The sequence below is a fragment of the Lysinibacillus sp. NPDC048646 genome (genome assembly GCF_050272295.1).
GTDB lineage: Bacteria > Bacillota > Bacilli > Bacillales_A > Planococcaceae > Lysinibacillus.
This window is the reverse complement of the sequence record NZ_JBNNLZ010000001.1, coordinates 1-115,343: the sequence shown is the minus strand read 5'-3', so window position 1 is coordinate 115,343 and position 115,343 is coordinate 1. Positions and strand designations below refer to the sequence as shown.

112 protein-coding genes and 1 pseudogene are annotated in these 115,343 nt (G+C 39.1%); 111 read left to right on the top strand and 2 right to left on the bottom strand.

Going from position 1 to position 115,343, the window contains the following annotated elements:
• Positions 1-221 precede the first annotated feature (221 nt).
• The 12 genes from coaBC to spoVM are packed head-to-tail and all read left to right on the top strand — an operon-like array spanning position 222 to position 12,696.
• On the top strand, positions 222-1,232 hold the full coding sequence (gene coaBC, locus ACQKII_RS00565) for a bifunctional phosphopantothenoylcysteine decarboxylase/phosphopantothenate--cysteine ligase CoaBC (protein WP_427455318.1): 1,011 nt from the start codon (positions 222-224) through the stop codon (positions 1,230-1,232).
• Positions 1,229-3,643: a primosomal protein N' gene (priA, locus tag ACQKII_RS00560; RefSeq protein ID WP_427455316.1), complete on the top strand. Its 2,415-nt coding sequence runs from the start codon at positions 1,229-1,231 to the stop codon at positions 3,641-3,643. The genes coaBC and priA overlap by 4 nt, the downstream gene beginning before the upstream one ends.
• 43 nt (positions 3,644-3,686) lie before the next feature.
• Positions 3,687-4,181 carry a peptide deformylase gene (gene def / locus ACQKII_RS00555; RefSeq protein ID WP_427455314.1) on the top strand — a complete coding sequence of 165 codons (495 nt, stop codon included), beginning with the start codon at positions 3,687-3,689 and terminating at the stop codon, positions 4,179-4,181.
• A gap of 1 nt (position 4,182) precedes the next feature.
• On the top strand, positions 4,183-5,124 hold the full coding sequence (fmt, locus tag ACQKII_RS00550; protein ID WP_427455312.1) for a methionyl-tRNA formyltransferase: 942 nt from the start codon (positions 4,183-4,185) through the stop codon (positions 5,122-5,124).
• On the top strand, positions 5,121-6,482 hold the full coding sequence (rsmB, locus tag ACQKII_RS00545; RefSeq protein ID WP_427455310.1) for a 16S rRNA (cytosine(967)-C(5))-methyltransferase RsmB: 1,362 nt from the start codon (positions 5,121-5,123) through the stop codon (positions 6,480-6,482). The genes fmt and rsmB overlap by 4 nt, the downstream gene beginning before the upstream one ends.
• Positions 6,482-7,624: a 23S rRNA (adenine(2503)-C(2))-methyltransferase RlmN gene (gene rlmN, locus ACQKII_RS00540; protein WP_427455308.1), complete on the top strand. Its 1,143-nt coding sequence runs from the start codon at positions 6,482-6,484 to the stop codon at positions 7,622-7,624. Before rsmB ends, rlmN begins: the two co-directional genes overlap by 1 nt.
• A 6-nt stretch (positions 7,625-7,630) precedes the next feature.
• A complete protein-coding gene (locus ACQKII_RS00535) occupies positions 7,631-8,380 on the top strand; it encodes a Stp1/IreP family PP2C-type Ser/Thr phosphatase (protein WP_427455904.1) in 750 nt (249 codons plus the stop codon).
• A 2-nt stretch (positions 8,381-8,382) separates the two neighbouring features.
• A complete protein-coding gene (pknB, locus tag ACQKII_RS00530) occupies positions 8,383-10,359 on the top strand; it encodes a Stk1 family PASTA domain-containing Ser/Thr kinase (protein ID WP_427455306.1) in 1,977 nt (658 codons plus the stop codon).
• Positions 10,360-10,370: 11 nt separating this feature from the next.
• A complete protein-coding gene (gene rsgA, locus ACQKII_RS00525) occupies positions 10,371-11,255 on the top strand; it encodes a ribosome small subunit-dependent GTPase A (protein WP_427455304.1) in 885 nt (294 codons plus the stop codon).
• A 2-nt stretch (positions 11,256-11,257) separates the two neighbouring features.
• Positions 11,258-11,926 carry a ribulose-phosphate 3-epimerase gene (gene rpe / locus ACQKII_RS00520; RefSeq protein ID WP_427455902.1) on the top strand — a complete coding sequence of 223 codons (669 nt, stop codon included), beginning with the start codon at positions 11,258-11,260 and terminating at the stop codon, positions 11,924-11,926.
• The gene (locus ACQKII_RS00515) at positions 11,923-12,576 is read left to right on the top strand and encodes a thiamine diphosphokinase (protein WP_427455302.1); all 654 of its coding nucleotides are present in this window, start codon (positions 11,923-11,925) and stop codon (positions 12,574-12,576) included. The genes rpe and ACQKII_RS00515 overlap by 4 nt, the downstream gene beginning before the upstream one ends.
• A gap of 12 nt (positions 12,577-12,588) precedes the next feature.
• Positions 12,589-12,696: a stage V sporulation protein SpoVM gene (gene spoVM / locus ACQKII_RS00510; RefSeq protein ID WP_230491827.1), complete on the top strand. Its 108-nt coding sequence runs from the start codon at positions 12,589-12,591 to the stop codon at positions 12,694-12,696.
• A 119-nt stretch (positions 12,697-12,815) separates the two neighbouring features.
• Here spoVM and rpmB read toward each other — a convergent pair whose 3' ends face one another.
• Entirely contained in the window at positions 12,816-13,004 is a 189-nt protein-coding gene (gene rpmB / locus ACQKII_RS00505) for a 50S ribosomal protein L28 (RefSeq protein ID WP_049668398.1), read from the bottom strand.
• 370 nt (positions 13,005-13,374) lie between these two features.
• On the opposite strand from rpmB, the gene ACQKII_RS00500 reads away from it, so the two are divergent.
• Complete coding sequence (locus ACQKII_RS00500; protein ID WP_427455301.1) at positions 13,375-13,944, top strand: GNAT family N-acetyltransferase; 570 nt, start codon at positions 13,375-13,377, stop codon at positions 13,942-13,944.
• A gap of 114 nt (positions 13,945-14,058) precedes the next feature.
• On the opposite strand, the gene ACQKII_RS00495 is transcribed toward ACQKII_RS00500, so the two are convergent.
• On the bottom strand, positions 14,059-14,799 hold the full coding sequence (locus tag ACQKII_RS00495) for an IclR family transcriptional regulator (protein WP_427455299.1): 741 nt from the start codon (positions 14,797-14,799) through the stop codon (positions 14,059-14,061).
• 206 nt (positions 14,800-15,005) lie between these two features.
• Between ACQKII_RS00495 and ACQKII_RS00490 the strand changes: the two genes are divergently transcribed.
• The 98 genes and pseudogenes from ACQKII_RS00490 to ACQKII_RS00005 all read left to right on the top strand — a co-directional run bounded on the left by ACQKII_RS00490 (position 15,006) and on the right by ACQKII_RS00005 (position 114,944).
• Entirely contained in the window at positions 15,006-15,878 is an 873-nt protein-coding gene (locus tag ACQKII_RS00490) for a dimethylarginine dimethylaminohydrolase family protein (protein ID WP_427455297.1), read from the top strand.
• Between the two features lie 17 nt (positions 15,879-15,895).
• Positions 15,896-16,657, top strand: a complete 762-nt coding sequence (locus tag ACQKII_RS00485; RefSeq protein WP_427455295.1) for a dimethylarginine dimethylaminohydrolase family protein — start codon at positions 15,896-15,898, stop codon at positions 16,655-16,657.
• Between the two features lie 173 nt (positions 16,658-16,830).
• Positions 16,831-18,216, top strand: a complete 1,386-nt coding sequence (locus ACQKII_RS00480) for an amino acid permease (RefSeq protein ID WP_427455900.1) — start codon at positions 16,831-16,833, stop codon at positions 18,214-18,216.
• A 53-nt stretch (positions 18,217-18,269) separates the two neighbouring features.
• Positions 18,270-19,874, top strand: coding sequence for a M20/M25/M40 family metallo-hydrolase (locus tag ACQKII_RS00475; RefSeq protein ID WP_427455293.1), 1,605 nt, complete (start codon positions 18,270-18,272; stop codon positions 19,872-19,874).
• 387 nt (positions 19,875-20,261) lie between these two features.
• Positions 20,262-21,467 (top strand): diguanylate cyclase, encoded by a 1,206-nt coding sequence (locus tag ACQKII_RS00470; RefSeq protein WP_427455281.1) that lies wholly within the window; start codon positions 20,262-20,264, stop codon positions 21,465-21,467.
• 121 nt (positions 21,468-21,588) lie between these two features.
• Positions 21,589-21,951 (top strand): Asp23/Gls24 family envelope stress response protein, encoded by a 363-nt coding sequence (locus tag ACQKII_RS00465; RefSeq protein ID WP_427455279.1) that lies wholly within the window; start codon positions 21,589-21,591, stop codon positions 21,949-21,951.
• An 18-nt stretch (positions 21,952-21,969) separates the two neighbouring features.
• Positions 21,970-23,619, top strand: coding sequence for a DAK2 domain-containing protein (locus ACQKII_RS00460; RefSeq protein WP_427455277.1), 1,650 nt, complete (start codon positions 21,970-21,972; stop codon positions 23,617-23,619).
• A 348-nt stretch (positions 23,620-23,967) separates the two neighbouring features.
• Positions 23,968-24,630: an L-serine ammonia-lyase, iron-sulfur-dependent subunit beta gene (gene sdaAB, locus ACQKII_RS00455; RefSeq protein WP_427455275.1), complete on the top strand. Its 663-nt coding sequence runs from the start codon at positions 23,968-23,970 to the stop codon at positions 24,628-24,630.
• 14 nt (positions 24,631-24,644) lie between these two features.
• Positions 24,645-25,541, top strand: a complete 897-nt coding sequence (gene sdaAA, locus ACQKII_RS00450) for an L-serine ammonia-lyase, iron-sulfur-dependent, subunit alpha (RefSeq protein ID WP_427455273.1) — start codon at positions 24,645-24,647, stop codon at positions 25,539-25,541.
• Positions 25,534-27,579 carry an ATP-dependent DNA helicase RecG gene (recG, locus tag ACQKII_RS00445; RefSeq protein ID WP_427455271.1) on the top strand — a complete coding sequence of 682 codons (2,046 nt, stop codon included), beginning with the start codon at positions 25,534-25,536 and terminating at the stop codon, positions 27,577-27,579. Before sdaAA ends, recG begins: the two co-directional genes overlap by 8 nt.
• 111 nt (positions 27,580-27,690) lie before the next feature.
• A complete protein-coding gene (fapR, locus tag ACQKII_RS00440) occupies positions 27,691-28,269 on the top strand; it encodes a transcription factor FapR (protein ID WP_427455268.1) in 579 nt (192 codons plus the stop codon).
• Positions 28,266-29,258, top strand: coding sequence for a phosphate acyltransferase PlsX (gene plsX / locus ACQKII_RS00435; protein WP_427455266.1), 993 nt, complete (start codon positions 28,266-28,268; stop codon positions 29,256-29,258). The genes fapR and plsX overlap by 4 nt, the downstream gene beginning before the upstream one ends.
• A 19-nt stretch (positions 29,259-29,277) precedes the next feature.
• Positions 29,278-30,231 carry an ACP S-malonyltransferase gene (gene fabD, locus ACQKII_RS00430; protein ID WP_427455264.1) on the top strand — a complete coding sequence of 318 codons (954 nt, stop codon included), beginning with the start codon at positions 29,278-29,280 and terminating at the stop codon, positions 30,229-30,231.
• Positions 30,224-30,970: a 3-oxoacyl-[acyl-carrier-protein] reductase gene (fabG, locus tag ACQKII_RS00425; protein ID WP_427455262.1), complete on the top strand. Its 747-nt coding sequence runs from the start codon at positions 30,224-30,226 to the stop codon at positions 30,968-30,970. Before fabD ends, fabG begins: the two co-directional genes overlap by 8 nt.
• 61 nt (positions 30,971-31,031) lie before the next feature.
• Positions 31,032-31,268, top strand: a complete 237-nt coding sequence (gene acpP, locus ACQKII_RS00420; protein ID WP_010858413.1) for an acyl carrier protein — start codon at positions 31,032-31,034, stop codon at positions 31,266-31,268.
• A gap of 305 nt (positions 31,269-31,573) precedes the next feature.
• On the top strand, positions 31,574-32,338 hold the full coding sequence (gene rnc, locus ACQKII_RS00415; RefSeq protein ID WP_427455260.1) for a ribonuclease III: 765 nt from the start codon (positions 31,574-31,576) through the stop codon (positions 32,336-32,338).
• Positions 32,339-32,341: 3 nt separating this feature from the next.
• Positions 32,342-35,923, top strand: a complete 3,582-nt coding sequence (gene smc / locus ACQKII_RS00410; RefSeq protein WP_427455258.1) for a chromosome segregation protein SMC — start codon at positions 32,342-32,344, stop codon at positions 35,921-35,923.
• Positions 35,920-37,200, top strand: a complete 1,281-nt coding sequence (ftsY, locus tag ACQKII_RS00405; RefSeq protein WP_427455256.1) for a signal recognition particle-docking protein FtsY — start codon at positions 35,920-35,922, stop codon at positions 37,198-37,200. Before smc ends, ftsY begins: the two co-directional genes overlap by 4 nt.
• A 317-nt stretch (positions 37,201-37,517) precedes the next feature.
• On the top strand, positions 37,518-37,853 hold the full coding sequence (locus ACQKII_RS00400; RefSeq protein WP_427455254.1) for a putative DNA-binding protein: 336 nt from the start codon (positions 37,518-37,520) through the stop codon (positions 37,851-37,853).
• Between the two features lie 12 nt (positions 37,854-37,865).
• On the top strand, positions 37,866-39,224 hold the full coding sequence (gene ffh / locus ACQKII_RS00395; protein ID WP_427455252.1) for a signal recognition particle protein: 1,359 nt from the start codon (positions 37,866-37,868) through the stop codon (positions 39,222-39,224).
• Positions 39,225-39,318: 94 nt separating this feature from the next.
• Entirely contained in the window at positions 39,319-39,591 is a 273-nt protein-coding gene (gene rpsP, locus ACQKII_RS00390) for a 30S ribosomal protein S16 (RefSeq protein WP_427455250.1), read from the top strand.
• Between the two features lie 15 nt (positions 39,592-39,606).
• A complete protein-coding gene (locus ACQKII_RS00385; protein WP_004269410.1) occupies positions 39,607-39,840 on the top strand; it encodes a KH domain-containing protein in 234 nt (77 codons plus the stop codon).
• Between the two features lie 216 nt (positions 39,841-40,056).
• Positions 40,057-40,575, top strand: coding sequence for a ribosome maturation factor RimM (gene rimM, locus ACQKII_RS00380; RefSeq protein ID WP_143997636.1), 519 nt, complete (start codon positions 40,057-40,059; stop codon positions 40,573-40,575).
• A complete protein-coding gene (gene trmD / locus ACQKII_RS00375; protein ID WP_427455248.1) occupies positions 40,575-41,303 on the top strand; it encodes a tRNA (guanosine(37)-N1)-methyltransferase TrmD in 729 nt (242 codons plus the stop codon). The genes rimM and trmD overlap by 1 nt, the downstream gene beginning before the upstream one ends.
• A 126-nt stretch (positions 41,304-41,429) precedes the next feature.
• The gene (rplS, locus tag ACQKII_RS00370) at positions 41,430-41,774 is read left to right on the top strand and encodes a 50S ribosomal protein L19 (protein ID WP_427455246.1); all 345 of its coding nucleotides are present in this window, start codon (positions 41,430-41,432) and stop codon (positions 41,772-41,774) included.
• Between the two features lie 107 nt (positions 41,775-41,881).
• Positions 41,882-42,448 (top strand): signal peptidase I, encoded by a 567-nt coding sequence (gene lepB, locus ACQKII_RS00365; RefSeq protein ID WP_427455245.1) that lies wholly within the window; start codon positions 41,882-41,884, stop codon positions 42,446-42,448.
• A 56-nt stretch (positions 42,449-42,504) separates the two neighbouring features.
• Complete coding sequence (gene ylqF, locus ACQKII_RS00360) at positions 42,505-43,380, top strand: ribosome biogenesis GTPase YlqF (protein WP_427455243.1); 876 nt, start codon at positions 42,505-42,507, stop codon at positions 43,378-43,380.
• Between the two features lie 115 nt (positions 43,381-43,495).
• Positions 43,496-44,251 (top strand): ribonuclease HII, encoded by a 756-nt coding sequence (locus tag ACQKII_RS00355; RefSeq protein WP_427455241.1) that lies wholly within the window; start codon positions 43,496-43,498, stop codon positions 44,249-44,251.
• A 20-nt stretch (positions 44,252-44,271) separates the two neighbouring features.
• Positions 44,272-46,173 carry a hypothetical protein gene (locus tag ACQKII_RS00350; RefSeq protein WP_427455240.1) on the top strand — a complete coding sequence of 634 codons (1,902 nt, stop codon included), beginning with the start codon at positions 44,272-44,274 and terminating at the stop codon, positions 46,171-46,173.
• Positions 46,170-46,472 carry an EscU/YscU/HrcU family type III secretion system export apparatus switch protein gene (locus ACQKII_RS00345; protein WP_427455238.1) on the top strand — a complete coding sequence of 101 codons (303 nt, stop codon included), beginning with the start codon at positions 46,170-46,172 and terminating at the stop codon, positions 46,470-46,472. Before ACQKII_RS00350 ends, ACQKII_RS00345 begins: the two co-directional genes overlap by 4 nt.
• 159 nt (positions 46,473-46,631) lie before the next feature.
• Positions 46,632-47,792 (top strand): ADP-forming succinate--CoA ligase subunit beta, encoded by a 1,161-nt coding sequence (gene sucC, locus ACQKII_RS00340; protein ID WP_427455236.1) that lies wholly within the window; start codon positions 46,632-46,634, stop codon positions 47,790-47,792.
• Positions 47,793-47,809: 17 nt separating this feature from the next.
• Entirely contained in the window at positions 47,810-48,712 is a 903-nt protein-coding gene (sucD, locus tag ACQKII_RS00335; protein WP_427455234.1) for a succinate--CoA ligase subunit alpha, read from the top strand.
• Between the two features lie 281 nt (positions 48,713-48,993).
• Entirely contained in the window at positions 48,994-49,890 is an 897-nt protein-coding gene (gene dprA, locus ACQKII_RS00330) for a DNA-processing protein DprA (RefSeq protein WP_427455232.1), read from the top strand.
• Positions 49,891-49,981: 91 nt separating this feature from the next.
• Complete coding sequence (gene topA, locus ACQKII_RS00325) at positions 49,982-52,060, top strand: type I DNA topoisomerase (RefSeq protein ID WP_427455230.1); 2,079 nt, start codon at positions 49,982-49,984, stop codon at positions 52,058-52,060.
• Between the two features lie 18 nt (positions 52,061-52,078).
• Positions 52,079-53,392, top strand: coding sequence for an FADH(2)-oxidizing methylenetetrahydrofolate--tRNA-(uracil(54)-C(5))-methyltransferase TrmFO (gene trmFO, locus ACQKII_RS00320; protein WP_427455229.1), 1,314 nt, complete (start codon positions 52,079-52,081; stop codon positions 53,390-53,392).
• 282 nt (positions 53,393-53,674) lie between these two features.
• On the top strand, positions 53,675-54,574 hold the full coding sequence (gene xerC, locus ACQKII_RS00315) for a tyrosine recombinase XerC (protein ID WP_427455227.1): 900 nt from the start codon (positions 53,675-53,677) through the stop codon (positions 54,572-54,574).
• Between the two features lie 22 nt (positions 54,575-54,596).
• Positions 54,597-55,142, top strand: coding sequence for an ATP-dependent protease subunit HslV (hslV, locus tag ACQKII_RS00310; RefSeq protein WP_143997649.1), 546 nt, complete (start codon positions 54,597-54,599; stop codon positions 55,140-55,142).
• A complete protein-coding gene (gene hslU / locus ACQKII_RS00305; protein ID WP_427455225.1) occupies positions 55,142-56,542 on the top strand; it encodes an ATP-dependent protease ATPase subunit HslU in 1,401 nt (466 codons plus the stop codon). The genes hslV and hslU overlap by 1 nt, the downstream gene beginning before the upstream one ends.
• A gap of 87 nt (positions 56,543-56,629) precedes the next feature.
• Positions 56,630-57,409: a GTP-sensing pleiotropic transcriptional regulator CodY gene (gene codY, locus ACQKII_RS00300; protein ID WP_143997651.1), complete on the top strand. Its 780-nt coding sequence runs from the start codon at positions 56,630-56,632 to the stop codon at positions 57,407-57,409.
• A gap of 390 nt (positions 57,410-57,799) precedes the next feature.
• The gene (gene flgB / locus ACQKII_RS00295; RefSeq protein WP_427455223.1) at positions 57,800-58,192 is read left to right on the top strand and encodes a flagellar basal body rod protein FlgB; all 393 of its coding nucleotides are present in this window, start codon (positions 57,800-57,802) and stop codon (positions 58,190-58,192) included.
• Positions 58,193-58,195: 3 nt separating this feature from the next.
• Complete coding sequence (flgC, locus tag ACQKII_RS00290; RefSeq protein ID WP_010858438.1) at positions 58,196-58,657, top strand: flagellar basal body rod protein FlgC; 462 nt, start codon at positions 58,196-58,198, stop codon at positions 58,655-58,657.
• A 22-nt stretch (positions 58,658-58,679) separates the two neighbouring features.
• The gene (fliE, locus tag ACQKII_RS00285; protein WP_427455221.1) at positions 58,680-58,985 is read left to right on the top strand and encodes a flagellar hook-basal body complex protein FliE; all 306 of its coding nucleotides are present in this window, start codon (positions 58,680-58,682) and stop codon (positions 58,983-58,985) included.
• Between the two features lie 161 nt (positions 58,986-59,146).
• On the top strand, positions 59,147-60,739 hold the full coding sequence (gene fliF, locus ACQKII_RS00280) for a flagellar basal-body MS-ring/collar protein FliF (protein WP_427455219.1): 1,593 nt from the start codon (positions 59,147-59,149) through the stop codon (positions 60,737-60,739).
• Between the two features lie 15 nt (positions 60,740-60,754).
• Entirely contained in the window at positions 60,755-61,768 is a 1,014-nt protein-coding gene (fliG, locus tag ACQKII_RS00275; RefSeq protein WP_427455217.1) for a flagellar motor switch protein FliG, read from the top strand.
• Entirely contained in the window at positions 61,761-62,546 is a 786-nt protein-coding gene (gene fliH, locus ACQKII_RS00270) for a flagellar assembly protein FliH (RefSeq protein ID WP_427455215.1), read from the top strand. Before fliG ends, fliH begins: the two co-directional genes overlap by 8 nt.
• 5 nt (positions 62,547-62,551) lie before the next feature.
• Positions 62,552-63,877 carry a flagellar protein export ATPase FliI gene (fliI, locus tag ACQKII_RS00265; RefSeq protein WP_427455213.1) on the top strand — a complete coding sequence of 442 codons (1,326 nt, stop codon included), beginning with the start codon at positions 62,552-62,554 and terminating at the stop codon, positions 63,875-63,877.
• On the top strand, positions 63,878-64,327 hold the full coding sequence (gene fliJ / locus ACQKII_RS00260; RefSeq protein WP_427455211.1) for a flagellar export protein FliJ: 450 nt from the start codon (positions 63,878-63,880) through the stop codon (positions 64,325-64,327). It abuts the gene before it with no gap.
• A 4-nt stretch (positions 64,328-64,331) separates the two neighbouring features.
• Positions 64,332-64,940: a MotE family protein gene (locus ACQKII_RS00255; RefSeq protein WP_427455209.1), complete on the top strand. Its 609-nt coding sequence runs from the start codon at positions 64,332-64,334 to the stop codon at positions 64,938-64,940.
• A gap of 22 nt (positions 64,941-64,962) precedes the next feature.
• Positions 64,963-66,249: a flagellar hook-length control protein FliK gene (locus tag ACQKII_RS00250; RefSeq protein ID WP_427455207.1), complete on the top strand. Its 1,287-nt coding sequence runs from the start codon at positions 64,963-64,965 to the stop codon at positions 66,247-66,249.
• 2 nt (positions 66,250-66,251) lie between these two features.
• Positions 66,252-66,923: a flagellar hook assembly protein FlgD gene (gene flgD, locus ACQKII_RS00245; protein WP_427455205.1), complete on the top strand. Its 672-nt coding sequence runs from the start codon at positions 66,252-66,254 to the stop codon at positions 66,921-66,923.
• Between the two features lie 14 nt (positions 66,924-66,937).
• Entirely contained in the window at positions 66,938-67,315 is a 378-nt protein-coding gene (locus ACQKII_RS00240; RefSeq protein WP_427455203.1) for a TIGR02530 family flagellar biosynthesis protein, read from the top strand.
• A gap of 110 nt (positions 67,316-67,425) precedes the next feature.
• Positions 67,426-68,391, top strand: a complete 966-nt coding sequence (gene flgG, locus ACQKII_RS00235; protein WP_427455201.1) for a flagellar basal body rod protein FlgG — start codon at positions 67,426-67,428, stop codon at positions 68,389-68,391.
• 233 nt (positions 68,392-68,624) lie between these two features.
• Complete coding sequence (locus ACQKII_RS00230; protein WP_427455199.1) at positions 68,625-68,846, top strand: flagellar FlbD family protein; 222 nt, start codon at positions 68,625-68,627, stop codon at positions 68,844-68,846.
• The gene (gene fliL / locus ACQKII_RS00225; RefSeq protein ID WP_427455197.1) at positions 68,836-69,264 is read left to right on the top strand and encodes a flagellar basal body-associated protein FliL; all 429 of its coding nucleotides are present in this window, start codon (positions 68,836-68,838) and stop codon (positions 69,262-69,264) included. The genes ACQKII_RS00230 and fliL overlap by 11 nt, the downstream gene beginning before the upstream one ends.
• Positions 69,265-69,297: 33 nt before the next feature.
• Entirely contained in the window at positions 69,298-70,293 is a 996-nt protein-coding gene (gene fliM, locus ACQKII_RS00220) for a flagellar motor switch protein FliM (protein ID WP_427455195.1), read from the top strand.
• Complete coding sequence (gene fliY / locus ACQKII_RS00215) at positions 70,286-71,521, top strand: flagellar motor switch phosphatase FliY (protein WP_427455193.1); 1,236 nt, start codon at positions 70,286-70,288, stop codon at positions 71,519-71,521. The genes fliM and fliY overlap by 8 nt, the downstream gene beginning before the upstream one ends.
• Before the next feature lie 21 nt (positions 71,522-71,542).
• Positions 71,543-71,905, top strand: a complete 363-nt coding sequence (locus ACQKII_RS00210) for a response regulator (RefSeq protein WP_427455191.1) — start codon at positions 71,543-71,545, stop codon at positions 71,903-71,905.
• A 10-nt stretch (positions 71,906-71,915) separates the two neighbouring features.
• A complete protein-coding gene (locus ACQKII_RS00205; RefSeq protein WP_427455189.1) occupies positions 71,916-72,587 on the top strand; it encodes a flagellar biosynthetic protein FliO in 672 nt (223 codons plus the stop codon).
• On the top strand, positions 72,584-73,249 hold the full coding sequence (gene fliP / locus ACQKII_RS00200) for a flagellar type III secretion system pore protein FliP (protein ID WP_143997671.1): 666 nt from the start codon (positions 72,584-72,586) through the stop codon (positions 73,247-73,249). The genes ACQKII_RS00205 and fliP overlap by 4 nt, the downstream gene beginning before the upstream one ends.
• Positions 73,250-73,262: 13 nt before the next feature.
• The gene (gene fliQ / locus ACQKII_RS00195) at positions 73,263-73,532 is read left to right on the top strand and encodes a flagellar biosynthesis protein FliQ (RefSeq protein ID WP_427455187.1); all 270 of its coding nucleotides are present in this window, start codon (positions 73,263-73,265) and stop codon (positions 73,530-73,532) included.
• A 4-nt stretch (positions 73,533-73,536) separates the two neighbouring features.
• Positions 73,537-74,313 (top strand): flagellar biosynthetic protein FliR, encoded by a 777-nt coding sequence (fliR, locus tag ACQKII_RS00190; RefSeq protein WP_427455185.1) that lies wholly within the window; start codon positions 73,537-73,539, stop codon positions 74,311-74,313.
• A 1-nt stretch (position 74,314) separates the two neighbouring features.
• Positions 74,315-75,403, top strand: a complete 1,089-nt coding sequence (flhB, locus tag ACQKII_RS00185; protein ID WP_427455183.1) for a flagellar biosynthesis protein FlhB — start codon at positions 74,315-74,317, stop codon at positions 75,401-75,403.
• 24 nt (positions 75,404-75,427) lie between these two features.
• Positions 75,428-77,461 (top strand): flagellar biosynthesis protein FlhA, encoded by a 2,034-nt coding sequence (gene flhA, locus ACQKII_RS00180; RefSeq protein ID WP_427455181.1) that lies wholly within the window; start codon positions 75,428-75,430, stop codon positions 77,459-77,461.
• Positions 77,458-78,654, top strand: coding sequence for a flagellar biosynthesis protein FlhF (gene flhF, locus ACQKII_RS00175; protein WP_427455179.1), 1,197 nt, complete (start codon positions 77,458-77,460; stop codon positions 78,652-78,654). Before flhA ends, flhF begins: the two co-directional genes overlap by 4 nt.
• Complete coding sequence (locus tag ACQKII_RS00170; RefSeq protein ID WP_427455177.1) at positions 78,651-79,526, top strand: MinD/ParA family protein; 876 nt, start codon at positions 78,651-78,653, stop codon at positions 79,524-79,526. Before flhF ends, ACQKII_RS00170 begins: the two co-directional genes overlap by 4 nt.
• A complete protein-coding gene (locus ACQKII_RS00165) occupies positions 79,527-80,681 on the top strand; it encodes a protein-glutamate methylesterase/protein-glutamine glutaminase (RefSeq protein ID WP_427455175.1) in 1,155 nt (384 codons plus the stop codon). It abuts the gene before it with no gap.
• Positions 80,682-80,696: 15 nt separating this feature from the next.
• Positions 80,697-82,733, top strand: coding sequence for a chemotaxis protein CheW (locus ACQKII_RS00160; protein WP_427455173.1), 2,037 nt, complete (start codon positions 80,697-80,699; stop codon positions 82,731-82,733).
• 27 nt (positions 82,734-82,760) lie between these two features.
• Positions 82,761-83,207, top strand: coding sequence for a chemotaxis protein CheW (locus ACQKII_RS00155; RefSeq protein ID WP_427455172.1), 447 nt, complete (start codon positions 82,761-82,763; stop codon positions 83,205-83,207).
• 9 nt (positions 83,208-83,216) lie between these two features.
• Positions 83,217-83,849 (top strand): chemotaxis protein CheC, encoded by a 633-nt coding sequence (locus tag ACQKII_RS00150; protein WP_143997680.1) that lies wholly within the window; start codon positions 83,217-83,219, stop codon positions 83,847-83,849.
• A 3-nt stretch (positions 83,850-83,852) separates the two neighbouring features.
• Positions 83,853-84,353 carry a chemotaxis protein CheD gene (locus ACQKII_RS00145; RefSeq protein ID WP_427455170.1) on the top strand — a complete coding sequence of 167 codons (501 nt, stop codon included), beginning with the start codon at positions 83,853-83,855 and terminating at the stop codon, positions 84,351-84,353.
• Positions 84,353-84,724: a hypothetical protein gene (locus tag ACQKII_RS00140; RefSeq protein ID WP_427455168.1), complete on the top strand. Its 372-nt coding sequence runs from the start codon at positions 84,353-84,355 to the stop codon at positions 84,722-84,724. Before ACQKII_RS00145 ends, ACQKII_RS00140 begins: the two co-directional genes overlap by 1 nt.
• A 316-nt stretch (positions 84,725-85,040) precedes the next feature.
• Positions 85,041-85,811 (top strand): FliA/WhiG family RNA polymerase sigma factor, encoded by a 771-nt coding sequence (locus ACQKII_RS00135; RefSeq protein ID WP_427455166.1) that lies wholly within the window; start codon positions 85,041-85,043, stop codon positions 85,809-85,811.
• 38 nt (positions 85,812-85,849) lie between these two features.
• On the top strand, positions 85,850-86,158 hold the full coding sequence (locus tag ACQKII_RS00130; RefSeq protein WP_427455164.1) for an RNA polymerase subunit sigma: 309 nt from the start codon (positions 85,850-85,852) through the stop codon (positions 86,156-86,158).
• A gap of 9 nt (positions 86,159-86,167) precedes the next feature.
• On the top strand, positions 86,168-86,749 hold the full coding sequence (locus ACQKII_RS00125; RefSeq protein WP_427455162.1) for a hypothetical protein: 582 nt from the start codon (positions 86,168-86,170) through the stop codon (positions 86,747-86,749).
• A 158-nt stretch (positions 86,750-86,907) separates the two neighbouring features.
• Positions 86,908-87,627, top strand: a complete 720-nt coding sequence (gene rpsB / locus ACQKII_RS00120; RefSeq protein WP_427455160.1) for a 30S ribosomal protein S2 — start codon at positions 86,908-86,910, stop codon at positions 87,625-87,627.
• Between the two features lie 100 nt (positions 87,628-87,727).
• Complete coding sequence (gene tsf / locus ACQKII_RS00115) at positions 87,728-88,615, top strand: translation elongation factor Ts (protein WP_427455158.1); 888 nt, start codon at positions 87,728-87,730, stop codon at positions 88,613-88,615.
• 365 nt (positions 88,616-88,980) lie between these two features.
• The gene (gene pyrH / locus ACQKII_RS00110) at positions 88,981-89,706 is read left to right on the top strand and encodes a UMP kinase (protein WP_427455156.1); all 726 of its coding nucleotides are present in this window, start codon (positions 88,981-88,983) and stop codon (positions 89,704-89,706) included.
• Complete coding sequence (gene frr, locus ACQKII_RS00105; protein ID WP_143997689.1) at positions 89,706-90,263, top strand: ribosome recycling factor; 558 nt, start codon at positions 89,706-89,708, stop codon at positions 90,261-90,263. Before pyrH ends, frr begins: the two co-directional genes overlap by 1 nt.
• A 302-nt stretch (positions 90,264-90,565) precedes the next feature.
• Positions 90,566-91,360, top strand: coding sequence for an isoprenyl transferase (locus ACQKII_RS00100; protein ID WP_427455154.1), 795 nt, complete (start codon positions 90,566-90,568; stop codon positions 91,358-91,360).
• On the top strand, positions 91,357-92,157 hold the full coding sequence (locus ACQKII_RS00095) for a phosphatidate cytidylyltransferase (protein ID WP_427455152.1): 801 nt from the start codon (positions 91,357-91,359) through the stop codon (positions 92,155-92,157). The genes ACQKII_RS00100 and ACQKII_RS00095 overlap by 4 nt, the downstream gene beginning before the upstream one ends.
• A 106-nt stretch (positions 92,158-92,263) precedes the next feature.
• Positions 92,264-93,409 carry a 1-deoxy-D-xylulose-5-phosphate reductoisomerase gene (dxr, locus tag ACQKII_RS00090; RefSeq protein ID WP_427455150.1) on the top strand — a complete coding sequence of 382 codons (1,146 nt, stop codon included), beginning with the start codon at positions 92,264-92,266 and terminating at the stop codon, positions 93,407-93,409.
• 46 nt (positions 93,410-93,455) lie between these two features.
• Positions 93,456-94,718: an RIP metalloprotease RseP gene (gene rseP, locus ACQKII_RS00085; RefSeq protein ID WP_427455148.1), complete on the top strand. Its 1,263-nt coding sequence runs from the start codon at positions 93,456-93,458 to the stop codon at positions 94,716-94,718.
• A 388-nt stretch (positions 94,719-95,106) separates the two neighbouring features.
• On the top strand, positions 95,107-96,813 hold the full coding sequence (locus ACQKII_RS00080) for a proline--tRNA ligase (RefSeq protein ID WP_427455146.1): 1,707 nt from the start codon (positions 95,107-95,109) through the stop codon (positions 96,811-96,813).
• Between the two features lie 547 nt (positions 96,814-97,360).
• On the top strand, positions 97,361-101,692 hold the full coding sequence (locus tag ACQKII_RS00075) for a PolC-type DNA polymerase III (RefSeq protein WP_427455144.1): 4,332 nt from the start codon (positions 97,361-97,363) through the stop codon (positions 101,690-101,692).
• 434 nt (positions 101,693-102,126) lie between these two features.
• Positions 102,127-102,603 carry a ribosome maturation factor RimP gene (gene rimP, locus ACQKII_RS00070; protein WP_427455142.1) on the top strand — a complete coding sequence of 159 codons (477 nt, stop codon included), beginning with the start codon at positions 102,127-102,129 and terminating at the stop codon, positions 102,601-102,603.
• 24 nt (positions 102,604-102,627) lie between these two features.
• The gene (nusA, locus tag ACQKII_RS00065) at positions 102,628-103,767 is read left to right on the top strand and encodes a transcription termination factor NusA (protein WP_427455140.1); all 1,140 of its coding nucleotides are present in this window, start codon (positions 102,628-102,630) and stop codon (positions 103,765-103,767) included.
• A gap of 203 nt (positions 103,768-103,970) precedes the next feature.
• A complete protein-coding gene (gene rnpM, locus ACQKII_RS00060; RefSeq protein ID WP_427455138.1) occupies positions 103,971-104,249 on the top strand; it encodes an RNase P modulator RnpM in 279 nt (92 codons plus the stop codon).
• Entirely contained in the window at positions 104,246-104,554 is a 309-nt protein-coding gene (locus tag ACQKII_RS00055; protein WP_427455136.1) for a YlxQ family RNA-binding protein, read from the top strand. Before rnpM ends, ACQKII_RS00055 begins: the two co-directional genes overlap by 4 nt.
• 14 nt (positions 104,555-104,568) lie before the next feature.
• Positions 104,569-106,857, top strand: a complete 2,289-nt coding sequence (infB, locus tag ACQKII_RS00050) for a translation initiation factor IF-2 (RefSeq protein ID WP_427455134.1) — start codon at positions 104,569-104,571, stop codon at positions 106,855-106,857.
• Positions 106,857-107,135: a DUF503 domain-containing protein gene (locus ACQKII_RS00045; RefSeq protein ID WP_010858486.1), complete on the top strand. Its 279-nt coding sequence runs from the start codon at positions 106,857-106,859 to the stop codon at positions 107,133-107,135. The genes infB and ACQKII_RS00045 overlap by 1 nt, the downstream gene beginning before the upstream one ends.
• 202 nt (positions 107,136-107,337) lie before the next feature.
• Positions 107,338-107,679 carry a 30S ribosome-binding factor RbfA gene (rbfA, locus tag ACQKII_RS00040; protein WP_427455132.1) on the top strand — a complete coding sequence of 114 codons (342 nt, stop codon included), beginning with the start codon at positions 107,338-107,340 and terminating at the stop codon, positions 107,677-107,679.
• 330 nt (positions 107,680-108,009) lie between these two features.
• Positions 108,010-108,921: a tRNA pseudouridine(55) synthase TruB gene (truB, locus tag ACQKII_RS00035; RefSeq protein ID WP_427455130.1), complete on the top strand. Its 912-nt coding sequence runs from the start codon at positions 108,010-108,012 to the stop codon at positions 108,919-108,921.
• 13 nt (positions 108,922-108,934) lie between these two features.
• Positions 108,935-109,885, top strand: coding sequence for a riboflavin biosynthesis protein RibF (gene ribF / locus ACQKII_RS00030; protein ID WP_427455128.1), 951 nt, complete (start codon positions 108,935-108,937; stop codon positions 109,883-109,885).
• Positions 109,886-110,017: 132 nt separating this feature from the next.
• Positions 110,018-110,287, top strand: a complete 270-nt coding sequence (gene rpsO, locus ACQKII_RS00025; protein ID WP_427455126.1) for a 30S ribosomal protein S15 — start codon at positions 110,018-110,020, stop codon at positions 110,285-110,287.
• Between the two features lie 237 nt (positions 110,288-110,524).
• Positions 110,525-112,639, top strand: coding sequence for a polyribonucleotide nucleotidyltransferase (pnp, locus tag ACQKII_RS00020; RefSeq protein ID WP_427455124.1), 2,115 nt, complete (start codon positions 110,525-110,527; stop codon positions 112,637-112,639).
• A gap of 88 nt (positions 112,640-112,727) precedes the next feature.
• A complete protein-coding gene (locus ACQKII_RS00015) occupies positions 112,728-113,951 on the top strand; it encodes a M16 family metallopeptidase (protein ID WP_427455122.1) in 1,224 nt (407 codons plus the stop codon).
• A 113-nt stretch (positions 113,952-114,064) separates the two neighbouring features.
• Positions 114,065-114,442, top strand: a pseudogene (locus tag ACQKII_RS00010) (ABC transporter ATP-binding protein); the annotation flags it as partial.
• A gap of 82 nt (positions 114,443-114,524) precedes the next feature.
• Positions 114,525-114,944 (top strand): heme iron utilization protein, encoded by a 420-nt coding sequence (locus ACQKII_RS00005; RefSeq protein WP_427455120.1) that lies wholly within the window; start codon positions 114,525-114,527, stop codon positions 114,942-114,944.
• Positions 114,945-115,343 lie beyond the last annotated feature (399 nt).

Here is a 115,343-nt window from a genome sequence, read left to right as displayed (position 1 = left end):
TGAACACATAACTTACCTAAGTTCGATGGTGTAACAAATGTGTGATTTGTATCCGGTGGACCTCAACAAATAATCGGTGGAGATGAAGTACTATGAAGTTGCGGTGTTAAGTCGCAACGTCTGCATCGATCTCTGATTAAATTTTTACTTTATACAGAATGCCGAGAGCTCCCGAGGAATCCTCCTTTGGGAGCTTATCGTTTGAAAGGACGACATCGTATATGAATAAAAACATTTTACTTTGTGTTTCAGGAGGGATTGCTGTCTATAAAGCTGTAGCACTTGTTAGTAAGTTATCTCAGGCAGGTGCAAATGTGAAGGTGATCATGACAGCGTCGGCACGACAGTTTGTGAATCCATTGAGCTTTCAAGTCATGTCAAAAAATGATGTTTTTTTCGATACGTTTGATGAAAAGGACTCACATGTGATTGCCCATATCGATTTAGCTGATTGGGCAGATTTAATTTTAGTGGCACCTGCAACAGCAAATGTCATTGGTAAATTAGCGAATGGCATTGCTGATGACATGGTAACTACGACCTTACTGGCAACAACTGCCCCTGTGTGGATTGCACCAGCTATGAATGTACATATGTACGATCATCCGGCTGTTAAACGGAATTTGGCACAACTGGCGACAGATGGCTATCAATTTATTGAACCGTCGGAAGGGTTTTTAGCATGTGGTTATGTCGGTAAAGGACGTTTAGAGGAGCCAGAAAAAATAACAGCGATTGTCAAAGATTTTTTTTCTCCTAAGTCAAAGCCACTTGCAGATAAAACAGTGCTCGTGACTGCTGGTGCTGTCTTTGTTTCAATGGATGCTCAACATGTTATTCGTACAAAAGCGAACGGTAAAATTGGACTGGCAATACTTGAAGAGGCAAGGACACTTGGGGCAACTGCTTTCCTTGTAGGCGAGAATGGGGCAACTGTGTACGATCTTATTGAAGAGGTAGAACAATACAAAAAACAATATCCACATGCTTATTTCATTCATGCGGCCAATATACCTACTATTGAAGGTACGCCTAAAGTGTCTGTTGAAGGGACAAGAGCAGTGACCTTTGGACAAGAGGTTATTGGTGAACCAATGTTGACTGTCGTATCACATGAGTGGATTGATTTTAGTGACGTAGCTGAAGTAAACGGAAACGTATTAGAAGTGACAAATGCAGTGCAATTTGCAAAGGCTTTGTGGACATACGTATTACTGGGTGAGGACAAATGAGTTTTTCTGTTGCAGAGGTCATCGTCGATGTTCCAACTTATCATGTTGATCGACCATTTGACTATGAGGTACCTACAGAATGGGTGAAAGTTATTGAAGTGGGCAGTCGTGTAAAGGTACCGTTTGGACCAAGAAATGTTCTAGGCTTTGTAGTGGGGCTAAAAAATGACACGGATGTTCCAATAAATAAGATAAAGCCAATCTCTCATATTTTAGATATGGAGCCTGTGTTAACGGCAGAAATGCTTTCTTTAGCAAAGTGGCTGAAAAACGAAACAATATGTTATGAGATTGATGCTTTGCAAGTAATGCTACCGTCCGCACTCCGTGCAAAATATGAAAAAGTCGTCAACTTGCAGGACGACAAAGCTATTTTGCCAGAACAAGTACAAGTGATTTTTGGTAAACGTCGACAGGTCAATTTTAAGGAGTTTGAAAAGGTTGGATTACTACCGCTGTTAAAGCAACTGATTGAAGATCATCTTGTGAAAATCGAAAATGTCGTGAAGCAGCAAGGCAATGTGAAAGAAGTTCGTATGGTGAAAATTACGGCTGATATACAAATCCTAGATGTAGCGATGCAGGCAGCTACAAGAGCGGTAAAGCAACGTACCCTTATAGATTGGATGCGCGGGCATCTTGGGGAAGTTTTAAAGCCACAGCAAATTTATGAAGAGACCGGTGTATCCTCCGCGGTATTGCAGTCTGTTGTTGACAAGGGTGCTGCTCGCTTTATCCAAGAAGAAGTTTACCGTGACCCTTTTACGAAAGGTGTAACACGGACGCAGTCCTTAACACTTACTGAGGAACAAGCGATTGCGTTACAGGCCCTTACAAAGTCAATGGAAGCACCAACAGCAACGACCTTTTTATTACAAGGGGTAACTGGTAGTGGCAAAACAGAGGTCTATTTACAAGCGATTCAAAAAGTATTAGCAGAAGGCAAAGAAGCAATTATGCTAGTGCCTGAAATTTCTTTAACCCCACAAATGACGGAGCGTTTCCGAAGTCGCTTTGGTGAACTAGTTGCTGTAATGCATAGTGGTTTATCTGTTGGGGAGAAATATGATGAGTGGCGTAAAATTCAGCAAGGTAAAGTGAGTGTAGTCGTTGGCGCTCGTTCAGCCATTTTTGCACCCTTTACTAATTTGGGACTCATTATTTTAGATGAGGAACATGAATCGACTTACAAGCAAGAAGATTCCCCACGTTATCATGCGAGGGACGTAGCGATTTGGCGTAGTGAATATTACAAGTGCCCGGTTATTTTAGGTAGCGCAACACCCGCACTTGAATCTTTTGCTCGGGCTAAAAAAGGTGTTTATACACTATTAACATTGAAGCAACGGGCTATGAACCAAGCGTTACCGACTGTTTTTGTAGCAGATATGCGAGAGGAACTTCAAAAAGGAAATCGCTCAATGTTTTCTGAACAGCTTGTAGAAGGTATACGTATGAGACTTGCGCGAAAAGAGCAGATGGTGCTGTTTCTAAATCGTCGAGGGTACTCGTCATTTGTGCTTTGTCGTGATTGTGGTACGGTTGTACAGTGTCCGAACTGTGATATTTCACTGACCTATCATCGAACAACGGAAAAGCTGAAATGTCATTATTGTGGCTATGAAGAACACGTGCCCCAAATATGTCCACAATGTCAGAGTGAGCATATTCGTTATTTTGGCACGGGGACGCAAAAAGTAGAGGAAGAAATATATAAGCTTTTTCCAGAGGCGAGAGTTTTACGGATGGATGTCGATACGACAAAGCATAAAGGTGCACATGAAGAGATTTTGCAAGCATTTGGGGAGGGACAGGCAGATATCTTGCTTGGCACGCAAATGATTGCCAAAGGGCTTGATTTTCCTAATATTACGCTTGTTGGTGTACTAAGTGCAGATACATCGCTGCATATACCAGATTATCGTGCAGCTGAACGCACATTCCAGCTATTAACACAAGTAAGTGGAAGAGCTGGACGTCATGAAAAGCCCGGAGAAGTCATTATTCAGACGTATACACCTGAGCACTATGCGATTGAACTAGCGAAAACACAAGATTACGCGCCTTTTTATGAACGAGAAATGTTCTTGCGACGTCGTTCTGGCTACCCACCGTATTATTTTGTGGCACTTGTACAAGTATCACACGAGGATGTTTTAATGGCGGCTGAGTATGCAGGACGAGCAGGTGATTGGCTTCGTGGCAATTTGTCGAATCAGGTAGCGATTATTGGCCCGACGACCGCAAGTATAAGCCGTCTCCAAAATAGATATCGCTATCAATGTTTGATAAAATATAAAATTGAACCAAATCTAATTTCGGTACTGCAACGCTTGCTTGCGATGTATCGTGCGGAATGGATTAAACAAGGTATCTTAATGACGGTAGATTTAGACCCGTCTACTATATAGAAAAGGCGAAAGAGCGCCTTAACTGCAGAAATGAGGAACGAAAATGACGATTAAAAAAGTTATAGAGCATCCAGCAAAAGTATTGTCAACACCATGTGGGGAAGTGACGGAAATTAATGAAGACATCATTACATTACTAGATGATTTATATGACACAATGGTGGAATATGATGGTGTTGGTATTGCTGCGCCACAAATTGATGTAGCGTTACGCGTAGCAATTGTAGAGCTTGGTGAGGAACGTGATGTCTTGGAAATGATTAATCCAACTGTTATTGAAACAGATGGTGCCGAAGTAGATATTGAGGGTTGTTTAAGCTTCCCTGGATTGTATGGTGAAGTTGAGCGTCCAGAATATGTGAAAATTGAAGCATGTGACCGAGAGGGACGTGTTTATGAGCTAGAAGCTGGTGGTTTCGATGCACGAGCAATTTTACATGAAATCGATCATCTAAATGGCGTACTTTTCGATTCAAAAATCCAACGCGTTTTGACAGAGGAAGAACTAGAAGCAATGTATGCTGAAGAGGAGGAATAATATGACGTCAATTATTTTTATGGGCACGCCTGAATTCTCCGCGCCAATATTACGTATGCTTCACGAAGAAGGCTATGACATCAAGGCTGTCGTTACACAACCAGACCGACCAGTTGGGCGTAAGCGTGTGCTAACGCCACCGCCAGTGAAAGCAACAGCAGTAGAGTTAGGTTTACCTGTTATTCAACCTGAAAAACTCCGTGGTTCAGAAGAATTACAGCAAATACTCGATTTACAACCAGATTTAGTTGTAACGGCAGCTTTTGGACAAATATTGCCGAAGAGTCTGCTAGAAGCACCTTCACTAGGTTGCATAAACGTTCATGCCTCACTTTTGCCGAAATATCGTGGTGGTGCTCCAATCCATCAAGCAATTATCGATGGTGAAAAAGAAACAGGTGTCACAATTATGTATATGGTAGAAAAACTTGATGCAGGTGATATAATTTCACAAAAGGCCATTCCAATCGAAGAGGATGACCATACAGGTGGATTTTTTGACAAGTTAAGCATTGTAGGACGGGATCTATTAAAGGCTACACTTCCTTCTATTATAAATGGTACAAATACGCGTACAGTACAAGATGAAAAACTGGTAACATTCGCAAGTAATATCTCGCGTGAACAGGAAAGAATTGATTGGACAAAAGATGCAACAACTTTATACAATCAAGTACGAGGACTTCATCCTTGGCCAGTTGCCTATACAACATTTGAAGAAGGAAGCTTTAAAATTTGGTGGGCACAAGTAGGCAAAACAAAGCATAATGAGACTCCTGGTACAGTCGTTGCCATTTCGAAGGACCACTTCGAAGTTGCAGCTGGAAACGAGACAACACTTGCGCTTTATGATATACAACCAGCTGGTAAAAAACGCATGACAGCAGAGGATTATTTGCGTGGTACCGGTTCAAAATTACAGATCGGGGACCAGTTTGAATGAGTAAAAAAAGCGTAGTAATTTGGGATGGTAATGTGCGAGATGCCGCATTGTCTATTCTATTAGCAGTTGATAAAAACCAAGCATATAGTAACTTACTTTTACATGAAACGATTAAGCGACATAAAATTGAAGCGAAGGACCGTGCACTCTTAACAGAACTTACGTATGGGACGCTTCAATATAAAATGACGCTTGACTTCTATTTAGAGCCATTTGTACGTGGCAAATTAGATCATTGGGTACGATGGTTATTACGATTATCTTTATACCAAATGCATTATTTAACACGTATTCCACCACATGCAGCAGTCAATGAAGCGGTAGAAATTGCAAAACGTCGCGGGCATCAAGGAATCGCTTCTACGGTCAATGGTATTTTACGTTCTATTCTACGCCAAGGAGTACCGACTACAGCGGAAATTAAAGACCCTATTGAGCGTCTTGCAATTGAAACAAGTCATCCGCATTGGCTAGTAGAGCGTTTTGTCGATAATTATGGTATGGAAGTAGCTACAGAAATGCTCCATGAAAATAATGTGCCACCTGTTCAAACGGTGCGTGTCAATACTACAAAGGTGACGATTAACCAAGCGATTGCCAGCTTAGAAGCTGAAGGGTTAACGGCAAAGCAAAGTGACATTATGCCTGAGTGTTTACATGTGACGGATGGACAGCCTGCCCGCACGCAAGCATTCAAAGATGGATTTATCACAATCCAAGATGAAAGTTCAATGATACCAGCGAATGTTTTGAACCCAACTGCAGGAATGCGCGTTTTAGATATGTGTGCAGCACCTGGTGGGAAAACGACACATTTAGCCGAAAAAATGAATAATGAAGGTTCAATTTTAGCAACTGACCTTCATCCACATAAATTAGACTTAGTTGACCATAATACAGAGCGTCTAGACCTTGATATAGTAGAGACTGCACCGATTGATGGACGTAAAGCTCCAGATTTTTTACAACTAGAATCATTTGATGCAGTATTAGTCGATGCACCTTGTAGTGGTTTAGGTGTTATGCGTCGTAAGCCAGATATTAAATACACGAAACGAGAGGAAGATTTAGAAAATCTTCAAAAAATCCAATTAGCGCTTTTGGATGCAGCGACAAAAGTATTGAAGCAAGATGGGAAACTTGTATACAGTACATGCACAGTCGACAAACAAGAAAATGAAGGCACAGTACAAGCCTTTTTGAAAGAGCATCCAGAAATGGAAGCTATACAACTAGAATCTTTACCAACAAAATTAGCGGAAAAGCAGGCTAATGGCATGCTTCAAGTCTTCCCGCAAGACTTTGGTAGTGACGGTTTCTTCGTCGCCGCCTTTCGTAAAAAAGGAGAATCCCAGTAATGCTGGATCCAGAGAAATTTAATGATCGTATTAACGACTTAGTTGAAGAAGTAGAAGATAAGCCCGTTCGACGCGCGAAAAAAGAAAAGCCAAATTTAAAAGAATCGGTCTATTCATTACAACTGATGCAGCTAGAAGAGTGGCTAAAGGACAATGGAGAAAAGCCATTCCGTGCAACACAAATTTTCGATTGGTTATACAATAAACGTGTTAAAACTTTTGAAGAAATGTCTAACCTATCAAAGGGATTACGTGAAAAGCTAGAGGCAAGTTTTTCTTTAACTACATTGTCAACAATTATCCAGCAAGAATCAAAAGATGGTACCATTAAGTTTTTATTTCAATTACAAGATGGTTACTCAATCGAAACTGTATTAATGCGTCATGAATATGGCAATTCAGTGTGTGTCACAACACAGGTAGGTTGTCGTATTGGTTGTACGTTCTGTGCGTCTACGTTAGGTGGATTAAAGCGTCATTTATTAGCAGGTGAAATAGTTGAGCAGGTTGTTAAAGTACAACAAACGTTGGATGAAGTAGGCGAACGTGTAAGTCATATCGTCATTATGGGTATCGGTGAACCATTCGATAATTATGATGCTATGATGAACTTTTTAAAAGTCATCAACCATGAAAAAAGTTTAAATATTGGTGCTCGTCACATTACAGTATCGACATCAGGTATCGTGCCGAAAATTTATCAATTTGCGGATGAGCAATTACAAATTAACTTTGCTGTATCGCTACACGCACCAAACCAAGAGGCACGTCAAAAGTTAATGCCGATAGCACGTGCTTATAAATTAGAAGAATTAATGGAAGCTGTTCGCTACTATACAAAGAAAACAGGCCGACGTGTTAGTTTTGAGTACGGTTTAATGTCTGGTGAAAATGATTCAGTTGAAATTGCAGAAGAATTATCCGCACTAATAAAAGGAATTAAATGCCATGTGAACTTAATTCCTGTAAACTATGTACCAGAACGTGATTATGTTCGCACGTCTCGTAGTCAAATTTTTGCTTTTGAAAAAACATTGAAGAAGAATGGTATTAACGTAACAATCCGCCGAGAGCAAGGTTCTGATATAGCAGCTGCATGTGGCCAATTACGTGCGCAAGAGAGATCTGAAGAGACGAGGTGACCAGTGATGAAATACACAGTCCAAAGTGATATTGGGTTAAAACGATCAATTAATGAAGACCGTGCTGCATTTTTTAAACGTCCAGATGGGCTAGCACTAGCACTTGTAGCGGATGGCATGGGTGGTCATAATGCTGGCGATGTCGCGAGTGATATGGCAATGAAACAGATGGAAACCGTTTTTTTACAGGCAGAGTCACATCATTTTGCATCAACAACAACAAAAAGAGAATGGTTATTACAGGCAGTTAAGCTGTTAAATACAAATATCTATGACTATTCTCTATCACATGAAGACTGTAAAGGAATGGGGACAACGTTTATTGCTGTGTTAATTGAAGGCTATCATTGCTTCATTGCACATGTTGGTGATAGTCGTGTGTATTATTTCTTTGATGATGGCGCACAACAAATAACAAGAGATCACTCATATGTTAATGTTTTGGTAGAAAATGGTGAAATAAGTGAAGAGGAAGCGATGACGCATCCGAAGAAAAATTTCATCTTGAAAGCTGTTGGGACTGAGGAAACTATTGAGCCAGACTTTTATGAAGTTGATTTAGCACCAGAATCGTATTTACTCGTTTGCTCTGACGGTTTAAGTAATAAACTTTCAGTGTATGAAATGGCATCTATTATTACTTATCCAGATTTAATGGAAGAAAAAGGACGAAAACTTGTGGAACTGGCAAATGCTAGCGGGGGGGAAGACAATATCTCCCTCGTATTACTCACAAGGCAAGATGAGGAGGTGTAAGTATGCTTGTAGGAAAACGAATTAGTGATCGCTATAAAATTTTGAAACTCATTGGTGGCGGAGGCATGTCCAATGTGTATTTGGCCCATGATATGATTTTAAATCGTGATGTAGCAATTAAGGTATTACGCTATGATTTTACCAATGAGGATGAATTACATCGACGTTTTCAGCGTGAGGCGCTTTCTGTTACAAGTCTTACACATCCGAATATTGTGAGTATTTATGATGTAGGTGATGACGGAGATCTACATTATATTGTCATGGAGTATGTCGAAGGGAAGACATTAAAGCAGTACATACAGGAATTTGCACCGATTTCTCCAGCTAGATGTGTGCATATAATGAAGGAACTGACATCAGCCATTGCCAATGCCCATGAAAATCACATTATTCATCGTGATATAAAGCCACAAAACATCTTAATGGATGCGGAAGGTAATGTGAAAATAACGGATTTTGGAATAGCTATGACGCTAAGTGCAACATCCTTTACACAAACAAATTCTGTGCTTGGAACGGTGCATTATTTATCTCCAGAGCAGGCACGTGGCGGGACAGCAACGAACAAATCTGATATTTATGCGCTGGGCATTGTTTTGTATGAATTATTAACTGGGGAATTGCCATTTTCAGGGGAATCTGCTGTTTCCATTGCACTTAAGCATTTGCAAACAGAGACACCTTCAGTTCGCGCTTCTGATGCTACAATTCCACAAAGTTTAGAGAATGTTGTATTGAAGGCTACAGCCAAAGATGCATCGCATCGATATGCAACTGTAGAAGAAATGCAGGAAGACTTAGAGACAATTTTGGCCCCAACAAGAATCAATGAGCCAAAGTTTAAGGCACCTATCGATAATGATATTACAAAGGCTATTCCGATTATAAAAGAACAATTTATTCGGAAAGACGAGGATTTAACAAAAACAAGGGCGATGGAGCCCATCACTCAAACGATACCAGTAGCAAAAAAGCCAGTGGATAAAGTAAAGCCTGTTAAGCCAAAGACAAAGAAAAAGTGGCCATTTATTGTGGGCGGACTTCTATTGACAGCAGTTGTTATATTCCTGTTCGTATTATTCGCTACGGATTTATTTAGTCCGAAAAAAATAGCTGTACCTGATGTGGCCAATATGACTGTTGAAGAAGCTAAAAAGGAATTAGAAAAGTATGGCTTTGTTATTGGCGAGCAACAGGAACGAAACTCAGAAGAAATCGAAAAAGACAAAGTAATTGAAACGGATCCTGCAGAGGGCACGCTGCGTGTGAAAGATACTGAAATTGATCTAATCGTTAGTATAGGTGTGGCAAAATCACCAATGGAAAATTATATAGGTCAAAAAATTGATCAAGTTCAAGCTGTGGTAAAAGACAAATTTATGGATGTTCGAATAGATTATGTGCATTCAGCTGAAGAACCAGGCCGTATTATAGACCAGGATCCGGTAGCAAATTCTGAAATTGTTCCAAATGAAACAAACGTCGTTTTTACTGTGAGCCAGGGTAAAAAACCAATTTCAGTTCGGAGTGTAGTGGGATACTCGAGAACAGATTTAGATAACTATGTAAATTCTGTAGGCTTAAAATGGCGAATAGAGCGTGAAGAGTATTCACCAACAATAGCGAAAGGACTTGTGATTTCGCAAAAACCAGTAGCAGGTAGCAACCTTGTAGAAGGTGATACGATTGCTGTTGTGTTAAGTAAGGGACCTGAAGAGAAGCCTGTAAAAACTTTTGTGACAACAGTGTTAATTCCTTATGAACCAACAGAAGAAGGTATGGAGCAGTTAATAAGAATCGAAATACAAGATAAAAATCATTCAATGGCAAAGCCTTTGGAGGAATTTTTTATTAACAGTGACAGGGAATACAAGATACAGCTTGTGATTGAGGAAGGCGAAGAAGCAGCGTATAAAATTCTTCGTGATTCGAAAATCATTGCTGAAGAAAAAAAAGACTATGATGATGTAAACTAAGGGGGAATTGGATGGCGCAAGGCCAAATTCGTAAAGCATTAAGTGGTTATTATTATGTATTTGATGGAAAACAGCTTATTCAATGTCGTGGACGTGGGGTGTTTCGAAACCGTGGAGAATCCCCACTTGTTGGTGACATTGTAGAATATTCGGTAGAGACAGCAGGATCAGATGGTACTATTCAAAAAATTATGGATAGACAAAATGAGCTTGTTCGTCCACCAATTGCAAATATTGACCAAGGAATTTTAGTATTTTCTGTAAAAGAACCGAATTTTAATACAATATTATTGGATCGATTTCTAGTTGTTCTAGAGTCATTCCAAGTGTATCCAATTATTTGTCTAACAAAGATGGATTTGCTAGCAGATGACGAACGTGCGGAATTACAGGGGTATATAGAAGATTATGAACGTATGGGCTATACCGTGTTACAGACCTACAAAGATGAGGAAGAATTAGTGGCACGTTTACAACCTATTTTAAAGGGAAAAACATCTGTATTAGCAGGGCAATCAGGTGTGGGGAAATCTACCCTACTCAATACACTGATTCCTGATCTGAACTTAAAAACGGGTATTATATCGCAAAGCTTAGGACGTGGGAAGCATACAACGCGTCATGTTGAACTAATAGAGGTGTGTGACGGTTTATTAGCGGATACACCTGGTTTTAGTTCCTTTGACTTTGATGATATTGAAAAAGAAGAGTTAGGTATATGTTTTCCGGAAATGGCTCGAATTGCAGACGACTGTAAATTTAGAGGCTGTCTCCATTTGAAGGAACCGAAGTGTGCGGTGAAGGCAGCAGTAGATGCAGGACAAATCCGTGACTATCGCTACAAGCATTATGAACAATTTATACAAGAAATTATGGATCGAAAGCCGAGGTATTAATGATGATACAAATCGCACCATCAATTTTAGCAGCAAACTTTGCTAAATTAGGAGATGAAGTAAAGGCAGTAGAACAAGCAGGTGCAAAGCTTATTCATATTGACGTTATGGACGGTCATTTTGTGCCGAATATTTCATTCGGTTCCATCGTGTTAGATGCAATTCGTCCTTTAACAAATTTACCACTCGATGTGCATTTAATGATTGAAAATCCAGATCAATATATTGAACAGTTTGCGAAAGCTGGAGCGGACTATATTACGGTGCATGTAGAAGCTTGTCGCCATTTACACCGGACGATTCAATTAATTCGTTCATATGGTGTAAAGCCTGGTGTAGTGCTAAATCCGCATACACCAATTGAATCTATTCAGCACATTTTAGAAGATATTGATATGGTGTTATTTATGACAGTGAATCCTGGTTTTGGTGGTCAAAAATTCATTCACTCTGTTGTGCCTAAAGTAGAAGCATTAGCCAATATTATTAAAGAGCGAAACCTAAACATTGCTATTGAAATAGATGGTGGCATTAATGCGGAAACAATTGTCCCTTGTGCAAAAGCAGGTGCAACAATTTTTGTAGCAGGTTCAGCCATTTATAGCAAAGAGGATCGTACAGCGGCTCTACAGGAAATATTAGCTGCTGGTGAGGCTGCGATGAAAGAATGACAACTGTTGTCGTTTGTGCAGGTGGTCCAAAGGAGGAGCTCTGTTCCTTTGAACCATTTAAAGAACGAAAAGATGTATTATTTATTGGGGCAGACCGAGGTGCACTGTATTTAATTGAGCAAGGGATTACGCCACATGCAATCGTTGGGGATTTTGATTCATTATCACAAGTAGAATATGACTATGTCAGGGAGCATACAAATGATGCACAGCGCTTCCATGAGGAAAAAAATGAAACAGATACTGATTTAGCCCTGTTAAAGGCTCTAACTTATGGGCCAACAGATATTGTGTTAACAGGAGTTACAGGTGGACGTCTCGATCACTATGAAGCAGCTGTGCGTTCAATATATCGTTTGCAGATAGAACATCCTCATGTCATACTGAAAATCATCAATCATGCAAATCTATTGCAGTTCTTGGTGCCAGGCACGCACACAATTCTAGCACATAAGCAGTATCGTTATTTGTCTTTTTTCGCACATGAGCAGCCGGTTGAGGATGTTACATTAAGACATGTTAAATATGAAACGACGAATGAACAAATTTCACTCGGCTCATCCCGTTTTACAAGTAATGAAATTATAGGAGCTTCAGGGTCTATATCTTTCTCGCAAGGCATATGTTTAATGATAAGAAGCATAGATTAGTGCGAGGGGGAGATGGCTCTGAAAGTATATACGTTCCAACTACCGAAATTTGTGAGTAGCATTACGCGTACGTGCATCAACCTTTTTAAAAAAGACAAGAAAGTCAAAAAATCCGACTAATACTAGTCGGATTTTTACTGTTTTAAGCTATAAAGAGGCGATTGGTAGTTTGCCAAATTAAAGAAGAAAGAAAAAAATCGATTTGCATTTAATGCGAATCGATTTTTTATAAGCGGCGATTATACGCGCTCGATTTTACCTGATTTTAATGCACGAGCAGAAACCCATACACGTTTTGGTTTACCGTCTACTAGGATACGAACTTTTTGAAGGTTAGCGCCCCAAGTACGTTTGCTAGCGTTCATAGCGTGGGAACGGTTGTTACCAGTACGAGCTTTACGTCCAGTGATTACACATTGTTTTGGCATGTTGTATTCCCTCCTTACAGATGATGCTGAAAGATTATTATTTCAGTTCGGTATTTCACATACCATAATAATTTAACATACGAAGGCGCACAGTGCAACAGTTTTCACATAACCTTTCAAGAAAAAAACCTTTACAGGCAATTTTTTTACCTAGAAAGAGAGGATATGATTCAAGTAAAAATTAGCATGAATTATCAAAAAATCTTTTGACTAGCTGATAAAATATGAAATAGAAGAGGCGTTGAGAGATGGATTACTTTGAGAGAATACAAAAATCAATTGACTTTATCGAAGGTAAATTCTCATTTTCCAAATGAACTAAACATGAAGATTTATATACCTATTACGGAATAGTCAAGGAGACGATAAAATGAATTTAGAAAAAATTTTTATGAAGTTTCCAGTTTTACAATCACAACAGCTAATATTAAAAAAAATAGAAGAAATACATTTACAGGAACTTTATGTAATTTATGATAATAAACACGTATTTCAGTATTGTGGAATTATTCCCAAACATAACATCCAAACAGTTAGCAAAATGATTGGTCGTTTTGAGAGGGATTATCAGAAAAAAAGTAGAGTGAAGTGGGGGATTTTTCACAAAGATCAAGACAATACATTAGTGGGAATCATTGAGACTATGGATGTTAACCAAAAAGTGAACATGGTGACGATTGGTTACTTTTTAGCTGAGGATTATTGGGGAAAGGGATTTGCCACTGAAGCCGTTCGGATAATAGTCAATTTTTTGTTTGAAGAAGTTAAGATCAACAGAATTCAAGCAGAGGTCATGCCTGCAAATGAAGTTTCCAAAAAAGTGCTCTTAAAAAATGGTTTTTTGAAAGAGGGTTTACTGAGACAAGCTTCTGTTTGGTCCGGTAAGGGGATAGTAGATTTAGAAATGTACAGCATATTGAAAGCAGACTACATCTCCTAATTAGGGATAGGTACTTGCTCTATAAAAAATCGATTTCGCTTAATACGAAATCGATTTTTTGTAGGCAGTTATGAATTCAACTGTAGCTAATAATCTGTATTTTTTTACAACTAGTTACCTCGCCCGGTAACCGAGCTTCATCGACACACGCTTACCTGTTTCCAATAGTCGTTCAGTCAGAATTTGCGTATGTTCCGCAGTCACGTTGAAGTTAACAAAGCCGATGCTTACAGCTCCTACTACTTCTCCAAAGCCATTTAAAACCGCCACTGCGACAGAAGATGTTCCTGCTGTGCGCTCTCCATGGCTTATTGCAAACCCTTGCTTCTTTACTTGTTCTAGCTGCGTATAAAATTCAGCAATATTGTCATTAGGAACTAGTTGACTAATTATTTCACTTGCCTGTGAAGCAGTCATAGAAGCCAATATCGCTTTATTTGCTGCACCAATATGCATAGGTATTCGGATACCAAGCTGATCATAAATTCGAATTGGATTTGCTGCACTGTCAATGCGTTCGATAATAATTGTATCTGTTCCCGCCGGTTTACTTAAATAAACGCTCTCCTCTACCTCTCGTGATAAACGTTCTAATTCTGGTCTTATTTTGCTGATATAATCCATCGTATCATACACTTGTAAACCAAACTCCATCCATATTGTGCCAAGCCGATATTGCTTCGTTTGTTCGTCTTGTTCAATCATTCCCTGTTGAATCATCGCTTTTAAAATTCTATGTAGTGTACTAAGAGGTAAATCAACTTTAGTTGCAAGCTCAGATATGGACAGACTATTTTCAGTTGTTTCAGAAGCTAAAACCTTAGCGATTGTCATTGCCCGTTCTAATAATTGCATATTTTGTACCACCTCCTCTAATCCTATTTTATTTTTAATCTCTATCTACGTCTAGCTACATAATGGTTGAGCTTCGAATTCAAACAAATAGAAAATAAAAATTTTTCTAAATATATTGACAGTATAACATAAAACACATATATTTTTCTTATAAACTTTCCTCTAAACGGAAACGTTTTCCACTATACGGAAAAGGGGTGAAGGGAATGCATTATTGTTCTTCAATGTATGCACCTTTAAAACACGTTATTGTAAAACATCCAAAAGAGGCTTTCAAAAGCCAAGAGTATCTTAGCGGTGAATGGCAAACATTTAACTACATATCAGAGCCTAGTTTTAGTGAGGCTTTAAGTGAATATGCTGAGTTCATGGCAATTCTCGAAAAATATGTTGGAAAAATTGATTATTTACCAGTTTCAAATGATGTAGGGTTGGATTCACTGTACGCTCATGACCCTGTAAAATTCACACCACAGGGTGCCATCATTTTAAAATCTGGAAAGAAATTAAGACAACCAGAAGCAGCTGCTTATAAAGCTTTCTTAGAAGAACAGGGTATCCCTGTTATCGGGGAATTAACGGGACAAGCAGTTTCAGATGGTGGGGATATTGTGTGGCTTGATGACCGTACACTTGTTGTTGGACGTGGCTATCGCACGAATGATGAAGCAATTCGTCAATTAAAAGAAATGACAGCTGATTTTGTTGACGAATTTATTGTCGTGCAGTTACCACACGATTTAGGGGAAGCAGAATGTCTACATCTGATGTCATTTATCAGTATGGTGGACAAGGATTTGGCTGTCGTCCATTCACGATTAATGCCAGTATTTTTCCGTCAGCTCATTATCGAAAAGGGTATACAACTCATTGAAGTGCCTAAAGAGGAATATGACACTCTAGGCTGTAATGTGTTAGCACTTGCACCGAGAGTATGCGTTATTCCAAACGGCAACCCTTCTACAAAAAAACAATTGTTGGATGCTGGCGTTACAGTTTATGAATATAAGGGTGAAGAAATTTCTGTAAAAGGAACAGGTGGACCAACATGTCTAACTTGTCCGGTAATTAGAGGATAAAAAAGGAGAGATTTATTATGTTTAATAATGTCATTGTAAAAACACCAGGTAATAGTTATATTAACGGTTTAACAACGAGTGATCTTGGAAAACCAATCATTGAGCAATTATTTGAACAGCATGAAAAATATATTGAAGCTTTAAAAAATTGTGGGGTAGAGGTAACACTACTTCCAGCAAATGAAGCATTTCCGGATTCTACTTTTGTAGAGGATACAGCAGTATTGACGGCTGAATTTGCTATTATTTCTAATCCAGGTGCAGAAGCACGTAATCGTGAAATTGAAGAGATGGAACCAGCAGTGAAAAAGTTCTATAACAAATTATACTATCTCGAAGCACCAGGCACACTCGATGGTGGAGATGTATTGCAAGCAGAAAAGAAATTTTATGTTGGTATTTCTGACCGTACCAATGAAGAAGGGGCGCGTCAATTCAAGGAAATCGTTGAAAAAGAAGGCTATGAAGCAACGATAATTCCTTTAAAAGAATTCTTCCATTTAAAAACGGGTATCGCATACGTTGGTGAAAATCGTATGGTGCTTGCTGGAGAATTTGTCGATCATCCGGCATTCGAATCGTATGAGAAAATTGTGATTCCAAAAGAAGATGAGTATTCAGCAAATTGTATTCAAGTTAACGATTATGTTATTCTTCCATCTGGCTATCCAGAAACGAATCGTAAGCTGAATGAATTAGGCTATAAAACAATTGAACTTGAAATGTCTGAGTTCAGAAAACACGATGGCGGATTAAGTTGCTTATCATTACGTTTTTAATTTTCTCTAGGTATTAAACAAGCTAAAGCCCAATCAATTTGTAGGGGAAAATTGATTGGGTGCTTATTGTTTTAGATATCTGAATATTTGATATTTTGATAGGGTGAGGAATATGAAAGAGGGGATGTACGGTGAGTAAAGGGGAACAACAAAATAATTTATTGAACCGTTCTATGAAAAGTCGTCATTTATTAATGCTATCACTTGGCGGAGTTATTGGAACTGGTTTATTTTTAAATGTTGGTTATACAATCAACCAAGCAGGTCCTGGCGGGGCATTAATTGGTTATTTGTTTGGTGGTTTCATATTATACATGGTAATGAATTGTCTGGGAGAATTGGCTGTGTATATGCCAGTAACCGGTTCTTTCCAAACATATGCAACACGTTTTATAAATCCAGCGGCAGGTTTTTCCTTAGGATGGATGTACTTTGTTGGATCTGCAGCCACAGCGGGGGTGGAATTTACCGCAGCGGGGATATTGATGCAACATTGGTTTCCTGATATCCCCATTTGGATTTGGTGTGCTGTTTTCATGGTGCTTTTATTTGTATTAAATGCCCTTACGACTAAAGGTTTTGCAGAAGCAGAGTTTTGGTTTGCGAGTATCAAAGTCGTTGCGGTTATAGCTTTTATTGTTATCGGTGCAGCAGCTATAATCGGCTTAATCCCGTTGGCGGATCGTCCAACACCTCATTTAACGAACTTAGCTCCAACGGGGTTATTCCCAGCAGGGATCGCCATTATATTTGTGACTATGATGAATGTTATTTTCTCTTATCAAGGATCAGAGCTAGTAGGAATTGCGGCTGGAGAAACTGAAAATCCAGAAAAGAATATCCCAAGGGCAATACGTACAATTCTTTTTAGAATTATCGTATTCTATATCGCTTCCATTATCGTATTATCTGCAATCTTTCCAGCATCTGAACTTGGACTACTAGAAAGTCCTTTCGTGACTTTGATGAAGATAGCAGGTGTGCCTTATGCAGGTGGCATTATGAACTTTGTCATATTGACAGCAATTTTATCAGTTGGTAATTCGTGTCTCTATGCTTCTACACGTTTACTTTGGTCGATGTCAAAAGAGGGAATGGCACCGAAATTATTTGGGCGGCTAACTAAAAATAAAGTGCCATTAAATGCGCTTATTTTCACGATGCTGTTCTCCCTTTTATCTTTATTAACGAGTGTGATGGAAGCAGATGCGGTATTTGTTTTACTCATGTCGATTGCAGGAATTGCGGTGACGATTTCATGGATGGGTATTGCCACATCGCAATTAATGTTCCGCTATCGTTATGTGAAAGCCGGAGGAAAGGTGGCAGACTTGAAATTTAAAACACCTTTTTATCCTCTGATTCCTTTATTTTGTATTAGCTTTTGTGTACTAATTCTTGTATTTTTGGCATTCGATCCAACGCAACGAATTGGTTTGCTTTACGGCATTGGATTTTTTATAGCTTGTTTACTTTTCTATAAATTTAAATTGAGTAAAACGAATACAGCCTCTTCTGACTTTGATTTAAAAAATGAGGAGTCACTTGATTTACCATAAAAATGTATGGCTCCGAACAAAGAAATATATGTATTGGATAAAGGGGAATTATGATGAACAACTACTTATGGAATACACCTGAAAAACTTCGTGCGTTATTATGCGAAATTGTGAGCTGGGAAAGTAGAACATTAACTGCAGGTGAAAATGAATTTGCCTACAAATTAAAAACTATGTTGCAAACGCTTTCTTACTTTAAGGAAAATCCAAATCAAATTGAGTTACATGATGCCGGCCTTGGGCGAAATGCTGTAACAGCATTGTACAAACATCCGACTGCAACTGAAACAGTTGTACTCATCAGTCATTTCGACACTGTTCATACGGAAGAGTATGGCGAATTAGAGCCTTTTGCTTTTTATCCTGAAGAGTTGACAAAAAAGCTAATGGAACCAAAATATAAGAAAGACTTACCTGAAGCGGCGAGAATCGACTTGGAGTCGGGGAATTATTTATTTGGCCGTGGGACGATGGATATGAAAATGGGGCTTGCCCTACATATGCAATTACTTGAAAAGGCATGTATTGAGCAATGGCCAATTAATCTGATATTAACAGCTGTACCGGATGAGGAAGTAAACTCTGCTGGTATGCGTGCAGCAGTTGTTGAACTTGTAAGGTTACGTGAGCAGCATGGCTTAACCTATAAATTATTTTTAAATAGTGAACCTTCTTTTTCACAAGGTCCATCGGATATAAATGAGTATATCTATTCCGGAACTATTGGTAAAATAATGCCAGCTGCTTTGTTCTATGGAAAAGAGACTCATGTAGGCGAACCTTTAAAAGGAATGACGGCGAATTACATTGCTTCATATATGACTCAGTATATGGAATGGAACCCTATTTTCCGTGAAACAGATCTTGGCGAAAGTACACCATTGCCAGTATCCTTACAATTAAAGGACCTGAAAATGGAATATTCCACACAAACACCCTATCGAGCTGCGGCTCTTTTCAATGTTTTTTTAATGAAACGTACAGCGTCTGAGGTGATGGAGATCTTTGAACATGTAGCAAAGGAAGCGATGGCCGCTTGTAATATGCATTACAAAGAAATTTGTGAACGTGAGCGAGTAAAGGGTGTTGGGGAAGTGAAAGTGCTTCGTTACGAGACGCTTTTAGAGCATGCAGTCAATAAATTAGGTGTTGAAGAAGTGCAGTGCATAAAACAAAAAGTACTTAAGAATAATGCTTGGGATGATCGTGAGAAATCTATTCGCATTGTAGATCAACTCATGATTCGATGCCAAGAACTAACGCCTGCAACAGTTTTGTTATATGCACCACCCTACTATCCTGCTATCAATTCATCTGATAATGCTCTTATTATTAAATCTATCGAATTGATGAAAGAAACAGCAAAATCGTTTAACATTGAGATAGAACAAATTCATTATTTTAATGGTATTTGTGATTTAAGCTATGTCAACTATGCAGATGATGAAAATGATTGGGGAGCATTTGAGCGAAATACGCCTGTTTGGGGTGATACGTACAGTATCCCATTTGAAGCAATGACAGCGTTAAAAGGTCCCGTGTTGAATGTCGGTCCTTTTGGAAAAGATGCACATCAGAAAACAGAGCGACTACATGTTGACAGTGCATTTAAGGAAATGCCCGTCATGATTGACACACTTATAAAGAGCCTAATTTAATATGTGACATATCGAGAGAAAGCTGGTGCTAAAAGTACCGGCTTTTTTTGTACTCCATTTCATATCTTTACATTTATTTCGATTAACAGGATAATTTATTTTATGGAAATAAGTAATAAGTTGTTGATCGAATTAGAATGAGTATCCTAAAGCGTGAATTTCTCAACTTGAATAGATAGAACCATTAGTATATTTTTTCTTCAGAGACCATAAGACAGTTAGGTTGTCACTATCAACAAATAGAATCAATTCTATTTTTAGTTCTTTTAAATATAGCTATAAAATATAATCTATTATTGTCATTTTATCTAGAATGTTTAAAGAAAGATCGGGAAGAAGGCTGTTGCTATTCACTACTTAGACGATAAATATAGAGAAATCGATATTATGGAAAATCAAGAAAATCTAGCTCTATCTTTACGAAAAGAAATGATCCAATTGAATTTGAAACGAATGCGAACAGTAGCTTGGACTTTGATGTATATCTCAGCTATCATAACGTTTATTCATTTTGGAGAGGTCTTTTTCTCAAAAGAGGAAAGAGTGATGGTACCAACCTACATCGCGATTCACACAGTAATGTTTTATATAAATTTAGCTGTCTTACTATTTGTAAAAGATAAAAGAATACATGTTAGTTCTATAAATATTCGTAAATATGAATATATCTTAATAGGCTATCTCTATATGACAATTTTATTGATAACGGGTATTACGGTAATGGATGTTTTTTACTTTAATCATGCAGCTCTATATGAAGTGTTTTTTCTAGTTATTTGTACCGTATTTGCAGTATCATTGCGTAAAATGATTTGGGCAGTTTTAATAACTGTTCCAATTATAGTATTAAGCGCTTTTTTGAATGTAGGGATGACGGGGGAAAGTATTAAAGTGATGCTACCAATGTCTCTAATTGTACCGATAGGCTTAATCATTCAATATCGTATCAATAAAATGCAAAAGCAGTTTATAAAGGAGCATATATTGTTGGCTGAAGAAATGACAAAATCACAGCAACTTTCGAAATTATTAGCAGAAAAAAATAGTGAACTTACAGAACAAGCACTTCGTGATTCCTTAACAAACTTACCCAATCGTCGTGCTTTTGATAACAAATTGGAACAGATTGTGCAGCAACATAATAAACCGAAAGCACTAACATTTATGATTATTGATATTGACTTTTTTAAAAATTTTAACGATTATTACGGTCACTTGCATGGGGATGCAGCATTGATTAAAGTTGCTGGTCTTTTGGATGAAATTGCAATAAAGTATAATGCATTTGCAGCACGATGGGGAGGAGAAGAGTTTGTCATCGTCAGCCAACATGCACAGCGTTTTGCAGAACATGTCTGTGAAGAGATTCTAGAGGAAGTGCGTAACTTAAAAATTCGTCATGAACATTCACCAATAGCTGATGTCGTAACAGTCAGTATAGGGATGTGCCATGCCAAAGTTTTAAATTTACAACATATTCATACCTGTTGCGAAATTGCCGATCAAGCGCTGTATACTGTGAAGCAAAACAACCGCAACCATTTTCATGTAAAAACAGTCGTTTTCGAAGGAGAACTATGTCTACCTGTATAATTTTTCCTTTATAAAGCTGGAAACGTTGATACGATGCGCTTTAGGGGCTTCGTAGGTTGCTTAATGTATATCCAAAGTGGTACAATATAGCTTAGTCAAAAAGAGCCAAGGGGGCACTTCTATGTCAATTGAATTAAATAACGAATTCGGCCAAATTGATATTTCGACGGATGTACTTGCACAAATTGCTGGTGGCGCTGCTATAGAATGCTACGGTATTGTTGGCATGGCATCTAAACATCAAGTTCGTGATGGTCTAACTGATATTTTACGTAAAGAGAACTTTGCTAAAGGTGTTGTTATTCGACAACAAGACGAAGATTTACATATTGATATGTACATTATTGTTAGTTACGGGACGAAGATTTCGGAAGTTGCTTATCAAGTACAATCGAAAGTGAAATATACAGTTGATAAAACATTAGGTATGAGCGTGAAATCTGTCAATATTTTTGTGCAGGGCGTTCGTGTAGCGAATGTGTAAGAGGAGGAACAAAATCGAATGCAGTCATTAGACGGATTAAAATTTGCAGAGATGGTGCAAATGGGAGCACATCATCTATTCCAAAATGCAAATTATGTAGATTCATTAAATGTATTCCCAGTACCAGATGGTGATACAGGAACAAACATGAACTTATCGATGACATCTGGGGCAAAAGAAACGGAATTTCAAGCATCAGAAAATATCGGGAAAACGGCACAAGCTTTATCAAAAGGCTTACTTATGGGTGCACGTGGGAATTCTGGGGTTATCTTATCTCAGCTTTTCCGTGGCTTTGGTAAATTTATTGAAAAAGAAGCTACAATCAATGCTAAAGGTTTTGCAAATGCCTTCCAAGCAGGTGTTGATACAGCCTATAAAGCGGTTATGAAGCCAGTTGAAGGTACAATTTTGACTGTTGCGCGCGAAGCTGCAAAAAAAGGTGTCGAAGTAGCGGAAACTGAAAACGATATCATCGCTGTGATGGAGGCTTTCACTGCGGAAGCGAAGGCTTCGCTGGAACGCACGCCGGATCTACTTCCAGTATTGAAGGAAGTAGGCGTTGTAGATAGTGGTGGGCAAGGCTTACTATTTGTTTACGAAGGTTTCTTAGCTTCATTGAAAGGTGAACCACTACCTAAGAAAAATGATGCTACACTGGATGATTTAATCAATGCAGAACATCACAGAGCACAAGACTTCATGAATACTGCGGATATTGAGTTTGGCTACTGTACAGAAATTATGGTGCGTTTAGAAGAAGGGAAAGAGCCGTTTAGTGAGGAACAATTCCGTAATGAATTGAATCCACTAGGTGATTCACTACTTGTCATTTCAGATGAGGAAATTGCAAAAGTGCATATTCACTCTGAACAACCAGGTACAGTTTTAGCTATGGGTCAAAAATATGGTAGTCTAATTAAAATTAAAGTCGACAATATGCGTGAGCAACATTCAGCAATTGTTGGTGAAGACCATAAAGCATCTGCCCCAACAAAAAAAGTTGAAAAATATCCATATGCAATCGTGACGATTGCAATGGGAGAAGGCGTTGCCGAATTACTTCGTTCAATCGGTGCTTCTTATGTCATTGAAGGCGGGCAAACAATGAACCCTTCAACTGAGGATATTGTAAAAGCTGTAAAAGAAATTGGTGCAGAAAAAGTGCTGATTTTACCGAACAACAAAAATATTGTGATGGCAGCGGAACAAGCTGTAGAGCTTCTTGATATTGAAGCAGCGGTTGTACCGACAAAAACTATTCCTCAAGGGATGGCTGCAATTTTAGCATTTAATCCAGAAGCGGCTATTGCAGTGAATCAAGCGACAATGACAGATGCTTTAGCTAATGTGAAAACAGGACAAGTAACTTATGCTGTTCGTGATACGTCAATTGATGGCGTAGAAATTCATAAAGACGATTTCATGGCACTAGCAGAAGGAAAAATTGTGCTATCAACACCAGCATTAAAAGATGCTGCTGAGAAAGTTATCGCTGATTTAGTTGATGAAGATGCTGAAATCGTGACAATCATTTATGGTGAGGATACGACAGAAGAAAACGCAGCGTCATTAGTTAAATTTATCGAAGAAAGCTATCAGGATGTAGAAGTTGAGCTATTTAATGGCAAACAAGGATTATATCCATATATTATTTCGGTAGAATAGTTAACAGTAACCTTGAAATTTACAGGCGAAGCAGTGCACAAGTCGTGTACTGCTTTTGTTTATGGTAACGGGATATTAAATATAATATTATCACCGAAATAGTAAGAAATAGTTGGTTGAATGTACGTATGCAGAGGACGTTTTTTTGCGAATACTAGTTTGTTGACTTTTGAAAAAGAGTGTATTTCAATGAAAGACAAAAATAGAGGATGGTTTTTAAAGAGAAAATTATAGTAGTGTTAATTTTCTGAAAGTTGATAAAGTATCACTTTACTTTTATAGTAACTATCAAGCATGATATAAGTAAAAATAAATATTATTATATGAATAGAATAGAGGGGTGCTTGTATGAAATTTACATCAGTTTTTGATATTATTGGACCAGTAATGATTGGGCCTTCCTCCTCTCATACAGCAGGTGCAGCGCGTATTGGAAGAGTTGCACGAGATTTATTTGGACGACAGCCAAAATGGGCAAAGATTCATTTGTATGGTTCTTTTGCTGAAACGTATAGAGGGCATGGGACAGATGTAGCGCTAATTGGAGGCTTATTAAATTATGATACATTTGATGAACGTATTAAAACAGCGTTTGCAGATGCAGAAAAAGCGGGATTAGAATTCGAATTCATCCCAGAAACAGCAAATACAGAACATCCGAATACAGCTCGGCTCGTCATTGGAGATGATGAGGGGGAGATGTCGGTAGTTGGAATTTCAATTGGCGGTGGTAAAATTGAAGTCAGTGAGGTTAATGGCTTCAAACTACGTTTAACTGGTGGAATGCCGGCCATCCTTGTTGTGCATGACGATCGCGCCGGCTGTATTGCAAATGTTGCAAACTGCTTAGCTATGCATGATGTGAACATCGGTCATATGGAGGTTTCACGTATTGAGCGCGGCTTAACGGCCCTAATGGTGATTGAGGTCGATCAAAACATTGAAGATAAAATATTACAGCAGATTTCGTTAATTCCATATATTACGAAAGTGTCGAAAATTAATAACTAAGGAGGCGTGACGATATGGACGTATTGTTTCACAATGTACGCGAGCTTGTTGCGCGTGCAGAACAAGAAGGTAAATCAATTTCAGAACTGATGATAGAGCAAGAAATGTTAATAAGTGGACGGACACGTGAAGAAATCATGCAGCAGATGGATCGTAATTTAACAGTTATGGAGGAAGCGGTTGAGCGTGGCTTAAAAGGTGTACAGTCTGTGACAGGTTTGACTGGTGGAGACGCAGTGCTGCTTCAAAATTATATTGCACAAGGGAAATCGCTGTCTGGGGATTTATTATTAGACGCAGTTAGTAAAGCGGTTGCAACAAATGAAGTAAATGCGGCGATGGGTACAATTTGTGCAACACCGACAGCTGGCTCAGCAGGGGTTGTACCAGGTACATTATTTGCTGTAAAAAATAAGCTAAACCCGACACGTGAGCAAATGATTCGTTATTTATTTACATCAGGGGCTTTTGGTTTCGTTGTAGCAAATAATGCTTCTATTTCAGGTGCGGAAGGCGGCTGTCAGGCTGAAGTTGGTTCAGCGGCAGGTATGGCCGCTGCAGCTATTGTGGAGATGGCGGGTGGTACACCACAGCAATGTGCTGAAGGATTTGCTATTACGCTCAAAAATATGCTTGGATTGGTGTGCGATCCAGTAGCGGGATTAGTAGAAGTACCCTGTGTAAAGCGTAACGCGATGGGAGCAGCTAACTCACTTGTTGCTGCAGATATGGCACTTGCTGGTGTCACTAGTCGTATCCCTTGTGATGAAGTAATAGGAGCAATGTATCGTATCGGCTTGTCGATGAGTCCAAATTTAAAAGAAACCGCGCGTGGGGGCCTAGCGGCAACACCAACAGGGAAGGCACTCGCAGCGAAGATATTCGGAGGAGCTGTCGTGCAAGGTGACTGAATTAATCAGTCCTGTCTCCGATTTAAAGGGAGTCGGGAAAGAAACAGCAGCGCATCTAGAAGCATTAGGCATCGAGACAATATCAGATTTATTGTGGACATTTCCACATCGACATGAGGATTTCCGTTTAAAAGACTTAACGCAGACGCCACATAATGAGCGTGTCACTGTTGAATGTAAAGTGGAACGTGAGCCGACTGTGCTGTTCTTAGGGCGAAATAAATCCCGTTTGCAAGTGACGGTACTAGCGGGGCGTCATTTAGTGAAAGTTGTTTTTTTTAACCAAAACTATTTAAAACAAAAACTTGTACCAGGTTCTATCATTACAGTAACAGGAAAATGGGATCGGGGTAGACAAGTTATTAATGGAACGACCGTCACTTTTGGTCCGAAGACGGATCAAGTAGATTTTGAACCGGTATATAGTCTGAAAGGTTTGATACCACAAAAACGTTTTCGTAAATATATGCGTCAGGTGCTTGATGAATATGGCGCAGAACTACCTGATGCGGTTCCAGAACATTTACAAGTGTCGTATAAGCTTGTATCAATGCGTGAGGGGCTGGAAGGCATTCATTTTCCACTGGATGCCCAACATGCAAAGCAAGCTAGAAGACGCTTTGCTTACGAGGAATTATTAAATTTTCAGCTGCGTATTCAGGCATTGCGTAAAATACGTAAGGATAATGGGCGTGGTACGGTGATTCGATTTGATTTGCAAAAGGTGCGCAAATTTATTGATTCATTGCCGTATGAATTAACAGGTGCACAAAAAAGGGTTGTCAATGAAATTTGCAAAGATTTAAAAGAACCACATCGTATGAACCGCTTGCTTCAAGGAGACGTAGGATCAGGGAAGACAGTTGTTGCGGCTATATGTTTATATGCAGCTGTCACAGCTGGCTTTCAAGGGGCGTTAATGGCACCCACGGAAATTTTAGCTGAGCAACACGCTGAAAATTTAATAGCGTGGTTCGAGCCCTTTGGTGTAAGGGTAGCTTTGTTATCAGGTTCGACAAAAACGAAAGCACGCCGCCTGCTTTTAGAAGCACTGGAAAATGGTGACATAGATATTTTAATTGGTACGCATGCACTGATTCAGCCGGATGTTGCTTTTCAAAGACTAGGCTTTGTCATAACGGATGAACAGCATCGTTTTGGAGTTGAGCAACGTAGGATTTTACGTGATAAAGGGGAAAATCCTGATGTGCTTTTTATGACAGCTACTCCTATTCCACGAACACTTGCGATTACGGCGTTTGGTGAAATGGACGTGTCGATGATTGATGAAATGCCTGCGGGGCGTAAACAAATCGAAACACATTGGATGAAAAAAGAACAACTTAGTTCGGTATTATCGAAATTAGAGTTAGAACTAGCGGCGGGGAGACAAGCATATGCCATTTGTCCGCTTATAGAGGAATCCGACAAGCTCGACGTACAAAATGCAGTGGACATATATGAGCAACTTGCATCGTATTTTAATGGGCGTCATAAAGTCGGTTTAATGCACGGTCGTTTGCCGGCAGATGAAAAAGATGCGGTAATGCGCTCCTTTAGTGAAAATGAAATTCAAGTGCTTGTCTCTACTACGGTCGTTGAAGTAGGTGTTAATGTACCAAATGCTACGTTTATGGTTGTTTACGACGCTGAGCGTTTCGGTTTAGCTCAATTACATCAGCTACGTGGTCGTGTTGGTCGTGGCGAACATCAGTCGTATTGTGTCCTTATTGCTGATCCAAAATCAGATGAAGGTAAAGAGCGAATGCAGTCGATGACAGAAACAAATGATGGTTTCCGATTGGCTGAAAAAGACTTGGAACTACGTGGACCAGGAGATTTCTTTGGGCGTAAACAAAGTGGCTTGCCTGATTTTAAAGTAGCAGATTTAGTGCATGACTATAGAACACTAGAAACCGCACGGAAAGATGCAACGAAAATGATTGAAAGTGAGGCATTTTGGCAGGATGAGATGTATAAATATTTACGTCGAATGTTAGAAGAGTCAGGTGTTTTACAAGGTGAACGATTTGATTGAGAGGGATGCAAGTACTTGTTTTTGAAAACAGGTCTTGCATTCTTTTTTTATACTCTATATACTGATATTAGTACCAAGTGCTAATAACAACTAAAAAGGTGGCGAATGACGTTGAGACGAACGAAAAAAGAGCGGCAGCGATTATTATCTGAAACGATTGCGGAAAATCCATTCGTCACAGATGAACAGCTAGCATCGGAGTTTCAGGTAAGTGTCCAAACGATTCGTTTAGATCGTATGGAATTAGCGATTCCAGAATTACGCGAGCGAATTAAAGATGTGGCTTCGAAAACCTATGAAAATGAAGTGAAATCTTTGCCGATTGATGAAGTAATCGGTGAAATTATTGATATTGAATTAGATAGTCGTGCATTATCTATTTTTGACGTAAAAGAAGAACATGTTTTTCAGCGCAATGGCATCGCACGTGGGCATCATTTATTTGCACAGGCAAACTCATTAGCGGTAGCGGTTATTGATGATGAACTGGCCTTGACAGTGCACGCCAATATCACATTTGTGAAACCTGTGAAAGCTGGAGATCGTGTTATTACGAAGGCTGTAGTTGTCGGACGAGATGACGAACATCATCGTACGAAAGTGGAGGTACTATCTACTGTTAACGGTGAAACAGTCTTTGTTGGCGAATTTGATATGTACCGCACGAAAGGTAAAGGTGAACAACAATGAAATTAGCGCTTGATGGAATGGGTGGCGACAACGCACCAAAATCAGTTGTGGAAGGTGCTTTATTAGCATTAGATCAAATTCCAAATTTGGAAATTCAACTATATGGACAGCAAGAAAAGCTTGCTCCGTTTTTAAAAATGAATGATCGATTAACGGTTGTCCATTGTGAAGAAGTGGTAGGAGGTACAGACGACCCTGCACGTGCTGTTCGACGTAAAAAGGACTCATCAATGGCACGAATGATGGATGCTGTGGAGGAAGGAAAGGCAGATGCTTGTCTATCGGCTGGCAATACGGGTGCTTTAATGGCAGGTGGCTTATTTAAAGTTGGGCGTATAGAAGGAATTGCACGACCTGCTTTAGCAACGACATTACCAACGCTTGATGGCAAAGGCTTTTTGATGCTCGATTTAGGGGCAAATGCGGATGCACGACCTGAGCATTTATTGCAATATGCAATAATGGGCGATATTTACGCTAAAAAGGTAGGCGGGCTACAAAAGCCGCGTATTGGACTTTTAAATATCGGTACAGAAGATAAAAAGGGCAATGATTTAACGAAGGCAGCTTTTGAATTGCTAAAAGAAGCCGATTTGAACTTTATTGGTAACGTAGAAGCGCGTGATTTACTAGAAGGGGTTGCAGACGTCGTTGTGACAGACGGTTTTACGGGTAATATGGTGTTGAAATCGATCGAAGGAACAGCAGGTGCGTTATTTACGATGTTAAAAGAGGCTTTTATGTCTTCTACAAAAACAAAAATTTCAGCAGTCCTAATGAAAAATAATTTACGTGACTTAAAAAATAAAATGGATTACACAGAGTATGGTGGGGCAGGTTTATTTGGCTTGCAAGCACCTGTTATTAAGGCACATGGCTCGTCGAACGGGAGAGCAATCTTTAGTGCGATTCGCCAAGCTAATACGATGGTAGAGCATACTGTCATCACAACAATTACGGACACAGTGCGTCGCTTAGAAATTGACTAACAAAGGGGATTAATGACAAATGACGAAAATTGCATTTATTTTTCCAGGCCAAGGCTCTCAAACAGTTGGCATGGGTCAAGAATTTGTAGAGAACGCGGCTGACAGCAAAGCATTTTATGAAAATGCAGACAAAGCTCTAGGATTTGAACTCTCAAAGTTAATGCTAGCGGGACCTGCAGAGGAATTGACGTTGACATATCATGCACAGCCAGCCCTTTTAACGACAGGTGTGATGGTGGCAGAGAAATTACGTGCAGCTGGAATTACACCAGACTATGCAGCTGGTCACTCACTGGGCGAATATGGTGCATTAGTGATTGCAGGGGTGCTGTCATTTGAGGACGCGGTAACAGTTGTTCACAAACGTGGTTTATATATGAACGAAGCAGTGCCGGCAGGGCAAGGCGCAATGGCGGCTATTCTTGGCATGGAACTGAATGCATTACATGAAGTAACTGAAAAAGTGACAGTGGCAGGTGATGCAGTACAGGTAGCGAATGTTAACTGTCCGGGTCAAATTGTCATTTCTGGGACAAAGGAAGGCGTTGAAAAAGCATCTGTAGCAGCGAAAGAAGCGGGTGCTAAACGTGCGATACCTTTAGTAGTGAGTGGACCGTTCCACTCAGAATTAATGCGACCATCATCAGAAAAATTACGTGCGACATTAGATGGTATTGTCCTATCAGCCCCACAAATACCGGTAATCGGCAACGTTAGGGCGAATGAATTACAAGATGTCACTGCGATTCAACATGAACTAGTGGAGCAAGTGTACAGCACAGTACAGTGGGAAGCGTCTGTTCGTGAATTGATTGCTAAGGGTGTTGACGTATTTATCGAATGTGGACCGGGCAAAGTTTTAAGCGGTTTAGTAAAAAAAATAGATCGATCTGTAGCAACATTATGTGTGTATGATGAAGCATCATTAGAAGCACTATTGGAAGCGTCGAAGGAGTGGACAATCAATGCCTAAATTACAAGGTAAGGTAGCAGTTGTAACTGGTGCTTCGCGAGGAATTGGACGTGCGATTGCGTTGAAACTTGCTGAAGAGGGAGCTAAAATAGTCGTTAATTATAGTGGCTCCCAGGCAAAGGCAGAGGAAGTTGTTGCCAGCATTCAAGCGAACGGTGGTGAGGCGATTGCAGTGCAAGCAAGCGTCTCAAAAGCTGAAGAAGTGACGGCGTTAATGGATGCAGCAGTGAAAACGTTTGGTTCACTCGATATTTTAGTCAATAATGCGGGCATTACACGTGATAATTTATTGATGCGTATGAAAGAAAACGAATGGGACGATGTTTTAAACACAAATCTAAAGGGTGTTTTCCTTTGTACAAAAGCGGTAACGCGTCAAATGATGAAACAACGTGCAGGTCGTATTATTAATATTTCATCCATTGTTGGTGTAGCAGGAAATGCTGGGCAGGCCAATTATGTAGCTGCCAAAGCAGGCGTTATTGGTTTGACAAAAACGACTGCTAAAGAATTGGCAACTCGAAATATATTAGTGAATGCGATAGCACCAGGCTTTATTGAAACGGAAATGACAGAACAGCTACCAGAAGATTTAAAACGAGGTATGCTTTCACAAATTCCTTTAGCGAAGCTTGGTCAGCCAGAAGATATTGCTAAGGCCGTTATTTTTTTAGCTTCAGACGATGCTAACTATATGACTGGTCAGACGTTACATATAGACGGCGGCATGGTGATGTAATAATATGTAATGGGCATAGAATTTAATTTTTTGTATAATCATGTGAGGGGAGGTGAAAGATTTGACTACTGTATTAGAACGAGTAACAAAAGTAATCGTGGACCGTTTAGGTGTAGAAGAAAGCGAAGTAACACTTGAAGCTTCTTTCCGTGATGATTTAGGTGCTGACTCATTAGACGTAGTTGAGCTTGTTATGGAGCTTGAAGATGAATTCGATATGGAAATTTCTGATGAAGATGCTGAAAAAATCTCAACGGTTGGTACTGCAATTTCATACATCGAAAGTAAAATCAGCTAATTTTGTTTTAACTTTATTCAGCAGTAAGTCACTCACTCACTTCTATAAGTGCAGAAGTGAGTGCAGACCCAGTTATTAATCGATAAACTGTCAAAGCTAGCTGAATAAAATTAAGCCTCTGAGGCGAATTTAAAAGGGTACGTAATGGTTCGTTTATCGAACTCAGGACGTGCCTTTTTTCATTTTGTGAAACGATTTGCAAAAAAATTGCCAAAACATTGCATTTTTACGGAAATACTTTTGCATAAACGCCTTGAAAAAGGTACACTAAGACGGTAGAAACTATTAGGAAGGCAGATTGTTCAATGGCTATGAAAAGAAAAGGAACTATGCAGAAATCAGGCGTACTTCCTGAGAAAGTACGCAATCAATTCGAGCTGTTACAGCATGAATTGAACATCACATTTTTAAATAAAAATTTATTGTATCAAGCATTCACGCATTCATCTTATGTGAATGAGCATCGCCGTAAGTTGTTTACGGATAATGAGCGTCTTGAATTTTTAGGTGACGCTGTACTTGAACTATCTGTTTCTAAATACCTCTTTGAGAAATACCCACATATGAGCGAAGGCGAATTAACGAAACTTCGTGCGTCAATTGTTTGTGAGCCGTCACTTGTTATTTTTGCAAATGAATTAGGCTTTGGTCGCTTTGTGTTACTTGGAAAAGGTGAGGAATTAACAGGTGGTCGGGAACGCCCAGCGCTACTTGCAGATGTATTTGAATCATTTGTAGGAGCCCTTTATTTAGATCAGGATTTACAAACGGTCGTGACATTTTTAGAACGAATCGTGTTCCCAAAAGTAGAAATCGGTGCTTTTTCGCATGTGATGGATTTCAAGAGTCAGTTACAAGAAATGGTGCAACAAACGAATAATGGCCTTCTTCATTACGAAATTGTCGATGAGAAGGGACCTGCGCATAATCGTACATTTGTATCGAGCGTGTTATTAAATGGACAAGAGCTTGGGATTGGTCGAGGGAAATCAAAAAAAGAAGCCGAGCAGCAAGCTGCACAATGTGCTATGCATGCTATGCGTACGCAGACTGCTAAAGAGGAGGCTTAATAGATGTTCCTAAAACGACTGGAAGTGATTGGCTTTAAATCTTTTGCGGAGCGCATTGGTATTGATTTTGTACCAGGTGTTACTGCTGTTGTCGGACCAAATGGCAGCGGAAAAAGTAATGTGACCGATGCTATTCGTTGGGTACTCGGAGAGCAATCGGCAAAGTCGTTACGTGGAGCAAAAATGGAAGATGTTATTTTTGCTGGGAGTGACTCTCGAAAGCCACTGAACTTTGCAGAGGTAACGTTGATTTTAGATAATACTGATGAACAAATTGCTTTTCCGTATACAGAAGTAAGCGTAACAAGACGCGTATACCGTTCAGGTGATAGTGAATATTTACTAAATAACCAGCAGTGTCGCCTGAAGGATATTACGGACTTGTTTATGGACTCGGGACTTGGTAAAGAAGCTTTTTCAATTATTTCACAAGGCCGTGTCGATGAAATATTAAATAGTAGACCTGATGACCGTCGATCAATTTTTGAAGAGGCGGCTGGTGTATTAAAGTATAAATTACGCAAGAAAAAAGCGGAGCATAAACTGGTTGAAACAGATGAGAACTTATACCGCGTATTAGACATTTTGCATGAGTTAGATGGTCGTCTAGAGCCTTTAGCTATACAGGCCTCAAGCGCAAAAGATTATGTGCAAATGTCAACAGAGCTAAAGGATTTTGATATTGCGATTATTGTGCACGATTTAAAAAATTGTGCACAATCTTTGCATGCTCTAAAAGAAGAATTTATACAACTATCTGAAACGGAACAAACACAAGCGAGTAATATTGCAGCTTTAGAGACAAAGTCAAATGAGATTCGTAAGCATTTGAAAGGACTAGATGACTTATTAGACGTCTCTCAATCGGATCTTGTTGATGCAACAATGGAAGTGGAGCGTTGGGATGGTCGTAAAGCCTTGATGGCAGAAAAGCGTCAAAACACCTCTAACCAGCTATTACAGTTAAATACATCTTTACAAGAAGCGAAAGATGAAGTAGAGGCTCTGACTGTTCAAGAACTTGAAAAGAAAGAATTATTTACTGAAAAACAGCAAGAAGTATCGACACTGAAGCAAGTCATTAAGCAATTGGAGCAATCGTTAAATCGTTCCGTCACAGAAATAGAACAAGAAATAGAAGAACAAAAAAATCGTTATATCGATTCGTTGAACGAAGAAGCTACTGTCAAAAATGAATTGAAAAATATTGATCAACAACTAGCTCAACAAAAAGCAATGGCTGCCCGTATGACAGACCAAACGGATGAATTTGGCCAGGAGCTTGCACAAATTTTAGCCGAAAAACAAGCACTCACTGTTGCACATACTGCTACAACGAATGAGCTACAGCACAAGCTAGAGGGATTTGAAACGCTACAGATACAACTCAAGAAAGTAAATACATCCTTTAATGACAAACAAGAAATGCTTTATAAAGCGTACCAACATCAGCAACAATTGAAAGCTAGAAAAGATACGCTAGCCGAGCTAGAATCTGATTTCTCAGGATTCTTCCACGGAGTAAAGGAAGTATTGTTAGCGCGAGATAAGGGTGAGTTACAAGGAATTGAAGGCGCTGTCGCTGAATTAGTTCAGGTTAATAGTAAGTATACACAGGCGATTGAAACGGCATTAGGTGCAGCCTCTCAGCATATTGTGACAACGAATGAGCATCAGGCTCAGCAGGCTATTCTTTGGCTAAAACAAAAAAGAGCGGGACGTGCGACATTTTTACCCAAAACAGTTATGAAGTCACGTAAAGTAAATTTGTCCGCTATACAGCTCGCTACTGAGCATCCGGCTTTTGTGCAAATGGCTGATGCACTCGTTACATTCGATGAAGAAAATCGTTTAATTGTTGAAAACCTGCTAGGTAATGTACTTGTCGCAGCGAATTTAGAAGGAGCTAGCCAAATTGCCCGTTTATGTGGTTTTCGATATCGTGTTGTAACTTTAGACGGAGATATTGTTAATGCGGGTGGTTCGTTAACCGGTGGTGCAGCGAAGCAACAATCTTCGCTCTTTACTCGAAAGGCGGAATTAGACGGCTTAATTGCAAAGTTAGAAGCATTAGAAACTTCAATTTATAGTGCTGAACAGGCTGTAACAGCTGAAAAAGAGAAACTTGCGACATTGCGCGATACTGTTGAGAAGATGAAACTAGAAGGCGAGCAATTGCGTAAAGATGAAATGCAACAGGCGAGTCGTATTCGAGAGTTAGAGGTTGTTGAAAAAAGTTTATCTGCACGAGTTTCCTTTGCATCTAATGAAACGCAGGATGTTAAAACACGTGAAGAAGCATTGTTAACACAAAAAGATGTAGCAACAGCACGTTTAGCAGCACTGGCTACAGAGCTAATAGCAATTAATGAAACTGTTGAACAGCTAGGTAAGGTGAAGTTACAAAGTGAAACAGAAAAAGATGTTCTTCGTGAGCAATCTGCAGAGAAACGTTCGCAATTAGCCGTTATACAGGAGCAAATGTCTCAAGTACAAATTGCGACCGCAGAGCTTGCCTTACAATTAAACAAAGCTCGTCAAAAAGTCGACAATATTTCTCAGGAAATAATCTGGCTTCAATCTGATGAATCGACAAAACTACTAAGTGATGAAGAAGTGGATGAGCAGGTCACTACATGGAAAACTAGACGTGATTTGTTACAAACCACGATTTCACAGAAAAAAGAAGAAAAAGTAGCGCAACAACAAGAACTGACAACATTGGAAGAACAGCTGAAGGAAATGCAACGTATACATAAAGGCTTCCTTGAAGCAATACGTGCAAATGAATTAAAGCGTAATCGCGTAGAATTTGAAACAAATAATTTCAATGAACAGCTCGAGGAAAACTATCAGCTAACGTTTGAGGAAGCGATGAATGAAGCTCTTACGATTGAGGATGAAGAGCATATGCGCCGTCGTGTCAAGCTGTTGAAAAAATCAATCGAAGAACTGGGGCCTGTAAACTTAAGTTCGATTGAGGAATATGACCGTGTACTAGAACGTCATTCATTTTTAACTGAGCAACGTGAGGATTTACTTGCGGCACAGGAAACCTTACATGAAGCCATTAAGGAAATGGATGAGGAAATGACACTGCGCTTTAGTGAGACATTTTATGCGATTCGGGAGCAATTCAAACTTGTATTCCGGGAACTATTTGGTGGAGGTCAGGCGGATTTAGTGTTACTTGAGCCAGACAATATGCTTGAAACAGGTATTGAAATTGTAGCACAACCACCAGGGAAAAAATTACAAAATTTAAGCCTGCTTTCTGGTGGTGAGCGTGCGCTTACAGCAATTGCCTTATTGTTCTCGATTTTAAATATTCGCCCAGTGCCTTTCTGTATTCTCGATGAAGTAGAGGCTGCGTTAGATGAGGCCAATGTTGTTCGATATAGCGAATATTTGAAGAAATTTAGTCTTGATACACAATTCATTGTTATTACCCATCGTAAAGGTACAATGGAGGGAGCTGATGTACTGTATGGTATTACAATGCAGGAATCAGGCGTATCAAAACTTGTTTCAGTAAAATTAGAAGATGAACCCGTACTTGCGGAGCAAAGGAGCGAACAAGCATGAGTTTTTTTAAACGAATAAAAGATAAGTTGATGGGAAATCCCACTGATGAAGAAAAGGTAGTAGATAGTAACGAGGAAGAATCTTCCGAACAGCAGCAAGTCGAACCAACAGAAACAGCTCAATTAGAAACGACTGTAGAAGTAGTAGTTGAAGTGAAGGCAGAGGATGCACCAGTAAGTGAGAACCCTATCGTAGTGGAAACTCTGGTAGTTTTTGAAGAGCTGAAGCAAGAAGAAGTGCAAGAAGAAGTGCAAGAAATTGCTATTGTAGACGAGCAACCTGTTGATGAAACTAATATAGAAAAGAAACCATCTGCTTGGTCAATTACACAAAAATTTAAGGCGGGTCTTGAAAAAACGCGTAATTCATTTACTTCTAAAGTGAATGATTTAGTTGCCCGCTACAGAAAAGTGGATGAGGATTTCTTTGAGGAATTAGAAGATCTATTATTACAAGCGGATGTCGGCTTTGAAACTGTGATGGAGCTTATGGACAAATTGCGCTTTGAAGTACAACGAAAAAATATTAAAGATACAAATGGCATTCAAGCAATTATTTCCGAAAAACTTGTGGAAATCTATGAGCAAGGCGAAGCAGATTTAATTGACCTAAACCTGCAGCCTAAGGGTGAACTAACCGTTATTTTATTTGTCGGAGTGAACGGCGTAGGGAAAACGACAACGATTGGTAAACTTGCACATCGCTTAAAAACAGAAGGTAAAAACGTCATATTAGCTGCAGGAGATACTTTCCGTGCTGGCGCGATTGATCAATTACAAGTTTGGGGAGACCGCGTTGGTTGTGAAGTTATTAAACAATCTGAGGGTTCCGATCCTGCAGCCGTTATGTACGATGCAATTCGTGCGGCAAAAAATCGTAATGCAGACGTGTTAATTTGTGATACAGCAGGCCGTTTGCAAAATAAAGTAAATTTAATGAATGAACTTGAAAAAGTACATCGCGTAATATCACGTGAAGTGCCTAATGCACCGCATGAAGTATTACTAGCACTTGATGCGACAACTGGTCAAAATGCGCTTGTTCAGGCGCAAACATTTAAAGAAGCGACAAATGTAACAGGCATTGTATTAACCAAACTTGATGGTACTGCTAAGGGTGGTATTGTATTAGCCATTCGTAACAAACTACACATTCCAGTGAAATTTGTTGGTCTGGGTGAAAAGATGGATGATTTACAACCATTTGATGCAGAACGCTATGTATATGGATTATTTGCAGATGGATTAGATAAGGAATTACAAAATAACGAAGATTAATACGTAAGCGACAGCAGCAAAAGCCACTGCGCGAAAGCAAAGCGACAGCAGCAAAAGCCACTGCGCGAAAAGCAACAGTTATACCAGCTTATTGAGCTGTATTTGGCATCGAAACGAATTACGCAGAGACATAATTGATTGATGATACGCTCGTCTGTGAAAAGGCGAATCACATTGTTTAAAAGGGAAATGTTAGCTAAAGGTGGAAAATACCTGGTATCGGCTATTTAAGGCTTTTAGACAAGGAGATTACCTTGACACAGATGGGCGCTTTTCGTTATGATACAAATGACTAATAACGGGGGGAGAAATATTCGATGCTACTTGAAAAAACAACACGCATGAACTTTCTCTTCGACTTTTATCAAGCATTATTAACAGATAAGCAAAGAAGTTATATGGAACTTTATTATTTAGACGATAACTCGCTTGGGGAAATCGCTGGATCATATGGAGTTTCACGCCAAGCTGTTTATGATAATATTCGTCGAACAGAAGCGATGCTTGAAGTATATGAAGAAAAACTATGTTTACTTGAAAAATTTCAGCAACGCACACAAATGCTAGCGCAGCTAACAGCAGGGATTACGGAAAAAGTCATGACAATTGAGGAACAGTTAACGCTTATTGAACAATTGAAAGAATGGGATTAGGAGGCGAAAGCAGTGGCTTTTGAAGGATTAGCGGAACGACTCCAAGGGACGATCCAAAAGATTAAAGGTAAAGGGAAAGTATCGGAGCAAGACGTCAAAGAAATGATGCGTGAAGTCCGATTTGCTTTAATCGAGGCGGACGTTAACTTAAAAGTAGTAAAAGAATTTGTTAAAAAAGTAAGTGAACGTGCTGTCGGCGTGGATGTTATGCAAAGCTTAACTCCTGGTCAACAGGTTATTAAAATTGTTCAAGACGAATTAACACAACTAATGGGTGGCGAACAAAGCCCCATTAAATTTAATACCAAGCCACCAACTGTTATTATGATGGTCGGCCTACAAGGTGCAGGTAAAACGACGACTTCTGGGAAATTAGCGAATGTTTTACGAAAGAAGTATAATCGTAATCCATTATTAGTGGCGGCTGATGTTTATCGTCCTGCGGCGGTGCAGCAATTACAAACATTAGGTAAGCAGTTATCGCTTCCTGTATTTGCGTTAGGCATAGATGTATCTCCTGTAGAAATCGCACGTCAAGCAATAGAGTTGGCAAAAGAACAACATCATGATGTTGTTATTATTGATACAGCTGGTCGTTTGCATATCGACGAAGATTTAATGCAAGAATTAAAGGATATTCGTGCGTTAAAAGAGCCTGACGAAGTGTTCCTTGTTGTGGATGCTATGACAGGTCAAGATGCAGTAAATGTTGCGGAAAGTTTTAATGAGGCTGTTGGCATTACAGGCGTTGTTTTAACGAAGCTTGATGGTGATACACGTGGTGGTGCTGCATTATCGATTCGTTCTGTAACTCAGAAACCGATTAAATTCGTCGGTATGGGTGAGAAAATGGATGCACTTGAGCCGTTCCATCCAGAGCGTATGGCGTCTCGTATTTTAGGTATGGGTGACGTTTTATCACTTATTGAAAAAGCGCAAGCAAATGTTGATGAAGCAAAAGCAAAAGAACTAGAAGAAAAGTTCAAAACGCAAAGCTTCACTTTAGATGATTTTGTCGAGCAATTGCAACAAGTGAAGAAAATGGGACCACTAGATGAAATTTTAAAAATGTTACCGGGTGCGAACAAAATCAAAGGCTTAGATAATGTTAAAGTTGATGATAAGCAAATGGGTCACGTTGAAGCAATTATTTACTCGATGACGCCTGCTGAAAAAACGAATCCTGAAATCATTAATGGCAGTCGTAAAAAACGAATTGCTCAAGGATCTGGTACGTCGATTCAAGAGGTCAATCGTCTGTTGAAACAGTTCGATGAAATGAAAAAAATGATGAAGCAGATGACAGGTATGGCAACAGGTAAAGGTAAGAAAAAAATGAAATTACCAGGCTTTGATTCATTATTTAAATAATATTTTTTAGGTGTTAAGAAAAAACACTTTACAAACATCACAAACATTGATAATATACTATCTTGTGTGAAACTTATTCGGAGGTGCTATTAAAATGGCAGTTAAAATTCGCTTAAAACGTATGGGAGCTAAAAAATCTCCTTTCTATCGTATCGTAGTTGCAGATGCTCGTTCACCACGTGACGGTCGTCAAATTGAAACAGTTGGTACTTACAACCCACTAACTCAACCAGCTACTGTAAACATTGATGAAGAGAAAGCTCTTAAATGGTTATCTGACGGTGCAAAACCATCAGATACAGTGCGTAACCTGTTCTCAGAACAAGGTATCATGGAGAAATTCCATAACCAAAAATTCAGTAAATAATCGGGGGAGACGTCTTTGAAGCAGCTGATTGAAGCAATCGTTTTACCGTTAGTCGATTATCCAGAAGAAGTCCGTATTGAGACGGACGAAAATGCAAATCGAATTGTTTATAAACTTTTTGTTCATCCAGAGGATCGAGGGAAAGTCATAGGCAAACAGGGGCGGGTTGCCAAAGCGATTCGTACAATTGTTTATTCAGCGGCAGGTAGTCACCATCAAAAAAAGACTTACGTCGATATATTGGATTGAAAAAGGAGGGGAGGAGCTTGCTAGTTCCTTCCTTCTTTTTTATATAATAGAATATTGGATATACTAGCCAATGACTAGGCTGAAATGCCATCCCTTGAATGTTGCTTCAATCCCTCAGGCGAAAGTGGAAGCGTGTCTACTTTCGCCTGGGGGCTCTCTAGCGCTGATCAGGGATAGACGAGCATTTTAGTACTTTTCTAACATGAGGTGATCAGGATGGAATGGTTTAATGTAGGTCGTATTGTTAATACGCATGGTATCCGAGGGGAAGTGCGTATTTTATCGACGACAGATTTTGAAGAACAACGCTTCGCAGTGGGCAATAAGCTCGCAGCCTTTAAAAAGGACGATAAAAAGCCGACATGGGTAACGATTGAATCGGTGCGTCGTCATAAAAACTTTATCTTATTAACATTTGAAGGCATGCACAATATTAATTTAGTTGAGCCGTTTAAAGAAGGCATGCTAAAAGTAACGAAAGATCAAATGGAAGATGATTTGTTAGAAGAAAACGAATACTTCTATCATGACATCATCGGTTGTTCTGTTATCTCTGAAGAGGGGGAAACAATCGGTGAGATTAAAGATATTTTAGAAACTGGCGCAAATGATGTATGGGTAATAAAAGGCGTAAAAGGTAAAGAGCATTACATCCCATACATTGAAGATATCGTTAAAGATATCAATATTGACGAAAAAGTCATTACAATTCATGTGATGGAAGGTTTATTATAATGAATATTCAAGTGCTGAGCCTGTTTCCGGATATGTTTACAGGTGTATTTGGAGCATCGATATTAAAGAAGGCGCAAGAAAAAGGCGCAGTGCAGCTCTCTGTCACAGATATCCGTGTGTTTTCGGGCAATAAGCATAATCAGGTGGACGATTATCCATATGGTGGTGGCGCGGGGATGGTGTTAAAGCCAGAACCGATGTTTAGCGCTGTAGAGGCAATTACAGCGGGAAGAAAGCCACGTATCATTTTGATGTGTCCACAGGGTGAACGCTTTACACAAAAAAAGGCAGAAGAACTAGCGCAAGAAGAAGAATTAGTTTTTTTATGTGGACATTATGAAGGCTATGATGAACGTATTCGTCAACACCTTGTAACAGATGAAATTTCAATTGGAGATTTTGTGTTAACTGGTGGGGAGTTAGGCGCCATGACAGTTATAGATAGTGTCGTACGTCTTTTACCTGGCGTCTTAGGACAAGAAGATTCACATATACAAGATTCTTTTTCAACGGGGCTACTTGAGCATCCGCATTATACACGTCCAGCAGAGTTTCGTGGCATGACAGTACCCGATGTTTTACTGTCAGGAAATCATGCAAAAATTGAACAATGGCGTGAGGAACAGTCTTTAAAAAGAACATTCGAGCGTCGCCCAGACTTACTCGCACATTATTCTTTATCGGACAAGCAGAAAGTGTATCTCGAAAAACTAAAAAATGAACAGTAATGATGCTTGCTTGCATGCAGTATTTGTGATAACATCTACTATGTACTTCTATGTGAAGTGCTGAATCACGGTGTTCCGCTGTGGCATAAATTGCGTGCAAGAGCATCTGTCTAAGGAGAGAAAACAATGTCAAACATTATTACAGAAATTACTAAAGCTCAGCTTCGCACTGATCTACCAACTTTCCGTCCTGGTGATACTGTTAAGGTACACGTGAAAGTAGTAGAGGGTACTCGTGAACGTATCCAATTATACGAAGGTGTAGTTATCAAACGTCGTGGTGGCGGTATTAGCGAAACTTTCACAGTTCGTAAAATTTCTTACGGTGTAGGTGTTGAACGTACATTCCCTGTACACACACCAAAAATCGCTAACTTAGAAGTTATACGTCGTGGTAAAGTACGTCGTGCTAAACTTTACTACCTACGTAACCTACGTGGTAAAGCTGCTCGTATTAAAGAAATTCGATAATTGTGACTTAAAAGTGAGGGGCTTGTGTAGCAAGCCCCTTTTCTTTTTGCTTGTCATCTTAAATAGCTATCATCTAAAATGAGGGTAGACAAGGGGGCAAATTCTCAATGGAAAAACAAGTGAAAGAAAAGAATGAATTATGGGAATGGACAAAGGCGCTTCTAATTGCATTTGCGATTGCAGCAGTTATTCGTTATTTTTTATTTACACCAATTGCAGTAGATGGTGAGTCCATGATGCCAACCCTTGAAGATGGCGACCGTATGATTGTCAATAAAATCGGCTATAAAATAGGGGAACCTGACCGCTTTGATATTGTCGTATTCCATGCGCCAGAGCAAAAAAATTACATTAAGCGTGTAATTGGCTTACCAGGTGATACGTTGGAATATAAAGATGATCAGTTATACATTAATGGTGAAGCGATAGACGAGCCTTATTTAGATGCTTATAAAGCAGAAATTACAGAGGGAACGTTAACAGAAGATTTTACGTTAGATGATATCGATGTTTCGCTTAATGATGGAATTCCCGAAGGTTATGTTTTTGTTATGGGAGATAATCGTCGATATAGTAAGGATAGTCGACATATTGGTATTATCGATCAAAAAGAAATTATCGGTAATACAAGCCTGATTTTTTGGCCGTTTAGTGATATTAAAATTGTAAAGTAGCTTATTGAAGGGGAGCGGACAACTCTCCCTTTTTCTTTTGATTAGGAGGTACATGTATGACAATTCAATGGTTTCCGGGGCATATGGCGAAAGCTCGCCGTCAAGTAACTGAAAATCTAAAGCTAGTAGATATTATTTTTGAATTAATCGATGCACGTTTGCCGCTATCATCGCGTAATCCGATGATAGACGAGGTTATAAACCAGAAAACGCGTCTTCTTATTTTAAATAAGGCGGATATGGCAGATGAGCAAGAAACGCGTAGATGGGTGCAGTATTTTGCAGACCGTGGGCATAAAGCGGTTGCTATAAATTCGCTTGAAGGTAAAGGTTTGCAGCAGGTAACAAAGGCAGCACAGGAATTGTTACAAGAAAAGTTTGATCGCATGAAAGCACGAGGGATGAAACCACGAGCGATTCGAGCGATGATTGTTGGTATACCCAATGTTGGTAAATCGACACTGATTAACCGTTTGGCTAAGAAAAACATTGCTAAAACAGGTAACACACCAGGTGTGACAAAATCTCAGCAATGGATAAAGGTCGGTAAGGAGCTGGAATTACTCGATACGCCAGGAATCCTATGGCCAAAATTTGAAGATCAAGAAGTAGGCTATAAGTTGGCGTTAACAGGTGCTATTAAAGATACCATTACAAATATGGAGGATTTAGCAGTATATGGTTTACGTTTCTTGTCAGTCCATTATCCAACACGGATGGAAGAGCGATATGGAATCCGTTTTATTCATGAAGATTTAGTCGAAACTTTCGATCATATTGGGAAGCTTCGTCGTGTATTTAGCACAGGTGGCGAGATTGATTATGACCAAGTAGCGCAGCTGATTGTGCGTGATATTCGTGGTCTACAATTAGGAAAACTAACATTTGATTTTGTTGCCGAACAGCTTGAAAAGGAAGAGGAGCAGCAATAGTACCTTCATAAAACTGTCATACTCACACAATAAATTGTGAGCATGACAGTTTTTCTTTTAGGAATGGCACTTGTTGCCGATAAATGATATAGAGTGAAATAAAAGGGAGTAACGTATGAAAACGATTAAAGAGATTACAACAGCATTGAAAATGGCCGAGGATTGGCACGAATGGATGAGTGAGATAGCAACTGATGAACGAGCAGGTGTGCAAAAGGCTTGGATCAGTTGGAAAAAGCGTCAGGAAAAAAAACGACAGTTACTACAGGAACATCAAGCAAAAATTGACTTCGATCATAGTTATGGCGAGACAGATGCTTTGATTGCAGGTGTTGATGAGGCAGGACGTGGGCCGCTAGCGGGGCCAGTTGTGACAGCAGCGGTTATTTTGCCAAAAGACTGTGAAGCATTTGTTGGTCTAAATGATTCAAAACAGCTATCGAAGGTTAAACGCAATACCTTTGCAGCGCTTGTGAAAAAGCATGCTATCAGTTATTTTATTCATTTTCAGGCAGCGGAAGAGATTGATGCACTAAATATTTATGAAGCAACAAAACAATCCATGAAGACGAGTGTGGAATCGTTGCCTATAAAACCTAATTATGTACTTGTTGATGCGATGACATTGCCGATAACTATTCCGCAAGATGCCATCATTAAAGGGGATGCTAAAAGTCTGGCAATAGCAGCTGCCTCCATTTTAGCGAAAACTGCACGAGATGAGTATATGGAACAATTGGATAAAGAATTTCCTATGTATGGCTTTGCACAGCATGCAGGATATGGAACGAAGCAACATTTAGAGGCACTTGAAACGTATGGACCGACGTTACATCATCGCAAGTCGTTTGAACCTATAAAATCAATGTAAGAAAGGAGTATCGTATCTATATGACAGCTACATCATTTAATCCGATACAACTGCAACAAACGGCTTTAACACCGGTTAACCAGCCACTTGCATTAAAACAAGGGCAAGTATTTCACGGCACCATTAAACAGTTGTTTCCAGATCAAATGGCAGAGATACAGGTTGGCAACCAAAAACTAATTGCAAAGCTTGAAGTGCCACTCAAAGCTGGTGACGCACACTTCTTTCAAGTGGCAGGTACAAGCCCTCAAACAGAGCTGAAGGTTGTTACAGGCCCTATGGCACAAACAACTTCACCAACACAACAAATGAATCAGCTACTTGAATCGATGAATTTACCAAAATCAACAGAAATGCAGCAAGTGTTAGCACATTTTATGAAGGCACAAATACCGATTTCTAAGGAGCAACTCATCCAAGCAGAGATGTGGCTGAAAGCATTGCCAGAAGGTATCTCTAAGGCAGATGCGTTGCTAGCTCTGCAAAGAATGGTCGAGCTAAAAATGCCAATGACAAATGACGTATTTCAGGCGCTTGTCAGCGGACAAAAAACAGCGGGAATGTCTGCTACAATGGATGCCTTTGCACAGCTGTTAGCAAAGGATACAGTGTTAGCAGAAAACCTAAAGCAAAATTTAATGCAACAGGTACAAGCAATTGCGAAACCTTTTGATGTGGAAACTGGCAGCTTAATGCTCGCAAAATCTATAGAAATATTAAACAATGGTGCGGGATCAATGAGCGAGCGCTTACAGGCCTTGACTGTTTTGAAAGATGCTGGCGTGCTCCCACAGCAAGCATCTTTACAAAATTGGTCTACGCTAATGGCGAACAATACAAAAACTACCCAAGCAAATTCAATGCATCAGGCAGGACAGATGATTCAAACGATTTTAACAGCAAAGCCTGAAAATACAGCACAACTCATTGAACAACTAAAATCATGGACAACCGGTCAAAACTTATTAACGAATGAACAAAAGCAACAGCTGAACCAAATAATAGACAGATTTAGTCAATTGCCTCCGAGTAAGCAAGCATTAGAAGTTTTTGCGAAGCAGGTGCAAGAACATCTCATCAAGGCGTTTGCACAAAATACACCAGAACGCTTATTTACGCAAGATTCCAATGGATTATCAACAAAAGATCAATTATTGTCGCTATTAAAGCATGAATTAGCCACTCCGGCTCAAAACGAAGCATTGATGCGTAATCTCGTGAAGGTTGGGATTGAATCGCCACAACCTATGATTCAACAAATTCTTACACAAGCAGATGCACATGTACAAAGCTCAATGGATAGTAAAGCAATGGAACATGCACTTAAAACGGTTTTAAAAACTCTAGGAATAAGTTATGAAGCATCGCTAGCTAATAAGTCTGCGGATTTACAGTCGATTGCTCATCAATTAAAGCCACAGCTCCATACATTGTTGCAGGAAGTACAGGTTACGCCACAGCTGAGAGAAGCAGCAGAAATGTTAATGACACGAATGAACGGTATGCAGCTTGCATCAGGTGAAAGTGGCCATCAGCATCAACTTATTATGCAAGTACCACTCGAATTTTTCGGCAAAAAAATGGATGCAACCTTACAGTGGAATGGGCGTATGAAGGATGATGGTAAAATTGATGCCAATTATGCGCGCATCTTATTCTATTTACAAATGGAATCAATGCAAGAGACTGTTATTGATATGCAAGTTCAAAATCGTGTAGTTACAGTGACGATATTTAATGAAAACTTTGATATCATCCCACTTGCGGAGCCACTAAAAGCAGCATTAAAAATTGGCTTAGCTGAAAAAGAATATCAATTATCAGGTGTTTTTATTAAACAATTTGAAAAAGCTAAACCTGAAAAAATGACCGCTGTAGTAGAACAGCAAGAGGGACATAGTGGGGTGGATTTCCGCATATGAGTGAAGAAAAAGTTACTCGAAAAGAAGCAATTGCCCTTACGTATAAGCAAGGTAAATTTGATAGTCCGACGGTAGTCGCAAAAGGAAAAGGGAAAGTTGCAGAAAACATATTAGCACGTGCGAATGAGCATGATGTGCCGATTTATGAAGATCCAAACCTCGTACAATTACTTGGACAGTTAGATTTAAATGAGTCGATACCTGAAGAATTATATCAGGCTGTGGCTGAAGTTTTTGCATTTATTTATCGTTTAGATCAACAACATGGACAAAATGATAGAAAAAATAAAGTATTCTGATTTTTGTAATTCTCTGTTTTAGTACACGAAGTAGAAAAAACCGACATAATAAACTATAAAATTCGAAAAAAAGACAAAGTGTAGACTTTATCAGAATCTTTAGTTAGAATAGATATGTTAGTAAAACAATTTTGCAAATGTTTGATGGGAGGATGTATTATGAATATCCATGAATATCAAGGGAAAGAGATTCTTAGAAAATATGGTGTAGCTGTACCCAACGGAAAAGTTGCTTTTTCCCCTGATGAAGCAGTGAAGGTAGCGAAAGAACTTGGCTCTAACGTCACAGTAGTCAAGGCGCAAATTCATGCGGGTGGACGCGGTAAAGCAGGTGGTGTAAAAATCGCTAAAAACCTTGATGAAGTACGAACTTACGCAAAGGAATTATTAGGGAAAATTTTAGTGACACATCAAACAGGTCCAGAAGGAAAAGAAGTAAAACGTTTATACATTGAAGAGGGTTCTGATATTCAAAAAGAGTATTATTTGAGTTTAGTACTAGACCGCGCTACATCTCGTGTAACGGTGATGGGTTCTGAAGAGGGCGGCATGGATATTGAAGAAGTAGCAGAAGAACACCCAGAAAAAATCTTCAAAGAAGTTGTTGACCCAGTAATCGGTTTGACAAGCTTCCAAGCACGTCGCATGGCGTTTAATATGAATATTCCAGCAAACCTAGTAGGGAAAGCTGTTAAATTAATGTTAGGCTTATATCAAGCATTTATCGACAAGGATGCTTCTATTGTAGAAATTAATCCACTTGTTGTAACTGGACAAGGGGAAGTGGTAGCGTTAGATGCTAAATTTAACTTTGATGCAAATGCATTATACCGTCATAAAGATATTGTTGAGTTACGCGATTTTGATGAGGAAGATGCAAAAGAAATCGAGGCTTCCAAATATGACCTTAGCTATATTTCACTAGATGGCAACATTGGCTGTATGGTAAATGGAGCTGGTCTTGCTATGGCGACAATGGATACAATCAGCTACTACGGAGGTAGTCCCGCTAACTTCCTTGATGTTGGGGGCGGCGCTACAGCTGAAAAAGTAACAGAAGCATTCAAGATTATCCTTTCTGATTCACATGTAAAAGGAATTTTTGTCAATATATTTGGTGGCATTATGAAATGTAACATTATCGCTGAAGGTGTAGTAACAGCAGCGAAAGAAATTGGTTTAGCTGTACCGTTAGTAGTTCGTTTAGAAGGTACGAATGTAGAACTTGGAAAAGAAATCTTAAACGCATCTGGTTTAAACATCGTGGCAGCGGATTCAATGGCTGACGGTGCGCAAAAAATTGTGGGACTAGTAGGCTAAGGAAGGCAGGGAGAACAATGGCTGTATTTATTAATAAAGATACAAAGGTAATTGTACAAGGAATTACAGGCGAAACAGCGCTATTCCATACGAAGCAAATGCTTGAATATGGTACAAAAATCGTAGCAGGCGTAACACCTGGTAAAGGTGGACTTGAAATCGAGGGCGTACCCGTATTTAATACAGTATCAGAAGCTGTAGCAGCGACTGGTGCAACAGCTTCGGTTATTTACGTGCCTGCGCCATTTGCAGCAGATGCGATTTTAGAGGCTGTGGATGCTGAGCTAGCATTAACAATTTGTATTACAGAGCATATTCCTGTCCTTGATATGGTAAAAGTTAAACGTTATATGGAAGGCAAAAAAACACGCCTAGTTGGTCCAAACTGTCCAGGTGTTATTACAGCCGATGAATGTAAGATTGGTATTATGCCAGGGTATATTCATACTAAAGGCCATGTAGGGGTGGTTTCTCGTTCCGGGACATTAACATACGAGGCAGTTCACCAATTAACACAAGCTGGTATTGGCCAAACAACAGCTGTTGGCATTGGAGGAGACCCTGTTAATGGGACAAACTTTATCGATGCACTTGAAGCATTCAACAATGACCCTGAGACATACGCAGTTGTCATGATTGGAGAAATTGGTGGTACAGCTGAGGAGGAAGCAGCTGAATGGATAAAAGCAAATATGACAAAACCTGTTGTTGGCTTTATCGGTGGACAAACAGCCCCTCCAGGAAAACGAATGGGCCACGCAGGTGCCATTATTTCTGGTGGTAAAGGAACAGCAGCTGAAAAAATTAAAGCTATGAATGCGGCTGGCATTGAAGTAGCAGAAACCCCTTCAGTGATTGGTGAAACACTTATTAAAGTAATTAAAGAAAAAGGGCTATACGAAAAGTGTAAAACCCATTAAAATGGAAGATGTAGCACATTGTGGCTACATCTTTTTCTCTGTCTACGTATTTGCACTGTATGCTTAAGTCCACTTCGATGCCCGATTTAAAGTGAAGGAACTTTTACTTTTGTTTCGATAGTACCATTATTGAAGGCTTACATGATGTCAGTGATGTCAAAGATCGTAGCGTTTTTCACAGACGTGTAAGCGGGCGAATGCAAATACACTTTTCTACTTTTATTGTGGTGAAATGAAAAATGCGGTCATTTATTTTCTTCTATTAAAAAGGAGGTTTTTAGATGATTTTTTCACTAGATCTACAGAGACTGCTAGCTTTGCATTATATATATCCATTACCACTCCAAAAACTTCAACAATTATTGTCCCCGGTGGATGTATTAAGTTATTTTGAAGAAGCGAACCCAAATGAGATTGCGAAAGCATTACAAATTCCAGTGTCAAAGGCTAAGCAAATTTCTCAAAGCTTTCAGCGCGTCATTAGCTTGTCGCTTGAAGAGGCTTATGCACAGGCTAATATTTTCCCCATACCCTTTCATCACCCTTATTACCCGGCGCAATTATTTGAAATACCAAGTCCACCTACTGTATTGTATGTGAAAGGTCGATATTCTCTGTTAACAAGTGATAAACAGGTAGCTATTATAGGCTCTAGAAAGGCTACAACCTATACAAAGACTGCAATGGACTTAATTGTCCCGCCACTTGTTGAACACGAATACACGGTCGTGAGTGGGCTTGCGCGAGGAGCAGATACAATGGCTCATGAGACAACAATTAAGGTGGATGGCAAAACAATTGCAGTGCTTGGACATGGTTTTCATCATATGTATCCAAAAGAAAATCAGGCCCTTGCTGAAAAAATGGCAGAGAATCAGTTACTTGTCACAGAATATCCACCTTATGTAAAACCGGAAAAATGGCACTTTCCAATGCGTAATCGCATAATTAGTGGTCTGTCACAAGCATTAGTAGTGACAGAAGCGGCACTGAGAAGTGGTACTCTTATTACAACTGAATGCGCATTAGAGCAAGGAAAAGATGTTTTTGTTGTGCCAGGGCCGATTGATGCAGAGCAGTCAATGGGGACAAATAAGTTAATTTTAGAAGGAGCTATACCTGTGTGTAACGGCTATCAAATCGTTGAATCACTAGCGCTCTTTTCTAGCAAAAATTGAAAAAAAGTTGCATTATCTTAAAATCTGTTATACATTTTGCAACAGGTAACATAAAAATTTAGCATTAGACCTCGCTAAGGGGGAGACATAGATGGCGGATTATTTAGTGATTGTAGAATCACCAGCAAAAGCAAAAACAATTGAGCGTTATTTAGGAAAAAAATACAAAGTAAAAGCGTCGGTCGGGCATGTTCGTGACCTACCACGTAGCCAAATGGGCATTGATACTGAAAATAACTACGAACCAAAATATATTACAATTCGCGGTAAAGGGCCTGTTTTACAGGAACTAAAGTCTGCGGCTAAAAAAGTAAAGAAAATATATCTAGCAGCCGATCCAGACCGCGAGGGAGAGGCGATTGCCTGGCACCTTGCGACTGCGTTAAATATTGATATTCATTCGGATTGTCGTGTCGTTTTCAATGAAATTACAAAAGACGCAATTCTTGAATCTTTTAAGAACCCTCGTTCTATTAACATGGATTTAGTGGATGCACAGCAAGCAAGACGTATGTTAGACCGACTTGTAGGTTATAACATTAGTCCGATTCTTTGGAAGAAAGTAAAAAAGGGATTATCGGCAGGACGTGTACAATCTGTAGCACTGCGCATGATTATTGATCGCGAAAATGAAATTAAAAACTTTCAGCCAGAAGAGTACTGGACAATAGAAGGCTCTTTTGAAAAGGGAAAGAAAACTTTTGATGCTCTTTACTTTGGAGATGGCAAAGACAAAATAAAATTAACAAATGAAGAGCAAGTGAAATCCGTATTAAAAAGCGTGAAGGGTACAGCATTTGACGTTGTGAATGTAACAAAAAAAGAACGTAAAAGAAATGCAGCACCTGCTTTTACGACATCTTCTCTACAACAAGAGGCAGCTCGAAAGTTAAACTTCCGTGCGAAGAAAACCATGATGCTTGCACAACAATTGTATGAAGGTATCGATATCGGTAAAAAAGAAGGAACGGTTGGTTTGATTACGTATATGCGTACGGATTCAACACGTATTTCCGAAACAGCAAAAAAGGAATCCGTTTTATATATCGAATCAAAGTATGGAAAAGAATTCATCGCAACAGACATCAAGCAGGCAAAAAAGGCATCAAATGCACAGGACGCCCATGAGGCAATTCGTCCGACAAGCACAATGCGCGCACCAGATGAATTAAAAACAGTACTTAGTCGTGACCAATTACGTTTATACCGATTGATTTGGGAGCGCTTTATCGCAAGTCAAATGGCACCAGCTGTACTAGATACAGTTGCTGTTGATCTTCAAAATGGTAACGTATTATTCCGTGCGAACGGCTCTCAAGTAAAATTTGCAGGCTTTATGAAACTATATATAGAAGGTACTGATGACCAAACGGAAGAAACAACAAAACTTCTACCTGAAATGGAAATTGGTGATCAAGTGAAGTCTCTTGAAATCGAACCGAAGCAACATTTTACACAGCCACCACCACGTTATTCAGAGGCGCGACTTGTAAAAACAATGGAAGAGATAGGTATAGGGCGCCCGTCCACATATGCACCGACCCTCGATACATTACAGCGCCGTGGCTATGTGGTGTTAGATGCAAAGCGATTCATGCCAACTGAGTTGGGTGAAATCGTACACCAACTCGTACTAGAATTTTTTCCAGATATCATAAATATCGAATTCACTGCGAAAATGGAACAAGATCTTGATGATGTTGAAGAAGGTAGTCGTCAATGGGTAGAAGTTATCGATGAGTTTTATAAAGACTTTGAGGTTCATGTGAAGTATGCAGATGCTGAAATGGAAAAAGTTGTGATTAAAGATGAACCAGCTGGTGAAGATTGTGAAAAATGTGGTTCGCCAATGGTCTATAAATTAGGCAGATATGGGAAATTTATGGCATGCTCAAACTTCCCGGACTGTCGTAATACAAAAGCAATCATGAAGCCAATTGGCGTAAAATGTCCATCTTGTGAAACGGGCGAGATTGTAGAGCGTAAAAGTAAAACAAAACGTTTATTCTATGGTTGCAATCAGTACCCTGAGTGCGAGTTTGTATCATGGGACAAGCCAATTAGTAGACCATGTCCGAAGTGTAGTGAATTATTAGTAGAGAAAAAACTGAAAAAAGGTGTGCAAATTCAGTGCACGAAATGTGACTACGAAGAAACACCTACTCAATAATAGAAAGATGGTAAGAACATGACGGAACAAGTAGTAAATGTAATAGGTGCTGGTCTTGCGGGTAGTGAGGCAGCTTGGCAAATTGCAAAACGCGGCGTAAAAGTTCGACTTTATGAAATGCGCCCGGTAAAGCAAACACCCGCTCATCATACCGATAAATTTGCAGAACTTGTATGCTCAAACTCATTACGTGCAAATACACTAACAAATGCTGTGGGTGTTATTAAAGAAGAAATGCGTATGTTAGATTCGGTAATTCTAAAAGCGGCAGATGCGTGCTCGGTACCAGCAGGTGGCGCACTTGCAGTTGACCGCCACGAATTTGCTGGTTATGTCACAGAAGCAGTTAAAAATCATCCTCTAGTAGAGGTTATTCACGAAGAAGTGACAAAAATTCCAGAAGGTATTACGGTTATTGCAACCGGCCCACTCACTTCTAAAGGATTAGCTGAAAAAATTCAAGGTTTAACAGGTCTCGATTATTTGTATTTCTATGATGCAGCGGCACCGATTATCGAAAAAGATAGCATTGATATGGATAAGGTTTATTTGAAATCTCGTTATGATAAGGGCGAAGCGGCTTATTTAAATTGTCCAATGACGAAAGAGGAATTTGACCGTTTCCGTCAAGCATTAATCGATGCAGAAGTGGTGCCATTAAAAGAGTTTGAAAAAGAAATTTACTTTGAAGGGTGCATGCCTATTGAAGTAATGGCAGCACGTGGAGAAAAAACAATGCTTTTTGGCCCGATGAAACCAGTAGGACTAGAAGATCCAAAAACAGGTAAACGTCCATATGCTGTTGTACAATTGCGTCAAGATGATGCGGCGGGCACGCTTTACAATATCGTGGGTTTCCAAACGCATTTAAAATGGGGACCACAAAAAGAAGTACTACAACTAATTCCTGGATTAGAGAATGTTGAAATTGTCCGATATGGTGTGATGCATCGAAATACGTTCATTAACTCGCCGAAAGTATTAGAGAAAACTTATCAGTTACGCGAGCATAAAAACATTTTCTTCGCTGGGCAAATGACAGGTGTAGAAGGATATGTAGAATCTGCTGGTAGTGGGCTAATTGCGGGGATAAATGCGGCACGTTTAGCATTAGGGCAAGAACCGCTTATTTTCCCATCGGAAACAGCAATGGGAAGTATGGCGCGTTATATAACAGAAGCGCAGTCGAAAAACTTCCAACCAATGAACGTCAACTTTGGAATATTCCCTGAATTACCACCAGGTCGTCGCTCAAAACCAGAACGTGCAGAAATGCATGCAACACGCGCTTTGGAAACGATTCAAAATTTTGTGAATTCACAAACGATTTAATTGCTAAAGGTCTCTGAAAGTTGATATACTTTTAGAGGCTTTTTCTTTTTATAAACAAAATGCTTATTTACACGCATTTTATTATTTTGTATTGAGATTTTCTCAAAATATAACCATTTTCACTTGCTATATTACGAAGATAGGTATAGTGTCAATATGTATGTTTTTTGAAGATTACTTAATTGATTAGCAAATAAGGGATGACAATGGATTTATCCTTTAAATTTGTTGATGATAGTAATGGAAGAAGGTTACGAATAATTCGTTGGTGGTGAATCTTTAATGATAGTTTCGTCCCAAGTAGCACTTGAACAGTTCATGCTTTACATCCAAGTAGAAAAAAACTTCTCTGTTCATACGGTGCGAGAATATGAATCAGACCTCTTAGATTTTTTAACGTTTTTACAGGCAGAGGACGTTAATGATTTAGCGAGTGTTGAGTATATACATGCACGTCTTTATGTTACGAAGTTGTATGATGAAAAAAAAGCAAGATCTTCTGTATCAAGAAAAATTTCTTCAATTCGCTCCTTTTTTCGCTTCCTAAATAGACAGCACGGATTGGATGATGGCGCATTTCGTTCACTTTATCATCCGAAAAAAGAATCACGTTTACCAAGCTTTTTCTACGAAGAAGAATTGATGCAGCTTTTTGATGCAAATGTAGGAGAAGATTTTAAATCGTTGCGAAATATGGCTATTTTAGAGTTTTTATATGCAACAGGCATTCGTGTGAGCGAGCTTACATCCATTATGATAGGAGATATAGATTTCCATTATTCAATCGTTCGAGTAATGGGTAAAGGACGAAAAGAGCGCATTATTCCTTTTGGTCAATTTGCGAGTGTAGCTTTGCAAGACTACTTAGAGCAGGCTCGTCCGCGCTTGATGAAAAAAACAGTTCATCAGCAAGTGTTTGTCAACATGCGCGGTGGGGAACTTACACCACGAGGGGTACGTCATATTTTAAATGAAATGATTGACAAGGCCTCACTTCATACAAAAATATACCCACATATGCTTCGTCATACATTTGCAACACATTTACTGAATAATGGCGCAGATTTACGTACGGTACAGGAGTTGCTGGGGCACTCACATTTATCTTCTACACAAGTTTACACGCATGTAACAAATGAGCATCTTCGACAAACATATATGAATGCTCATCCACGGGCATAATAGAGGCTAAGGAGGAAGGCAAATGGGACAAATTCATGCGACAACGATATTTGCAGTTCATCATAATGGCGGGTGCGCTATGGCTGGCGACGGTCAAGTGACGCTTGGTAATGCAGTTGTGATGAAAGGTACAGCGAGGAAGGTCAGACGTCTGTTTAATGGGCAGGTGCTTGCAGGTTTTGCAGGCTCGGTAGCAGATGCTTTTACACTTTTTGAAATGTTTGAAGCCAAATTAAATGAATACAATGGTAATTTACAACGCGCAGCGGTAGAAGTTGCAAAGCAATGGCGTGGTGATAAAATGTTGCGTCAATTAGAGGCGATGTTGCTTGTGATGGATAAAACCACGTTATTACTTGTTTCGGGTACTGGAGAAGTCATTGAACCAGATGATGGTATTTTGGCAATTGGTTCAGGTGGCAACTATGCATTATCAGCAGGTCGTGCCCTTAAAAAATATGCAGGGGATACGATGTCTGCCCGTGAGATTGCAGAGGCAGCGTTAGAAACAGCGGCTGAAATATGTGTATTTACAAATCATAATATTATCGTGGAGGCGCTTAACTAATGACACAACACAACTTAACGCCAAGACAAATTACTGAGCATTTGGATCGTTATATCGTTGGACAAAATGAAGCGAAACGAGCAGTAGCCATTGCGCTGCGTAATCGTTATCGTCGTTCTCTGTTAGCTGAAGACATGAAGGCTGAAGTCATTCCAAAAAATATTTTGATGATTGGGCCTACAGGAGTTGGTAAAACAGAAATTGCCAGAAGAATTGCCAAGTTAACAAATGCTCCGTTTGTGAAGGTTGAAGCAACTAAATTTACAGAAGTGGGCTACGTTGGACGTGACGTGGAGTCAATGGTACGTGATGTTGTGGAAGCTTCCCATCGTCTTGTGAAGGAAGAAATGATGGAATCCGTACAGGAGCAAGCAGAGGAACTAGCGAATGAGGCAATTGTTAAATTACTTGTTCCTTCCTTAAGAAAAAAGCAAGCTATGCAAAATCCATTTGAAATGTTATTTGGTGGCAAAGAACAACAGTCACCAGAAGATACATCTTCTGAAGAAACTGAAGTGCGTTCAAAACGTGCGCAGATCGCTATCGATTTACGCAACGGTAAATTAGAAAATGAATGGGTTACAGTTGAAGTAACAGAGCAAAACCCTTCTATTTTTGATGCATTACAAGGGACAGGAATGGATATGTCTGCAAATAGCGGGATGCAAGATATGTTATCCAGCTTAATGCCTAAAAAACAGAAGAAACGCCGTTTGCAAGTAAAAGATGCTCGACGTATTTTAACAATTGAGGAAGCAAATAAGTTGATTGATGCAGATGAAGTAGCACAAGAGGCTGTCTCGAGAGCTGAACAATCGGGAATTATTTTTATCGATGAAATTGATAAAATTGCGAGTAAAGAAAATAATTCTTCTGCGAGTGTTTCACGTGAAGGTGTACAGCGTGATATTCTGCCAATCGTAGAGGGTTCTACAGTGACGACGAAATACGGTGCTGTCAAAACTGACTTTATGTTGTTCGTCGCGGCTGGAGCTTTCCATATGACTAAGCCTTCCGATTTAATTCCGGAACTACAAGGGCGGTTCCCTATTCGAGTAGAGCTCGAAAAGTTAACGAAACAAGATTTTGTACGTATTTTGCAAGAACCAGATCAATCACTTATTTTGCAATATAAAGCGTTGTTGGAAACAGAGGGTGTAGAAATAAACTTTGCAGAAGATGCCATTAATCGTATAGCAGAAATTGCAACTGAGGTTAATCAAGAAACAGATAATATCGGAGCGCGTCGCTTACACACCATTTTAGAACGATTGCTAGAAGAATTATCATTTGAGGCGTCTGAGATTGCTCCAGCTAATATTGCGATTACAGCAGCTTATGTGGATCAAAAACTGGCGGGCATTGTAAAAAACAAAGATTTGTCACAGTTTATATTGTAAGATAAGGCTGAATAGTTTCATTCAGTTGTAAAAACCTTTAGAATATTAAGTAAATACTCTTCGGATTATTTATAGGAGGAACATATAATGAATTTATTAGAAAAAACGCGTAAAATTAACTCGATGCTCCAGGCATCTGCTGGTAAGCCGGTAAACTTTAAGGAAATGGCCGACACATTAGGTGATATTATTGATAGCAATGTATATATTGTAAGCCGTAAAGGGAAACTTTTAGGCATATCAATCCACCAACAAATCGAAAATGAACGTATGAAAAAGATGTTCGAAGAGCGTCAATTCCCTGAAGAATACACACATAACTTATTTACAATTTCTGAGACGTCATCGAATTTAGATATTAATAATGAACATACTGCATTTCCAGTTGAAAACAAAGAATTGTTCCAAAACGCATTAACAACAATCGTGCCGATCGTTGGTGGTGGTGAACGCCTAGGTACTTTAATTCTTGCTCGTTTATCTGCCCAATTCGAGGATGATGATTTAATTCTTGCTGAATATGGTGCAACAGTAGTAGGTATGGAAATCTTACGTGAGAAATCTGAGGAAATCGAAGAAGAAGCGCGAAGCAAAGCTGTTGTGCAAATGGCGATTAACTCACTTTCATACAGTGAATTAGAAGCGATTGAGCATATTTTTGAAGAACTTGATGGTAATGAAGGTTTACTAGTTGCTTCAAAAATTGCAGACCGAGTGGGTATTACACGTTCAGTTATCGTAAATGCATTACGTAAACTAGAATCTGCAGGTGTGATTGAATCTCGTTCTCTTGGAATGAAGGGTACGTACATTAAAGTATTAAATGATAAATTCTTAAACGCGCTTGCTGAAATTAAAATGAAATAAATGATTAAACTATAGGCTCTCTCAAATGTTTTTGAGGGAGCTTTTTTTTGCGTGTCATTGCACATGATAAGTGGTAAAATTGGGTGTTATTTCATTTGTGAGTTTTTAACTAGGGAATTGTGTCGAAATTGGTATAGTAAAAAAAAGGGAGATTCTTATTACTAATATAGTAAGCACTGTCGAAATAGTGTTAAATAACTAGAAAAAGTACGAAAATGCGTGAAAACTAGTCCTAATAAGGGTTTAGATAGTTTTGTCCTGGGTCGTCAGTTGAAAAAATAGGGCGTATATACTATTAAAAAGTGACAAAAGACAATAGACACTACGTAGCATCTTAATTACAATTGTATTATTGGATAAATAAAGAAGTAATAGAAGAGGTGAATGGTTTTGAACTTATTTGGTGGAACTATTAGTAGCCTGGAAAATGGACTTTCCTATGCAACTTTGAATCATAAAACAATCGCGAATAACATTGCGAATGTCGATACGCCGAATTATAAGGCGAAAAATGTAAGTTTTAAGAATATGTTGGAAACGGAAAAAGAAATATCTATTTCGGCATATCGTACGGATAATAGACATTATGATTTCTCGATTAGACAATCTACGCCTGGTGTAAATAACATGGATGGCTTACGTTATCGAAATAATGGGAATGGTGTAGATATGGAGGCTGAACAAGCGAAATTAGCAGAAAATCAAATCTATTATAATGCCTTAATTGATCGTGTAAACGGTAAGTTAAATACATTAAATACTGTGATAAAAGGAGGTAAGTAATAAATGTCTATCTTTCATGGGATGAATACCACTGCCTCTGCGTTAACGGCGCAACGACTACGAATGGATGTTATCTCTTCAAATATGGCAAATACTGATACGACACGTGCTAGACAGGTAAATGGCGAATGGGAACCGTATCGACGGAAATCTGTCACGCTTACTGCTCAAGAAAACCAATTTTCGAAATACTTTAATGTTGCACTTGGTAAAAATGCAAAAAGTGGTGTAGGGAATGGCGTAAAGGTTACACAAATTAAAGAAGATAGAGAAACACCATTCAAATTGGTGTATGATCCGACGCATCCAGATGCCAATGCAGATGGCTATGTCAATATGCCGAATGTGGATCCATTAAAAGAAATGGTGGATTTAATGTCTGCTACACGTTCTTACGAGGCTAACATAACAGTTTTCAATGCCAATAAATCTATGCTGACAAAAGCTTTAGAGATTGGCAAATAATAAGAAGAAAGGATGATACATAATGACAATTTCGTCCGTTTCACTAATGACACCTACTCAGGTTGTAAACGAAACAAATAAATTGAATACGACACCTTATGAAGCGCAGCAGAGCTTTGCGAATTCGTTAAAAGAAGCTATTTCAAAAGTAAATGATCAGCAAATTACATCTGATAATCTTACGCAAAAGCTAATAACTGGTGGAGACGTAGAGTTGCACGAAGTGATGATTGCATCACAAAAGGCAAGCGTTACATTAAATGCAACAATTGAAGTTCGCAATAAGGTGATTGAAGCTTACCAAGAAATAATGCGAATGAGTGTCTAACTTTATTGAACAGGTGATGATATACACCAATAAATAAAGACAAGTTTCCCATAGTCATAAATTTTATGCTTATAGTAAATAGAATATTGAAAACTATGGGATACCACTGTTATCGCGAATTATTGATTGCTAGGTTATTCACTATAACCGGAGGATTCATAATGAATGAACGATTGACGAAAATAAAAAACGACACCAGCCAATTTTGGACTAGTCGAAGTAAAAAACAAAAAGGTGTAATGATTGGTTCAGTAATAGGTGTTATAGTACTTGCAGCAGTTATTACATTTTTCGCTACAAAAATTACATATGTACCACTCTATAAAGATTTGTCGACGAGAGAAATTGGCCAAGTAAAAGAGGCGTTGGATGCTCAAGGTGTAAAATATGAAATTGCTCCAGGAGGCACTTCCATATTAGTACCTGAGCAACAAGCAGATGGTCTATTAGTGCAACTAGCATCAGAGGGATATCCTCAAACAGGTACGATTGATTACTCATTTGCAAACAGTTCTGGCTTTGGGATGACAGATAATGAGTTTAACTTACTGAAGAAAGCAGCAACTGAAACAGAGATTGGGAAATTGATCAATAATCTAGAAGGTGTAAAAGATGCAAAAGTTATGATTACTCTACCTGAAGAGGGTGTTTTCGTAACAGATGTAAAAGAAGAGGCAAGTGCTTCTATCGTTTTAAATACAGATCCAGGCTATAAATTTACAGAACAACAAATTTCCACAATGTACAATTTAGTATCAAAAAGTATACCGAATTTAAGCACAGACAATATCGTTATTTCCAATCAATTCTCAGAGTACTTTGATCTAAATGCTGCAACAGCTGATGCTTCATCAACAACTACAGCTGAAGGTCAGTTACAGATGAAAAAAATGGTTGAACGTGACTTGCAACGTCAAGTACAAAATATGCTTGGTACTTTAATGGGGCAAGATAAAGTCATTGCATCTGTGACAACAGACATTGATTTTAAAAAAGAAAATCGTGAAGAAAATTTAGTGACACCTGTTGATGAAGAGAATATGGAAGGGATTGTGATTAGTGCCCAACGTATTACTGAATCTTATTCTGGTTCAGGCGCCGCAGCAACAGGTACACCTGAAGCTGAAACAACAACAGATAACTTCACAACATACAATGAAGGTACAATGGGTGGCGGAGAGTCCGAACGTACGGAAGAAACGATTAATAATGATGTCAACCGTATCCGCAAAGATATTCAAGAGGCACCTTATAAAATTCAAGATATCGGCATTCAAGTAATTGTTGAACCACCAACAGCAGCAGATGCAGCATCGCTACCAGATGGAGTGCTAGAAGATATTGAGAAAATTTTAAGTACCATTGTTCGTACGACAATTTCAAAGGATGTAGCAGCCGAACTTACACAAGAGCAAATTGATGAAAAAGTAGCTGTTTCAATACAACCTTTAATTGGTAAAGCAACAGACGTAGGTAGTGAAAAACCAGTTATTCCATGGTGGGTTTGGGTGATTGGGGGCATTTTACTAGCTGTCATTCTATTACTAGCATTCTTCATCATTCGTTCTCGTAAACGTGCGAAGGAAGAAGAAGAACTTAGTATCCTAGAAGAACAAGAAGAACTTATGATTGATGATATTAATGAAGAAATTGAAACGGAAGCTACAATGCGTCGTAAGCAACTTGAAAAAATGGCGAAAGAAAAGCCAGACGATTTTGCGAAGTTACTGCGTAGTTGGATTGCGGAAGACTAACTAGGAGGTTCGGCTGTGTCCAAGAAAGATAAGGAATTAACCGGAAAACAAAAGGCCGCACTCTTGTTAATTTCACTAGGGCCTGAGGTTTCAGCTTCTGTCTATAAACATTTAACTGAAGAAGAAATTGAACGTTTGACGTTAGAAATTTCAGGTGTTAAAAAAGTAGAAGCGAACGTGAAAGAAGAAATAATAGAAGAGTTTCATAATATTGCCCTTGCGCAGGATTATATTACACAAGGTGGTATTGGTTACGCCAAAACAGTACTTGAGAAAGCACTTGGCATGGAGCAAGCCCAAACGATTATTAATCGTTTAACATCCTCTTTACAAGTGCGGCCTTTCGACTTTGCGCGTAGAGCTGACCCGTCGCAAATTTTTAACTTTATTCAAAATGAACATCCGCAAACAATTGCCCTCATTCTTTCTTATTTAGAAGCGGGGCAAGCAGGTGTTATTTTATCTTCACTTCCACAAGAGGTGCAGGCAGATATCGCCAAACGTATAGCAATGATGGAGTCCACTTCGCCAGAGGTAATTAGTGAAATTGAGTCTGTTTTAGAACGTAAATTATCTTCTACCGTTACACAAGATTACACAGAAACGGGTGGCATCGATGCAGTCGTTGAAGTATTAAATGGTGTAGATAGACAAACAGAAAAAACAATTCTCGATGCACTCGAAATCCAAGATCCTGAGCTTGCTGAAGAAATCAAAAAACGCATGTTTGTATTCGAAGACATCGTGACGCTGGACAATCGCTCTATTCAGCGTGTTATTCGTGATTGCGAAAATGAAGATCTACTGCTTTCAATGAAAGTATCAAGCGAAGAAGTAAAAGATATTATTTTCCGTAATATGTCACAACGAATGGCTGAGACGTTTAAAGAAGAAATGGAGATTATGGGACCTGTACGTTTACGTGACGTAGAGGAAGCACAATCACGAATTGTAGCGGTAATTCGTCGCTTAGAGGATGCTGGTGAGATTATTATTGCACGTGGTGGAGGAGATGACGTCATTGTCTAGAATCATCCGTTCTGTTTACACACAATCCAATAGCGAAACTGTAAAAGAGATACAAATTCGTGACATGTTTGAAATACCCGACATTGAGACGGATGAAACATTCCATAGTCAAATTACGATGGAAGACATACTTGAAGAACGTGATCGTTTGCTTGCTGAGGCAAGAGCTGCACTTCAGAATGAGCGTGAGGCTTTTGAGCAAGAAAAACAACTGCACTTCCAAGAGATGGAGCACATGAAACAAAGTTGGGAAGAAGAACGACCTAATCGCGTCCAAGAGGCTTATGATGAAGGCTTTGGTCAAGGATATGAGGATGGAACAAACAGAGCCAATGAAGCAATGGCGCAATCCTTACAAACAGCCAATGAAGTGATTGTACAAGCTGGGGAAAATGCTCGGAAATATATTCAAGATCAAGAGGCCGTCATTTTGGAACTAGGACTGACAGCGGCAGAACGAATTATGGGTGCTTCATTAGAACGAGACGATGAATTGTATGTCTCAATCGTTAGAAGAGGACTAAAAGAAGCGAGAGAAATGAAAGAAATAAAAATCTACGTTTCGCCAACCTATTACGGGTTAATTACTTCAAATCGTGATGAATTAGCTGAAATGTTTCCGAATGATGTACCATTTATGATTTTTGTAAATGAAGATTTAGAGAACGAAACAGATTGCTTTATCGAAACAAATCATGGCCGTATCGTCGTAAGTATTGACGAGCAGTTAAATGAACTAAGATTAAAACTGAATGAAATATTAGAAAGTAAGGAATGATCCAGATGAAAACGGCTCAATTAATCGAACAAATTCCAAATATACCTACTTTTAAAAAGTTTGGTAGAGTGACGAGAGTTGTCGGCTTGATGATTGAGTCGCAAGGTCCGGATAGTTCCATCGGTGATGTATGTAAAATACATGTTGAAACATCGAAAAATGGCCATCAAATAATTTTGGCAGAAGTAGTTGGTTTTAAAGATGAAATAGTAGTCCTTATGCCATTTACCTCGTTGCGCGAAATTTCGATTGGTTGTTTAGTTGAAGGTACAGGTGCGCCACTTGAGGTAAGGGTTGGACCAGAGCTAATTGGTAAAGTACTTGATTCTATGGGAAATCCTATTGATGGTACATTATTACCGAAAGGTCTAATGACTGTTCCAACAGAGCAAGATCCGCCGAATCCACTGACACGTCCACCAATTGATGAAAGGCTTGAGGTTGGTGTAAAAGCCATTGACGGTATGTTAACAGTAGGGAATGGACAGCGTGTAGGGATTTTCGCCGGTTCGGGGGTCGGAAAAAGTACATTACTCGGAATGATTGCGCGTAACACACAAGCTGATTTAAACGTAATTGCATTGGTTGGAGAACGTGGTCGTGAGGTTCGTGAATTTATTGAGCGTGATTTAGGACAAGAGGGTTTGAGTCGCTCAATAGTTGTAGCGGCAACCTCTGATCAGCCAGCGCTGATGCGTATAAAAGGTGCTTTCACAGCGACAGCTATTGCAGAGTATTTTAGAAATCGTGGCTTAAATGTCATGTTAATGATGGACTCTGTGACGCGTGTTGCAATGGCACAGCGAGAAATCGGCCTTGCTACTGGAGAACCTCCTGCTCAAAAAGGTTATACGCCATCTGTATTCGCGATATTGCCTAAATTATTAGAGCGCACAGGTACAAATGAGAAGGGTTCTATTACGGCCTTTTACACAGTTTTAGTAGATGGGGATGACATGAATGAACCCATTGCTGATACAGTACGAGGCATTTTAGATGGACACATTGTACTTGATCGTAATCTTGCAAATAAAGGACAATATCCAGCTATTAATGTGTTGAAAAGTGTTAGTCGTTTGATGAATCATGTGGCAGAGCCTGAGCATAAAAAAGCAGCGGAACGTTTGCGAGAACTCTATTATACATATGACAAGTCAGAGGACCTCATCAATATCGGTGCATATAAACGGGGAACATCAAAAGAAATTGATGAAGCGATTTATTATGAACCACTCATAACTGCTTATTTAAAGCAAGGATATTTAGATAAGGTGACCCTTGAAGAAAGTATGAATGAGTTAATTACATTATCGAACGGTGGGGGCAAATAGATGGTCAGTTATATATATCGTTTTGAGAAAGTGTTAACCATTCGTGAGCAAGAAAAGAATGAAACCGAAATCGCCTATAAAGAATCTGTACGTTCTTTTGAAGAAATTGCAACAAAGCTATATGATTTGCTGAAAAAGAAAGAAAATTTAATAGAATTTCAGCAAGAACGTTTAGCTATAGGTTCATCGATCGAGGAAATTCATCATTATGCTCGCTTTATAGACAGCCTTGAAAAGACAATTGCTGATGTGCAGCAAAAGGTTGCACAAGCACGTGCAAAAATGAACTGGCATGAAGAAAAATTATTAGAAAAAAACTTGGAAGTACGTAAATTTGAAAAAATGCGCGAAAAGGATTTTAAATTGTTCCAAAAAGAACAGGATCGTATTGAAAGTATTTTTTTAGATGAAATTTCATCACTCACGTACAACAAGAAAGAAATCAGGTGATTTCATGGCAAAAAACAATCGAATTGTAAAAGAGTTAGAAGAGCAACGACCAACGCGGAAAAAATCCGGCGGTTTTCAAAAGTTTTTCATGTGGATATTGATACCGATTATGTTTGTTGTAGCTGTACTACTGATAGTAGCTACGCTGATGAATACCAATATCTTTGATTTGAGTAAAAAAGCACTAGGAAGCTTACCTTTTGTTGAATCAGAAGAACAACAAGCGAAAGAAGCTGTTGTTAGTAACGATTCAAAGGTAGTTGGCTTACAGGCTGAAATCCAAGAAAAAGAAGCTGAAATTACACAGTTGCAAAAGAAATTGGATTCATCAACGACTGAAAAAGAACAGCTTTTGACGGATAAAGAACAATTACTCTTTGAAATTGAAAAATTAAAAAGAGAGCAAGACGACGTTAAACGAGATTTTAATGAGATTTTAACAACCTTCGATAAAATGTCTGCTAAAGCAGCGGCACCAATCCTCATTAAAATGAGTGATACTGAAGCACTTCGTATTTTATCGAGCTTAAAACCAGATAAATTAGCAGCAATCCTAGAGAAGATGGATCCACAAGATGCTGCAAAATATACTGAAATGATGTCGAAACAATAAGATCTGAAAGGGGGTGAAAAACATGAATATTGCAATGATGCAAATGATGTCTTCTAAAGTAGCTACACCTAAAAATGCACCAACAAGTAGTGCTGTCGTTAAGACTAATGAAGTGACAGCCAAAGATAGTTTATCTACATTTGGATCAGTGTTTGGACAAGTTATTTCCTCTACAAATCAATCACAGCAGATAGCACAATCCACTGGAACAAAAGAGGAGACTGGGCAAGCTGGGCTAGAAGAGTTAGCGGCTGTATTGAATGCGGAATCAATCGAGGAACTATTAAATCTATTGGATATTCCACACGATGACGGCTTGTTGATGCTTCAAGTTGGAGAAGATGGCAAAGCAGTTGCTATCGATGAGATGTTAAATCTTGATGATTTAATGGCTGCATTGAATATTGATGCAGAGCAATTGCAAAAATTGGTTCAACAGCTGTTAGGCGAGGAACAGCAAGCAAGTGATGTATGGGAGCTATTAGCATTAGTAGATGCTCAAGCACCTTTGCTTCAAACACAGGTAGTGTCCGCTTTACAAGGTGAAGAAGAAGTAACACCAAAAGAAGTAACGCAATTATTACAGGTCTTAAAGCTAGCTGAATTAGTTGGCCGGAAAACCGATTTAACAGCATCACAAGAAAACTTGTTATCGAATAGCAAAAACTTTTTGACAACGATGCAAACACAGATTGAAACAATTCAAACTGCATTACAAGTAACGACAAAAACAACAGTTTCACTTCCGTTACAGGGCTTCCAACAAGTTGTGCAACAGGTGCAGGTAACAAAACAAACGGATACAAGTGCTAACGAGATGGTCACATCAAATACTGTACAAACAAAGGCAGACACATATCAAGTCACTCTACCAGCAGCAAAGCCAGCACAGTCTGAGGCATTACTTAAAGAGATGCAAGCCATTATCAACAAAGCTCAAATCTCGAATGCGCAAGGTATAACCCGCTTAACATTGAAATTATATCCAGAAAATCTGGGGACAATTCGTATCGAGCTTGTACAAAATGATGGTGTTTTAACCGCACGTCTTCTTGCTTCTACTGCGCATGGACGTGAACTACTCGATAGCCAAGCGCATCAATTAAAGCAAGCTTTTGTTCAACAGAACATTCAAGTGGATAGACTTGATATTGCTCAGTCATTGCAGGATGCAGATCGTCAACAACGTGATCAAAGCTTCTTTAATAACTTCTTTAAGCAGCAGCAAGAAGAAGAGCAAGAGCAAAAAAATGAAGATGACGATGATAGCAAGTCCTTCAGTGATTATCTAGTAAATGAGGAGGTGTAAGCATGGCAGAAGAAACGAAAATTTCAAATGATCTTTACTACTCAAGCTATAAGCCACCTTCAAGGCAAACAGGAAATAGTGAGCTTGGTAAAGATGCATTTTTACAATTACTAATTACCCAGTTACAGCATCAAGATCCAACAAATCCTATGGATGATCGTGAGTTTATTGCCCAAATGGCGCAGTTCTCTTCTCTTGAGCAAATGCAAAATATGACCAAGGCAATTGAATCCTTACTGCTTTCACAACAACAAACACAGCTTATGAACTATACAACATTTGTTGGTAAAGAAGTGAAATGGCATGAAATTACCGAAGAATTAGATGAAAATAGTAAGCCCATTGTAAAAGAAGGTACAGGCATTATACAATCCTTGAAGTTTGTAGATGGTGAAGCAGTGTTTGTGTTAGCGGATGGCAAGGAGATAAACCCTGGTAATATTTCAGCTATTTTAAGTAATACAGAAACAAGCACAGATGGCAGCAACTCATCGACCGAATCACCACTTGTACAAGCAAGTCAGCTGATTGGTAAAAATGTTACTTATAATGATGGCGAACAAGAGCTACAAGGACGGATTGTCTCTGTGACAAGTAAAGATGGTATTATTTACTACGTGTTAGACAATGACAAAAAACTAACAGGAAAAGAATTCACAGTAATAAGCGAATAGAGGTGGGAATTTAGATGGATAAGTTTTCAATTCATCGTGTACCATTGCATCCAACTATTCGCCAAGCGCAACATACGCCTGTAAGGTCTCAGCAATCATTTAGTGCTCATTTACAGGAGGCTACGGCTACCGAGCAGCAAGAGCTGAAAGTAAGTAAGCATGCGCATGAACGCATTGTTGAGCGTAATATTGCGATTACTGAACAAGAATGGCAGGTTGTATCTGACAAAGTATTTGAGGCACACTCAAAAGGTGTCAAACAACCATTAGTCTTGATGGAACAAGCAGCTCTAATCGTCAGTGCAAAAAATGCAACTGTCATTACAGCAATGGATCGCACGGAAGCAAAACAACAACTGTTTACAAATATTGATGGCACGATTGTGCTTTAAGGCTGGACCTTCTGATGTAAGGGAGCCTTATGTGTAGCTGACTGATTGAAGCACACAATTTTCATTAAAAATCTCGAGGCTATTTGATAAAAGAAGGGAGAACGACAATTATGTTACGTTCTATGTATTCAGGTATTTCAGGTTTAAAAAACTTCCAAACAAAGCTTGACGTTATTGGTAATAATATCGCAAACGTTAATACACATGGCTTTAAAAAGGGGCGTGTAATTTTTAAAGACCTTATGTCTCAAACACAAACAGGAGCTTCAGGGCCTACTGGTACACGCGGGGGAACAAATTCTATGCAAGTAGGCTTAGGAACGACTATGGCAGCAATTGATACGGTGCATGGCACTGGGTCTCGTCAAAATACTGGACGTATTCTCGACCTTGCTATTCAAGGTGAAGGTTTCTTTATGGTTGCTGATGCAAATGCAGCGCCTGTGGATGGTATTATTGATGAAGAAGGATTTTCTAATACTGTTTATACACGTGCAGGGAATTTCTACATGGATGAAAATGGTTATATTGTAAATACAGAAGGTAAATATCTTGTAGGACATGCAATTGATCCAGGTGATCTCATTACAGAGGTAGATCCAGACGGTGTAAGTACAGCTGATGAAGATAAAGAAGCAAATGGCTTAGCTGACAATACAGAGAATTTATATGTGGACGGGGCTATTGATTTAGATGGTGTACGTCCAATCAAAATTCCAACAACAGCACAATCTATGGACATTGGACAAGATGGAACAATCAGTTATGTGGATGTTAATGGTAAACGCCAATATGCCGGACAAATTATTATGGCGAAGTTCCCGAATGCGGAAGGACTTCAAAAAGTAGGTAGTAACTACTTCCAAACAACTGCTAACTCTGGCGATCCTGTTGTACAAATTGCAACACAGGCAGGTATTGGTTCTGTTAATCCTGGCTTCTTAGAAATGTCAAACGTAGACCTTTCTGAGGAATTTACAGAGATGATTGTTGCACAACGTGGTTTCCAAGCAAATACGCGTATTATCACAACTTCCGATGAAATTCTTCAAGAACTTGTGAACTTAAAACGATAGTTTTGAGTAATTGATTAAATTAGATTTATCTCTGAATGCCTAACCCTCGAGGTCGTTTAATCTCAAGGATCAAGAAATACTTTTACATTAGTACTCTGGTTTTATATTGTGCTAGTGTTGCATCAGCCACAGGACGTGCTTGTTAGGTGTATGGCGTTCTGCACTATAGAAACATAAATTTCAATATGAGGGAGGGTCGGGCCGGCTCTCTCGCTAGACCCGGCCCTATTTCAATGATTGAACTATCACGTCTAAATGGCAAAGCATTTACATTAAATGCTTTATACATAGAAACAGTCGAATCTTTTCCAGATACGACCATTACTTTGACGACTGGAACAAAAGTCATTGTTTTACAGAGTGAAGATGAGGTGCGACAAAAGGTAACTGCCTTTTATAAAAATATACAAATACTATCAAACCCGCATCTACGAGGTGAAGAAGATGAAGAATAATAAAATGTTAACGATGCTCATCATTGTATTAGTGGCAATTATACTTATTGGAGTTATCGCGGTTGTATTACTTACTCAATTCAATAAGCCAGCAGCAACACTTGAGCCAACGATTGATGAAGTCGTAGAAACACTTGTGGATGTGCCAGAAATTACGACAAATCTTTCCGATAAACGAGTTGTACGCATGACGCTAAAAATTCAAACAACAAGTAAGGATGCTGCTGCTGAATTAACAAAACGTCTGTACCAAACGAATAACATCGCTATTGAGGAACTTTCTGAAATGACGCTCGAAAGTTTGGAAGGTAAACAAGGTAAGCAAATGTTCCAAAAGGCTCTAAAAACACGATTAAACGAACTGATGCAAGAGGGAGAAATTCAGCAAGTGTATATTACCTCCTTCATCACAACTTAAAAAACAGAAACTGCTTGAAATGGAGGTGGGCAAATGGCAGGAGATGTGTTATCCCAATCTGAGATAGATGCGCTTCTTTCCGCAATATCAACCGGTGAAATGTCAGCGGATGATATTAAAAAAGAAGACGAGGGGCGAAAGGTTAAAGTATATGACTTTAAACGAGCGCTACGCTTCTCAAAAGATCAAATCCGAAGTTTGACCCGAATACATGAAAACTTTGCACGACTATTGACTACTTTCTTTTCTGCACAGCTAAGAAGCTATGTGCAAATTACGGTAGCATCAGTAGACCAAATACCATTTGAAGAGTTTGTACGTTCGATTCCGAATATGACACTCATTAATGTGTTTGAAGTACCACCACTTGATGGTAATATATTAATGGAAATAAATCCTAATATTGCCTACTCAATGCTAGATCGTCTAATGGGCGGTAGTGGGGCGAGTCATAGTAATGTTGATAACCTAACTGAAATCGAAACAAAAATTATGACAAACCTTTTTGAACGTTCATTCGATAATTTACGTGAGGCATGGGAAAATGTCGCTGAAATCGATCCGATTTTAGTTGAACTTGAAGTAAATCCTCAATTTTTACAAATGATTTCACCCAATGAAACGGTCGTCGTTATTTCATTAAATACGATTATCGGTGAGACAAGCGGTATGATTAATATTTGTATTCCGCATGTTGTTTTGGAACCAATTGTACCAAATCTTTCGGTACGCTACTGGATGCAGACAAATACAAAAGAGATGTCTCCAGAGCAAACGAAAATGCTTGAAACACGTGTGAAACAAGCACAATTACCACTTTCTGTTGAGTTAGGTATTACAGACATTACCATTGAAGATTTCCTCATGATGCAAATTGGTGATGTTATTCAATTAGAGCAAAAAATTGAAGACCCACTATTGCTTAAAGTAGGAACATTACCTAAATTCACAGTACAACCCGGAAAACAAGGTAAGAAATTAGCAATCCAGATTATCGACCCTTTGAAAGGAGGAGACGAAGATGAGTGATGAAATGCTCTCCCAAGAAGAAATTGAAGCGTTATTAAGGGGCGAGACGTTGGAAGATAAAAACAGCGACACCGAAGCTTCTGCAAATGATGAAATGAATGAAATACGAGTAGAGGATTACCTTGATTCGTTTGCTCAAGATGCACTAGGTGAAGTAGGCAATATATCTTTTGGTAGCTCTGCTACGGCACTGTCAGCGTTATTAGGTCAGAAAGTAGATATTACTACCCCAAGTATTTCAATGATTAATCGCAATAAATTAGAAGAGGAGTTTCCGCATCCTTATGTAGCTGTACAAGTTGAATACACGATTGGTTTAACAGGTATGAATTTACTTGTTATTAAACAATCAGATGCAGCTATTATTGCAGATTTAATGTTAGGTGGGGATGGATTAAATCCAAAACCAGACCTAGGCGAAATTCAGCTAAGTGCAGTACAAGAAGCAATGAACCAAATGATGGGTTCGGCTGCAACGTCAATGTCAACAGTATTTAACAAAAAGGTAGATATTTCACCACCAACTATAGATTTAATGAATATTTCTCAAAATGAAGGCAGAGATAATATTCCGGAAGATGATTTACTTGTGAAAGTATCATTCCGACTGCGAATTGGTAATTTAATTGATTCGAATTTAATGCAATTATTACCACTGAGATTTAGCCAAAACATTGTAAAGTCTTTATTAGGAGAAACAGGGGTGAGTGAAGAGCCTGTGGCTGCAACGATTGCACCTGAAGCACCACCTATAGCGCCACCACCTGTACAACAAGCGCCGCCACCGCAACAGCCGGTATATCAACAACCTGTAGCGCCTGTAGAACAACCGATGTATCAACAACCAGTACAACAACCAATGTACCAAGAACAACAGATTCCCACATCACCAAGACCTGTACAACCTGTCAATGTTCAACAAGCACAGTTTGCTAGCTTTGATCCAAATGTAATCTCGCAATCTGAAGCTAGAAATTTAAATATGCTACTTGATATTCCATTGCAAGTTACTGTAGAGTTAGGACGTACGAAACGTTCTGTTAAAGAGATTTTAGAACTAGCTAGTGGATCGATTATTGAACTAGATAAATTAGCTGGAGAACCAGTCGACATTCTAGTAAATAGCCGTTTAATCGCTAAAGGTGAAGTTGTGGTTATTGATGAAAACTTCGGTGTTCGCATTACAGATGTTTTAAGTCAAGCAGAGCGTTTAAATAATTTAAGATAGTTTCAATTGGAGGAGTTAACCATGTCTAAAAGAATTTTGATTGTAGACGATGCTGCATTCATGCGCATGATGATCAAGGATATTTTATCGAAAAATGGCTTTGAAGTTGTAGGGGAAGCTGCTGATGGTATACAGGCTGTTGAAAAATACAACGAGTTAAAACCAGATTTAGTAACAATGGATATTACAATGCCTGAAATGGATGGTATTGCAGCTCTTAAAGCAATTAAGGGAACAGATCCAGGAGCTACTGTAATCATGTGTTCAGCAATGGGACAACAAGCAATGGTAATCGATGCAATTCAAGCGGGTGCGAAGGACTTTATCGTTAAGCCTTTCCAAGCAGACCGTGTAATTGAAGCGATTCAAAAAGCACTAGGATGATTGCATGCAAATGTTAAAATCATTTCGTAAAACGATGATTTTTGCATTTCTTGTACCCTTCCTGTTTTTGTACCCAATATCAGCTTCTGTTTATGCTAACGCCGATACGAATAGTATTGAGTACTGTATGAAGAAACCAGAAGCATGTAAGGATGACTCAGACCCAGCTGCTAAAGAAGATTCAGTTGTCTCAGCAGCTGGAGACGTGTCTACATGGGAATACATAAAAATGGTTTTGGCGCTTATATTTGTTGTAGCTTTATTTTATGGGTTGATGAAGTTCTTAAATAAAAGAAATTTAACCTTTCAACGGAATCAAATGGTACAAAATTTAGGCGGTTTATCGTTAGGTGCACAAAAATCTGTGCAACTTCTACAAGTTGGAAAATCACTATATTTAGTTGGTGTCGGTGAGGATGTACAACTGTTACGTGAAATTAAAGACCCTCAGGAAGTTGAAGCACTACTAGCACTCTATAACGAACGACAAGAATATGCAGCAACATCACCTTATATAACTGAATTGTTTTCTAAGTTTAAGAAAAAAAATACCCATAGTTCAACAACACAGCAAAATCAAGACTCGTTTGGTGAACTATTTGAAAAAAAGATATCTGAAATTAAACAGGAGCGTAGTGAAGAACTAGAGAAATGGAAACAAAAGGAGAATGATGATAAATGAATGATGTAATCGACATCCTTTCTGGTAGTGATCCGACCAATGTTTCCACCTCTGTTAAACTACTATTATTATTAACGGTATTATCACTTGCACCGAGTATTTTAATTTTGATGACTTCATTTGCAAGAATCGTGATTGTGTTGTCGTTTGTACGTACAGCACTAGCGACCCAGCAAATGCCTCCTAATCAGGTCATTGTCGGTCTTGCTTTATTTTTAACATTCTTCATCATGGCTCCAACGTTTCAAGAGGTTAATAAGGATGCATTACAGCCATTATTTGCCGAAGAAATAGGGCTAGAGGAAGCTTATGATCGTGCAAGTGTGCCTTTTAAGGAATTTATGAGTAAGCATACAAGGCAAAAAGATTTAGATTTATTTTTAAAGTATAATCAAGCCGAAAAACCAGCATCTGTGGAAGAAATTCCATTAACAATGCTTGTACCTGCCTTCGCCCTGAGCGAAATAAAAACAGCATTTCAAATTGGATTTATGATTTTCATTCCATTCCTGGTAATCGATATGATTGTTGCGAGTACGTTAATGTCGATGGGGATGATGATGTTACCACCGGTTATGATTTCATTGCCGTTTAAGATTTTATTATTTGTACTTGTCGATGGCTGGTACCTCGTAATGAAATCCTTACTACAAAGTTTTTAGGGGATGATACAGTATGACAAGTGAAATGGTCATTTCAATTGCAGAGCGTGCCATTATGATTATCCTTCTAACAAGCGGACCGCTATTATTAGTTGCTTTAATCTCTGGTTTAGCGGTAAGTATTTTTCAAGCAACAACTTCGATTCAAGAGCAAACATTAGCATTCGTTCCAAAAATTGTCGCTGTATTAATGGCAATTGTATTCTTTGGGCCATGGATGTTATCACAAGTTACGAGCTATGCGAGAGACATTTTTGAGAATTTAACGCGTTATATAGGGTGAGTACATGAATGAATTAATCCCTCAAATAACGATTTTCTTATTAGTGCTTGTACGTGTTACAGCTTTCTTTGTCACTGTACCTTTTTTTTCGTACAGAACAATTCCACAGCAAGTACGAATTACTCTCGCGTTCGTTTTAGCTTGGATGATGTATTATACAATCGACGTAGAGCCATTTCTTTTTAATGGTGATTACATACTTTTAGTGATGAAGGAAGCACTTATTGGACTATTACTTGGTCTAGTAGGCTACATCGTCATGTCGGCAATTCAAATCGCCGGAAGCTTTATCGATTTCCAAATGGGGTTTGCTATTGCTAATATTATTGATCCGCAGACAGGGGCACAGAGTCCATTAATTGGTCAATTTTTCAATACGTTAGCGTTATTATTACTAATAGCGATTGATGGACATCATATGATTCTAGATGGAATTTACTATAGTTATCAATTCTTACCGATGGACCAAGGATTCCCTAATTTTGCGAATGAAGATTATATCCAGTTTATCATGACAACATTTACTGCCGTCTTTGCCATTGCTTTTCAAATGGCTGCGCCTGTTATAGCAACATTATTTCTAGTCGATTTGGCGCTAGGAATAACTGCAAAAACCGTCCCACAATTGAACATTTTCGTTGTAGGTTTCCCTATAAAAATCGGTGTCAGCTTTTTAGTGCTATTCACAATGATGGCGGTTATGATACAAGTCATTCAAAAACTTATTACAATTATGATCTACGCTATGCGTGATTTAATGGCAATTTTAGGTGGTGGATAAAATGTTGCTACTACTGGAACTAGACTTACAGTTTTTTGCAGGTGAAAAAACAGAAAAGGCGACACCTAAAAAACGACAAGATGCACGTAAAAAAGGTCAAGTCGTCAAGAGTCAGGATATATCAAGTGCCATTGTTATGCTCATGGTATTTACCTTCCTCTTCTTTTTTGCAGGCTCACTAAGAGACGATCTTTTAGCTTTTTTCAGACAAACTTTCATTCATAACATACGTGTAGAAACACTAACAATTGACAGTGTTATGCGCTTATTTACAGAAACATTAACGGAAATGGCATATATTATCGTGCCAATAATGGCAATAGCATTTGTAGGTGCATTGGCAGGTAACTTTTTGCAATTTGGGTTCTTATTCACATTAGAACCAATGAAATTTGATTTAAAAAAGATGGACCCCATTAAAGGGCTAAAAAAAATATTTTCTGTTAAAGCAATTGTTGAACTTTTAAAATCGGTATTAAAAATCTCCTTTATTGGTGGGGTTACAACAATAATAATTTGGACAAATTTACCTGAAGTATTGGCTTTATCCTTTAAAAGCCCGTGGATGACCCTCATTACAGTTGGAAAACTTGTGGGTATTATGGGAATTGCAGCTTCGCTTGTCTTACTTTGTGTATCCTTATTGGACTGGATGTATCAAAAACATGATTATGAAAAAAATCTTAAAATGTCCAAACAGGACATTAAAGATGAATATAAAAATAGTGAGGGTGACCCACTTATCAAATCTAAAATCAAACAACGTCAGCGCGAGATGGCGATGCGTCGAATGATGTCAGAGGTTCCAAGTGCAGATGTGGTCATAACAAACCCAACTCACTATGCGATTGCTCTTAAATATGATGAGGAAAGTATGGATGCCCCACGAGTAGTCGCAAAGGGTACAGACTTTATTGCCCAAAAAATTAAACTGATTGCGAAAGAACATGATGTCATTATGGTTGAGAATAGACCATTAGCACGTGCGATGTATGATCAGGTGGAAATTGGCGACCAGGTACCAGATGAATTTTTCAAAGCAGTAGCAGAAGTACTCGCTTATGTTTATCGTATTAAGCGGAAAATTTAAAGCTTTTATGTAGGAGGGACACAAATGAAAGTTCGCGATATAGGGGTTTTAGGTGCGGTTATTCTAATCGTAGCGATGCTCATCATCCCTCTTCCTCCTTGGATGTTAAGTTTCTTAATCGTCATGAATATTACTTTAGGATTAATAATACTATTAACAGCAATGAGTATGAAGGAAGCGTTAGACTTCTCTATCTTCCCTTCAGTTATTTTACTGTCAACCTTGTTCCGACTGGGACTAAGTGTATCCACAACGCGAGCGATTTTAGCAACTGGGGATGCCGGTTCTGTTGTTGAAACCTTTGGGGATTTCGTAGTGGGCGGGAATGTTCTCGTGGGTCTTGTTGTATTCTTAATTCTTGTCCTAATTCAGTTTATTGTTATTACAAAAGGGGCAGAGCGTGTAGCAGAGGTAGCAGCACGTTTTACTTTAGATGCGATGCCTGGTAAACAAATGAGTATTGACGCAGACTTAAACGCAGGGGTTATTTCAGAGCGCGAGGCACGTGAACGTCGCGATAAAGTAGCTGGAGAAGCGGATTTCTATGGGGCGATGGATGGTGCCACGAAATTCGTAAAAGGAGATGCCATTGCCTCCATGGTCATGGTCATTATCAACTTATTATTTGGTATCATTATCGGAGTTGTGCAAATGGGTTTACCGTTTGCGGAAGCAGCAACGCATTTCTCCAAGCTCACAGTGGGAGATGGTATCGTTTCACAAATTCCAGCATTACTCATCTCTACAGCAACAGGGATTGTTGTAACACGTGCATCTTCTAAAGGTAGTCTCGGCGAAGATATCACGGGACAGCTATTTGCACAAGCAAAATTACTCTATGTTGCAGGTGGTACAATTGTATTACTAGGCTTATTTACGCCAATTCCTAACTGGGTAACGCTACCTATTGGTATTTCATTAATTGCAGGTGCATACATGATGGAACGTAAGAAGCCTGAGGATGAAGAAGAATTACTTGAAATTGAGGAAGAAGTGGCAACAGACGGCATGAAGAGCCCTGAAAATGTTGTGAATTTATTAAATGTGGACCCAATTGAATTTGAATTTGGTTATGGCTTAATTCCTCTAGTGGATGCTGCGCAAGGTGGAGATTTATTAGACCGTGTCATCATGATTCGCCGTCAGCTAGCATTAGAACTAGGGATTGTTATTCCAGTTGTTCGTATTCGTGATAATATTCAGTTACAGCCAAATGAATACCGCATAAAAATAAAAGGAAATGAAATGGCGAAAGGCGAACTGTTACTTGATCACTATTTAGCTATGAGCCCAGGAGACGATGATTCAATTGAAGGTATTGATACAGTTGAGCCGTCCTTTGGTCTACCTGCAAAATGGATTACAGAACAAGTAAAAGAGGATGCTGAAATGTTTGGCTATACAGTTGTGGATCCACCGAGTGTTGTGTCAACACATTTAACTGAAATGATTCGAGCAAATGCTCATGAATTATTAGGACGCCAAGAAACGAAGCAATTAATAGATCATTTACGCGAAACACATCCAATTTTAGTCGAAGAATTAACGCCTGCTCCGTTATCGACAGGAGAAATCCAAAAGGTACTGGGTAAGCTTCTTCGAGAAAATGTATCTGTGCGTAACTTGCCAATTATTTTCGAAACGCTAGCAGACTATGCAAAATTAACGAGTGATACCGATATATTAACTGAGTACGTACGTCAGTCATTGGCGCGCCAAATAACATCGCAATATGTCGGGGACAGCACGTCATTGAAAGTTATTACTGTTTCGGGTAAAGTAGAGAAAATGATTGCTGACAGTATTCAGCAAACGGATCATGGAAATTATTTAGCGATGGACCCACAAGATTCTCAAATTGTGTTAGAATCCATTGCAGCTGAGGTAGAACGTGTCTCATTTATGGAACAATCGGCTATTATTTTATGTTCACCAGCAGTTCGTTTGTATTTACGTCAGCTGACTGAACGTTATTTCCCGCAAATTCCAGTTCTATCTTATAATGAACTTGATGCTACGGTTGAAATTCAAAGTGTTGGGGTGGTGAATGTTCAGTGAAAATGAAAAAATATTATGCATCGTCCATACCAGAAGCAATGAAGCTTGTACGTGCTGATTTAGGCGAAGATGCTGTCATTTTGAATTCAAAAGTAGTGGTGACAAAGAAATTTTTTGGACTAGTAAAAAAGAAGAATTTTGAAGTTGTAGCAGGTATTGATACAATGGAGCCAAGCAGTGTGGCTCCAAAAACTGCTATCACACCTGTAGCACCATCTAGTAAAGAAAATGCAAGTTTACAAGAGATTACAAATGCTGTACAAACAAAGATTCACCTAACACAACCAAAGTATGAAACGACCTTGCACGAGGATACAGGCATTCCAGAAGAATTGAGGAAGGAAATTGCAGATTTAAAATCTTTAATGCAATCGATGCATAAGAAGACGACCCAAGCTCAATATCCCGATGAACTCTTACCCTTCATTGAATACTTAAGACAACAAGAGCTAAATGAGGAGCTCATCACAACGATTGGTGATGAGCTTTTTATGCATTTTAAAGAAGCATCCGAAATCAACTTCTCACAATGCAAGCTTATCACGAAAAATTTATTGCGTAAAAAACTTGAAACCCTTCCAATAGGTGGTTTATCGTATGAAAGAAAGTATATTAATGTCCTTGGTCCAACTGGTGTAGGAAAGACAACAACAATCGCTAAGATGGCAGCAAGGGCGGTTTTAGAAAAAAAGAAAAAAATAGGTTTTATTACTACTGATACATACAGAATTGCTGCGATTGAGCAGTTAAAAACGTATGCTGGTCTTCTACAGGCACCTGTTGAAATTGCCTATAATGCAACGGATTTTGAACATGCTATCCAACGATTGTCCTATTTGGATTTAGTATTTATCGATACAGCTGGTCGAAATTATAAAGAAGTAAAGTATGTGGATGATTTACAGCGTCTTATTAAGTTTGACGATCAAGCTGAATCCTTCTTAGTGCTTGCTATGACAGCAAAAGAAAAAGATATGACGAATATTATTGACCAGTTTAAGCAGTTACCAATTGAAAAAATGATTTTTACAAAGATTGATGAAACAAATTCTATTGGCACAATGATTAATTTAATGATTAAATATAATAAAGGACTTGCTTACTATACGAATGGTCAAGAAGTACCAGAAGATATTGAAGAAGCTGAATTAGAAGCAGTTCTTAATTTGTTTTTCCAAGGTGAAGAAAAATGAGAGACCAAGCAGAAACATTGCGCTTGAAAATGCTGAGACGGCAAGGAGAATTAGCTAGAGCTATCGCTGTTGTAAGCGGAAAAGGTGGAGTTGGTAAAAGTAACTTTTCCATGAATTTTGCAACTACATTAGCGAGTAAAGGGAGAAAAGTTGTAATCATAGATATGGATATTGGAATGGGCAATATCAATATACTAATTGGAAAAAATGTTTCCTATAGTTTAAAAGATTACTTAGATGGAAATAAAATACTAGATGAGGTAATATTTGAAGGTCCATACGGTTTACGGTATATTTCTGGGGGATCAGGTATGGCGAGTGTACTGGATTGGTCAGATGTAATGTTTGAACAATTGATTTATGCTTTTGAACAACTACAAAAAAGCTTCGACTATATTTTGTTTGATATGGGAGCAGGTGCAACAAATTGGTCACTCGATTTACTAACGTCGATAGATGAAATTATTGTTATTTCGACAGCCGAGCCAACCGCTATTACAGATGCCTACTCGATGATGAAATATATTCATGGACGAGATGTGGATAAGCAAATATATATTCTTTGTAATCGTGCTTTTTCTAAAGAAGAAGGAATTGAAACAAATGAACGTTTAAAGCTTACCATGAAACGGTTTTTAGACAAAGAGGTCACCGTGTTAGGTTCATTACCTGAGGATGCCGTTGTGCGTAAGGCTGTGCGCGAACAAGTGCCTTTTTCGATTGCTTACCCAGATGCACCTATTTCAAAGACACTTCAACTGATAGTGGCTCGTTTTGTAGAACACCGTGTGGAGGAAGTACATGGACATGAACAGTCTGGGAGTAAATTCTTATCTAAACTTAGAAGTATTTTTTCGAAAGGGCGTGATTAATTGGACTTTTTACATAAAAGCAAGTTATTAGTTGTAGATGATTCTGCTTTTATGCGAAAGCTAATTAGTGACTTTTTTGTTGGAAACTCGAAGGTTGAAGTAGTTGGAACAGCACGAAATGGCAAAGATGCGATTAAAAAAATTCAAACATTAAAGCCGACTGTCGTGACAATGGACATTGAAATGCCTGAAATGAATGGACTTGATGCTTTAAATGAAATTATGGCAATATGTCCAGTACCTGTGGTCATGCTTTCAAGTACAACTCAAAAAGGGGCTGAAAATGCATTAACGGCCATTGAATATGGAGCAGTTGATTTTGTCGCAAAGCCTAGCGGAACAATTTCTCTTGATTTACATAAAATCCAAACTGAACTTGTCCACAAGGTTGAACAAGCATCGTTGGTACCTATTTCCAAACTGAAAAAGCCTTCTGGTAGCAAAAAACAACAAGGACCAACGTTAACAGCGAGTACCATAAGAAAAGAAATAATAAGTGAACGAAAAGTGGCTACTTCAGTCAATGTTTCGTCAGTAGTACCTGAGGTAAAAAAGCCATATATGGAATGGAGTAGAGTTAGTAAGAAAATTGTGCTTATTGGTACATCTACAGGTGGACCACGTGCTCTACAGGAAGTGATTACGAAAATTCCTAAAAAGATACAGGCGCCAATTTTAATAGTCCAACATATGCCGGCTGGATTTACAAAATCACTTGCTTCCCGTCTTGATCAATTGAGTGAGATTACTGTAAAGGAAGCAGAGCAAGGCGATATTTTACAAAATGGAGTAGCGTATATCGCACCCGGTGGGTATCATTTGAAAATAAGAAAAGTAGGTACCTCCTTTGGTGTCGTCCTTGATAATAATGAACCACCACGATCTGGACATCGCCCATCAGTAGATGTGATGTTCGAAGACGTGAGCCAAATTAAAGATTTTGATAAGGTAGCAGTCATTATGACAGGTATGGGCCATGATGGTTCTAACGGATTAAAAGCATTAAAAAGTACCGGGAATGTGATTGCTATCTCAGAGTCAGCTGATACTTGCATAGTGTATGGTATGCCGAAAGCTGCGGTGGAAACGCAGCTTGTCGATGAAGTTGCTGATGTGGATGATATTGCACAAACAATTATGAAATATTTGCCTTAAAAGGGGTGTCCTCTTATGGAAGTCAATCAATATTTAGAGATGTTTATCGAAGAAAGTAAAGAGCATTTACAAGCTTGTAGTGAACATTTATTAGAATTAGAAAAAAACCCAGATGATTTGGCTATTGTTGGGGAAATTTTCCGTTCGGCTCATACATTAAAAGGTATGTCAGCGACAATGGGATTCGAAGATTTAGCAGATTTAACGCATAAAATGGAAAATGTATTAGATGCAATTCGAAATGAAAAAATTCATGTATCGCCAGAAATTTTAGATGTTGTATTTGAATCTGTAGACCATTTAGAGGAAATGGTCATGGATATTGCAAACGGTGGAGATGGAAAACGAGATGTTTCTTCAACCGTAGCACAATTAAAGCGTATTGAATCAGGAGAGGAAGCGGTACCCGAAATTGTTGCAACAACGATTGAGACGCCGTCTGAAGCATATGTGTTAGCATATGATGGTTTTGAACAAACGGTTATTACTCAATCTACTGAACAAGGATTTAATGCTTTTGAAATTTCGGTACGCCTTCGTGAAGACTGTCTATTAAAGGCGGCACGAGTATTTATGGTGTTTGAAATTTTAGAAAAAGATGGAGATGTCATTAAATCTTCTCCAACAGTAGAGAAGCTTGAAGACGAACAGTTTGATCAACAATTTTATGTGGCCTTCGTTACAAAAGAATCTGCTGAAGATATGCAGAAAAAGTTAATGAAAGTTTCTGAGGTGGAAGAAGTAAACGTCTCAACGATCAATCATGGGAAATTCAACGAAAAAGAGTATGAAGTACACAAAGAAGTAGCAGCGACAGCAACGCTAGAAGAGGTAGCAACTCCAGCACCAACACCTGTACCAGTAAAAACAGCTACTCCTGTTAAAGCGCATGCACCTGTTGGGAATAAAACAATTCGTGTTAATATCGAACGTCTAGATATATTAATGAACTTATTTGAGGAACTTGTCATTGATCGTGGACGTCTACAGTCAATTGCGACTGAAGTAAATCATACTGAGCTAAATGAAACGGTTGAGCGTATGAGCCGTGTAATGGGTGATTTACAGACGATTATTTTAACGATGCGTATGGTTCCTGTTGAAACAGTATTCAATCGTTTCCCAAAAATGATTCGTCAACTATCGCGTGACTTAAACAAAAAAATTAATCTTGAAATCATTGGTGCTGAAACTGAACTGGATCGTACTGTAATTGATGAAATCGGGGATCCACTTGTTCACTTGATTCGTAACTCTGTCGATCATGGCATTGAAAATCCAACAGCTCGCCGCGCTAAGGGTAAGCCAGAGGAGGGAACAGTTGAATTACGTGCTTATCATAGTGGTAACTACGTCTTCATCGAGATAGAGGATGATGGAGCAGGCATAAATCGTGATAAAGTACTAGCAAAAGCGATTTCAAAAGGTATTGTCACACAAGAACAATCGTTCTCAATGTCTGATAAACAAATCAATGAACTAATTCTAGCTTCAGGCTTCTCGACAGCAGATGTCATTTCTGACGTATCAGGTCGTGGTGTAGGTTTAGATGTTGTTAAAACGACCATTGAATCATTAGGCGGAAATATTTCGATTGAATCTACGCAAGATGTAGGCTCTATTTTCTCTATTCAATTACCTTTAACATTATCAATTATCTCAGTCATGCTAATAGAAATCGAAAAAGAGATTTATGCAATTCCGTTATCATCGATTATTGAAACATCTATTATCCGTTCATCAGATATTATGAATGCGCATAACCAAAAAGTAATCGATTTCCGTGGTAAAGTTGTACCACTTGTATTCTTAGAGGAAATCTTTGAGGTACCTCGTAAAGAGCTACAAGATGATGAGTTCCATTCAGTAGTCATAGTTCGTAAAGGTGAAAAACTTGCTGGTTTAGTTGTAGATTCATTCATTGGCCAACAAGAAATTGTACTGAAATCATTAGGAAATTACTTAACAAATATCTTTGCAATCTCGGGTGCCACAATTTTAGGAAATGGTAAAGTGGCCTTAATTGTGGACTGCAACGCACTTATTAAATAAGGTGAATGAATAAGAGAGGTGTTAACAATGACAAACGCAGTTGAACAAGAAAGTATTAAAGTGATCGTCTTCCAATTAGCAGATAAGGAATATGCCATTCCAGTATCACACGTTCAAGGAATAGAGAAGTTAATGCATATTACACGCGTGCCTAAAACGGCGAATTATGTGAAAGGTGTTATTAACCTTCGTGGTGTTGTAACACCAATTGTGGATTTACGTGAACGCTTTGAGTTACCAATCTCTGAACATGAAGAAACAACTCGTATTATCATTATTTCATTAGAGGATATGGAAGTAGGTTTCGTAGTAGATTCGGCAAACGATGTGATAGATATTCCAGCAAATTCAATTGAACCACAACCAGAAGTAGTTGGTTCACTTGAAGAGGAGTTTATTTCAGGTGTGGCAAAAATAGACAAGCGATTATTGATTTTATTGCATTTAGAGAAAGTATTAAATCCACTAAAGTAGGGATCGATTATGACATTTAATCAAAAAATTACATCACTACATTTAGATGTATTAAAGGAAATTGGAAATATTGGTGCTGCGCATGCTGCGACAGCACTTTCCAACTTACTTGGTAAAAAAATCGACATGCGTGTACCAAAAGTTGAGATGGTATCGTTTAATGACATGATGGAACTCGCTGGAGGGTCTGAAAACGTCGTTGTTGGGATTTTTTTACGCATCGAGGGTGATGCTGAAGGAAGTATGTTTTTCATCCTTCCTATCGAGCAGGCTAATCGCTTTATCCGACGGCTAATATATGATGAATCGTTCGACTTTAAAAAACCACCTGTTTCTGAATTAGGTTTATCGGCCATGCAGGAAATGGGTAATATTTTATCGGGTTCATATTTATCGGCATTGTCAGACTTTACAAATTTAAAAATTTATCCAACTGTGCCAGGGCTAAGTGTCGACATGTTTGGTGCAATCATCAGTATTGGCTTAATTGAATTATCGCATGTCAGTGATAATGTTATCGTAATAAATACATCCATTTTTGAAGACGGGGTAGAGGATCATGAAACTGTAAGAGGACATTTCTTCTTACTACCAGATCCAGATTCATTTGATGCTATTTTTAAAGCATTAGGAGTATCATAGATTATGATAAATGGTAGTGGACAAGTAATAAAAGTTGGAATTGCACAAATGGATGTAGCAAAATTACCAAATACGATAAGAACTTCAGGACTTGGTTCTTGTGTAGGTGTTATTTTATACGATGAGTCAAAAAAAATTGCTGGTTTAATACATGTGATGCTACCAGATTCTAGCTTGGGTAGATCAGAGACGATTAATGTGGCAAAATTTGCTGATACTGGAATTTTAGGCATGATTGACTTATTGAAGCTAGAGGGCGTTCAAAAATTCAAGTTAAAGGCTAAAATCGCGGGTGGTGCGCAGATGTTTCAATTCTCTTCGGACAAGGATTCAATGCGCATCGGTCCACGTAATGTAGAAGCTGTGAAGAGTGAATTGAAGCGTCAAGGAATTCCTCTAATTGCTGAAGATACTGGTGGTAATAGCGGTAGAACAATCGAATTTAATCCTGCGACTTCGACATTACATATCCGAACGGTTAACCAAGGAGTGAGCGAAATATAATGTTTGGTTCTATTTTTTATAACCTATGGGGAGCATTAATTGCCTTTTCTATTTATTTCTTTATGACATTACAAAAACCTTTTACGCCATTACGTATTATCATCGGCTCATTTGTAGTCGCACTAATTGTCTTTTTCGTTATGTACCTTGTAAGATTGTTAATCACATATATATTATTTACTCCGGATGCCAACCAAATGCATACAGAGAGTGAGCTTGAAGAAAATGTGTCTGATGAACAAAATGACGAGAATCAGATAAAACTGAACAAAAGCTCAACTGTTGAGTTTGAAGATGAAAGTACAGAAGATATAGCACAAGTGGTACGTACGATGATGAGTCGTGAAGATGAACAACAAGTAAATGCATAAAACCAGGCAACCTCGAACTGCATCCAATGTTAGTGTCCAACTAACAATTGTTTGCAGTTTTTCTTATGCCAAAAGAGGGAATAGGGAAGAATCATATAATAGTGTTAGAGAAACATATGAAATGATGGCGAATCTTGTTATAATATAGGAAAGAATGGCATCAGTTTTATCAATGTCTACTCATTCGCGTCATACGCTCGAGATGCTTTAGTTTCTCGTGCAAAAGTGGTAGAACATATACTTTTGCTTCGGGCTCGCAGTAGCTTTTCCGTGTGAACGGGCTCGAATGCGCTTTTTTTAAAGAGAGGTGGATTTCATGACACAACCAATTCTGAACGAAGAAAAAAAGCTGTGGAGTCGCTGGATCAATGATCGTGATCCGGATGCGGGTGATTTACTTATAAAAAAATATATATCTCTTGTTTCTTACCATGTACAGCGAATTGGTGCAGGTTTACCGAAGAGCGTATCGCGAGACGATTTAACAAGCTTAGGCATGTTAGGTCTTTTTGATGCTTTAAACAAATTCGATATTAATCGAGACTTGAAATTTGATACATATGCTTCTTTTAGAGTAAGAGGGGCGATTATAGATGGCTTACGTAAGGAAGATTGGTTGCCGCGTTCTGCACGAGAAAAGGCTAAAAAATTGGATGCTCAGATTGAACAGTTAGAACAAAAGTATATGCGTCATGTAACACCTGAAGAGCTCGCCAATCATATGGAATTACCAGTAGACGAAGTATACCAAACTGTACAAGAGCATTTCTTTTCGAATGTATTATCTATTAATGAGCAACAAGATCAGGAAGAAACAGAGGGAAAGGCGTTTATCATCCGTGATGATACGACGAAGACCCCGGAGCAGGTTGTTATAAATTCAGAATTACTGGGCGACTTAACCACCAATATACAAAAGTTAAATGACAAAGAACAGCTTGTACTTAGTTTATTTTATACTGAGGAACTAACATTGACAGAGATTGGTGAAATGTTGGAATTGTCAACATCACGTATTTCACAGATTCACTCGAAGGCATTATTAAAGCTACGAAAGTTGCTGTCGAATGAAATGTTAAATGTGTAATAAGCGAATAAGTACAGAACTTTGAAGGAGGGAGTCTCATGAGTTTAAAAGGTGTCGAATTACAAATAGCTATTCCGAAAACATTTGAAGCGGGTAAAATGGCAGATCAGGCACAACAACAAACTTTGGCTCAGCAAGCACATGCAAATGAGGCGCTAAAAAAAGAATTAGAGCGTAAGCAGAAAGTTGTGAATACTTCAGAGGGTATGGTTGAGATTAGTGAAGAGGAAGAAGGGGGAGGAGAGTACATAAAAGGTACTCGTAAAAAGAAAAAGAATAGTAACGAAAAACCAGAAAAACAGGCCCAACACCCGTTTAAAGGGAATTTCGTGGACTTTAGTGGATAGGAGTTTACTATGACAACCATACTAATAGCTGTTTTGTTTGTTTTACAGCTACTTTCATTTTACTTCATTGTTATACTGAATACGAAACTAGCAAAATTCAAGGATTTAGAAAATAAACAGGAACGCTTAATGCGAGAAATGGATGATACGATTAGTCTCTATTTAGCAGATATGCAGGATGAAAATAATCGCTTGATTCAAGAGTTGCAGGCCGTACCTAAACCTGAAATTAATACACATGTGGTCCAACAGGCTGAGGAAATTGTTCAGCAAAAAGAACAAGATCACAAGCATTCTCAAACGAAGGTAGAAGAAACTATATTGGCACCTACTAGTTCTGAAAGCGAACCGCGTATTTTAGTCTCTAAAAGTATAGTAGCCAATGCTTATTCACGTCAACAGCAGGCTGGCGTGACAGCACAAACTACTTCTCAAACAAAGGATGTCACGCTAAAAGAAGAGCTGAAGCCAATAACTGTGGAACAACAAGTCGTGCAACTAGCGAAGCAAGGAAAAACTGCGGAGGAAATTGCCAAACAGTTACAAAAAGGTAAGACAGAAATTGAACTTTTATTGAAATTTCATAGTTAAAATAGTTGCGGATATGCATGTCCTATGGTATATTAGCAAATGGTGTTATCATTACACACGCATTTTGATGTAGTAAGTGGTGCTCTGATAGTCAGGGTAGCTTGTTGCAGATGATAAATGCGGAGGAAAAAAACCAAACATTCTAGGAGGAAATTCACATGTCAGTAATTTCTATGAAACAATTACTTGAAGCTGGTGTACACTTCGGTCACCAAACTCGTCGTTGGAACCCAAAAATGAAGAAATTTATCTTCGTTGAACGTAACGGGATCTACATCATCGACTTACAAAAAACTGTTAAAAAATTAGAGGAAGCTTACGACTTCATGCGTCAAGTTGGTCAAGACGGTGGTAAAGTTCTTTTCGTTGGTACGAAAAAACAAGCACAAGATGCGATCAAAGACGAAGCTGAACGTTCAGGCAACTACTACATCAACCAACGTTGGTTGGGTGGTACTCTTACTAACTTCGGTACTATTCAAAAACGTGTTGCACGTATGAAAGCTATCGAAAAAATGGAAGAAGAAGGTACTTTCGAAGTTCTTCCTAAAAAAGAAGTAATCCAACTTAAAAAAGAACACGAACGTCTAGTTAAATTCTTAGGCGGTATCCGTGATATGCACAATCTTCCAGACGTTATGTTCGTGGTTGACCCACGTAAAGAACGTATCGCTGTTGCTGAAGCTCGCAAATTAAACATCCCTCTAGTAGGTATTGTTGATACAAACTGTGATCCAGATGAAATCGACTACGTAATCCCTGCAAATGACGATGCTATCCGCGCTGTTAAACTTTTAACTGCTAAAATGGCTGACGCGTTAATTGAGTCAAAACAAGGTGAAGAAGAAGCTCCAGTTGTAGAAGCTGCTGCTGAGTAATTCACGTTTACAAAAAGGTGATAAGTGGCTCAGACCCCCTTATCACCTTTTTTAGAACCTAATCACTATAATCTCTACCAATTCGAGGAGGAAACACTAAATGGCAAACATTACTGCACAATTAGTAAAAGAATTACGTGAAAAAACTGGCGCTGGTATGATGGACTGTAAAAAAGCGTTAGTACAAACTGAAGGTGACTTAGAAGCTGCAATCGACTTCTTACGTGAAAAAGGTCTTTCATCAGCTGCTAAAAAATCTGATCGTATCGCTGCTGAAGGTACAACTTACATTTTAGCTCAAGGTAACGAAGCGATCTTAATTGAAGTAAACGCTGAAACTGACTTCGTAGCTAAAAACGATAAATTCGTAGTATTAGTTGAACAACTTGCTGCACAATTATTAGCTGCTAAACCAGAATCTGTTGAAGCTGCTCTTGAGCTTGAAAACGCTGAAGGCGTAAAAATCGCTGACCAAATCTCAACTGCTGTTGCAACAATCGGTGAAAAAATTAACCTACGTCGTTTTGAAATTAAAACAAAAACTGATGCAGATGCATTCGGTTCTTACCTACACATGGGTGGACGTATTGGTGTATTAGTAACTTTAGAAGGTTCTACTGATGAAGCTGCTGCAAAAGATGTAGCTATGCACATCGCTGCTATTAACCCAACATATGTTTCTCGTGAAGAAGTTTCTGCTGAAGAAGTTGAACATGAGCGTAAAGTGTTAACTGAACAAGCTCTTAACGAAGGTAAACCAGAAAACATCGTAGCAAAAATGGTTGAAGGTCGTCTTGGTAAATACTTCGAAGACGTTTGCTTACTTGACCAATCATTCGTTAAAAACTCTGACCAAAAAGTACGTGATTTCGTTGCTTCAACTGGTGGTAATGTAACAGGTTTCGTACGTTACGCTGTAGGTGAAGGTATCGAGAAACGTGAAGATAACTTTGCTGAAGAAGTAATGAACCAAGTTAAAGGTAACTAATTTTGTGAAACTAGTTCATTAATGGACTGGCTTACATTTGATCCTAACCAAATAATATCTAGAACTTTCTAGACAAAAATGGGGAACACAACATAACGTGTTCCCTATTTTTCCGAAATGAGCGAAAAAGATATAATTGGCTCATCACCAATAGTAGGGAATGACATTTGTTATAACGTATGCCCAAACGGCTCATCGGGCGCCCCCAGGAAAGCGCCCAGTCGGAACGGAAATCAACCCCACGATATGGTGATGAGCTATATAATTTTCTATTCTCCTTATTCACAACTAGCAATTATTGTTAGATATACTATAATGGAAAAGGAATAGAAATGTTTTAAATAAATGTCTGACGGAGGTTTACAATGAGTGTGCCACAATATAAACGAGTAGTCATTAAATTAAGTGGTGAAGCGTTAGCGGGTGAAGCTGGCTTCGGTTTATCACCAAAAATTATCAAGTCTGTTGCAGAAGAAGTAAAAGAAGTAGTAGATCTTGATGTAGAAGTTGCTGTTGTTGTAGGTGGCGGTAACATATGGCGTGGAAAAATCGGTAGCGAAATGGGAATGGATCGTGCGGCAGCTGACTATATGGGCATGTTAGCAACGGTTATGAACTCATTAGCTTTACAAGATGCTCTTGAAAAATTAGGCATTGAAACACGTGTGCAATCTTCTATCGTGATGACACAAGTAGCAGAGCCATATATTCGTCGTAAAGCAGTTCGTCATTTAGAGAAAAAGCGAGTAGTTATTTTCGCTGCAGGTACGGGTAACCCGTTCTTCTCTACAGATACAACTGCAGCTTTACGAGCAGCAGAAATTGACGCAGATGCGATTTTAATGGCGAAAAATAATGTAGATGGTGTCTATTCGGCAGATCCAAAGGTAGACGCTACTGCCGTTAAATATGATACACTCACATACTTAGAAGTTATTCAACAAGGTTTACAAGTAATGGACTCAACAGCTTCTACTTTATGTATGGATAACGATATTCCGTTAATTGTCTTCTCAATTACGGAGACCGGTAACATTAAGCGTGCCGTGCAAGGCGAGAAAATTGGAACAGTTGTTAGGAGGAATGCATAATGGCTAAACAAGTTTTAGAACAAGCTAAAGAAAAAATGAACAAAACAATCGCTGCTTTTTCACGTGAATTGGCTTCAATTCGTGCAGGTCGTGCAAACGCATCACTACTAGATCGGATTACTGTAGAATACTATGGAGCGCCAACACCGATTAATCAACTTGCAGGTGTAGCTGTGCCAGAAGCACGTCTATTAGTCATTACACCTTACGATAAAACAGTTTTAGGTGAGATTGAAAAAGCGATTATGAAATCTGATATTGGGATTACACCAACAAATGATGGAACAGTTATTCGTTTAATGATTCCTGCTTTAACGGAAGAACGCCGTAAAGACCTTGTAAAGCAAGTGAAAAAAGAAGCAGAGGATGCAAAAATTGCTGTCCGTAACGTACGTCGGGACGCTAATGACGATTTGAAAAAACTTGAAAAAGCTGGCGAAATCACAGAAGATGATCTACGTGGCTACGGTGAGGATATTCAAAAATTAACGGATGATTACATCGTAAAAGTAGATCAGGTAACGAAAGAAAAAGAAAAAGAAATTCTAGACGTGTAAGCAGACGCTTTACACTCTTTGATGGAACTTTTTGATGAGATGAAGGCGTCCTATACATAACAGGACGTCTTTTCTCTTTTTAACTTAATTCAGTAGAAGTCTCCCATCATTTTGATAAGAACTGATTTTTATTCCTTGTCAGCGGGTATACAGATATGTACCGAATTATGTTTAAGCTGTATTTGTTCTAAAATAAGCTAGTTCATACATAGTCAATTTAGAGGGAAAAAAAAGACAAAAAGCACTTTTTTTTGTTATGATAGGTGAGTATACGTCCGATTAGTTGTAGTGGGGGAGTTAGCATGTTTAAGAAGCTATTAGGTAAACAAGTAAATATTAATACACTATCATTGGAGGAACGAGTAGCCCTTTCTAAAAGCGAGCCAATTCCTGCCCATGTAGCGATTATTATGGACGGAAATGGACGTTGGGCAAAGAAACGTGCAATGCCACGTGTTGCTGGGCACCATGAAGGTATGAAGACAGTACGAAAAGTAACGAGATTTGCGTCAGATCTTGGTATTCAAGTATTAACGGTCTATGCGTTTTCTACAGAGAATTGGAAACGACCAAAACCAGAGGTCGATTTTCTCATGCGTCTACCTGTAGAATTTTTAGGATCTTTTTTACCGGAGATGATGGAACGCAATGTACGAGTTGAGATGATTGGTGACCCTTCTTTATTGCCGGCTCATACGCAAAAAGCACTGTATGAGGCAATGGAAGAGACAAAGCATAACACGGGACTAATTTTAAACTTTGCCTTGAATTATGGGAGTCGTTCAGAAATGGTCAGCGCTATGAAAACGATGCTTCAAAAGGTGCAGGACGGCCAATTAACGATGCAAGACATTAATGAGGAATGTATGACGTCTCATTTAATGACAGCCCATTTACCAGAGCCAGACTTATTAATTCGTACAAGTGGTGAAGTACGATTAAGTAACTTTATGTTATGGCAACTCGCCTATACGGAACTTTGGTTTACAGATACATTGTGGCCAGATTTTAGTGCGGAAAACTTACTCGAAGCGGTGGAAAACTATCAGAAACGTAATCGCCGTTACGGAGGGTTGAAGGGAGAAGAAACAACTTGAAACAAAGAATCATCACAGCAATAATTGCAGCTGCACTATTCATTCCATTTGTCATTTATGGAGAGGTGCCATTTACACTACTAGTGCTTGCAATGGCTGTTGTCGGCTTTTATGAAATACTAAAGATGAAGGGTATTTCAATTTTTTCAGTACCTGGGTTTATAGGACTACTAACACTTATTATGCTGGTTATACCAAAGGACTGGGCAAGCGAGGTAGAACAAGCAATTGGTTATTCATCCGTTTTAATGGTTGTATATGGACTAATGATGTTACTGCTTATTTATGTGGTACTAGTGAAAAATAAAATTACATTTGATGAAATTGGCTTTATTTTGCTAGGTGCATTTTATGTTGGTCTTGGCTTCCATTATTTAATTGAGACACGTAATAATGGTCTGGAGTTTGTCGTATACTGTCTGCTTGTTGTTTGGACGACAGACTCAGGCGCATATTTTGTAGGAAGAAAATTGGGGAAAAATAAGCTTTGGCCAGAAATATCACCGAAAAAAACAGTGGAGGGCTTTGTCGGTGGGATTGTCGTTGCGGTCATTTTCGCAGTTGGATTTCAAGTGATTTATCCATTTATGAATAGTTATGTTTTATTAATCTTTATCACAATTTTGGCTTCCATTATTGGGCAAATGGGTGATTTAGTAGAGTCAGCTATCAAACGTCATTTCGACGTAAAAGATTCAGGCAATATTCTACCTGGGCATGGCGGGATTCTAGACCGCTTCGATAGTCTGTTATTCGTCGTGCCTTTGCTCCATTTTTTACATCTTTTCGGTAACTAGGAAATTGTGAACGTTATTCTAAAGAATTCACCTCCTCTAAAAGTGGTAGGCGAAAACCGATTGTAGTATCTTCATTTGCTTAGGTATAAAAAGGGGACATTTTGTCGTGAAAAAAATTAGTTTATTGGGTGCAACTGGCTCTATCGGTTGGCAAACCTATGATATTTTAAAAGAACAACGTGATGCATTTCATCTCGTGGCGTTTTCTTCAGGGAGAAATATGGAAAAAACGCGTGAGATGATTGAGACATTGCAGCCTGAGCTTGTATCAGTTCAGCTTGAGGAGGATGCACTTACGCTCACAAAGGCTTATCCGAATGTGCATTTTACATTTGGCGCAAAAGGACTTGTAGAGGTTGCTACACATCCTGATTCAACCATTCTAGTCAATGCAGTGCTTGGTAGTGTTGGATTAGAATCGACACTTGCCGCAATTCGGATGGGTAAAACGATTGCCATCGCTAACAAGGAAACGCTTGTAACAGCAGGGCACTTGGTGATGGCAGAGGCCAAGAAATACAACGCACCAATTTTACCAGTCGATAGTGAGCATTCAGCCATTTTCCAATCAATGAATGGCGAGAATCGAAAAAATATTGAGCGCTTAATTATTACAGCGTCTGGTGGTAGTTTCCGTGACAAAACACGTGATGAATTAAAACATGTAACAGTAGCTGATGCACTAAATCACCCGAATTGGTCAATGGGTGCTAAAATTACGATAGATTCGGCAACAATGATGAATAAAGGGCTAGAAGTCATAGAAGCGCATGTCTTATTTGATATGCCATATGATAAAATTGATGTACTTTTGCATAGAGAAAGTATTATTCACTCCCTAGTTGAGTATCATGATACTAGTGTCATTGCACAGCTGGGTACACCGGACATGCGTGTACCTATTCAATATGCACTAAGCTACCCAGATCGTATGCCGTTGCATAATGGTCAACGACTTAATTTAGCGCAAATCGGTCAGTTACATTTTAAAGACATGGACTTTGACCGTTATCCAGCATTGCGACTTGCATATGAGGCCGGTCGTACAGGTGGTACAATTTTAACAGCGATGAATGCAGCGAATGAAGCGGCTGTTGCGGCATTTTTACAAGGGAAAATAACATTCCTTGAAATTGATGAAACCATTGAGCGTGTCATGCAAGCACATCACAATATTTTAGTGCCAGATTTACAAACAATTTTACATGTGGACAGTGAGACAAGAAAAATAGTATTAGACATGGTAAAATAACGAGGTTAAGACGTCGTTAACTATTCGCTTTTAAAGGTGGGGTATTATGCAAACAGCCATTGCATTTATTTTTATTTTTGGCTCCCTTGTGTTCTTCCATGAACTTGGTCACTTCCTATTTGCGAAACGCGCAGGAATTATGGTTCGTGAATTTGCTATAGGGATGGGTCCAAAAATTTACGGCAAGACACATGGTGAAACAATTTATACAATACGTTTATTGCCGATTGGTGGTTACGTACGTATGGCAGGCGAGGATATGGACGGCTCGGAATTACAGCCGGGCTACCGTGTTGGGCTCATTGTCAATGAAGATAACATTGTTAAAAAGATAATCTTCAATCAAAATAATAGGCAATTACCTGATTTATTATTTTTAGAAGTTGAGCGTGCGGATTTAGAAAAAGATTTATTTATTGAAGGCTATGATGAAGAAGAAACGCTAGTTCGATATAGTGTCTCACGAAATTGTGTACTTGTTGAAAATGGCAGAGAAACGTTAATTGCACCATATGATCGCCAATTTAACGCAAAAACAGTTGGTCAACGTGCTATGACGATTTTTGCAGGCCCTTTGTTTAACTTTATTTTAGCGTTTTTCATCTATTTGCTGATCGGTTTATTTAACGGCGTACCTACCTATGAGCCGATTATTACAGAAGTAGTAGAAAATGATCCAGCCGCACAGGCAGGTATGCTAGCAGGTGATAAGGTGAAATCAATTGACGGACAAGTAGTTGAAAAGTGGCAAGATTTAGCTGCGATTGTACAGGATCGTCCAGGCGAAACAATTGATGTAACGGTTGAGCGTAGTGGGCAGTTAGTAAACTTGAATATGATGGTAAAAGAAACCGAACAGGATGGCAAGAAATATGGTCAAATTGGTGTTCTTTACGAGAGTCCACGTGAATTTAATCCGCTAAAGGCAGTCGTGTTCGGTGCACAAGAAACGTACAATATGACGATGAAGATTTTTGAGCTTCTAGGCATGCTCATTACTGGGAAATTTACGATAGATGCTCTATCAGGTCCAGTAGGTATATATAAAGCGACAGAGCAGGTAGCACAGTATGGGTTCGTTAACTTAATGAATTGGGCTGCAATGCTAAGTATCAACCTTGGCATTATGAACTTACTACCTCTTCCAGCACTAGATGGTGGCCGTTTACTATTCTTTGGTTTCGAGGCAGTACGAGGCAAGCCAATCGATCGTCAAAAAGAAGGGATCGTTCATTTTGTTGGCATCGTATTATTAATGATTTTAATGGTCGTAGTCACATGGAATGATATCCAACGATTTTTCTTTTAAAGTAAATGGAGTGACCGTTCAAATGTCAACTTAATTTACTTTAAGCCTCTGGCGTTAGATGTCAGAAGATACAAAGATGCCAAGGTGAAATTGACTGTAAATCTTAGCTTTGAACGCAATTGTTTTGGAAACATTGCGTTCAAAGCTAAATTTGATTATGCTAGAGAAGGAACTTATCTATTTAACTTTCTTCAACATTTTCCCCACGCTACTAGTAGTGGGAAGAATGCGAAGTGAAGTTAACTTAACTTCAGCAGGATACTGACCCCTGCTGATTGAAGCTAAGCCCGCGGTGGATGTCATGGATAAACGAGTGTATTGTTTTTACATAATTTTAAATCTAGACACAAATACGCCGAGGCAAATTGATAAAAAGGTGGAACACTGAATGAAGCAAAGTAAAACATTTATCCCTACGCTACGTGAAGTACCTGCTGATGCAGATGTTAAATCACATAAGCAATTACTACGTGCAGGGTTTATTCGTCAAAATACAAGTGGGGTATACTCGTATTTACCGCTTGCAAAACGTGTGTTAACAAAAATTGAAAGTATTATTCGTGAAGAGATGGAGGCTGTTAATTCTATCGAATTATTAATGCCAGCCTTACAATCTGCAGAGCTTTGGCAGGAATCGGGTCGTTGGGAAAAATACGGTCCAGAATTAATGCGTTTAAAAGACCGTCATGATCGCGATTTTGCATTAGGACCAACACACGAAGAAGTGATTACAACTTTAGTACGCGATGAAATTAAATCATATAAAAAATTACCATTAACACTCTATCAAATACAAACAAAATTCCGTGATGAAAAACGTCCTCGCTTCGGCTTATTACGTGGACGTGAATTTATTATGAAAGATGCATACTCTTTCCACGCATCTCGTGAAAGCTTAGATGAAACATATGATGATATGTATCGTGCTTATTCAAATATCTTCTCTCGTCTGGGCTTAAACTACCGTGCAGTTATTGCGGATGCAGGTTCAATTGGTGGTAAAGGAACGCATGAATTCATGTGTCTTTCTGAAATCGGGGAAGATACGATTGCCTACTCAGATACTTCTGATTATGCGGCAAATATAGAGATGGCTGAAGTCATTGTTGACTATCAACCTTCATCAGAGGCATTAAAAGACCTTGAAAAAGTAGCAACACCTGATCAAAAAACAATAGAAGAAATATTGGCTTTCATGAATGTCGAGGCTTCAAAAGTTATCAAATCATTAGTATTTGATGTTGACGGTGAATTAGTTGTAGTTCTTGCTCGTGGTGATCACGAAATTAATGATATTAAACTGAAAAATGCATTAGATGCAGGAAATGTTGAACTTGCAAGTGAAGTAGCAATTCGCGAATTACTTGGCTGTGGTGTGGGCTCAATTGGTCCAGTTAAATTACCGGTTGACGTGAAAGTAGTTGCTGATCATGCTATTAAATCAATTCGTAACGGTGTAGCTGGTGCGAACGAAGACGGCTTCCACATAGTGAATGTTAACCATGAGCGTGATTTCGCTGTGAATGAATATTTAGATATTCGTTTTATCCAAGAGGGAGATCCATCGCCTGATGGACAAGGAATTATCAAATTTGCAGAAGGTATCGAGGTAGGTCATATTTTCAAATTGGGCACAACATATTCTGCAAAAATGAATGGTACATTCCTAGATGAGCAAGGGAAGGCACAACCATTTATTATGGGCTGCTACGGCATTGGCGTTTCACGTATTTTAGCAGCTGTAGCCGAACATTTCCAAGATGACAATGGTTTTACATGGCCTATACAATTAGCGCCATATGATATTCATGTCGTGCCTGTGAATGCAAAGGATGAGGCACAAGTTGCTTTAGCAGATGAGTTATACGGCTTATTGAAATCATATCGCTATGATGTGCTTTTAGATGATCGTGCTGAACGGGTAGGCGTTAAATTTGCGGATGCGGATCTGATTGGTCTACCTGTCCGTGTAACAGTTGGTAAAAAGGCGTCAGAAGGTATAGTTGAAGTGAAATTCCGTCAATCAGGCGAAACGTTTGAATGGCAAAAAGAAGAGGTCATTGATCGCTTAAACGAATTTTTCCGCAAGAACTAATACCCTTTTGAACGTGTGATTTTCAAAAGGATGTAGATGTTCCAATTAGAAGCATGTTTTTTTAATGATAGGATCAAGCAAAAAATTCGCGACAATCCTGCGGGAAAGCGAGCCAAGCAATTCCCCACAGATACTAAGATATCTGTGAGGTTTTGCGGATCGCCCGTAGAAAGGGAGCGAATTTTTTTTGCATCAAATTTTAACTTCTTTCAGCAGAAGTCTCCCTCTATAGATGGTGAGATAAATGGGGGTTTAAGTTACTTTTCAGTGGGTGTCCAAACACCTGTTGCTGGGGCTACGCTTTCGCACAAAAAACACCTGTTGCTGCCGCTACGCTTTCGCACAAAAAACACCTGCTGAAAGAGGTTAAAGCCTCCGGCGGATGTCACGGAATCGGAAAGGAGTTCTTTGTGCAAGCACAAAGCCGAATTCGGACGCAATTATGCCGAGGCATAATTGATATAGTATCCGCTAGATAAGAAATAGCACAAGAGGCTTTTCAAACTGCCTCTTTTTTTTCATAAAAGTGAAGGAAGGTGTCAACCGATTGGAACAGCAACAAGAGGCAAGAATGAAATTCCAAATGCTCTTGCAGCAACTAGAGTTAACTGATGATGTATATATGTCCTTTTTTGAAGAAGGCGAGTTATCACGCTTAACCGTGCATAAAAAAAATAGGCTCTGGCATTTTACTATTAAATTACGTGAAATTCTGCCATTTCCGTTATATCAGCTTTTTCACACACATTTAGCTGAGAAATTTGCTGCTATTGCTCAAATAAATACAACCTTTGAAACGATAGAAAAAAATGTAACAGAGGAACTAATTCAAGCATATTGGTTAACGGTTGTAGAACAAATCGATGATATGGCGCCAACCTTGAAAAATTGTCTTGTCTCGCAAATTCCTATGTGGAATGGTCAAAAAATTACCTTAACTTGCATGCAGGAAATGGAATTCATGATGCTGAAAACGAAGTATGCAGAGAAATTATCAGCGAGCTACTGTCAATTTGGATTTCCACCGATAGCGATGGATTTCATGCTACAAGATGAAACGGAAGAAATGCGAGCAGCACAAGAAGCCTTTATAGAGCAGAAGCGTTTAGAAGAAGCTGCAATGGCGCAACAAGCCGTGCAAGACTTCCAAAAACGTGAGCAGGAGAAGAAAGATAATCCAGCATTGGCGGCACTTGGGGATCGACCATTCCAACTTGGTATGCATATTAAAGATGATGAAATCATGGAAATTAAGCGCATTGTTGAGGAAGAACGCCGTGTTATCGTAGAAGGTTTTGTGTTCGATACAGAAATTAAAGAGCTAAAAAGTGGTCGTTCGTTGTTGCAAATTAAAATTACCGACTATACAGATTCCATCATTGTGAAAATGTTCTCACGTGATAATGATGATGCAGAACTCATGCAACATTTAAAAAAAGGGATGTGGGTAAAAGTACGTGGCTCGGTACAAACCGATACGTTTATTCGTGATTTAATCGTCATGGCCAATGATATTAATGAAGTAAAAAAAGAAACACGCCAGGACAAGGCACCAGAAGGCGAAAAACGTGTAGAGTTACATTTGCATACGCCGATGAGTCAAATGGATGCGGTCACATCAGTAGATAGACTTGTGGCACAAGCAGCTAAGTGGGGACATCCAGCGATTGCTATTACTGATCATGCTGTTGTGCAATCTTTCCCAGATGCTTATGGCGCGGGGAAAAAACATGGCATTAAGGTCATTTACGGTTTGGAAGCAAATTTAGTAGATGACGGTGTACCGATTGCTTATGCCGCTGAGCATCGAGCTTTAGAAGATACAACCTATGTCGTCTTTGACGTAGAAACAACAGGTCTTTCTACAGCTTACGATACGATCATTGAGCTCGCAGCGGTAAAAATCAAAGGTGGCCATGTTATCGACAAATACGAAAGTTTTGCAAATCCACATCATGCACTTTCGGCAACGACCATTGAACTGACAGGCATCACAGATGATATGGTACGTAATGCCCCGGAAGTCGAGCAAGTCATCCATGAGTTTCATGCATTTATTGAGGACGCTATCGTCGTGGCACATAATGCATCCTTCGATATGGGCTTTTTATACACCGGATATAAGAAATATGGTCTAGAAGACACCGTTCATCCAGTAATTGATACGCTAGAGCTTGCACGTTTATTACATCCAACGATGAAAAATCATCGCTTAAATACACTGTGCAAGAAATTTGGGATTGAATTGACCCAGCATCACCGTGCCATTTATGATACAGAGGCAACTGGCTATTTACTATTGCATCTGTTAAAAGAAGCGGATGAACTGGCTATCAAATATCATGATGATTTCAATAAGCATATCGGCGGTGGTGATGCGTATAAAAAAGCGCGACCAATGCACTGCACCATTTTAGCAGTAGATAATGATGGCTTGAAAAATCTGTTTAAAATTGTGACCCATGCCCATACAAAAACCTTTTACCGTGTACCCCGGGTAACACGTGCAACGCTCGAACAGTATAGAGAAGGGTTATTAATCGGCTCTGGTTGCAGTAATGGAGAAGTGTTTGAAACGATGATGAATAAATCGCCAGAGGAAGCGGAAAAAGTTGCGAGATTTTATGATTATATAGAAGTGCAACCCAAAGCTGTTTATGCACCATTAATCGAACGTAATGTTGTACGGGATGAATGGACGATTGAGGATATTATTCGTAAGCTTGTAAAGCTAGGGAAGAAGCTTAATAAGCCGGTCGTTGCAACTGGGAATGTTCATTATTTAGATCCAACAGATGCCATGTTTAGACAAATATTGATTCGTTCCCAAGGTGGCGCCAGTATTTTAAATAAATCGAAGTTACCAGAGGTTCATTTTAGAACAACGGACGAAATGCTCGAAGAATTTGATTTTTTAGGTCCAGATATTGCGAAAGAAGTTGTCGTTACAAATTCGCAAAAAATCGCAGCTATGATTGGTGATGTAAAACCGATTAAGGATGATCTCTATACACCAAAAATTGAAGGCTCTGATGATGAAGTGACAAATTTAACGTATGAGATGGCCCATCGCATTTACGGTGATGAATTACCAGAAATCGTTAAAGCACGTATAGAGAAGGAATTAAAATCAATCTTAGGACATGGTTTTGGCGTTATTTATTTAATTTCCGCAAAGCTTGTGAAAAAATCACTGGCGGATGGCTATTTAGTAGGGTCTCGTGGTTCGGTTGGTTCTTCCCTTGTCGCTACCTTTATGGAAATTACCGAAGTGAATCCACTACCACCTCATTATATTTGTCCTAATTGTAAGCATGCGGAGTTTTTTGACGATGGTTCGGTAAGCTCAGGCTATGACTTACCAAATAAGGACTGTACGGAATGTGGCACACCTTATAAAAAAGATGGTCAAGATATTCCATTCGAAACGTTCCTAGGCTTCAAAGGCGATAAAGTGCCAGATATTGATTTGAACTTCTCAGGTGAATATCAACCTCAGGCACATAACTACACTAAGGAGCTGTTTGGTGAAGATTATGTATTCCGTGCAGGAACAATCGGTACAGTTGCGGAGAAAACAGCTTACGGCTATGTGAAGGGTTATGCAAACGACCATAATTTACATTTCCGTGGTGCGGAGGTAGATCGTTTAGTTCAAGGCTGTACCGGCGTAAAACGTACGACAGGGCAACATCCTGGAGGGATCATCGTAGTCCCCGATTATATGGATATCTTTGATTTCTCACCCGTACAGTTTCCCGCGGATGCACAGGATTCAGAGTGGCGTACAACACATTTTGACTTCCACTCCATTCACGACAATATTCTAAAGCTCGATATTCTCGGACACGATGATCCGACTGTGATTCGGATGCTGCAGGATTTATCGGGTATTGACCCAAAAACCATTCCAACAGATGATCCGGTCGTTATGAAAATTTTTAGTTCGCCTGAATCATTGGGTGTAACTGAAAAGCAAATTGGCTGTAAAACTGGAACGCTTGGAATACCTGAGTTTGGTACACGTTTCGTGCGTCAAATGTTAGAAGATACAAAACCATCGACATTCTCGGAGCTTGTGCAAATTTCAGGACTTTCTCACGGCACGGATGTGTGGCTTGGTAACGCACAAGAACTCATTCACAATGGCACCTGTGTCCTAAAAGAAGTAATCGGCTGTCGTGATGACATTATGGTATATTTAATTTACCAAGGACTGGAACCGTCGTTGGCCTTTAAAATTATGGAGTCTGTTCGTAAAGGGAAAGGTTTATCCGATGAATTTGAAGCCGAAATGCTCGCAAATAAGGTGCCAGGCTGGTATATCGAATCATGTAAAAAGATTAAATACATGTTCCCGAAGGCCCATGCGGCTGCTTATGTCTTAATGGCGGTACGTATAGCTTGGTTTAAGGTTCATTTTCCGATTTTATATTATGCAGCGTACTTCACAGTGCGTGCAGATGATTTTGATTTGATTGCGATGACACAGGGCTCACAAATGATTCGTGCAAAAATTGATGAAATCAATTTGAAGGGCTTAGATGCTTCCACTAAAGAGAAAAACTTACTGACGGTTATGGAACTCGCGCTTGAAATGTGTGAACGTGGTATGAGTTTCAAGAAGGTTGACTTATATCGCTCACAAGCTAGTGAGTTTATTATTGATGGTACTTCCTTAATTCCACCGTTTGATGCGATTCCTGGACTAGGTACAAACGTTGCAAAAACAATTGTAGCTTCTCGTGAAGACGGTGAGTTTTTATCGAAGGAAGATTTACAGCAACGTGGTCGAGTTTCAAAAACACTCATTGAGTACATGGATCAATTAGGTTGCTTAGAAGGCATGCCCGACGCAAATCAACTTTCATTATTTTAACTTCGTTCAGCAGAAGTCTCCCACCTCTATAGGTGGTGAGATGAATGCGGATTTAAGTTGCTTTTCAGCGGGTGTACAAACATCCGCTAAAATAAGTTAAAGCCTCCGGCGGATGTCACGGAAATCGGAAAGGAGTTCTTTGTGCAAGCACAAAGCCGATTCCGGACGCAATAATGCCGAGGCATTATTGATCGATACTTTATTGTCCTAAATAAGGAAATTTGCAATGTGATGTGAACTGTGCTATCCTTATGGTAATGATTTGTTGATAGTTTTCCAGCAAAAGAGTGGGTCCTTCCCGCTCTTTTCTGTTGTTATATTGTAGCAAAACAAATTTTTAGACTAACAGCAGGTAAGACCGTCAAATTTCACCAAAGCAAATGGTGGAATTTCTGTTTTATTACGCCAGAAATTGAAAGATGCAGGAGGAAACAATGAGCAAAGTACCATCTGTTATTGAAGAACTTGCCATTCCAATTGTTGAAGAGTTAAATCTTGAGTTAGTGAATGTCGAGTTCGTAAAAGAAGGACGTAACTGGTTTTTACGTGTTTATGTAGATACACCCGAGGGTGGAATTGACATTGGCCAATGTGCTCAAGTTAGTGAAAGACTTAGTTTACTGTTGGATGAAAAAGATCCGATTACACAAAACTATTATTTAGAAGTATCTTCACCAGGTGCAGAACGTCCATTGAAAAAAGATGCTGATTTTGAAAAAGCGATTGGTAAATTAATTTATGTAAAAACCTATGAGCCCATCAAGGACATGAAGGAATTCCAAGGCTACTTAACGTCATACGATAATCATACATTGGTTATGGAAGTACGTATAAAAACGCGAAAAATTACAGTAACAATTGAACAGGAAAAAATCGCTTTGGCACGACTTGCCATCGATTTCTCAGCATAATGCATATTTAGGAGTGAAAACAAAATGAGTAGTGATTTGTTAGATGCGCTAACGGCGCTAGAAGAACAAAAAGGAATTTCAAGAGATGTGTTAATCGAAGCCATTGAAGCTGCATTAGTAACAGCATACAAGCGCAACTTTAACCAAGCTCAAAATGTCCGTGTAGATTTAAACTTAGATAAGGGCTCAATTCGTGTGTTTTCACGAAAAGATGTTGTTGAAGAAGTAGAGGACGAACGCCTACAAATTTCATTAGAAGATGCCAAGATCATCAATCCAGCCTATCAATTAGAGGATATCGTGGAGCAAGAAGTAACGCCTCGTAATTTTGGCCGTATCGCAGCCCAAACAGCGAAACAGGTTGTTACACAACGTGTACGTGAGGCTGAGCGCGGCTTAATCTATGAGCAATATGTTGACCGCGAGGATGATATCGTAACAGGCGTTGTGGAACGTCTAGATGCACGTAATATTTATGTTGGCTTAGGTAAAGTCGAAGCAGCGTTACCACAAAACGAACAAATTCAAGGTGAAACGTATCATCCGCATGATCGTATCAAAGTATACATTACGAAAGTTGAACGTACGACACGTGGACCACAAGTAATTGTATCACGTACACATCCTGGCTTACTACGTCGATTATTTGAAATGGAAGTACCTGAAATTTATGAGGGTATTGTTGAAATCAAATCAATTGCGCGTGAAGCTGGAGATCGTTCTAAAATTTCTGTCTATGCTCATAATGAGGAAGTTGATCCGGTAGGTTCTTGTGTTGGTGCCAAAGGTGCGCGTGTACAAACAATTGTCAATGAATTAAATGGTGAGAAAATTGATATTGTAGAATGGTCTGAAGATCCTGTTGTATTCGTAGCAAATGCACTTAGCCCTTCAAAAGTATTAGATGTGCAAGTGAATGAAGAAGAGAAATCAACAACTGTTGTTGTGCCAGACTATCAATTGTCATTAGCCATCGGTAAACGTGGTCAAAATGCTCGTTTAGCTGCGAAATTAACTGGTTGGAAAATTGATATTAAAAGTGAAACAGATGCACGTGAGTTAGGTATTTATCCATCTGCAACAAGCACTTTCGTACCAGCAGACGATGAAGAAAGCGACTACGAAGATGTAGCAGTTGACTTATATCAAGACGACGAAGAATAAGTAAGAAATCCTGTGTGACTAGTCAACTGACTTAATTCAGTGGGCGGTTGGGCACCGACTGAATTAAGTCAGAGTCTCCGGCGGGGATGTCATGGATTTGGAATTGTAGTCGTACAACTCCAAATCAGAACCACCCCGCCGAAGCAATTATGATGATGGTTAGTCCACCTCTTACGAAGCTTCAGAGAGGAAAGGTGATTCTTATGGCGGTTAATAAAAAAGTGCCTCTTCGAAAATGTGTAGCCACTGGAGAAATGCTACCAAAAAAAGAAATGATTCGGGTTGTTCGTTCGAAAGAAGGCGAGGTAAGTGTTGATGTTTCGGGGAAAAAGCCTGGACGTGGCGCTTATGTTTCAAAGTCAGAACAGGCGATTGACATCGCACGCAAGAAAAATGTTTTAGGGCACCAACTTGATGTGGAAATTCCTGAAGAAATTTACGAAGAGTTACTAACAATCATTCGTAGGGAGTCAATACTATGACAAATCAAGCAGTGTTTAATTTGCTTGGCATCGCGACAAGAGCGCGTAAAGTCATTTCAGGAGAAGAGTTAGTAGTGAAGGAAGTCCGCAATGGTAATGCTAAGCTAGTACTGCTTGCAAACGATGCTTCTAAAAACTCTAGCAAAAAAATTCAAGATAAATGTACGTATTACAACGTTGAGTATCATGTAATTGGCGATCGTTATGATCTAGGACATGCAACAGGTAAGGAAGCCCGGGTGGCTCTAGCTATTACCGATAAAGGTTTTGCAAGCAAATTGTCTAGTCTACTCAACGAAAAATAATCGGGGGTGAGCAGATGACCAAAATCAGAGTTCATGAATATGCGAAACAAGTGAATAAATCGAGTAAAGAGGTTATTGAAGCGCTAAGTAAATTAAATGTGAGTGTAACGAATCATATGTCTATGTTGGAAAATGATACTGTGACAAAGTTAAACCAATCATTTAAACCAGCATCTGAGAAAAAACAAGCGAAACAACCTACTCAAAATGCGTCACAACGATCTCAAGCTAGTGGGCAACAAAAACCACAACAATCGGTGAAAAAACAAGAGGGACAAAAGCAGCAATCTGCTACTTCTAAGCCGAGAACGAACAATCAGCAACAACCGTACCAAAACCAAAATTCGTCTAACGAAAAATCTAAGAATACAAAAGGTAATCAAAATCGAAATATGACACAAAATAATAATAATAACAATAATAATAATAACAACCGTAGAGGCGGTGGCTATAACCAACGTCCAAAACCAGGAATCCACGGTGGTAAACGCCGTCATCCAAAAACGCACCAACCTACATTACCAGTGAAACAAAAGGAATTACCAGAAAAAATTACATTTGTTGAATCGCTTTCTGTCGCAGAATTAGCTAAAAAACTTTACCGTGAGCCATCTGAAATCATTAAAAAATTATTCATGCTTGGTGTAATGGCGACAATTAACCAAGAATTAGATAAGGATGCAATTGAGTTAATTTGTACAGACTATGGTGTAGAAGTAGAAGAAGAAATTCGTGTAGATATTACGGATTTAGAAACGCACTTCGAACAAACAGAGGAAGTAAATGAAGCAGAATTATCAGAACGTCCTCCTGTAGTAACGATAATGGGGCACGTTGACCATGGTAAAACAACGTTACTAGATTCTATCCGTCATACAAAAGTTACAGCTGTAGAAGCGGGTGGCATTACGCAGCATATCGGTGCTTACCAAGTAACAGAAGGCGACAAGAAAATCACATTCCTAGATACTCCTGGACATGCTGCTTTCACAACTATGCGTGCACGTGGTGCGAAAGTAACGGACTTAACAATTTTAGTGGTAGCTGCGGATGATGGTGTAATGCCTCAAACAGTTGAAGCTATTAACCATGCAAAAGCGGCAGAAGTGCCAATTATTGTAGCGGTTAATAAGATGGATAAACCTTCAGCGAACCCTGATCGTGTTATGCAAGAATTAACGGAACATGGTTTAGTGCCTGAAGCTTGGGGTGGCGAAACAATTTTCGTACCAATCTCAGCATTAAAAGATGAAGGTATCGATACATTATTAGAAATGGTATTACTTGTAGCAGAGGTTGGAGAGTTAAAAGCAAATCCTGACCGTTTAGCACTTGGTACAGTTATCGAAGCACAGCTTGATAAAGGCCGTGGTTCGGTAGCGACGCTTTTAGTACAAGATGGTACATTAAAAGTTGGAGATCCAATCGTAGTTGGCCATGCATATGGTCGTGTACGTGCAATGGTTAATGATAAAGGCCGTCGTGTCAAAGAGGCTGGTCCATCGACACCAGTAGAAATTACAGGTTTAAGCGATGTGCCACAAGCTGGTGACCGCTTCGTTGTATTCGAAGATGAAAAAACAGCACGCCAAGTTGGGGAAACACGAGCAATGACAGCGATTCAAGCACAACGTTCTGAAAAACAACGTGTCACGCTGGATAACTTGTTTGAACAAATGAGCCAAGGCGAAATGAAAGAACTTAACTTAATTGTTAAAGCTGACGTACAGGGTACAGTAGAAGCAATGGCTGCATCACTTATGAAAATTGATGTCGAAGGCGTTAACGTGAAAATTATTCATACTGGTGCTGGGGCAATTACAGAATCAGATATTTCTCTTGCAGCAGCTTCAAATGCAATTGTTATTGGCTTCAACGTACGTCCTGATGTAAATGCAAAACGTGCAGCTGAAGAAGAAGGCGTAGACATTCGTCTACACCGCGTTATCTACAAAGTAATCGAAGAAATCGAGCAAGCGATGAAAGGTATGCTTGATCCAGAATTTGAAGAAAAAATTATTGGTCAGGCTGAAGTTCGTCAAACGATTAAAGTATCAAAAGTTGGTACAATTGCCGGTTCTTATATAACAGAAGGTAAAGTAACTCGCGATTCTGGCGTACGTGTCATCCGTGACAACGTCGTGATTTTCGAAGGTGAACTAGATACATTAAAACGCTTCAAAGATGAAGTAAAAGAAGTTGCAAGAGGTTACGAATGTGGTATTACAATTACAAACTTCAATGATATTAAAGAAGGCGACATTATTGAAGCTTACATTATGGAAGAAGTTAAACGTTCATAATGATTGTCTATGCAGAGGTTGAATTCATCATTCAAACTGCCCATTCGTTAAAGGAAAAACGCGCTGTCTTACAGCGTATGATTACCCGCACAAAGCAGAAATTTAACGTGTCCATTGCGGAAATTGACCATCAAAATGTGTGGCAGCGAACAAAATTAGCGCTTGTTGCTGTATCTTCTTCGAAAGATGCAGCTGAGCGTGAAATCAATCATGCACTCCATTATTTGCAGTCAAATCCGTCTTGGGAGCAGCTAAATGTGTGGCGAGACTATTTATAAGTAGGGAAGGGTATTAGCATTTACTTGTATGCGAGCAAATATATTGCTGTTTTCAGCTATGTCACTTTCCGTGTACAGCAATTGCTTGAAGGATTCAATCGTGCGACTTTCCAATATGTATATACAGTTGGAATGTATCAGCAGGAGTCAAATACAAGCAAGTATTGCAAATATCTGGACATCGAAATTGAGGTGACGAACTATGTCTCTACGCTCAAATCGTGTTGCTGAGCAAATGAAAAAAGAACTTGGTGAGATTATTGGCCGTAAAGTTAAAGATCCACGTGTTGGCTTCGTAACTGTTACAGGTGTTGAAGTAACAGGTGATTTACAACAAGCAACAATCTATATTACTTCTCTAGGTAATGATCGTGAACGAGAGGAAACACTAAAAGCATTAGTTAAAGCTTCTGGTTTCATTCGTTCAGAAATCGGTTCACGTATCCGTTTAAGACGTACACCTGAGTTAATCTTTGAATTTGATTCATCGATTGAATATGGGAATCGAATTGATTCATTACTACGTGATTTACACAAAGAATAAAAAAAGTGCTTAAGCGCATGTCTATCCCCGTGTCGGCAAAAACGCCGCTTCCGTGCGACATTGCCGACATGACTCACATCGTGTGAGCCTCAAGCGTTGGCCGCAAAAAACACCACATCCTGTGGCGATTGCGGCACTAACACATCCATGTGTGTCGGACAGCCCGAAGTGAAAGTGCGTACTGACACTTTCGTCTAAGCTTGAGGGAGATGCGCTAAGGTCTAATAAGAATAGAAAAATGAAGAAGTCTGCCACATGCATGTCCATGCAGGCAGGCTTTTTTCTTTATGACAGTACAAATACGCCAAGGTGAATTTTAGGGGGATATATATGAACGGAATTTTACCGCTTTGGAAGGAACGCGGCATGACGAGCCATGATTGCGTCTTTAAATTACGAAAAATATTACGTACAAAAAAGGTCGGCCATACAGGTACTTTGGATCCTGGTGTAGAAGGGGTCCTACCTATTTGCATTGGACAGGCAACTCGTATTGCAGAATATTTAACAGATGCAGGTAAGACATATGAAGCGGTTATTTCAATAGGACGGACAACCACGACTGAGGATGCAGAAGGGGAAACAGTTGAGGAAGATCATACAAATAAGTCTTTTACACGTGCTAAAGTGCTCGAAGCATTAGCATCCTTGACAGGGCTTATCAATCAAACACCACCAATGTTTTCAGCTGTTAAAGTGAATGGCAAGCGCTTATATGAATATGCACGTAAAGGAGAAACTGTCGAAAGACCAAGCCGTCAGGTAACAATTTATGAATTAGAGCTACTAGATGATGCCGAGGTTTACGAAGGACAAGAAGTTACTTTCCCTGTTCGTATAACATGCAGTAAGGGCACGTATATACGCACATTAGCGGTTCAAATTGGCGAGGCACTTGGCTATCCTGCTCATATGAAAGAACTCGTCCGTACAGCGTCAGGTACATTTACACAAGCGCATTGTTTTACATTAGCACAAGTCGCGGAGCTGATGGAAGCAGAGCAAGTCAACACATGTATTTTACCTGTTGAATATGCATTATCAGATTATCCATACATTGAGATATCGTCAGCTAATGAAAAAGAAATTTTCAATGGACAAGTGCTTCCAGCAGATGCATTATTAAAGATACATGATAAAATTGTGTTTGGAATTAATGGGAAAGCATTTGCGGTATATCAGGCTCATCCAACGAAGGAAGGGTTTATGAAGCCACATAAAATGTTCCCAACGATAGAGTAGGAGGATTTTTTGTATGGAGGTCATTCATTTAAAATACCCACATCAATTACAACAACGAGAAAGTATGCAACCGTATTCTTTAGCCATTGGATTCTTTGATGGTGTGCATATTGGACATCAGGCAGTTATTGAAGCAGCTAAGGAAGAAGGCAACAAGCGACATATTCCAACTGCCGTTATGACATTTGATCCACATCCTTCGTTGGTGCTAGGTGGACGTAATGAAAAGGTATTTTACATTACATTACTACAACAAAAATTACAGTTATTTGAAGAACAAGGTGTTGAGAAAGTTTTCGTAGTACATTTTACGTCTGATTTTGCAAAGCTCTCACCAGCAGATTTTGTAGAAACTTTTATTCGTTCATTGAATATTCAGCATGTGACAGCAGGCTTTGATTTTTCATTTGGAGCATTTGGCAAAGGCACTATGGAAGATATGCGCGCATTAAGTGATGGGGATTATGGCGTGACAGTAGTTGAGAAGAAGGCAGATGAGCTTGAAAAAATTAGCTCCACTCGTATTCGTAAGCTATTGCAAGAGGGCGATATGGAAGCAGCACGTGTTCTATTAGGGCGACCTTTCGAAATAACGGGGATGGTTGTACATGGTGATAAGCGCGGACGTACAATTGGCTTCCCTACTGCGAATGTTCAAGCATTAGAGGGTGCGTTTATTCCAGCAAGTGGTGTGTATGCTGTTCGTTTGCTTGTACAAAATAAATGGTATGATGGTGTGTGCAACGTAGGCTATAAACCGACGTTCAAAGATCCAAATAACAAGCCATTATCTATCGAGGTACATATTTTAAACTTCGAAAAAAATATTTACGGTGAAGAAGTACATGTTACTTGGTATAAACGGATTCGTAGTGAGAGAAAATTCGATGGAATAGAAGCGTTGAAAATACAAATCGAAAAAGACAAACAGGAAACGATTCAATATTTTGAGGCTCTGCGTTAATGCTTGCTTGGTCCATTGTTTTATGGTAACATTCAGAAGTGCATAAAGTGCTTAACCTTAGCTCGGTATTTCGATGACTCCAACGTATACTGTGCTAATGGGGATTAACAATTATTTAGGAGGTCAATATAAATGGCTATTACAAAAGAACGTAAAAACGAAATTATCGCTGAGTACCGTACACACGAAAGTGATACTGGTTCTCCAGAAGTACAAGTTGCAGTTTTAACAGCGGAAATCAACGCTTTAAACACTCACTTACGTACACACAAAAAAGATTTCCACTCTGAGCGTGGTCTTCTTAAAATGGTAGGTCGTCGTCGTCACTTACTTAAATATCTTCGTGAAACTGAGGTTCAACGTTACCGTGAACTAATCAATCGTTTAGGCTTACGTCGCTAATTGACAATCGAAAAGCGGGATTATTCCCGCTTTTTCTTTATGTTTTAAAACTTTATTGCGACCTAAAATAAAGCTACTTGAACCAAAAAGAAATAAATCCTAAATAAATTGGCAATAACTGAATTTAAATGTATGATTATTAATGAAATATTTAGCATAGAACAAGCATTTTTGGTACACTTACTATTAGTACATACAGACGAGTAAGTGTTTTTATAATAGAGAGGGGTTCATTGAATGAACGAAAAGAAAGTCTATTCCTACGAATGGGCTGGCCGTCCACTTATTATTGAAGTAGGACAGTTAGCTAAACAAGCAAATGGAGCTGCATTAGTGCGCTATGGAGATACTTCTGTATTAGCTACAGCGACAATGTCAAAATCACCAAAACCATTAGATTTCTTCCCATTAACAGTAAACTATGAAGAACGTTTATATGCAGCGGGTAAAATTCCTGGTGGCTTTATCAAACGTGAAGGCCGACCTTCTGAGAATGCGATTTTAACGAGCCGTTTAATCGACCGTCCAATTCGTCCAATGTTCCCAGATGGTTTCCGTAATGAAGTACAAGTTATTTCTATGGTTATGTCAAATGATTCAGATTGTACGGCAGAGATGGCTGCAATGATCGGTTCATCTTTAGCATTATCGATTTCGGATATTCCGTTTGACGGACCAATCGCAGGCGTTCAAGTTGGTTATATCGACGGTGAATTCGTTGTGAACCCAACTGTCGAACAATCAAAATATTCAACTGTACACTTAACAGTGGCAGGTAACAAAGATGCTATCAACATGGTTGAAGCAGGTGCTCTAGAAGTACCTGAAGAAATTATGCTTGAGGCAATTATGTTTGGTCATGATGAAATTAAAAAAATTATCGCTTTCCAAGAGCAAATCGTAGCTGAGGTTGGTAAAGAGAAAAAAGAAATTACTTTATTCGAAATCGACGAAGCGATTCAAGCTGCTATTAAAACAGCTTGTGAGACTGAGATGCATGATGCGATTCAAACTGCTGAAAAGCATGCGCGCGATGAAGCAATTCAAGCAGTGAAAGAGCGTATCGTTGCTTCTTATGAAGAACAAGAAGCTGATAATGTAACGATGAAACAAGTACACACGATTTTAGATAAAATGGTGAAAGACGAAGTACGTCGTCAAATTACTGAAGATAAAATTCGTCCAGACGGTCGTAAATTAGACGAAATTCGTGCACTTTCTTCAGAAACTGGTTTACTACAACGTACACATGGTTCGGCACTATTCACACGTGGACAAACACAAGCCCTTTCAATTTGTACATTAGGCGCGCTTGGCGACGTACAAATTATCGATGGCTTAGGTATAGAAGAATCTAAACGCTTCATGCATCACTACAACTTCCCTCAATTCTCAGTAGGGGAAACTGGCCCAATTCGTGGCCCAGGTCGTCGTGAAATTGGTCACGGTGCTTTAGGTGAACGTGCATTATTAGCAGTTTTACCAGATGAAAATGCATTCCCATACACAATACGTTGTGTATCTGAAGTACTTGAATCAAATGGTTCAACATCTCAGGCGTCAATCTGTGCTTCTACTCTAGCAATGATGGATGCAGGTGTACCTTTAAAAGCACCAGTTGCAGGTATCGCAATGGGTCTTATTAAAAAAGGTGAACATTACTCAATCTTAACAGATATCCAAGGTATGGAAGATCACCTTGGCGATATGGACTTTAAAGTGGCAGGTACAGCTAAAGGTGTAACAGCACTTCAAATGGACATCAAAATCGATGGTTTATCACGTAACATTTTAGAAGAAGCATTAACACAAGCGAAAATTGGTCGTATGCATATTCTAGAATCTATGCTTGCAACACTTGCAGAGCCACGTGAGAAATTATCTACGTACGCACCAAAAATTGTGATCGTGAAAATCAATCCTGACAAAATCCGCGACGTGATCGGACCGGGTGGTAAACAGATTAACAAAATCATTGAAGAAACTGGCGTAAAAATTGATACAGAACAAGACGGTACAATTTACATCTCTTCTGCAAATGAAGAAATGAACGCTCGTGCTAGACAAATCATCGAAGATATCGTACGTGAAGCAAAAGTAGGAGAGTACTACCTATCTACAGTAAAACGTATTGAAAAATTCGGTGCATTCTGTGAGATCTTCGCTGGTAAAGATGGCTTACTGCACATCTCAGAGATCCAAGAAGAACGCACAAAACAAGTAGAGGACGTACTTAAACTTGGTGATCAATTGCTTGTAAAAGTAATTGAAATCGACAAGCAAGGTCGTGTGAACTTATCTCGTAAAGTGGTTGTACAAGAAGAAAAAGAACGCGCTGAACAAGATAAATAATAAAGTTAAAGGCTGCGTGTTATGCGCAGCCTTTTTTGGATAAAGTAACATTTTTATCCTATACTATATTGCTAATGGAGGAGATTATTTGGTACAAGTACATACATGTCAAAATGGCGTTCGTATTGTATCAGAGCAAATTGACCATGTGCGCTCAGTGGCACTTGGAATATTTGTGGATGCTGGTTCACGCTACGAGTTGCCAGAGGAAAACGGTATTACACATTTTATCGAGCATATGTTATTTAAAGGGACAAAGACGCGTACAGCACGCCAAATTGCCGAGGAATTTGATCGTATCGGTGGAGAATTAAATGCCTTCACATCCAAGGAAAATACATGTTACTATGCAAAAGTATTAGACCACCATGCGGAACTGGCGATGACAATATTAGCGGATATGTTCTTTAATTCTACATTTGCAAAGGAAGAATTAGAGAAGGAACGTCAAGTGGTACTAGAAGAAATTTTAATGAGTGAAGATGCCCCTGATGACGATGTCCATGAAAAGCTATGGGAAGTTATGTATCCCAATGATGCGCTGGGTCGCCCAATTTTAGGGACTGCAGGAACTTTACAAACATTTACTGCTGATACGATTCGTAACTATATGGCTAAGCATTATGGACCTGAATCCGTTGTTATTTCACTTGCAGGAAATATATCAGCGGAACTTTTGACAACTATTGACAACTTGTTTGGGCATTATCAGGCATCACCACTAGCAGTAGCGCCAATCCTGACAAGTCCTCAGTTCCATGCAAGCGAAATTGTGAAAGCACGTGATACGGAGCAGGCACATTTAGCGCTGTCGTATCCAGCAATTGGTGTAAAAGATCCAGATATGTATAGCTTTATTGCATTCAATAATATTATCGGTGGCAATATGAGCTCACGTCTGTTTCAAGAGGTGCGTGAAGAACGCGGCTTGGCCTATACAATTTTCTCATATCAATCCTGTTATGAAGACGTTGGCGCATTTACGATTTACGGTAGTACAAGTCGTCAACAATTGCCACAGCTTCAACATACGATAGATGCCACAATGCTTGATATCGTAGCAGGTGGTGTAACAGAAGAAGAACTAGATAATGCAAAAGAACAGCTAAAAGGTAGTTTTGTATTAGGGCTAGAAGGGACTGGAGCTCGTATGAACCGCAACGGTACAAGTGAACTTGTACATCGAAGACATCGTTCAGTAGATGAAGTTTTGGCTTCTATTGATGCTGTATCAATGGAATCAGTAGATCGTTTAATAGCAAAAATATTAAAAGCAGAGCCAGCCATTTCGATTATTGGCCCTGATTTATAAATAATAAAGAATCATTCACAGGTTTTAGGTGAATGATTCTTTTTTTCGTTCCTAAAAACAAGACTTTCTCACTTGAAAAAACGTAGCTTACTCAATACAAAGATCAATCCATTGCCGCATTATCAGGTGGAGAATCACAACGGGCTTGGATTGCAATGGCACTGGCACAAAGACCACAAATATTATTACTAGATGAGCCGACCACTTATTTAGATATTGCACATCAGCATGAGGTGCTTGAGCTAGTACGTGAATTAAATCGCGATATGGGAATGACTGTTGTCATGGTACTCCATGACTTGAATCAGGCTTCAAGCTATAGTGACCGAATCGTTGTTGTGAAAGACGGCTATCGTGCACAAATGGGTACGCCAGACAATGTCATGACAGAACAAATGATTCAGACCATTTATAAAATGGAGGCAGAAATTCAGCATGTTGAATGGGATTCAGCACCACGTATTCAATTGAAAAATACCATTAAATGTTAGGAGGCACTATTATGAAAAAAACAATAGATATTGAAAAAATTAAGCAAGACTATGAAGTGTTTATTCAAGGAAAAAAAGTTGTGTGTTAAGTCTAGTAAACGGTGAAGGAAAGCCATTTAGTAGCACGACACCTTTTGTACGTATAAACGGCAAGTTTTATATTTATATTAGTCGTATCGCAGAGCATTTTCAGCTACTCGAGCAGGCACAATTTGTCGATGTATTATGTGTTGCAGATGAAGCTGTGACGTCTAATAGCTTTGCTGCTGAGCGCGCACGCTGGCAATGTACGCCTAAGCATTTGGGCAATGAAGGGCATGAGGAAGTGTTTGCTACATTCGATGAGGTACATAGCGCACCAATGATGAAGCTGCTACGTACGCTTGATTTCTCATTATTTAAGCTAACACCATTAGAAGGCCGTTATGTTGTAGGTTTTGGTAAAGCATTTGATATCGATGTGGTCAAAGATACGTTAATCCATGTAGTAGTGGATAAGTAAGGCTTTGACGCTAAACACTTGGTCAATTGTCAGCATTTCTAATTGATGTCGTTCATTATTTATATTTTTCGTCATCATAACCATTACCTCAATCATTTATAGACGTACTCTAGTTGATTGAAGTGCAGGCGGCGACTCCTTGGGGGACTAGCGAACAGCTTGAGACCCCGCAGGAGCGTTAGCGACGAGGAGGCTCAAGGTTCGCCCCCAGGAAAGCGTCCGCCGTAGCGGAAATCAACGGGTTCATATAGATACTTCTATTTTTAAAGAAAAAAGACTGTAAACAAACTCAATTTTTCGAGTTTGAACTGCCCCTAAATTGTTAGACACCAAATCTAACGATTTAGGGGTGTTTTTTATGGCTAACTTTACTGCCGAAGAGAAAATATTTATGGCTCG

Coding starts and splice junctions, on each gene's coding strand:
- rimM (WP_143997636.1), top strand. CDS start 40,057: ATGGAATGGTTTAATGTAGGTCGTATTGTTAATACGCATGGTATCCGA.
- ACQKII_RS00055 (WP_427455136.1), top strand. CDS start 104,246: ATGACAAATCAAGCAGTGTTTAATTTGCTTGGCATCGCGACAAGAGCG.
- sucC (WP_427455236.1), top strand. CDS start 46,632: ATGAATATCCATGAATATCAAGGGAAAGAGATTCTTAGAAAATATGGT.
- topA (WP_427455230.1), top strand. CDS start 49,982: ATGGCGGATTATTTAGTGATTGTAGAATCACCAGCAAAAGCAAAAACA.
- ACQKII_RS00210 (WP_427455191.1), top strand. CDS start 71,543: ATGTCTAAAAGAATTTTGATTGTAGACGATGCTGCATTCATGCGCATG.
- ACQKII_RS00460 (WP_427455277.1), top strand. CDS start 21,970: ATGCAGTCATTAGACGGATTAAAATTTGCAGAGATGGTGCAAATGGGA.
- ACQKII_RS00045 (WP_010858486.1), top strand. CDS start 106,857: ATGATTGTCTATGCAGAGGTTGAATTCATCATTCAAACTGCCCATTCG.
- rsgA (WP_427455304.1), top strand. CDS start 10,371: ATGGCGCAAGGCCAAATTCGTAAAGCATTAAGTGGTTATTATTATGTA.
- ACQKII_RS00230 (WP_427455199.1), top strand. CDS start 68,625: ATGATTGAACTATCACGTCTAAATGGCAAAGCATTTACATTAAATGCT.
- fliI (WP_427455213.1), top strand. CDS start 62,552: ATGAAAACGGCTCAATTAATCGAACAAATTCCAAATATACCTACTTTT.
- fliL (WP_427455197.1), top strand. CDS start 68,836: ATGAAGAATAATAAAATGTTAACGATGCTCATCATTGTATTAGTGGCA.
- fabG (WP_427455262.1), top strand. CDS start 30,224: ATGCCTAAATTACAAGGTAAGGTAGCAGTTGTAACTGGTGCTTCGCGA.
- ACQKII_RS00535 (WP_427455904.1), top strand. CDS start 7,631: ATGAAATACACAGTCCAAAGTGATATTGGGTTAAAACGATCAATTAAT.
- ACQKII_RS00495 (WP_427455299.1), bottom strand. CDS start 14,799: ATGCAATTATTAGAACGGGCAATGACAATCGCTAAGGTTTTAGCTTCT.
- fliE (WP_427455221.1), top strand. CDS start 58,680: ATGACAATTTCGTCCGTTTCACTAATGACACCTACTCAGGTTGTAAAC.
- def (WP_427455314.1), top strand. CDS start 3,687: ATGACGATTAAAAAAGTTATAGAGCATCCAGCAAAAGTATTGTCAACA.
- ACQKII_RS00155 (WP_427455172.1), top strand. CDS start 82,761: ATGACAAACGCAGTTGAACAAGAAAGTATTAAAGTGATCGTCTTCCAA.
- flgD (WP_427455205.1), top strand. CDS start 66,252: ATGGCAGAAGAAACGAAAATTTCAAATGATCTTTACTACTCAAGCTAT.
- rbfA (WP_427455132.1), top strand. CDS start 107,338: ATGTCTCTACGCTCAAATCGTGTTGCTGAGCAAATGAAAAAAGAACTT.
- sdaAB (WP_427455275.1), top strand. CDS start 23,968: ATGAAATTTACATCAGTTTTTGATATTATTGGACCAGTAATGATTGGG.
- ACQKII_RS00355 (WP_427455241.1), top strand. CDS start 43,496: ATGAAAACGATTAAAGAGATTACAACAGCATTGAAAATGGCCGAGGAT.
- ACQKII_RS00125 (WP_427455162.1), top strand. CDS start 86,168: ATGACAACCATACTAATAGCTGTTTTGTTTGTTTTACAGCTACTTTCA.
- ribF (WP_427455128.1), top strand. CDS start 108,935: ATGGAGGTCATTCATTTAAAATACCCACATCAATTACAACAACGAGAA.
- ACQKII_RS00170 (WP_427455177.1), top strand. CDS start 78,651: ATGAGAGACCAAGCAGAAACATTGCGCTTGAAAATGCTGAGACGGCAA.
- infB (WP_427455134.1), top strand. CDS start 104,569: ATGACCAAAATCAGAGTTCATGAATATGCGAAACAAGTGAATAAATCG.
- ACQKII_RS00465 (WP_427455279.1), top strand. CDS start 21,589: ATGTCAATTGAATTAAATAACGAATTCGGCCAAATTGATATTTCGACG.
- lepB (WP_427455245.1), top strand. CDS start 41,882: ATGGAAAAACAAGTGAAAGAAAAGAATGAATTATGGGAATGGACAAAG.
- ylqF (WP_427455243.1), top strand. CDS start 42,505: ATGACAATTCAATGGTTTCCGGGGCATATGGCGAAAGCTCGCCGTCAA.
- ACQKII_RS00100 (WP_427455154.1), top strand. CDS start 90,566: ATGTTTAAGAAGCTATTAGGTAAACAAGTAAATATTAATACACTATCA.
- frr (WP_143997689.1), top strand. CDS start 89,706: ATGGCTAAACAAGTTTTAGAACAAGCTAAAGAAAAAATGAACAAAACA.
- ACQKII_RS00250 (WP_427455207.1), top strand. CDS start 64,963: ATGAATATTGCAATGATGCAAATGATGTCTTCTAAAGTAGCTACACCT.
- fliP (WP_143997671.1), top strand. CDS start 72,584: ATGAATGATGTAATCGACATCCTTTCTGGTAGTGATCCGACCAATGTT.
- hslV (WP_143997649.1), top strand. CDS start 54,597: ATGGGACAAATTCATGCGACAACGATATTTGCAGTTCATCATAATGGC.
- ACQKII_RS00150 (WP_143997680.1), top strand. CDS start 83,217: ATGACATTTAATCAAAAAATTACATCACTACATTTAGATGTATTAAAG.
- coaBC (WP_427455318.1), top strand. CDS start 222: ATGAATAAAAACATTTTACTTTGTGTTTCAGGAGGGATTGCTGTCTAT.
- rpsO (WP_427455126.1), top strand. CDS start 110,018: ATGGCTATTACAAAAGAACGTAAAAACGAAATTATCGCTGAGTACCGT.
- ACQKII_RS00400 (WP_427455254.1), top strand. CDS start 37,518: ATGCTACTTGAAAAAACAACACGCATGAACTTTCTCTTCGACTTTTAT.
- rpsP (WP_427455250.1), top strand. CDS start 39,319: ATGGCAGTTAAAATTCGCTTAAAACGTATGGGAGCTAAAAAATCTCCT.
- flhB (WP_427455183.1), top strand. CDS start 74,315: ATGTTGCTACTACTGGAACTAGACTTACAGTTTTTTGCAGGTGAAAAA.
- plsX (WP_427455266.1), top strand. CDS start 28,266: ATGAAATTAGCGCTTGATGGAATGGGTGGCGACAACGCACCAAAATCA.
- ACQKII_RS00485 (WP_427455295.1), top strand. CDS start 15,896: ATGTTTAATAATGTCATTGTAAAAACACCAGGTAATAGTTATATTAAC.
- rnc (WP_427455260.1), top strand. CDS start 31,574: ATGGCTATGAAAAGAAAAGGAACTATGCAGAAATCAGGCGTACTTCCT.
- rseP (WP_427455148.1), top strand. CDS start 93,456: ATGCAAACAGCCATTGCATTTATTTTTATTTTTGGCTCCCTTGTGTTC.
- trmFO (WP_427455229.1), top strand. CDS start 52,079: ATGACGGAACAAGTAGTAAATGTAATAGGTGCTGGTCTTGCGGGTAGT.
- priA (WP_427455316.1), top strand. CDS start 1,229: ATGAGTTTTTCTGTTGCAGAGGTCATCGTCGATGTTCCAACTTATCAT.
- rpmB (WP_049668398.1), bottom strand. CDS start 13,004: ATGCCAAAACAATGTGTAATCACTGGACGTAAAGCTCGTACTGGTAAC.
- ACQKII_RS00490 (WP_427455297.1), top strand. CDS start 15,006: ATGCATTATTGTTCTTCAATGTATGCACCTTTAAAACACGTTATTGTA.
- fliQ (WP_427455187.1), top strand. CDS start 73,263: ATGACAAGTGAAATGGTCATTTCAATTGCAGAGCGTGCCATTATGATT.
- xerC (WP_427455227.1), top strand. CDS start 53,675: ATGATAGTTTCGTCCCAAGTAGCACTTGAACAGTTCATGCTTTACATC.
- rnpM (WP_427455138.1), top strand. CDS start 103,971: ATGGCGGTTAATAAAAAAGTGCCTCTTCGAAAATGTGTAGCCACTGGA.
- pyrH (WP_427455156.1), top strand. CDS start 88,981: ATGAGTGTGCCACAATATAAACGAGTAGTCATTAAATTAAGTGGTGAA.
- fliJ (WP_427455211.1), top strand. CDS start 63,878: ATGGTCAGTTATATATATCGTTTTGAGAAAGTGTTAACCATTCGTGAG.
- ftsY (WP_427455256.1), top strand. CDS start 35,920: ATGAGTTTTTTTAAACGAATAAAAGATAAGTTGATGGGAAATCCCACT.
- rpe (WP_427455902.1), top strand. CDS start 11,258: ATGATACAAATCGCACCATCAATTTTAGCAGCAAACTTTGCTAAATTA.
- rpsB (WP_427455160.1), top strand. CDS start 86,908: ATGTCAGTAATTTCTATGAAACAATTACTTGAAGCTGGTGTACACTTC.
- ACQKII_RS00240 (WP_427455203.1), top strand. CDS start 66,938: ATGGATAAGTTTTCAATTCATCGTGTACCATTGCATCCAACTATTCGC.
- tsf (WP_427455158.1), top strand. CDS start 87,728: ATGGCAAACATTACTGCACAATTAGTAAAAGAATTACGTGAAAAAACT.
- flgC (WP_010858438.1), top strand. CDS start 58,196: ATGTCTATCTTTCATGGGATGAATACCACTGCCTCTGCGTTAACGGCG.
- codY (WP_143997651.1), top strand. CDS start 56,630: ATGAATTTATTAGAAAAAACGCGTAAAATTAACTCGATGCTCCAGGCA.
- sucD (WP_427455234.1), top strand. CDS start 47,810: ATGGCTGTATTTATTAATAAAGATACAAAGGTAATTGTACAAGGAATT.
- flhA (WP_427455181.1), top strand. CDS start 75,428: ATGAAAGTTCGCGATATAGGGGTTTTAGGTGCGGTTATTCTAATCGTA.
- ACQKII_RS00205 (WP_427455189.1), top strand. CDS start 71,916: ATGTTAAAATCATTTCGTAAAACGATGATTTTTGCATTTCTTGTACCC.
- pknB (WP_427455306.1), top strand. CDS start 8,383: ATGCTTGTAGGAAAACGAATTAGTGATCGCTATAAAATTTTGAAACTC.
- pnp (WP_427455124.1), top strand. CDS start 110,525: ATGAACGAAAAGAAAGTCTATTCCTACGAATGGGCTGGCCGTCCACTT.
- fliY (WP_427455193.1), top strand. CDS start 70,286: ATGAGTGATGAAATGCTCTCCCAAGAAGAAATTGAAGCGTTATTAAGG.
- sdaAA (WP_427455273.1), top strand. CDS start 24,645: ATGGACGTATTGTTTCACAATGTACGCGAGCTTGTTGCGCGTGCAGAA.
- fmt (WP_427455312.1), top strand. CDS start 4,183: ATGACGTCAATTATTTTTATGGGCACGCCTGAATTCTCCGCGCCAATA.
- ACQKII_RS00345 (WP_427455238.1), top strand. CDS start 46,170: ATGAGTGAAGAAAAAGTTACTCGAAAAGAAGCAATTGCCCTTACGTAT.
- rlmN (WP_427455308.1), top strand. CDS start 6,482: ATGCTGGATCCAGAGAAATTTAATGATCGTATTAACGACTTAGTTGAA.
- ACQKII_RS00135 (WP_427455166.1), top strand. CDS start 85,041: ATGACACAACCAATTCTGAACGAAGAAAAAAAGCTGTGGAGTCGCTGG.
- ACQKII_RS00500 (WP_427455301.1), top strand. CDS start 13,375: ATGAATTTAGAAAAAATTTTTATGAAGTTTCCAGTTTTACAATCACAA.
- fliF (WP_427455219.1), top strand. CDS start 59,147: ATGAATGAACGATTGACGAAAATAAAAAACGACACCAGCCAATTTTGG.
- ACQKII_RS00255 (WP_427455209.1), top strand. CDS start 64,332: ATGGCAAAAAACAATCGAATTGTAAAAGAGTTAGAAGAGCAACGACCA.
- smc (WP_427455258.1), top strand. CDS start 32,342: ATGTTCCTAAAACGACTGGAAGTGATTGGCTTTAAATCTTTTGCGGAG.
- dprA (WP_427455232.1), top strand. CDS start 48,994: ATGATTTTTTCACTAGATCTACAGAGACTGCTAGCTTTGCATTATATA.
- ACQKII_RS00145 (WP_427455170.1), top strand. CDS start 83,853: ATGATAAATGGTAGTGGACAAGTAATAAAAGTTGGAATTGCACAAATG.
- fliM (WP_427455195.1), top strand. CDS start 69,298: ATGGCAGGAGATGTGTTATCCCAATCTGAGATAGATGCGCTTCTTTCC.
- rimP (WP_427455142.1), top strand. CDS start 102,127: ATGAGCAAAGTACCATCTGTTATTGAAGAACTTGCCATTCCAATTGTT.
- nusA (WP_427455140.1), top strand. CDS start 102,628: ATGAGTAGTGATTTGTTAGATGCGCTAACGGCGCTAGAAGAACAAAAA.
- truB (WP_427455130.1), top strand. CDS start 108,010: ATGAACGGAATTTTACCGCTTTGGAAGGAACGCGGCATGACGAGCCAT.
- spoVM (WP_230491827.1), top strand. CDS start 12,589: ATGGCTCTGAAAGTATATACGTTCCAACTACCGAAATTTGTGAGTAGC.
- hslU (WP_427455225.1), top strand. CDS start 55,142: ATGACACAACACAACTTAACGCCAAGACAAATTACTGAGCATTTGGAT.
- ACQKII_RS00160 (WP_427455173.1), top strand. CDS start 80,697: ATGGAAGTCAATCAATATTTAGAGATGTTTATCGAAGAAAGTAAAGAG.
- trmD (WP_427455248.1), top strand. CDS start 40,575: ATGAATATTCAAGTGCTGAGCCTGTTTCCGGATATGTTTACAGGTGTA.
- ACQKII_RS00140 (WP_427455168.1), top strand. CDS start 84,353: ATGTTTGGTTCTATTTTTTATAACCTATGGGGAGCATTAATTGCCTTT.
- ACQKII_RS00080 (WP_427455146.1), top strand. CDS start 95,107: ATGAAGCAAAGTAAAACATTTATCCCTACGCTACGTGAAGTACCTGCT.
- fabD (WP_427455264.1), top strand. CDS start 29,278: ATGACGAAAATTGCATTTATTTTTCCAGGCCAAGGCTCTCAAACAGTT.
- ACQKII_RS00480 (WP_427455900.1), top strand. CDS start 16,831: ATGAAAAGTCGTCATTTATTAATGCTATCACTTGGCGGAGTTATTGGA.
- rsmB (WP_427455310.1), top strand. CDS start 5,121: ATGAGTAAAAAAAGCGTAGTAATTTGGGATGGTAATGTGCGAGATGCC.
- fliR (WP_427455185.1), top strand. CDS start 73,537: ATGAATGAATTAATCCCTCAAATAACGATTTTCTTATTAGTGCTTGTA.
- ACQKII_RS00350 (WP_427455240.1), top strand. CDS start 44,272: ATGACAGCTACATCATTTAATCCGATACAACTGCAACAAACGGCTTTA.
- ACQKII_RS00130 (WP_427455164.1), top strand. CDS start 85,850: ATGAGTTTAAAAGGTGTCGAATTACAAATAGCTATTCCGAAAACATTT.
- rplS (WP_427455246.1), top strand. CDS start 41,430: ATGTCAAACATTATTACAGAAATTACTAAAGCTCAGCTTCGCACTGAT.
- ACQKII_RS00470 (WP_427455281.1), top strand. CDS start 20,262: ATGGAAAATCAAGAAAATCTAGCTCTATCTTTACGAAAAGAAATGATC.
- ACQKII_RS00475 (WP_427455293.1), top strand. CDS start 18,270: ATGAACAACTACTTATGGAATACACCTGAAAAACTTCGTGCGTTATTA.
- ACQKII_RS00515 (WP_427455302.1), top strand. CDS start 11,923: ATGACAACTGTTGTCGTTTGTGCAGGTGGTCCAAAGGAGGAGCTCTGT.
- flgG (WP_427455201.1), top strand. CDS start 67,426: ATGTTACGTTCTATGTATTCAGGTATTTCAGGTTTAAAAAACTTCCAA.